This is a genomic window from Bacteroides faecalis, from assembly GCF_003865075.1.
Lineage (GTDB): Bacteria > Bacteroidota > Bacteroidia > Bacteroidales > Bacteroidaceae > Bacteroides > Bacteroides faecalis.
The window spans coordinates 173014-288356 of the sequence record NZ_BHWB01000004.1 but is presented as its reverse complement, the minus strand read 5'-3'; the positions used below and the strand labels follow the sequence as shown (position 1 = coordinate 288356).

General features: G+C 42.8%; 95 protein-coding genes and 3 pseudogenes (2 of these 98 only partly in view). 29 read left to right on the top strand and 69 right to left on the bottom strand.

All coding sequences use genetic code 11. From position 1 onward, the window contains the following. Positions 1 to 1199, bottom strand: the 5' portion of a protein-coding gene (locus EJF25_RS09145) for a S46 family peptidase (protein ID WP_200832892.1). The gene continues 961 nt to the left of window position 1, outside the view; 1199 of the gene's 2160 nt are visible here — the first part of the coding sequence; the start codon lies at positions 1197 to 1199; its stop codon lies off the left edge, out of view. A gap of 40 nt (positions 1200 to 1239) precedes the next feature. Further along, on the bottom strand, positions 1240 to 2484 hold the full coding sequence (locus EJF25_RS09140) for an anaerobic sulfatase-maturation protein (RefSeq protein ID WP_125040985.1): 1245 nt from the start codon (positions 2482 to 2484) through the stop codon (positions 1240 to 1242). Positions 2485 to 2642: 158 nt separating this feature from the next. Between EJF25_RS09140 and EJF25_RS09135 the strand changes: the two genes are divergently transcribed. Further along, positions 2643 to 3377: a DUF4369 domain-containing protein gene (locus EJF25_RS09135; RefSeq protein ID WP_125040984.1), complete on the top strand. Its 735-nt coding sequence runs from the start codon at positions 2643 to 2645 to the stop codon at positions 3375 to 3377. A gap of 81 nt (positions 3378 to 3458) precedes the next feature. On the opposite strand, the gene EJF25_RS09130 is transcribed toward EJF25_RS09135, so the two are convergent. Both EJF25_RS09130 and EJF25_RS09125 read right to left on the bottom strand, forming a co-directional pair. Continuing rightward, entirely contained in the window at positions 3459 to 4214 is a 756-nt protein-coding gene (locus EJF25_RS09130) for a lysophospholipid acyltransferase family protein (protein ID WP_125040983.1), read from the bottom strand. Positions 4215 to 4334: 120 nt separating this feature from the next. Next, the gene (locus EJF25_RS09125; RefSeq protein WP_125040982.1) at positions 4335 to 5435 is read right to left on the bottom strand and encodes a Gfo/Idh/MocA family protein; all 1101 of its coding nucleotides are present in this window, start codon (positions 5433 to 5435) and stop codon (positions 4335 to 4337) included. A gap of 127 nt (positions 5436 to 5562) precedes the next feature. Between EJF25_RS09125 and EJF25_RS09120 the strand changes: the two genes are divergently transcribed. Next, the gene (locus EJF25_RS09120) at positions 5563 to 6816 is read left to right on the top strand and encodes an exonuclease SbcCD subunit D C-terminal domain-containing protein (RefSeq protein ID WP_125040981.1); all 1254 of its coding nucleotides are present in this window, start codon (positions 5563 to 5565) and stop codon (positions 6814 to 6816) included. After that, positions 6813 to 9677, top strand: a complete 2865-nt coding sequence (locus EJF25_RS09115; RefSeq protein WP_125040980.1) for an AAA family ATPase — start codon at positions 6813 to 6815, stop codon at positions 9675 to 9677. The genes EJF25_RS09120 and EJF25_RS09115 overlap by 4 nt, the downstream gene beginning before the upstream one ends. Here the strand turns inward: EJF25_RS09115 and EJF25_RS09110 are convergent. The 4 genes from EJF25_RS09110 to EJF25_RS09095 form a co-directional block, all read right to left on the bottom strand. Next, positions 9661 to 10830 carry a metallophosphoesterase gene (locus tag EJF25_RS09110; protein ID WP_125040979.1) on the bottom strand — a complete coding sequence of 390 codons (1170 nt, stop codon included), beginning with the start codon at positions 10828 to 10830 and terminating at the stop codon, positions 9661 to 9663. The two genes, EJF25_RS09115 and EJF25_RS09110, sit on opposite strands and share 17 nt — an antisense overlap. A 107-nt stretch (positions 10831 to 10937) precedes the next feature. Further along, positions 10938 to 11840, bottom strand: a complete 903-nt coding sequence (locus EJF25_RS09105) for a vitamin B12 dependent-methionine synthase activation domain-containing protein (RefSeq protein ID WP_125040978.1) — start codon at positions 11838 to 11840, stop codon at positions 10938 to 10940. 422 nt (positions 11841 to 12262) lie between these two features. Beyond that, positions 12263 to 13603 (bottom strand): dihydroorotase, encoded by a 1341-nt coding sequence (locus tag EJF25_RS09100; RefSeq protein WP_125040977.1) that lies wholly within the window; start codon positions 13601 to 13603, stop codon positions 12263 to 12265. Beyond that, entirely contained in the window at positions 13600 to 14343 is a 744-nt protein-coding gene (locus tag EJF25_RS09095; RefSeq protein WP_125040976.1) for a polyprenol monophosphomannose synthase, read from the bottom strand. Before EJF25_RS09095 ends, EJF25_RS09100 begins: the two co-directional genes overlap by 4 nt. 284 nt (positions 14344 to 14627) lie before the next feature. Here EJF25_RS09095 and EJF25_RS26315 point away from each other — a divergent pair. Beyond that, positions 14628 to 14929, top strand: a pseudogene (locus EJF25_RS26315) (hypothetical protein); the annotation flags it as partial. A gap of 196 nt (positions 14930 to 15125) precedes the next feature. Here the strand turns inward: EJF25_RS26315 and EJF25_RS09085 are convergent. The 5 genes from EJF25_RS09085 to EJF25_RS09065 all read right to left on the bottom strand — a co-directional run bounded on the left by EJF25_RS09085 (position 15126) and on the right by EJF25_RS09065 (position 19777). Next, positions 15126 to 15971 (bottom strand): DUF1573 domain-containing protein, encoded by an 846-nt coding sequence (locus tag EJF25_RS09085; protein ID WP_235016768.1) that lies wholly within the window; start codon positions 15969 to 15971, stop codon positions 15126 to 15128. Positions 15972 to 16318: 347 nt separating this feature from the next. Continuing rightward, entirely contained in the window at positions 16319 to 17500 is a 1182-nt protein-coding gene (locus EJF25_RS09080) for a DUF4934 domain-containing protein (protein WP_125040975.1), read from the bottom strand. An 81-nt stretch (positions 17501 to 17581) separates the two neighbouring features. Next, positions 17582 to 17917 carry an NVEALA domain-containing protein gene (locus EJF25_RS09075; RefSeq protein WP_125040974.1) on the bottom strand — a complete coding sequence of 112 codons (336 nt, stop codon included), beginning with the start codon at positions 17915 to 17917 and terminating at the stop codon, positions 17582 to 17584. 368 nt (positions 17918 to 18285) lie between these two features. Next, positions 18286 to 18504 (bottom strand): NVEALA domain-containing protein, encoded by a 219-nt coding sequence (locus tag EJF25_RS09070; protein ID WP_125040973.1) that lies wholly within the window; start codon positions 18502 to 18504, stop codon positions 18286 to 18288. A 184-nt stretch (positions 18505 to 18688) separates the two neighbouring features. Beyond that, positions 18689 to 19777 (bottom strand): winged helix-turn-helix domain-containing protein, encoded by a 1089-nt coding sequence (locus tag EJF25_RS09065; protein ID WP_125040972.1) that lies wholly within the window; start codon positions 19775 to 19777, stop codon positions 18689 to 18691. Between the two features lie 554 nt (positions 19778 to 20331). On the opposite strand from EJF25_RS09065, the gene mfd reads away from it, so the two are divergent. Next, positions 20332 to 23718: a transcription-repair coupling factor gene (gene mfd, locus EJF25_RS09055; RefSeq protein ID WP_125040971.1), complete on the top strand. Its 3387-nt coding sequence runs from the start codon at positions 20332 to 20334 to the stop codon at positions 23716 to 23718. Between the two features lie 45 nt (positions 23719 to 23763). Here the strand turns inward: mfd and EJF25_RS09050 are convergent, their stop codons facing one another. From EJF25_RS09050 to EJF25_RS09010, 10 genes are all read right to left on the bottom strand, one after another. After that, positions 23764 to 25635: a YgiQ family radical SAM protein gene (locus EJF25_RS09050; RefSeq protein WP_125040970.1), complete on the bottom strand. Its 1872-nt coding sequence runs from the start codon at positions 25633 to 25635 to the stop codon at positions 23764 to 23766. 81 nt (positions 25636 to 25716) lie between these two features. Further along, positions 25717 to 25944 carry a sulfurtransferase TusA family protein gene (locus tag EJF25_RS09045; RefSeq protein ID WP_125040969.1) on the bottom strand — a complete coding sequence of 76 codons (228 nt, stop codon included), beginning with the start codon at positions 25942 to 25944 and terminating at the stop codon, positions 25717 to 25719. After that, positions 25944 to 26261: a DUF8442 family protein gene (locus tag EJF25_RS09040; RefSeq protein ID WP_125040968.1), complete on the bottom strand. Its 318-nt coding sequence runs from the start codon at positions 26259 to 26261 to the stop codon at positions 25944 to 25946. Before EJF25_RS09040 ends, EJF25_RS09045 begins: the two co-directional genes overlap by 1 nt. A gap of 192 nt (positions 26262 to 26453) precedes the next feature. After that, on the bottom strand, positions 26454 to 26699 hold the full coding sequence (locus tag EJF25_RS25585; protein ID WP_370685715.1) for a potassium channel family protein: 246 nt from the start codon (positions 26697 to 26699) through the stop codon (positions 26454 to 26456). Further along, positions 26647 to 26988: a hypothetical protein gene (locus tag EJF25_RS26560; protein ID WP_370685714.1), complete on the bottom strand. Its 342-nt coding sequence runs from the start codon at positions 26986 to 26988 to the stop codon at positions 26647 to 26649. Before EJF25_RS26560 ends, EJF25_RS25585 begins: the two co-directional genes overlap by 53 nt. 256 nt (positions 26989 to 27244) lie before the next feature. Then, on the bottom strand, positions 27245 to 30142 hold the full coding sequence (locus EJF25_RS09030; protein WP_125040967.1) for a golvesin C-terminal-like domain-containing protein: 2898 nt from the start codon (positions 30140 to 30142) through the stop codon (positions 27245 to 27247). A 180-nt stretch (positions 30143 to 30322) separates the two neighbouring features. Then, complete coding sequence (locus tag EJF25_RS09025; protein WP_125040966.1) at positions 30323 to 32314, bottom strand: glucosamine-6-phosphate deaminase; 1992 nt, start codon at positions 32312 to 32314, stop codon at positions 30323 to 30325. A 149-nt stretch (positions 32315 to 32463) separates the two neighbouring features. After that, positions 32464 to 33240, bottom strand: coding sequence for an amidohydrolase (locus EJF25_RS09020; protein WP_125040965.1), 777 nt, complete (start codon positions 33238 to 33240; stop codon positions 32464 to 32466). Between the two features lie 47 nt (positions 33241 to 33287). Further along, on the bottom strand, positions 33288 to 33842 hold the full coding sequence (locus EJF25_RS09015) for a 1-acyl-sn-glycerol-3-phosphate acyltransferase (protein WP_125040964.1): 555 nt from the start codon (positions 33840 to 33842) through the stop codon (positions 33288 to 33290). A gap of 8 nt (positions 33843 to 33850) precedes the next feature. Next, complete coding sequence (locus EJF25_RS09010; RefSeq protein ID WP_125040963.1) at positions 33851 to 34120, bottom strand: hypothetical protein; 270 nt, start codon at positions 34118 to 34120, stop codon at positions 33851 to 33853. Positions 34121 to 34561: 441 nt separating this feature from the next. Here EJF25_RS09010 and EJF25_RS09005 point away from each other — a divergent pair, with 441 nt between their 5' ends. From EJF25_RS09005 to EJF25_RS08975, 7 genes are read left to right on the top strand one after another with little or no spacing between them, the layout of a single operon-like run. Beyond that, the gene (locus tag EJF25_RS09005; protein ID WP_125040962.1) at positions 34562 to 35455 is read left to right on the top strand and encodes an ABC transporter ATP-binding protein; all 894 of its coding nucleotides are present in this window, start codon (positions 34562 to 34564) and stop codon (positions 35453 to 35455) included. 15 nt (positions 35456 to 35470) lie between these two features. Continuing rightward, on the top strand, positions 35471 to 38779 hold the full coding sequence (locus tag EJF25_RS09000; protein WP_125040961.1) for a golvesin C-terminal-like domain-containing protein: 3309 nt from the start codon (positions 35471 to 35473) through the stop codon (positions 38777 to 38779). 22 nt (positions 38780 to 38801) lie between these two features. After that, positions 38802 to 40298, top strand: coding sequence for a TolC family protein (locus tag EJF25_RS08995; protein WP_125040960.1), 1497 nt, complete (start codon positions 38802 to 38804; stop codon positions 40296 to 40298). Between the two features lie 7 nt (positions 40299 to 40305). Beyond that, positions 40306 to 41367, top strand: a complete 1062-nt coding sequence (locus tag EJF25_RS08990) for an efflux RND transporter periplasmic adaptor subunit (RefSeq protein ID WP_125040959.1) — start codon at positions 40306 to 40308, stop codon at positions 41365 to 41367. A gap of 48 nt (positions 41368 to 41415) precedes the next feature. Then, on the top strand, positions 41416 to 44526 hold the full coding sequence (locus tag EJF25_RS08985; protein ID WP_125040958.1) for an efflux RND transporter permease subunit: 3111 nt from the start codon (positions 41416 to 41418) through the stop codon (positions 44524 to 44526). 2 nt (positions 44527 to 44528) lie between these two features. Beyond that, positions 44529 to 49238, top strand: a complete 4710-nt coding sequence (locus EJF25_RS08980; protein WP_125040957.1) for an efflux RND transporter permease subunit — start codon at positions 44529 to 44531, stop codon at positions 49236 to 49238. 14 nt (positions 49239 to 49252) lie between these two features. Then, complete coding sequence (locus EJF25_RS08975; protein ID WP_125040956.1) at positions 49253 to 49966, top strand: hypothetical protein; 714 nt, start codon at positions 49253 to 49255, stop codon at positions 49964 to 49966. A 49-nt stretch (positions 49967 to 50015) separates the two neighbouring features. On the opposite strand, the gene EJF25_RS08970 is transcribed toward EJF25_RS08975, so the two are convergent. Beyond that, positions 50016 to 52229 carry a patatin-like phospholipase family protein gene (locus EJF25_RS08970; protein WP_125040955.1) on the bottom strand — a complete coding sequence of 738 codons (2214 nt, stop codon included), beginning with the start codon at positions 52227 to 52229 and terminating at the stop codon, positions 50016 to 50018. Positions 52230 to 52503: 274 nt separating this feature from the next. On the opposite strand from EJF25_RS08970, the gene EJF25_RS08965 reads away from it, so the two are divergent. The 11 genes and pseudogenes from EJF25_RS08965 (at position 52504) to EJF25_RS08920 (ending at position 67346) form a co-directional block, all read left to right on the top strand. Continuing rightward, a complete protein-coding gene (locus EJF25_RS08965) occupies positions 52504 to 53697 on the top strand; it encodes an efflux RND transporter periplasmic adaptor subunit (RefSeq protein ID WP_125040954.1) in 1194 nt (397 codons plus the stop codon). Positions 53698 to 53700: 3 nt separating this feature from the next. Further along, entirely contained in the window at positions 53701 to 56808 is a 3108-nt protein-coding gene (locus EJF25_RS08960) for an efflux RND transporter permease subunit (protein WP_125040953.1), read from the top strand. Further along, entirely contained in the window at positions 56805 to 58184 is a 1380-nt protein-coding gene (locus EJF25_RS08955) for an efflux transporter outer membrane subunit (RefSeq protein ID WP_125040952.1), read from the top strand. Before EJF25_RS08960 ends, EJF25_RS08955 begins: the two co-directional genes overlap by 4 nt. A gap of 185 nt (positions 58185 to 58369) precedes the next feature. Continuing rightward, on the top strand, positions 58370 to 60016 hold the full coding sequence (locus tag EJF25_RS08950; protein ID WP_125040951.1) for a diphosphate--fructose-6-phosphate 1-phosphotransferase: 1647 nt from the start codon (positions 58370 to 58372) through the stop codon (positions 60014 to 60016). A gap of 176 nt (positions 60017 to 60192) precedes the next feature. Further along, positions 60193 to 61080, top strand: coding sequence for a glycoside hydrolase family 25 protein (locus EJF25_RS08945; RefSeq protein WP_125040950.1), 888 nt, complete (start codon positions 60193 to 60195; stop codon positions 61078 to 61080). Between the two features lie 74 nt (positions 61081 to 61154). Further along, the gene (lpdA, locus tag EJF25_RS08940; RefSeq protein ID WP_125040949.1) at positions 61155 to 62501 is read left to right on the top strand and encodes a dihydrolipoyl dehydrogenase; all 1347 of its coding nucleotides are present in this window, start codon (positions 61155 to 61157) and stop codon (positions 62499 to 62501) included. A 46-nt stretch (positions 62502 to 62547) separates the two neighbouring features. Continuing rightward, a complete protein-coding gene (locus EJF25_RS08935) occupies positions 62548 to 63270 on the top strand; it encodes a lipoate--protein ligase family protein (protein ID WP_125040948.1) in 723 nt (240 codons plus the stop codon). 87 nt (positions 63271 to 63357) lie between these two features. Beyond that, positions 63358 to 63525, top strand: a pseudogene (locus EJF25_RS26555) (biotin/lipoyl-containing protein); the annotation flags it as partial. A gap of 231 nt (positions 63526 to 63756) precedes the next feature. Continuing rightward, positions 63757 to 64758, top strand: a pseudogene (locus EJF25_RS08930) (dihydrolipoamide acetyltransferase family protein); the annotation flags it as partial. Positions 64759 to 64794: 36 nt separating this feature from the next. Next, a complete protein-coding gene (locus EJF25_RS08925) occupies positions 64795 to 66828 on the top strand; it encodes an alpha-ketoacid dehydrogenase subunit alpha/beta (protein ID WP_125040946.1) in 2034 nt (677 codons plus the stop codon). An 11-nt stretch (positions 66829 to 66839) separates the two neighbouring features. After that, positions 66840 to 67346 carry a flavodoxin gene (locus tag EJF25_RS08920; protein WP_125040945.1) on the top strand — a complete coding sequence of 169 codons (507 nt, stop codon included), beginning with the start codon at positions 66840 to 66842 and terminating at the stop codon, positions 67344 to 67346. A 120-nt stretch (positions 67347 to 67466) separates the two neighbouring features. On the opposite strand, the gene prmA is transcribed toward EJF25_RS08920, so the two are convergent. The 29 genes from prmA to EJF25_RS08785 form a co-directional block, all read right to left on the bottom strand. Continuing rightward, positions 67467 to 68318, bottom strand: a complete 852-nt coding sequence (prmA, locus tag EJF25_RS08915) for a 50S ribosomal protein L11 methyltransferase (protein WP_125040944.1) — start codon at positions 68316 to 68318, stop codon at positions 67467 to 67469. 741 nt (positions 68319 to 69059) lie between these two features. After that, the gene (locus EJF25_RS08910; protein WP_125040943.1) at positions 69060 to 69419 is read right to left on the bottom strand and encodes an HU family DNA-binding protein; all 360 of its coding nucleotides are present in this window, start codon (positions 69417 to 69419) and stop codon (positions 69060 to 69062) included. Positions 69420 to 69655: 236 nt separating this feature from the next. Continuing rightward, complete coding sequence (locus EJF25_RS08905) at positions 69656 to 70585, bottom strand: DUF5106 domain-containing protein (RefSeq protein WP_125041057.1); 930 nt, start codon at positions 70583 to 70585, stop codon at positions 69656 to 69658. Positions 70586 to 70738: 153 nt separating this feature from the next. Further along, positions 70739 to 71152 carry a DUF4469 domain-containing protein gene (locus EJF25_RS08900; protein ID WP_125040942.1) on the bottom strand — a complete coding sequence of 138 codons (414 nt, stop codon included), beginning with the start codon at positions 71150 to 71152 and terminating at the stop codon, positions 70739 to 70741. A 103-nt stretch (positions 71153 to 71255) separates the two neighbouring features. Continuing rightward, positions 71256 to 71693, bottom strand: a complete 438-nt coding sequence (locus EJF25_RS08895; RefSeq protein WP_125040941.1) for a hypothetical protein — start codon at positions 71691 to 71693, stop codon at positions 71256 to 71258. Positions 71694 to 71752: 59 nt separating this feature from the next. Beyond that, positions 71753 to 73744, bottom strand: coding sequence for a BACON domain-containing protein (locus EJF25_RS08890; RefSeq protein WP_125041056.1), 1992 nt, complete (start codon positions 73742 to 73744; stop codon positions 71753 to 71755). 118 nt (positions 73745 to 73862) lie between these two features. Next, a complete protein-coding gene (locus EJF25_RS24875) occupies positions 73863 to 74009 on the bottom strand; it encodes a hypothetical protein (RefSeq protein ID WP_235016763.1) in 147 nt (48 codons plus the stop codon). Between the two features lie 233 nt (positions 74010 to 74242). Continuing rightward, positions 74243 to 74611 (bottom strand): four helix bundle protein, encoded by a 369-nt coding sequence (locus tag EJF25_RS08885; protein ID WP_125040940.1) that lies wholly within the window; start codon positions 74609 to 74611, stop codon positions 74243 to 74245. Between the two features lie 4 nt (positions 74612 to 74615). Beyond that, a complete protein-coding gene (locus EJF25_RS08880; protein WP_125040939.1) occupies positions 74616 to 74963 on the bottom strand; it encodes a hypothetical protein in 348 nt (115 codons plus the stop codon). A gap of 5 nt (positions 74964 to 74968) precedes the next feature. Then, entirely contained in the window at positions 74969 to 75121 is a 153-nt protein-coding gene (locus EJF25_RS24870; protein ID WP_160119397.1) for a hypothetical protein, read from the bottom strand. A gap of 116 nt (positions 75122 to 75237) precedes the next feature. Continuing rightward, entirely contained in the window at positions 75238 to 76806 is a 1569-nt protein-coding gene (locus tag EJF25_RS08875; RefSeq protein WP_125040938.1) for an FISUMP domain-containing protein, read from the bottom strand. Between the two features lie 77 nt (positions 76807 to 76883). Then, positions 76884 to 77912 (bottom strand): fimbrillin family protein, encoded by a 1029-nt coding sequence (locus EJF25_RS08870; RefSeq protein WP_125040937.1) that lies wholly within the window; start codon positions 77910 to 77912, stop codon positions 76884 to 76886. A 19-nt stretch (positions 77913 to 77931) separates the two neighbouring features. Continuing rightward, positions 77932 to 78870 (bottom strand): fimbrillin family protein, encoded by a 939-nt coding sequence (locus EJF25_RS08865; RefSeq protein ID WP_125040936.1) that lies wholly within the window; start codon positions 78868 to 78870, stop codon positions 77932 to 77934. A 45-nt stretch (positions 78871 to 78915) separates the two neighbouring features. After that, entirely contained in the window at positions 78916 to 79857 is a 942-nt protein-coding gene (locus EJF25_RS08860; RefSeq protein ID WP_160119396.1) for a fimbrillin family protein, read from the bottom strand. A 46-nt stretch (positions 79858 to 79903) separates the two neighbouring features. Continuing rightward, the gene (locus EJF25_RS08855) at positions 79904 to 80854 is read right to left on the bottom strand and encodes a fimbrillin family protein (RefSeq protein WP_125040934.1); all 951 of its coding nucleotides are present in this window, start codon (positions 80852 to 80854) and stop codon (positions 79904 to 79906) included. A gap of 20 nt (positions 80855 to 80874) precedes the next feature. Next, on the bottom strand, positions 80875 to 81882 hold the full coding sequence (locus EJF25_RS08850; RefSeq protein WP_125040933.1) for a fimbrillin family protein: 1008 nt from the start codon (positions 81880 to 81882) through the stop codon (positions 80875 to 80877). Between the two features lie 73 nt (positions 81883 to 81955). After that, positions 81956 to 82897 carry a fimbrillin family protein gene (locus EJF25_RS08845; protein ID WP_125040932.1) on the bottom strand — a complete coding sequence of 314 codons (942 nt, stop codon included), beginning with the start codon at positions 82895 to 82897 and terminating at the stop codon, positions 81956 to 81958. Positions 82898 to 83014: 117 nt separating this feature from the next. Continuing rightward, a complete protein-coding gene (locus EJF25_RS08840) occupies positions 83015 to 84049 on the bottom strand; it encodes a fimbrillin family protein (RefSeq protein ID WP_125040931.1) in 1035 nt (344 codons plus the stop codon). Positions 84050 to 84057: 8 nt separating this feature from the next. Continuing rightward, entirely contained in the window at positions 84058 to 85062 is a 1005-nt protein-coding gene (locus EJF25_RS08835; RefSeq protein ID WP_160119395.1) for a fimbrillin family protein, read from the bottom strand. 11 nt (positions 85063 to 85073) lie between these two features. Continuing rightward, positions 85074 to 86222: a hypothetical protein gene (locus EJF25_RS08830; RefSeq protein WP_125040929.1), complete on the bottom strand. Its 1149-nt coding sequence runs from the start codon at positions 86220 to 86222 to the stop codon at positions 85074 to 85076. 17 nt (positions 86223 to 86239) lie between these two features. Continuing rightward, positions 86240 to 87982: a fimbrial protein gene (locus EJF25_RS08825; protein WP_160119394.1), complete on the bottom strand. Its 1743-nt coding sequence runs from the start codon at positions 87980 to 87982 to the stop codon at positions 86240 to 86242. Positions 87983 to 88020: 38 nt separating this feature from the next. Further along, positions 88021 to 88977 carry a FimB/Mfa2 family fimbrial subunit gene (locus tag EJF25_RS08820; RefSeq protein WP_125040927.1) on the bottom strand — a complete coding sequence of 319 codons (957 nt, stop codon included), beginning with the start codon at positions 88975 to 88977 and terminating at the stop codon, positions 88021 to 88023. A gap of 143 nt (positions 88978 to 89120) precedes the next feature. Further along, complete coding sequence (locus EJF25_RS08815) at positions 89121 to 91322, bottom strand: DUF5029 domain-containing protein (protein ID WP_125040926.1); 2202 nt, start codon at positions 91320 to 91322, stop codon at positions 89121 to 89123. Positions 91323 to 91333: 11 nt separating this feature from the next. Then, entirely contained in the window at positions 91334 to 91513 is a 180-nt protein-coding gene (locus tag EJF25_RS08810) for a hypothetical protein (protein ID WP_125040925.1), read from the bottom strand. A gap of 33 nt (positions 91514 to 91546) precedes the next feature. Continuing rightward, the gene (locus EJF25_RS08805; protein WP_125040924.1) at positions 91547 to 91879 is read right to left on the bottom strand and encodes a hypothetical protein; all 333 of its coding nucleotides are present in this window, start codon (positions 91877 to 91879) and stop codon (positions 91547 to 91549) included. Between the two features lie 119 nt (positions 91880 to 91998). Further along, entirely contained in the window at positions 91999 to 93153 is a 1155-nt protein-coding gene (locus EJF25_RS08800; RefSeq protein ID WP_125040923.1) for a clostripain-related cysteine peptidase, read from the bottom strand. Between the two features lie 12 nt (positions 93154 to 93165). Continuing rightward, positions 93166 to 94305, bottom strand: coding sequence for a DUF3868 domain-containing protein (locus EJF25_RS08795; protein ID WP_125040922.1), 1140 nt, complete (start codon positions 94303 to 94305; stop codon positions 93166 to 93168). A gap of 9 nt (positions 94306 to 94314) precedes the next feature. Next, positions 94315 to 94881 carry a DUF3575 domain-containing protein gene (locus tag EJF25_RS08790; protein ID WP_125040921.1) on the bottom strand — a complete coding sequence of 189 codons (567 nt, stop codon included), beginning with the start codon at positions 94879 to 94881 and terminating at the stop codon, positions 94315 to 94317. An 814-nt stretch (positions 94882 to 95695) separates the two neighbouring features. Then, positions 95696 to 97006: a site-specific integrase gene (locus EJF25_RS08785; protein ID WP_235016762.1), complete on the bottom strand. Its 1311-nt coding sequence runs from the start codon at positions 97004 to 97006 to the stop codon at positions 95696 to 95698. Positions 97007 to 97798: 792 nt separating this feature from the next. Here EJF25_RS08785 and EJF25_RS08780 point away from each other — a divergent pair. The 3 genes from EJF25_RS08780 to EJF25_RS08770 all read left to right on the top strand — a co-directional run bounded on the left by EJF25_RS08780 (position 97799) and on the right by EJF25_RS08770 (position 99536). Beyond that, complete coding sequence (locus EJF25_RS08780; RefSeq protein ID WP_125040920.1) at positions 97799 to 98494, top strand: hypothetical protein; 696 nt, start codon at positions 97799 to 97801, stop codon at positions 98492 to 98494. Positions 98495 to 98883: 389 nt separating this feature from the next. Continuing rightward, complete coding sequence (locus tag EJF25_RS25580; protein WP_235016774.1) at positions 98884 to 99078, top strand: hypothetical protein; 195 nt, start codon at positions 98884 to 98886, stop codon at positions 99076 to 99078. Further along, positions 99015 to 99536, top strand: a complete 522-nt coding sequence (locus EJF25_RS08770; protein WP_235016772.1) for a DUF3575 domain-containing protein — start codon at positions 99015 to 99017, stop codon at positions 99534 to 99536. The genes EJF25_RS25580 and EJF25_RS08770 overlap by 64 nt, the downstream gene beginning before the upstream one ends. Before the next feature lies 1 nt (position 99537). Here the strand turns inward: EJF25_RS08770 and EJF25_RS26130 are convergent, their stop codons facing one another. Next, positions 99538 to 99672, bottom strand: a complete 135-nt coding sequence (locus tag EJF25_RS26130; RefSeq protein WP_262707197.1) for a hypothetical protein — start codon at positions 99670 to 99672, stop codon at positions 99538 to 99540. Between the two features lie 54 nt (positions 99673 to 99726). Continuing rightward, on the bottom strand, positions 99727 to 99990 hold the full coding sequence (locus tag EJF25_RS25575) for a hypothetical protein (RefSeq protein WP_235016761.1): 264 nt from the start codon (positions 99988 to 99990) through the stop codon (positions 99727 to 99729). 190 nt (positions 99991 to 100180) lie between these two features. Here EJF25_RS25575 and EJF25_RS08765 point away from each other — a divergent pair, with 190 nt between their 5' ends. Genes EJF25_RS08765 through EJF25_RS08755 form a run of 3 tightly spaced genes read left to right on the top strand, consistent with a single transcriptional unit; the run spans position 100181 to position 103756 of the window. After that, entirely contained in the window at positions 100181 to 102268 is a 2088-nt protein-coding gene (locus tag EJF25_RS08765; protein WP_235016760.1) for a hypothetical protein, read from the top strand. Further along, a complete protein-coding gene (locus EJF25_RS08760) occupies positions 102240 to 103436 on the top strand; it encodes a hypothetical protein (protein WP_125040918.1) in 1197 nt (398 codons plus the stop codon). The genes EJF25_RS08765 and EJF25_RS08760 overlap by 29 nt, the downstream gene beginning before the upstream one ends. A gap of 32 nt (positions 103437 to 103468) precedes the next feature. After that, entirely contained in the window at positions 103469 to 103756 is a 288-nt protein-coding gene (locus EJF25_RS08755; protein WP_125040917.1) for an HU family DNA-binding protein, read from the top strand. 171 nt (positions 103757 to 103927) lie between these two features. On the opposite strand, the gene EJF25_RS08750 is transcribed toward EJF25_RS08755, so the two are convergent. The 14 genes from EJF25_RS08750 to EJF25_RS08680 form a co-directional block, all read right to left on the bottom strand. Next, positions 103928 to 104125 carry a hypothetical protein gene (locus EJF25_RS08750; protein WP_125040916.1) on the bottom strand — a complete coding sequence of 66 codons (198 nt, stop codon included), beginning with the start codon at positions 104123 to 104125 and terminating at the stop codon, positions 103928 to 103930. 176 nt (positions 104126 to 104301) lie between these two features. After that, positions 104302 to 104814 carry a hypothetical protein gene (locus tag EJF25_RS08745; protein WP_235016759.1) on the bottom strand — a complete coding sequence of 171 codons (513 nt, stop codon included), beginning with the start codon at positions 104812 to 104814 and terminating at the stop codon, positions 104302 to 104304. A 506-nt stretch (positions 104815 to 105320) separates the two neighbouring features. After that, positions 105321 to 105791 carry a nucleoside deaminase gene (locus tag EJF25_RS08740; protein ID WP_125041053.1) on the bottom strand — a complete coding sequence of 157 codons (471 nt, stop codon included), beginning with the start codon at positions 105789 to 105791 and terminating at the stop codon, positions 105321 to 105323. Between the two features lie 101 nt (positions 105792 to 105892). Next, entirely contained in the window at positions 105893 to 106807 is a 915-nt protein-coding gene (locus tag EJF25_RS08735; RefSeq protein ID WP_125040914.1) for an outer membrane beta-barrel protein, read from the bottom strand. Between the two features lie 22 nt (positions 106808 to 106829). After that, the gene (locus EJF25_RS08730) at positions 106830 to 107276 is read right to left on the bottom strand and encodes a DUF6108 family protein (protein ID WP_200832897.1); all 447 of its coding nucleotides are present in this window, start codon (positions 107274 to 107276) and stop codon (positions 106830 to 106832) included. 21 nt (positions 107277 to 107297) lie between these two features. After that, the gene (locus tag EJF25_RS08725) at positions 107298 to 107735 is read right to left on the bottom strand and encodes a PG0215 family putative anti-sigma factor (protein ID WP_125040912.1); all 438 of its coding nucleotides are present in this window, start codon (positions 107733 to 107735) and stop codon (positions 107298 to 107300) included. Then, positions 107732 to 108253 (bottom strand): GFO_1088 family ECF-type sigma factor, encoded by a 522-nt coding sequence (locus tag EJF25_RS08720; protein ID WP_125040911.1) that lies wholly within the window; start codon positions 108251 to 108253, stop codon positions 107732 to 107734. The genes EJF25_RS08725 and EJF25_RS08720 overlap by 4 nt, the downstream gene beginning before the upstream one ends. Positions 108254 to 108554: 301 nt before the next feature. Then, positions 108555 to 109541 carry a Gfo/Idh/MocA family protein gene (locus EJF25_RS08715; RefSeq protein ID WP_125040910.1) on the bottom strand — a complete coding sequence of 329 codons (987 nt, stop codon included), beginning with the start codon at positions 109539 to 109541 and terminating at the stop codon, positions 108555 to 108557. 96 nt (positions 109542 to 109637) lie between these two features. Next, the gene (locus tag EJF25_RS08710; RefSeq protein WP_370685711.1) at positions 109638 to 110423 is read right to left on the bottom strand and encodes a transporter substrate-binding domain-containing protein; all 786 of its coding nucleotides are present in this window, start codon (positions 110421 to 110423) and stop codon (positions 109638 to 109640) included. A gap of 62 nt (positions 110424 to 110485) precedes the next feature. After that, entirely contained in the window at positions 110486 to 112528 is a 2043-nt protein-coding gene (locus tag EJF25_RS08705; RefSeq protein ID WP_125040908.1) for a putative porin, read from the bottom strand. Positions 112529 to 112649: 121 nt separating this feature from the next. Further along, positions 112650 to 113192: a 2-oxoacid:ferredoxin oxidoreductase subunit gamma family protein gene (locus EJF25_RS08700; RefSeq protein WP_125040907.1), complete on the bottom strand. Its 543-nt coding sequence runs from the start codon at positions 113190 to 113192 to the stop codon at positions 112650 to 112652. A 20-nt stretch (positions 113193 to 113212) separates the two neighbouring features. Then, positions 113213 to 113977, bottom strand: coding sequence for a thiamine pyrophosphate-dependent enzyme (locus EJF25_RS08695; protein WP_125040906.1), 765 nt, complete (start codon positions 113975 to 113977; stop codon positions 113213 to 113215). 193 nt (positions 113978 to 114170) lie between these two features. Next, complete coding sequence (locus EJF25_RS08685) at positions 114171 to 115253, bottom strand: 3-methyl-2-oxobutanoate dehydrogenase subunit VorB (protein ID WP_125040904.1); 1083 nt, start codon at positions 115251 to 115253, stop codon at positions 114171 to 114173. A gap of 11 nt (positions 115254 to 115264) precedes the next feature. Further along, positions 115265 to 115343: the final stretch of a 4Fe-4S dicluster domain-containing protein gene (locus tag EJF25_RS08680; protein WP_077154623.1), read on the bottom strand. 149 nt of this gene lie beyond the right edge of the window; 79 of the gene's 228 nt are visible here — the last part of the coding sequence; its start codon lies off the right edge, out of view — the gene reads right to left on this strand; its stop codon occupies positions 115265 to 115267.

Here is a 115343-nt window from a genome sequence, read left to right as displayed (position 1 = left end):
TCGCGTAAGCAAGTCATTTGATAATTGAGAGGAGATGTTTTAGCTACTACATCATCGATTTTATTGACTACCGTAGCATATTCTGCATTGTTCTGTGCTTTGGCAAATTCTGCAAATTTAGCTTCCTGTTCAGCTTTTGTTTCCAACACGTTATTGTCGATGATTGCCTTATTCATACCAATCGAGTTTTTCCAATAGTTGCTGGAACCGGCATATTTGTTGGCATATTGAATGCGAATTTTATCGCTGGCATTCATTGCTTCTTTCAATACATCCTGACGTGCACCACGAATGCGGATACGTGGCTCATTGAGTGATTCCATACGTTCTTTCACTTCGGATACGGTCAGGTAGCGACTGGTACTTCCCGGGAATCCCATAATCATGGCATAATCCCCCGCTTCCAACCCCTTGATAGAGATGGTCAGATGTTTTTTAGTTTTCAGAGGAACATTAGTAGGATTATATTTCGCAGGTTCTCCGTTAGCATCAGCGTAGATGCGGAATATTGAGAAGTCACCGGTATGACGAGGCCACATCCAGTTGTCTGTTTCGCCCCCGAATTTTCCGATAGAAGAAGGAGGAGCAGCTACCATACGTACATCTTCATATACTTTCAGATAAAACAAATAGAATTTATTTCCGGCATAGAAAGGAAGAGCTTTCGGCATAATTCCCTTTTGACCTTTGAGATCACTCTTGTTATAAAGTTCCATTGCCAGTTTATTAAGGAACTCTCCACTGAAAGATTCTATTTCGGAAATTTCTTTGGCGGCAATTTTGGCATTGACAAGATCCGTTACATCTTCGATACGTTCTACAAATGTAAATACTAATCCCGGAGTCGGGAGTTCTTTGTCTCTGGAAGTAGCCCAAAAACCGTCAGTCAGGTAGTCGTGTTCTACGCTACTATGTTGCTGGATGGAAGCATATCCACAGTGATGATTGGTCAGGATCAATCCTTCCGGTGAGATGATTTCTCCCGTACAGCCTCCTCCAAAGATACCGACAGCATCTTTCAGAGAAACGCCATTAGGATTGTATATATCCTGTGCTTCCAAGTTTAATCCTTGTTTTTTCATCATATCGATAGAATGTTGTTGTTGCATTAGTTGCAATAACCACATACCTTCATCCGCTTTTGCGGAACACGCAATCAGCGCGGTCAGCGCTAACAAATAGAATTTTAATCTGTTCATTTATACTAAGAAATTAGAAAATATATTTGATGTTTGATATTTAACTCTCGATGTTTAACTTACCGCTTTTCAAAGCCTCCATAATATTGGCAGGCGGACGTTGATTCATTAATTCATTTTTCATGAAGTCCATGTAGGGAGCCACATGTTGGAAAAACTGGTAATAGCCCTTGCATAAATAGTTCAGGCCCGGTTCGCCTTCAGAAGTCCGGCTGAACCTGTTTTTAGGACATTCACCGTTACAGGCAAACAAGAAATTACATCCTTTGCATTGACTAGGCAACGACTGGTGTTTCATCGCTCCGAAATTATTCTGTTGTTCGCTATGCATCATTTCAACAAGCGTTTGGCTGTAGATATTGCCGAGTTTATATTCCGGAAAAACAAAGTGGTCACATGAATAAACGTCCCCGTTGAATTCCATCACACCTGCATGGCCGCAACTCTTTGCCATGGTACATACACCGGGCTGTTCACCCATCCAATTGGCAAGAGTAGAATCGAATATCTGTATGTAGTAATTGCCGACGTCTTCTTTCACCCATTCATCAAAAAGTGTGCAAAGGAAATTTCCCCATTGCTCCGGGCTGACTGAAAAATCGGCGAGTTCACTTTCTCTGTCTTCTGCAAGAGAAGCTAAGTGACGTCCGTCCTCATGTGGAATGATACGTTCTACAATGGGAGCAAACTGAATGTAATGGCAACCTATTTCTTTAAAGAAGTTATAAAAATCAAGCGGATAGTCTGCATTGAAATCATTGACTACTGCCATAGCGTTCCATTCCACTCCATGTTTTTTCAGGAGGTTGATGCCTTGCATAACTTTCACGAAGGAAGGTTTACCCATTTTGTTTTTGCGATATTCGTCGTGAAACTCCTGCGGACCGTCGATAGATACACCTACCAACCAATTGTTTTCACGGAAGAATTCGCACCACTCGTCGGTGAGCATAGTTCCATTTGTCTGGATACAATTGTCGATAGAACGTCCACGTGCGTATTTCTTTTGAAGTTCCATGGCCTTTTTATAGAAAGAGAGCGGACGCATCAATGTTTCTCCACCGTGCCAGGTGAAAAGTACCTGAGGCATGGTTTGTGAATTGATATATTCTTCGATAAACTTCTCCAAAAGTTCATCACTCATTACGTGTTTGGGGTTTTCTTTATAAAGATTTGCCTTTTCCAGATAGTAGCAGTATTTGCATGCAAGATTGCATACAGCTCCTACAGGCTTTACCATGACGTAAAGCGGTTTGGCAAAAGGGGCATAAGTTATTGTGTTCATACATGCAAATTTAGATAAACTAAATGAAATAGAATACTTCCTACCTTTGTTTATAAGGATTATTAAAGAAAAGAGTCTTACAAATTTTAAATATTGATAAAATGTTTCTTTTGATTCTGAATCGGTTGTACCTTTGTACCCAGAATAATAACACATAGATGAACGTGAATAAAATTTTGCCTATATTGCTTTTGCTTCCTTTTATGGCATCGTGTACCCATATGTATAAGATAGAAGGAACCTCATCGGTGAACAGTCTGGATGGAAAAAAGTTATATCTGAAGACTGTCCAAGATGGGGAATTGGTTAAAATCGATTCGGCCGAAGTAATTCACGGTTTGTTTTCGATGAAGGGTAAGATGGATTCCGTACAGATGGTAACTCTTTATATGGATGATGAAAGCATTATGCCTATTGTGTTGGAGAGAGGTAAAGTTACCGTTACGATCAGTAATATGGAGATAAAAGCGGAAGGTACACCTTTGAATACTGCTTTATATGAGTTTATTCGTAAGAGAAATGATTTGGAAGTAAGTATCGGAGAGTTGGAACAGAAAGAAACCCGTATGGTAATGGACGGTGCTGACTATGAAGAAATTCACCGACAATTGGTTTCAGAGGGAGATTCGCTTGTAAATGAGATGAACAAGTATGTGAAGAAATTCATTTCAGATAATTATGAAAATGTATTGGGACCTAATGTGTTTATTATGCTTTGCAACTCATTGCCTTATCCCGTTATGACTCCACAGATTGACGATATTATTAAAGATGCTCCTTATTCTTTCAAAGAGAATAAAATGGTAAAGGAATACCTGAAGAAAGCGAAAGAAAACATGAAGTTGATAGAGGAACATCAACGGATGCAGCAGAATAGTTTGATGAAGAAATAAGGAAATCGGAAAGATTTAGAATATATTAAAAATTCCATGTATTGAATTTGTGTTTTCAATGCATGGAATTTTTGGTTTGTACTAGTCTTGATCTTCGTTTTTTATCATTCCCTTATGTTTCTCCGGCAGAGCACTTTCTACAGCTGCATAAGCTTCTGCCATTGTCGCTTTGATGTTTTCTATCCCTTTCCCTTTAGGAGGAATTGGATCGTGGATAGTCAGGATCATCCGATGACGGTGTATCCATTTGCCTGTACGCGGAAGTATTTCAAATGAACCATCTATGGTGACAGGAACTACTGCCAGTTGCAAGTCATCTGCCAGTTGGAAAGCTCCTTTCTTGAAATATCCCATGTGTCCGGTAAAGGTACGTGCACCTTCGGGGAATACTACCAGAGATACTCCATCTTTCAAAGAGTCCTTTGCCTGTAGAATCGTTTCCAATACTTTTTTGGGTCCGGAACGATCCACAAAGATATGTCCTGCACTTTCGCAAGCTTTGCCTACGAAAGGTAGTTTACGGAGACTTTTTTTCATCATCCATTTAAAGTTTCTTCCGATGAATCCGTAGATTAGGAAGATATCAAAAGAACCTTGGTGATTGGGAACGAAGATATAAGATGTTTTGTCATGCAATTTCTCACGACCACGAACTTTCACGGGAATCAGCAGAAAAAGACAGATTAACTGTGACCATATTTTTCCCGGATAATATCCCCAGAAATGAGCTCCTCCCACTAAAGAGCCTATAATGGTAACAATTGCAGTAAGAATCGTTAATACTAATAAGATTGGTAAAGCTATACAAATCTGATAAATATAATATAGTATTTTCATGGGTTGTATTTTTTTATATATTGCAAACTTACGAAAAAATACTTGATTTCTATATTAATCCAATAAAAAACAAAACTACTTCCCTTTTTGTCATGATGATAAAAACAATAAATACAGTATTTATAAACGAATCGGCTTACCGCTTTTAGCACTTTTGATAGAAGAGTCAAGTATCTCGACAACAATTAAATTATTTTCCAACGAAGACAAATCAGTAGGAAGTACTTGAATTTCTTTACGGACGGCGGCTTTCAGATAATAGAAAGAATCGTTATATGGAGCTTTCAGTTTGGGAGGTTGTATCGTTGTCTCTTTCCGATTGGTAAATATACGCATGGATGTAGGTGTATCCTGATAAATATATCCCTTACTACCATAAATATGCATATCTTTTCGTCCTTTAGGCCAATTCCATGACCCCATTATCTGTACGGTTGCAGAAGGATATTCAATTAGGATCGTTGCATCATCATCTACTTTGGGATATTTATCCGGCTTTAATTGTTTCAGGACGGCATAAACGCTCATAGGCTTCTCTCCGCCCATTAGCCAGGTAACCAGATTGGCACCATAACAACCGAAATCAATCACGGCACCTCCACCGTTCAGTTTAGGATCAGTCAGCCAGTCAGTAAATTCTTTTCCACAACCAATCTCAATGGGACCTTCGTGGCCATCATATACTTCAATACGATTTATTTTGCCTATCACATTATCTTTTCTGATCAAACGGTAGACCTCATGGTTCGTATTGTACCAAGTTGTTTCATAATTAGTAAGTAACAATGTATTGTTTTTGCGTACTAGTTCCGCCATTCGGTTGGCATGTTTCATATTGACTGCCAAAGGCTTTTCTACCATCACATGGATGCCGCGCGGAGCACAAGCTTCTACTACGGCAAGATGATCGTAAATAGAGCCGTAAGCAACAACAACTTCAGGCTTTGTTTGATCAAGCATTTCTTCCAGATTTGCATAAAAAAGAGAGTAATCTACTCTTTTTCGAAGTGGATTATTGGCTCTTAACTGTTCATCCGGTTCTGCAACACCTACAATTTCAAAATCACCTCTATCCATACGGATAACTACTTCATGAAGATGTCCGTGTGATACACCTGCCACTCCTAAACGGAGTGGGTTTGAAGTTTGAGCATTTAATATAAAAGGCAAGCAGATTGCTGATAAAAATAAGAATGTTCTGATCATTTTTTGTGGATTCATTGTCTGTATAATAGAATTATTTGTAACAAAGATACTTGATTTATCGGTAAAAAATATAAGTTGATGCTATATAATCTTTTTGTTTGTACTATTTTTGTCTCTTATTTATATTGAGAGGTCGAATGATATGATACGTATATTACATACAGCTGATTGGCATTTAGGTCAAACTTTCTTTGGTTATGATCGCACTGAAGAACATAATATATTTTTGGATTGGTTGGCAAAAAAAATCCATGAAAAGGAGATTGATGCGTTAATTGTCGCTGGAGACGTATTCGATGTTTCCAATCCTTCTGCTGCTTCCCAACGAATGTATTACGAATTTATCTATCGGGTAACGGCTGAAAATCCAAACTTGCAAATTGTTATCGTAGCCGGGAATCATGATTCTGCGGCACGATTAGAGGCTCCTTTGCCATTGTTACAGGCCATGCGGACAGAGGTAAGAGGAGTGGTGCGGAAACTGGATGGAGGAGAGATTGATTACGACCATTTAATAATAGAATTAAAGAATCGTCAGGGAGATATGGAATTGCTTTGTATGGCAGTTCCTTTCCTGCGGCAGGGGGATTATCCGGTTGTACAGACAGAGGGTAATCCTTATGCAGAAGGAGTTCGTAAGCTTTATACACAACTTTTGCAAAGAGCATGGGAGCGTAGGAAAGGGGGACAGTCTGTTATGGCAACAGGACATCTACAGGCTACAGGTTCGGAGATTGCGGAAAAAGACTATAGTGAACGGACGGTTATTGGTGGTTTGGAATGTGTGTCACCGGAGGTTTTCTCTGAGCAGATAGCTTATACTGCTTTGGGACATATTCATAAAGCGCAACGGGTATCCGGCAGAGAGAATGTACGTTATTCAGGAAGTCCGATTCCGATGTCATTTGCGGAGAAATATTATCATCATGGGGTTGTGATGGTAACCTTTGATGAAGGTTGTGCGGTTGATATAGAGCGGCTTGAAGGTCCGAAATCGGTTTCTTTGGTGAGTGTACCGGATGGAGAAGCGGAGCAGCCGGAATCAGTGTTGAAGACTTTACGAGAGTTACCTGAAGTAGATGGAGAAGCTCCTTATCTGGAAGTAAAAGTTTTGTTGGATGAACCCGAGCCTATGCTTCGTCAGCAAGTTGAAGAAGCACTGGCAGATAAGAATTACCGTTTGGCTCGTATTGTTTCTACTTATCGTCAAGATGAAGGTAAAGTAGAAAAAGAAAATGATGTTTGGATGAAAGGCTTGCAGGAGATGTCTCCTTTACAAATAGTACAATCTGTGTTTGAGAAGAGCTATCAGACAGAAATGCCTGGTGAATTGACTGAATTGTTTCAGGAAGCTTATGTGTCGGCAACTCGTAAAGAAGAGGAGGAAGAAGGATGAAAATAATAGCGATTCGATTGAAGAATCTTACTTCTATAGAAGGAAGTGTAGAAATAGATTTTACGGAAGAGCCTCTTCGCTCTGCGGGAATATTTGCTATTTCCGGACCGACAGGTGCGGGAAAGTCTACTTTATTGGACGCTTTGTGTCTTGCCCTCTATGATAAAGCTCCCCGTTTTGCAAATTCAGTGGAGAGTATTCCTCTTTCAGATGTGGGAGATAATCAGATCAACCAGTCCGATGTAAGGAACTTGCTTCGCCGGGGAACGGGAGAAGGATATGCGGAAGTCGATTTTCAAGGAGTAGACGGACATCGATATCGCTCTCGTTGGTCGGTTAGACGGACTAGATCTAAATCGAATGGTTCTTTGCAGCCGCAGGTGTTGGAGGTGAAGGACTTGGATACGGATCAAGAATATCAGGGCACTAAAAAAGAACTGTTGGCTCAGTTGGTAGAGTTGGTCGGATTGACTTATGAGCAATTTACCCGAACGGTATTATTGGCTCAAAATGATTTTGCAACTTTCTTGAAATCCAGAGGTACGGCAAAAGCCGAATTGCTTGAAAAGCTTACAGGTACAGGAATTTATTCCAGAATTTCGCAGGAAGTTTTTGCAAAGAATAAGGCTGCACAGGAGGAAGTGGCCCTCATTCATAGTAGGATGAGTGTGATTGAATTAATGCCCGAAGAAGAACTCCTCGCCTTACAAAAAGAGAAGGAGCAATTGACAGAAAGACGTGATGCAGGAATTAAGTTGTTAAGAGACTTGAATACTCAATTAAATATAGTTCGTTCACTGAAAACACAAGAGGAGCTATGGAAGAAAAAAGAGGAAGAAGAACAGTCCGGACAAGAGAATATGGTGGCATTGCAAAGATCGTTGCAATTGCAGGAAGAGGGATTGATACATTTTAAGGCACAGTGGGAAGCGATACAACCGGATTTGAAGAAAGCTCGTCAATTGGATATACAGATTCAATCGCAACAAACCGGCTATGCCCAGTCGCAAAAGATATTGAAGGAAGCTCGCCTACGGGTAACAGAATATGGAAAGGTAGTTCAATCTGCTACAAGTCAGTTGCAAATGTCATATCATTCGATGAATCTTTTGCTGAACCATGTGGGAGGAGAGACGTTGGAATTGGAGCAGGTAGAAAAGATTCTCCAAAAGGAAGAAGAATTATTGGAGAGTCGGCTGAAAGTGCATGAGGAATGCCAGCAACGTTTAAATGCTTTCGGCTATCCGGCGTTGGTAGATACTCAGAGTAAGCTGAAAAATGAATTAGTACGGCTGCAGAATATACGGCAACTGACTGAAACTGAAATGAAAACGAAAGAGGATATAGGGAAGTTGGAGAAAGAGACTGTGACCTGTGCACAAGAATTGGCTGAGCAGGAGGTTGCTTTGAAAACAATTCAACGTCTTTATGAGAATGCTCGTATGGCAGTAGGAAAAGATGTAACAGCTTTGCGGCAACAGTTACAAGAGGGAGAGGCGTGTCCGGTTTGTGGCAGTACAACGCATCCTTATCATCAGGAGCAAGAAGTGGTAGATACTCTTTTCCGAAGTATAGAACAGGAATATAATGCGACAGCTGCAACTTTTCAGCAAATTAATAACCGGAATATTGCTTTGCAACGGGATTTGGCTCATTTGAAACATGTAGAAGAACAGCTAAAAACACAATTAGTAGCTTTGCAACAGGAAAATCCGGAAAGCGGGAACGAGGAGCAGATAAAGAATCAGTTGAAAGAACTGGCTGAACGAATTCTTGAATATGGTAATCTTTACGCAGAATGGCAACAGAAGGATGAAGAGATCAAAAAAATGCGGGCTCATTGTACAGCTTTACATGAGAATGTCTCTCGTTACCGTTTGGCGATGCAGAAAGCTGCTTCTTCCAAAGAGCAGTTGGCTATTTTGGAAACTGCTGTTATTACCGAACAGGGTAGGTTCGATATCATTACAAAAGCACTGGAGGAACTTCGTCTGGAAAGATCACAGTTATTAAAAGGAAAGAATGTGGACGAAGCGGAAGCTGCCGTTGTCAGAAGAGAGAAGGAACTGAATGCAACTTTGGAAAAAAGCCGGAAAGATGTGGAGATGGCACAGAACCGACTTGCCGGCTTACAAGGAGAGAAGAAGCAACTTTCTGTAGTTATTAAAGAATTGCGGGAACAACAAAAACATATCGAATTTCCCGATCAACTGCCGGAAACTATTGCAAAGCAACAGGATGAAAATTCGAATACTGAGAGTAGTCTGGCTTCTATTTCAGCAAGGTTACTGCAACAGGTAAAAAACAAAGTAATTGCTGGACAAATAGCAAAAGAACTGGCAGAAAAACAATTGAAAGCTGAACGCTGGGCAAAACTGAATAAACTGATAGGCAGTGCTGACGGTGCGAAGTTTAAAGTTATTGCACAGAGCTATACCTTAAATTTATTGTTGTTTCATGCTAACCGGCATTTATCTTATTTATCTAAACGATACAAATTGCAGCAAGTACCGGGTACTTTAGCACTTCAGGTAATTGATTGCGATATGTGTGATGAAGTCCGGACAGTTTATTCACTTTCCGGAGGAGAGTCGTTTTTGATTTCTCTTGCGCTGGCTTTAGGATTGTCTTCCTTATCAAGCAATAACCTGAAAGTAGAATCACTCTTTATTGACGAAGGATTCGGTTCGCTCGATGCAAATAGCCTACGGACAGCAATGGAAGCATTGGAACAATTGCAGATGCAAGGACGGAAGATCGGAGTTATTTCTCACGTACAAGAAATGAGTGAACGTATTTCTGTTCAAGTACAGGTACACAAGAAAGTCAATGGAAAAAGTGTGCTTACCGTCGTAGGGTAAGCACCGTTATTTCCGGCCAAGCACCGAAACGGAAAGGCAATCCGACGTATCCGATTCCTAAATTTACATACAATCCTCGTGCCTTTTCCAGATACATTCCACACCATTCCGGATAAATATAGGAAGCAGGAGAATAATCTCCCAATTTCATTTGCATACCATGCGTATGTCCGGCCAACATCAAGTCTACATTCGATTGGGGAAGTACTTCTCTTCTCCAATGTGTCGGGTTATGGCTCAGCAAAATCTGGAACATGCCTTCAGTACCCCGCATTGCTTTGGTTAAATCACCATGTTGGGAAAAAGGAGGTTCGCCTTCGTTCTCAACTCCTATAAGTGCAATGCTATCGTTACCTTGTTTCAGGATATCGTGTTCATTATTTAGTAATTTCCATCCCATGGCTGCTTGCCTTTGTTTGAGGTCTGACAGATTTTCTGCTTCTGCCCGCTTATCTCTCCAATGATAATAAGGACCGTAATCGTGATTTCCCAATACGGAGTAAACTCCATCTTTTGCTTTTAATCCGGCTAGCGTTTCTTGAAAGCCGTCCAACTCAACTGCACGGTGATTGACTAGATCCCCTGTGAAGACAATAAGATCAGGATTTTGTTCATTTACCAGATTGACTAGCTTTTGAATGGCAGAAGCATTTCCATGCCAACTTCCGATATGAATGTCGGATAATTGAACAATGCGATATCCGTCAAATGCCTGTGGCAAACGGGAAGAAGTATAAGTGACTTCTTTGACATCAAACTGTGTACGTCCGATAAAAGAACCATAAATAATAATGATGATAGAGATAAGTCCCAATGTCAGCCCTGTACATATAAATGGAGTTCGGGGCCAGCGCAGCCATTTATGAAAAGGTACTCCCGCCAACGTACAAAGAGCCAGTATCAATTTAGGAGCTGTAAATAGAAAAAAGAGGATGGAAAACCAGCCGATTGCTAATTGGAACTGTTGCTCAGCTTGTATATTTTTTGCAAAATATCCCAGATAAGTAATTCCGGCAGTCAGCAAGATACATGGAATCCAATAAAGAATGCGTAACCAGCATTTAGTCGTCAGCTTGACTATAAATCTGAAATACAGATAGATGTCAGGCAGAATCAGAAAGATTAATAAAAAGATAAATAAACGTTGTAGCATATTTCGCGTATTTGAGAATTATTTATTCTCTCATTCTGTGTATGAATGTATTTAAATTTGAGTTTTAGTTGTACGAAAAAAGAGGTAAATCATAAGCTAACTCTTGGTTATTGCAAATTGGCAGCCAGGAATTTGCGCATTTCCTCAATACTTTTCTTTCGTCTTCGTGCATAGTCTTCGAGTTGGTCTTCTCCAATTTTCCCTACAGAGAAATATTCGGAGGCGGGATGTGCAAACATAAGGCCGCAAACAGAAGAATGAGGATACATCGCTCCATTTTCTGTGAGACTGATTCCTATTTGTTTCATATCCAGAATTTCGTCCAACAAGAAATTGACTGATTGGTCGGGGAGGGAAGGATAACCTACGGCAGGACGGATGCCTTGATAGTTCTCTACCAATAAGTCAGGTATTGTCAGATTCTCATCTTTGGCATATCCCCAGAATTCTTTGCGTACATATTCGTGCATTTTTTCTGTGGCAGCTTCTGCCAAACGGTCTGAAAGAGTTTGAACGAGTAGATGTTTATAAGGATCTTGTTCGTATAATCCTTCCATGTCCGCATCGATACAGGAAGCAAAAACACCCATTGTGTCCGGAATACCGGAGGATAGGGGACGGATGAAATCGCTCAGACAGATGAAAGGGCTACCGTCCCGTTTGGGAGTTTGTTGGCGGAGTAGTGGGAAAATAATTGTTTGATTTTCTTCTTTCTCAATCACCAGATTATCTCCGTCTGAATTAGTCTTGCAGAGTTTGAAGATTGTTTTTACTTCATAGTCTGCATCAAGCATATCGAGCATTCGGTTGGCTTCTTTGAACAGTTGCATGGCTTCTGAAGCTTTGTTTCGCTCTTCTTCCGGAAAAGTCGTCAGCCAAGAGGCGCGACATGCGTCGCAACCATGAATATTGGCAATGGCTGCATAACGCGGTTGGAATCCCCAAGCATGGAAAAAGTAAATCCAATTAATGTAGGGGGCAACATCATGTATTTTATAAGATAATATCATAAACTACTGTATTAAATGAGTCAAGACTGATTTATTCTTTTCATTCCAATTCTTCTTCTACATAAGAAAAAACTGCATTTTCTCTATCAACCTATCACCAATGCTCTGAATCCATTTATTCATCGGTGTTTCAAGTGGTGATAGGTTGATAAATAACCTATCACCCGATCTATCACCTATCACCGGAATTTGGGAGATCTATAATGATATTATTGAAATGAATGGATCGGAGTGTTAGTTTCAACGTTTCGAACTTATGGTTTCAAGGCTTGGAACTATTGGTTTCAATGGTTGAAACTTTTAGTTTCAAAGCGTGAAACACTTAGTTTCAATAGGGTGAAACTATTTGTTCCAAGGCATGAAACACTTTGTTTGGCTATATGGAACAGAGTGTTCTTCTATATGAAACACTTTGAAACTATTTATCTTTCAAAAAATAGTTCTTGTCCGCGATACTCTTCATCAATAATTCCATTGTTGTATAACAGATGTCCGTTTACAAATGTTTTTTCTACTTTCCAGTTGAAAGTATGTCCTTCCAGTGGGCTCCATTTACATTTGCTCAGGATACAGTCGGTAGTAACGGTCCATTCATTTCCGGGCCGTACTAAGACAAGGTCTGCGAAATAACCTTCGCGAATATATCCCCGTTTTTGTATATTGTACATTTGTGCAGGGGCGTGACTCATCTTTTCGGCAACTTTTTCAATTGTGAATACTCCCTTGTCTACCAATTCCAACATACTTACCAGTGAAAATTGTATCATTGGCATACCAGAGGTGGCTTTTAGTGCTCCTCCTTCTTTTTCACTCAATAAATGTGGAGCATGGTCGGTGGCAATCGCATCAATCAATCCGCTGACTACTGCCTCTTGCAAAGCCTTTCGGTCACTAGCCGATTTGATAGCAGGATTACATTTGATACGTGCACCCAAAGTTTGATAGTTATCCTCTGTGAAAATCAGATGTGAAACACATGCTTCAGCGGTGATTTTCTTTTCTGCTAAAGGAATATTTTCAAATAAACTTAGTTCTTTAGCTGTGGAGATATGCATGATGTGTAAACGTGCATTCGTTTCACGTGCTAATTTAACTGCCAATTCAGAAGAACGGTAACAAGCTTCTTCCGAACGAATGACGGGATGCAGTGCTAAAGGAACATCATCTCCGTATTCTTTCTTATACTTATCTGTATTTTCTTTGATGATTCCCTGATCTTCGCAATGAACAGCAATCAGCAAATCGGTACCTGCAAATATGTTGCGCAGACTTGCCATTCGGTCTACCAGCATATTGCCGGTACTGGACCCCATAAACAGCTTCACTCCGCAAACACGGTGTTTATCCAACTGGCTGAATTGTGTGTAATTATTATTGGTAGCTCCGAAATAGCAGGAGTAATTGACTGCCGACTTTTCTGCCAGCAGAATCAACTTCTCATTCAAAGCTTCCAAAGTCGTAGTCTGTGGATTGGTATTAGGCATATCCATGATAGAGGTAACACCACCCGCAGCAGCTGCACGACTTTCAGTGGTAATATCTGCTTTATGGGTCAGCCCCGGATCGCGGAAATGAACATGTTCATCGATAGCACCGGGCAGAAGATAGCAACCGGTTGCATCGATGATCTCATCACAGGGGGCAACTGCTTTTTGGTCGCCTACTAATATTTCAGCAATCTTTTCGCCTTCAATAACGACGGAGCCTAATACTTTTCTTCCTTCGTTGATTATAACGGCATTTTGAATCAGAATACGTTTCATTTCTTTTGTGGGAATTTATGGAACCAACTATTAACTTTTAACTTAATCACACCAAATATGGCTTCGCCAAAGATACTGCTGTTCATCTTCGAAGTACCTAGTTCTCTATTGATGAAAATAACAGGAACTTCAATGATTTTGAATCCACATTTATAAGCGGTAAACTTCATCTCTATCTGGAAAGCATATCCTTTGAAACGGATATGGTCCAGATCAATCGTTTCAAGTACTTGCCGACGGTAACAAACAAATCCGGCTGTAGTATCATGCACAGGAATTCCTGTAATGAAACGTACATATTTGGAGGCAAAATAAGACATCAACACTCGCCCCATCGGCCAATTGACCACATTCACGCCACTTACGTAACGTGACCCGATAGAAACATCTCCTCCTTCTTCCGAACAAGCTTTATATAAGCGTGGAAGATCATTAGGATTGTGACTGAAGTCAGCATCCATTTCGAAGATATACTCGTAAGCATGTTCCAAAGCCCACTTAAAACCGGTAATATAAGCGGTTCCCAATCCTAACTTTCCTTTGCGCTCGATCATGAAAAGGCGTTCGGGAAATTCTTGCTGTAAGGTTTTCACAATAGCTGCCGTTCCGTCCGGCGAACCATCTTCTATGACCAGAATGTGGAATATCTTGTCTAACCCGAAAACGGCACGGATAATATTTTCGATATTTTCCCGCTCATTATAGGTCGGGATGATAACAATGCTGTCCGATGTTTGCATAAATTCGATAATTTAGATAACAAAAGTAGTTCTTTTCCTTTAGTTGTGGGATATACTAAGGAAAATTTAACGTGACATTGTGTTGGGATATTCATAAAATGATGGCTATTTTTACTCATAACATTGTATAAGAACTAAATTGGCTTGATTTAGTAACACGTAAGTTGGGATATATATCCTGATGAGTTTTCTGTTTGTGAGAAGAATTAATATAATACAATCTATCTGTTCTGTATGAGATAGATTCACGTAAAATTCGTGTTTTGCAGAGTAATTTTATATATATGACTATAACCGAGTTACAACAACAATATGCCGTTCATCCTAATATGGCCGTTCTTAAGCGTTTATTAAAGGATACTTCGATTCAGACTATATATTGGGAGGATTGTGTACCTCCGCTGCATCTTTGTTTTCATCTGTTTTAGTGTAACAGGATGTTTGTCTTTTCGTCTTTGTTTTAGGTGGTCTGGAATAAGCAGGGTATTTCTATCATGGTTTGACACAAGTGTTGGGAACAGAAACAGTGTTGTTTTTCCCTTCTTTTTTTCGTCGTTCTGTTAAATATGGACAGAAAGATGGTTCTTTTCGATAATAACGAAGTGCTTTTTTAATACTTGCCGATTATCCTTAGCAGCTCGCAAGGAGGCCTCTAATATTGATATTGGTTCTTCTTTCTTCGCAGTTAATAGATTTGTCATTTGCCATCCAAGCACGATGATGAATACAATTTGGATAATCTGAAATCCATAGCGCTTTATCATAATACTGTTTCCTAGCCGTTACTTTGCATTTCCCGTAACTTTCAACTGAAAAGGAGAATCTTTCGCATTGCAATAGATTGTTATGGTTTTATCAAAATGTTCAGGATACTCTGCTTCGTAAGTTATCCTTATATTTGCAGATTTATACTGGTTAATAGGTTTCTTATCAAATTCTGCAGTCATACAGCCACAAGAAGTAATCACATCATTGATGACTAAAGGTTTTTCTCCGGTATTAGAAAGAGTAACTTCTGCTTCTTGTTTCTGTTTCCATGGGAAATCCCCCATATTTATATTGTCTTTTGATAAAAATGCAAAGGTTAAAGATTGACTTCTAGACTGGGAAAATGTCTCTTTTCCAGAGATAATATTTAAATATAACTCTTTCACCAAAGGACTATGAATCGGATTACCAATTGCAATAACTTTAGCATTTTTATCTAACAAAAATGTCTGAAATGTCATATCAGTAGATAAATGATTCAATTTATTAAATGAATCTGTTTCATCAATGCAAACAGGATAAGTAAAACGTTTACGATACAATAAGTCGAGTAACATTTCTTTGTTTTTAGGATGAAATATTAAAAGACACGAGACTTTCTCTTTAAAAGAATCATCTAAATGACTAATCAACAATTTCCAATCTTGCAACTGTAACTTACAACTCATACATCCTATCGAATCAACATAAGATACAATTGTATATTCACGAACCGGCATTTGTAAATTATACATAGAATCTTTTTTAAATGAGCAAAATTTCAGGTCAGCAGGATAATAAATTATCCTACCATCCCATGCCTTAACTAATTGCTCTATATGATCTTTTTGAGATTCTCCACATGAGCATAATAATATCATAATCAAAATATAAAATACACTCTTAAAACATACTTTTCTTTTATTCCAGCACATCATCTATAACAATATATAATTAACATTTCTCTATTCACCCTAATTAAATTTTAAATAATATCAGACTATCACAGAATTATTTTTTATGTGGAACAAATAACACCAAAACATTTATCTCTTTAACAATTTTGGTATGATCAGGATATGTACCAAGAGCTACAATTCTAGAATGTCCTATTTGACATATGATATTAACATCCACATTACTGTTTCTCACAATTTATTATTCTTCAATTAAAAAATAGTCACTAAAGATTCAGAACATAAATTCTAGAAATTAATATACTATAATACTACTCCTCACTAAAATAATGTATTAGTAAAAAAGGATTATATTCTTCACTGATAAATACACCTTTGAATTTCTCTCTTAAGTTTTTAACCTGAATAGGATACATACTTTCAAAATCATTATACTTATCTTTACCTACAATAATTTTATTTACAGATTCAGCAGTTACCAAAGAGTAAATAGCATTTTCATCCATACCTATTATTTTTCCAAATGAGATAAGATATTTATCAGAATAAGAACTCGGCTTTGCCACATAAGTTTCTCTAGTTTTTTTATTATAGACACCCAACAACTCTTCATTTTTAAAAACTGTCCTTGTAATCAAATAATTCTGTGTTTCCTGAAATGTGTAGAAGCCGCCAATGTATCTATCAGGAGAACTTTCATTAATCCTCTTTATATCTTCATATTCTTTTATGTCTGAAGGCCAAGTATTACTCCCTAAATCATATTTATAAGAAACTTTATTCTCTTTTTCATCAACACAGTAAATATTAAAATCATAAGGTTGAATATAATATACTTTATCATTGTATCTAGAAAATGGTTGAATATTACCGGAAGCTATGCTATTCCAAGAAGATGGAATTTTAAAAAGACTATTTTTTAATTCGAAGCTGCTAGACATAGTCCACAAATTGAAAGGTTTATTATCATCAATAAGATTATTCATACATCCTGCATATCCATTTTCTATATTACTTAAGAAGAAAAAAGGCTTTGGTAATTTTTCAACAGACATTAAATTCAGATTATCCAAGTTATATTTTAGTAACTTTCTGTCCGTTCTACTAACAACCGCTAATATATTTTCTTTCTTATCAACAAAGATATCCATAGGTTGTAAACATTCCTTTGGTCCTTTTCCAATAGTCACTAATTGTTTTATGAAATTTCCTGATAAATCATACACAAAGACAGACTTAGTGATAAACGCATCCAACAAGAATATACAATTATTATGTTTTACAATTTTATCAACTTGCCCCAATATTGCATCATTACTTAATCTCAAGATATCTATGCTATCAATAAGACCAACATCATGAATATCAACTGAATTGTTAAAATTGAGTTCAATAACCAAAGAATCCTTATCATTTTGCATATTCTTATTATTCACACAATTACTTAAGAGAACAGCTAACGAAAATATTAATACAATTCTTAATTCTTTCATTTCTACGTTTTATTAAATTATTCTTAAAAAACAGTTTTGAGATATCTAAAATAAAAGTATCTCAAAACTGTTTAGTTATAATCAACAATTTTGTGGAATACACAATTCTTTGCCATCTAATATACAACGAACTTGACCATCCTTCTTATTATAACGATATTCACCACTACTATTAAGTTTAACTGTGCCTATACCTAAAATTTCCATAGTAGAATTAGCTTTACCCGTAACCACTATTTCACAGTCTGAAGGAACTCTAGAATATCCTTTTTCATTATCACTTTCATCCTTTGCCAAAGCTTCTATGTTAGCCAATGCCAATAAAGATACTTGAGTTTTATTAGTGTTCAATTTAAAATTAAGAACAGTAACAATTACAACAACGCATATTAACACTATACCTAAATATTTCTTCATATTAGTTTATTTTTACATTACTAAAATATAATTTTGTTTACTGCATTTATCATTTCAACAGAACTGCAAAACGCATTTGCTATAATTCGAATTTATTCTTATCTTTACCCCACCTCCTTTTTACGGGGTTTAGGAGCAGATGATGTCAGCAATCCGACTAGATTCAACATTAATCATCTTGCTCCTTTTTAACCAAATTAACACTCTCTTTTTAGCTCATACTAAACCTTAATATCAGCTGACCATTAGACATACAACATAAATACACCTACTCCCGTCAAATATTCATTTTATTTCGCTATATCTTTAAATATTGTCAATTTATCAAGAAGTAATGAATCACCATAACAAAGGAAAGCAATAATATGTTAGTCATATTTTTCAAGACTATATCCAATATAGATAGCTCGCACTTTTACACTGCTACCAGGACAATCCAAAGTACCCATACCTGCACATGTATAAGGTTTATCAATTTCTCCTGCTGCCAAAGCTTCTACATTTTCCAATAACATCGGACTTGCCGTATATTTCTTAAAACTAAATTTCACTCCTAAGACTGCAACTAACAAAATAAATAATAAGATAAATTTTTGGCTTCATAATATATAATAGTTTAATCGGTTAATACATGCTACGAAAGTATGCAATAGAAAGATAATATTGAAATATAATTCCTAACAATTTCTAACAATCAGGATCTAACAATTACCCAAATTCATCATTAAAATGCAATTCAAGCCAAAAGCATCGATTTCATCGAACATTTTCCTATTTAAGAATTTTTAATTGATAACCTGACATTTCATATCGATCAATCACAATAGGTGTCACTTTTGCTAAAAGCTTACGCAAACGTCCTATAAGAATATAAATGTTGTTTGTATTATCAAACTTATCCGTCCAAAAAAATGAAACAATTTCTTCATCTTTCAAAATATAATCTGGAGTGTCTAAAAAATGCTGCAATAAAATGGCACATTGTGGGTACACAGAGATCTCTTTATCATCTAATATTAGTTTTCTCCGGTCTGCATCAAAAATTACACTTTCAGATAGTTGGTAAATTTGAGCAGGTTCACTTCTCACATATTCAATTTTTTGTTCCATCAAATTATCTTCTCCCTTTTGATCCAAAATTGATATACTTTTCTCTTTTCTTTTTAGATAGATTATAATTCCATAAATGCCAATAATAAATAGCCAATAAAGTAAACTATAAGCAATTCCTTTTATCCCTACTAACTGTCCAAAAGAAGGAGAATAAAACCCCAATATATCAACTTCACAGCGATAACCAATTGTCAGTCTGAAACATTGTACTAAGTTTTCTCCTAAAGAAACTTTCGGAAAAACAGAAGTAGTAATACTGTCTTTTTCATCCGAAACAAGGAGTTTTAACACAAAAGTACCAGATAAGTTTTCTCTCTTCAGATACTTCTGCCATCCCTTATATAAAGAATCTACAACGACAGGATGAGCAGATAAGAATTCCGAATGTATAATGCGTGCATTGTGATCAGACGTTATATTTTTGCTGTTTTTTTCTTTATCCAAAGGATATGCCTGCATACCTTCATCATTATATATATAAATTGTATCTGGCAACTCATTCGGTTGTGATGTACGCCTACTAGCAAAAAGATAACATTCAAAAGACTCATTCTGCAATTTATCCTGCAAAGCGTTTCTGAAAGCGTCCTCTGCCTTATAATTAAACATATCCTTCCTTGTATCATAATACATCTGCCCAAGAAAGAAGAAGAATATCCCCCCAACAAACAATACAATTAAAAGTATGGATAGCTTTTCTCTTTTAACTAATAAATTACTTAAACTAACAATAGTTATACATTTCATAATAAATTTAGATTTTAAAGTTAATCAAATGAAACACAAATAAGAAATAAATCATTATTATAAAATGATATATGTTTTCTTTTGACTACAAAGATAGCCTATCATATTCAAATAAACACATTATTCGAAACAATAGAATGAAAGGAATTAAACTCAAACAGAAATATACGATAGACAAATATTATCTTTTTAGAGCCTGTTTAAGTTTATTGGTTTGAACTAAAAAGAGTGCTTCTTCTTTCCTACAAGATGATTATTTTTAGTTACCAAGCTTCAAATAATTATGTATTGTACGGATTTAGAAGAAACACAGTGACAAGTTATCAAGAAAATCTTGAACCTGCAAGAAAGGAAACGAAAATATGATTTGCGTGAAATATGGAATTAGTTGAGTTATTGTTAAAAATATAACTTTAAAAAGGATAAATGACGGTGAAAACAGACTTTATTTGTTCTGTTTTCACCGTCTTAGTTTTATAGGCCTGTATAATCGTACATTTCGTATGAGATAGATTCATGTAAAATTCGTATTTTTGCAGAGTAATTTTTTAGATATGACAATAACCGAGTTACAACAACAATATGCCGTTCATCCCAATACGGCAGTTCTTAAGCGATTATTAAAGGATACTTCTATTCAGACCCTATATTGTGGAGGATTGTGTGCTTCCGCTGCATCCTTGTTTTCATCCGTTTTGGTAAAACAAGATGTTTGTCCTTTCGTCTTTATTCTGAGTGATCTGGAAGAAGCGGGGTATTTCTACCACGACCTGACACAGGTATTAGGAACAGAAAGTGTATTGTTTTTCCCTTCTTCATTTCGTCGTTCTATTAAGTATGGACAAAAAGATGCAGCTAACGAGATTCTGCGCACCGAAGTCCTGAGCCGCCTGCAAAAAGGTGAAAAAGGATTGTGTATTGTCACTTATCCCGATGCATTGGCAGAGAAAGTCGTTTCTCGTAAGGAGTTAAGTGACAAAACCCTCAAACTGAATGTCGGAGAAAGAGTCGATTTGACGTTTGTGACGGATATGTTGCATAGCTATGGTTTCGAGTATGTAGATTATGTATATGAGCCGGGGCAATATGCTGTTCGTGGTAGTATTATCGATGTCTTTTCTTTTGCTTCGGAATATCCTTATCGCATCGACTTTTTCGGAGATGAGGTAGAGAGTATCCGGATATTTGAAGTCGAGTCGCAGCTTTCGCGTGAAAAGAAAGAAGGGATAGTAATTGTACCGGATTTGGCAGTGGCAGGTGATGTAACTACTTCCTTCCTTGACTTTCTTACGAAAGATACTGTTCTGGCAATGCGTGATTTTCTTTGGTTGCGTGAACGCATTCAAGTAGTACATGATGAGGCACTTACTCCACAGGCAATAGCTGTACAGGAAGCTGAAGAGAATGGAAGAATCACTTTGGAAGGCAAGTTGATAGATGGCAGTGAATTTACATTACGTGCTCTTGATTTCCGCCGGATGGAGTTCGGTAATAAACCGACAGGAACACCGAATGCCAGCGTGATGTTTGAGACTTCCGCACAACCTATTTTTCATAAGAATTTTGATCTGGTAGCTTCTTCTTTCAAAGATTATTTGGAGAAGGGATATTCACTCTATATCTGTAGTGATAGTGTGAAACAGACGGATCGAATCAAAGCTATTTTTGAGGATAGAGGTGATAAGATACAGTTTACACCGGTAGTACGTACGCTTCACGAAGGATTTGTTGATCGGACATTGCGACTTTGTATTTTTACAGATCATCAGTTGTTCGACCGTTTCCATAAATATAACCTGAAAAGTGATAAAGCCCGTTCCGGAAAAGTGGCTCTTTCGTTGAAAGAATTGAATCAATTTACTCCGGGAGATTATGTTGTACATACCGATCATGGTATCGGACGCTTTTCCGGGTTAGTACGTATACCGAATGGAGATACCACACAGGAGGTTTTGAAGTTGGTTTTCCAGAATGAAGATGTAGTCTTTGTTTCTATTCATTCTTTGCATAAAGTATCCAAATATAAAGGAAAAGATGGAGAACCTCCCCGACTGAATAAGTTGGGAACCGGTGCATGGGAAAAGCTAAAGGAGCGTACCAAGAGTAAAATTAAAGATATTGCTCGTGATTTGATTAAACTCTATTCCCAGCGTCGTCAGGAAAAAGGATTCTCTTATAGTCCTGACAGTTTTTTGCAACGAGAACTGGAAGCTTCATTTATTTATGAAGATACCCCTGATCAGAGTAAAGCGACTGCCGATGTGAAAGCAGACATGGAGGGTGACCGTCCGATGGACCGTTTGATTTGTGGAGACGTAGGCTTTGGAAAGACTGAAGTGGCCATTCGTGCTGCTTTTAAAGCTGTGGCCGACAATAAACAAGTTGCTGTTTTAGTCCCGACTACCGTTCTTGCTTATCAGCATTTTGAAACGTTCCGTGAGCGTTTGAAAGATCTGCCATGCCGCGTGGATTATTTGAGCCGTGCCCGTACGGCAACTCAAACAAAAGCTGTGTTGAATGGCTTGAAGCAAGGAAAAGTGAATATCCTGATTGGAACTCATCGCATTTTAGGAAAAGATGTCCATTTTAAGGATCTGGGATTGTTGATTATCGACGAGGAACAGAAGTTTGGAGTTTCCGTTAAAGAAAAACTGCGCCAACTGAAAGTGAATGTAGATACACTGACCATGACGGCTACTCCTATTCCCCGTACGCTCCAATTTTCTTTGATGGGAGCGCGTGACTTGAGTGTGATTTCTACTCCGCCGCCCAACCGTTATCCGATTCAAACGGAAGTACATACATTTAACGAAGAGGTCATTACGGATGCAATTAATTTTGAGATGAGCCGTAATGGACAAGTATTTTTCGTCAATAATCGAATTGCGAATTTGCCGGAATTAAAAGCAATGATCGAACGTCATATCCCTGATTGTCGTGTAGCTATCGGTCATGGACAGATGGAACCTGCTCAGTTGGAACAGATTATATTTGATTTTGTCAATTACGATTATGATGTATTGTTAGCGACGACTATTATCGAAAGTGGAATTGATATTCCGAATGCCAATACTATTATTATCAATCAGGCTCAGAATTTTGGATTGAGTGATCTTCACCAGATGCGAGGTCGCGTAGGACGAAGCAATAAAAAAGCTTTCTGTTATCTGTTGGCTCCACCGTTAGGCAGCCTGACAACGGAAGGCAAGCGGCGTTTGCAGGCAATTGAAAACTTCAGTGATTTGGGGAGTGGAATCCATATTGCTATGCAAGATTTGGATATACGTGGAGCCGGAAATCTACTTGGGGCCGAACAAAGCGGCTTTATCGCTGACTTGGGATATGAGACTTACCAGAAAATCTTGTCTGAAGCTGTTCATGAACTAAAGAATGATGAGTTTGCCGATCTGTATGCGGATGAAATTAAGGGAGAAGGACAAATCAGTGGTGAGCAGTTTGTGGATGAATGTCAGATAGAAAGTGATCTTGAATTGTTGTTGCCGGCAAATTATGTAACGGGAAGCAGTGAGCGTATGTTGCTCTATCGTGAATTGGATGGATTAACACTGGATAATGATGTGGAAGCTTTCCGCTCCCGTTTGGAAGACCGTTTCGGTCCGGTTCCTCCGGAAACAGAAGAGTTACTTCGAATTGTTCCTCTTCGTCGATTGGCGGCACGATTGGGAGCAGAGAAAATATTCCTGAAGGGGGGGCGTATGACGCTTTTCTTTGTTTCCAACCCCGACAGTCCATTCTATCAAAGTCAGGCTTTCGGCAAGGCTATTGATTATATGATGAAATATACTCGCCGTTGTGATTTGAGAGAGCAGAATGGAAGACGGAGTATGTTGATTAAAGATGTGACTAATGTGGAGACTGCGGTTAGCGTATTGAAGGAGATTGTGGCGTTGCCAAGTTCTTCTACATCGAATCCGTCATAAGATATAATATCATAGCCTGGAAATGGAATATGCCTGAAAGAAATCTTAGCGTTTATTTCCAGGCTTTTTTCCGTATAGTTTATCTATCAAATCTTGTCGCCCGATACGCCGAAGCTCATTGATGATGTTTTTGCGTTCTTCCGGTTTATACCAGAAAAAGAATTGACGCTGTGCTAATTTCTCCCGTTGTGTCTTTGCACTGAATACTGGTTCTAAAGTGTATGGGTGAAATCCTGTATACCATGCTTCGGTGGCGACTGTCATTGGCGTAGGGGTGAAGTCCTGCACTTGTTCCAAGTGAAAGTCTAATTGCTTGGTAGTTACAGCGAGTTCCGCCATATCTTCTTCTTTGCATCCCGGATGAGAGGATATAAAATAAGGAATGAGCTGTTGACGCAAATTTTCTTCCCTGTTGATACGGTCGAATATCTTTTTGAATGTTTCAAATTGACTAAAAGACGGTTTGCGCATAATTGATAATACACGGTCGCTGGTATGTTCGGGAGCAACCTTTAATCGTCCGCTAACATGCTTGATGATCAGCTCACGAGTATATTCGGCAGTACTCTTATTGATCTCAGCGTCTTTACTCTGATGGAGAAGTAAGTCATAACGTACTCCGCTACCGATAAAAGACTTCTTGATACCGGGCAAAGTATCTACTGATTTGTAGATATCTAATAAAGGCCGATGATCTGAATTTAGATTCGGACATACTTTGGGATGAATACATGAAGGACGTTTACACTTCTTGCAGACTGTTTCATCTTTACCTTTCATCTGATACATATTAGCAGACGGACCACCCAAATCACTCAGATATCCTTTAAAATCCGGTAATTGCATTACCTCTTTTACTTCTTTCAGAATGGACTCTTTACTACGACTGACTATAAACTTTCCTTGATGTGCGGAAATAGTGCAGAAAGCACAGCCACCAAAACAACCTCGGTGAATGTTTATTGAAAACTTGATCATATCGTAGGCCGGAATCCGCTTCCCTTTATATTTAGGATGAGGCAAACGGGTATAAGGAAGATCAAACGAATGGTCAAGTTCTTCCTGACTCATCGGAGGATAGGGTGGATTGACAACTACGATTTTATTGTCTACAGCCTGTGTGATACGGGAAGCTGCATATTTGTTAGATTCCTCTTCGATATGTCGGAAATTGCTGGCTTGCTTCTTTTTATCAGCCAGACATTCTTCATGTGAATAGAGTTGAATATCATCTGATGCAGGTGTCCATTCTGTAGCACGACAGAGATAGGCTACCTGAGGAATGTTTTCTACTATCTTTTTAAGATCTCTGCTAGTCAATGGGGTTTCATCTTCGGAAAGTAGACATTTCATCTGTCTTACTAAATCCACCAAAGGTTTTTCTCCCATTCCATATACCAGTAAGTCGGCATTACTATCGCACAAAATACTTTTTTGTACTTTGTCCTGCCAATAATCATAATGACTTAACCGTCTCATACTGGCTTCAATGCCTCCTAAAATGACAGGAGTGTCCGGATAAAGTCTTTTTAAAATCTGACTGTAAACAATGGAAGGATACTCCGGACGCATATCTGGTCGTCCGTCAGGAGTGTAAGCGTCTTCACTGCGCAGGCGCTTGTTAGCAGTATATTTATTGACCATGGAATCCATACAACCACCAGAGATACCGAAAAATAAACGCGGACGTCCCAGTTTCTTGAAGTCGCGTAGATCATCACGCCAGTTAGGTTGGGGGATGATAGCAACTTTCAGACCTTCTGCTTCAAGGATACGTCCGATAACGGCAGCCCCAAAAGAAGGATGATCCACATATGCATCACCACTGAGGATTATAATATCCAACTCATTCCATCCGCGAAGTTCCACTTCTTTTTTAGTAGTCGGTAACCAGTCTGTTAATCGATATTCTTTCATGCTGCAAAGATACGGATAATAAAAAACATCCCAATGATTTTTTTACTCATTGGGATGTTTAACATCAATCATTAGGAAGTTTTAAAAGAACTTCTTATGGATTGTAAACTGTAATGTCATCTGTTCTCCGTCATAAATCTCCCGAAAACCGGTTCCTTGTTCGGATAAGTATTCTTTCAAATCCTGAAAGGCTTCGGCATTGTTCATGATAATTTCGAGCGTCTCGCCGGAAGAAGCATCACACATCGCTTTGATTGCTGGAATCAATGGACTATAAGCCGTTGTTTGGCAAGTGTTTACAGTAGTCATTATTCCTCCTCTTCTTCCGCATCCTGGGAAGTAAGCCAAGTTAGGTAGAGCTTAATCAACTGTTGCAGACCGAATGCTTTCATGTTATTATGATAAATCACATCGATGCAAAGGTCTAGCAGATCTCTACTGTCTTCTTCTTGACTGGCTATCAGGGAACGAATATTAAGTTTTAGTTTATCCAATACGTCCTCATCTACAATGCCATTACTGTCGATGAGATGGCGGAACAAAGCATATTTTTCGATAGTTCTCAGATTTTCATTAGATACTTCTATGCTGCGTGTACCGCTGGGATTTGCTTGTATAGTATACATTATTTTCTAGTTTTAAAGGTTATTACTAGGAGCAAAGATAGAATTTAAAATGAAAAACAGATTATAAAAGTCCGGATATTTTTGGTGGATGTGGAAAAAGTGATGCAAAACTTACTCTGGTTTATGGATACAAGTATTCTAGATTAGTAAGAAGTTTTCCTCAATCAAGAATGTGATTTTGTATCTTGTGGATCATCTTGTTCTTTTTCTTGCTGTTGGTTCTGCATAATACTCATGAATGTAGAACTGATGATACTGGTAGGGAATGCGATTAGCAATCCTTATAAGACTGATAATACTGCTAAGTATTTTTTCCAACGGGGTGACTGGATATATATCGCCATAACTTACGGTGGTGAATGCAACGATTGACCACCATAATCCGTCACCGATATTGGCAAAAGCCTCGGGTTGTGCACCACGCTCTATGTAATACATTAATATGGGTAGAGAAACAGACCATAATTCCGCATGTCGTGTATACGGTAACCAATTTACTTTCTGCTTTGTGCAATACATCACCGATAAGACGAAAAGATTTGGAATAGCGGATTAATTTGAAGATATAGGGCAAAATGATCAAGTGTGACACTTCAGTATTCCAATATAAATATATCAAAAGAAAAGGTAGTATAGCCACAAAATCGACAAAGCCGTAAAATGAGAATGAGTAACGAAATCTCGCCTTAAAGGTGCTTAACTCCGGATGGTTGGCAGGAGCTGCTATTATTCGTAGTGCATATTCAATGGTGAATATGAATGCTGCAAGATAAGTGATTCCGAACAGAGAGAACTGATAGAAAGCTGCTGATTCAAAAGTAAGAAAATATAATAGTCGTAATCGAAAGAGATGATAAAAAGTAGTATGGTGTAATGAAACAATTTACTCTTTAGACTGCGTTGTATAAGTTGGTAAAACTTAATATGTTTCAAGTTTTTGGCTAACTTATATCTGGAAAAGTCGAAAACTTTCTGTGCCATAATTAATGTGATAAAAACTTTAATATTCCTGCCATGATAGTAGCTCTATCGACCTCCGACTGAATACTCTCGAATGGGAATCCTAAAACGAAAGTTTTATAATCTCCTTCATAAGCGATACCTGCACTCTGATTTCCGGATGTATATACAAATACAGGGAAGGCGGGTGCTACTGGAATAATACAATCTGGTGTGCTGACAGCATAACTGTTTTCATTCGGTAAACGTGGAATGGTTACAGTACGTCCCATTCCATTAATCTGTCCGGATGTTTGGTCTGTAAGGCTTCCTTGATAGTTATATTTTAGTATTTTCTCTGTAAATTCCCGATTCCCTTGTGTTCCGCTCATATCACTTCCTACATAAGCACCACTAACAAACAGACTACCTCCTGATTGGCAGTAGCTTGTAATAGCTCGTTGCATTGGAGAAGAGAATGTTTTATAATAGGCTTTATCTGTCGGAGACTCTTTTTCAAGTCCTAGAATATAATCTACAATCGGATAATCTTCTAAAGATATGATGCCATTTTCAACAGCTTCATCACTGCATGAAACAAAGCTATACTTTCCTGTTGCTTGAATGGCCTTTCCATGAATAAAAGGATAATCAAACGTATTTCCAGCTATTTTCATCCCTTCCAACTCATTACCACTATGTCCCAGACTACCGGGACCTTCTTTGCCTGCTTGTTTGCGATCGAATCCGATCTGTGCTCCACAGAAAGAAATATTGTAGAGGTAAGGAACACCCGGATCTTGATTTAAATCAAAGCCGGCTTCATCGGGAGTATTGATAATAGCCGGACCACTGATTCTGTCGAATCCATTGACAATCAATATTTTTTCACGTTCATGTTTGGCTTTGTAAGCCGATAAGATCTCAGAAGGAAAACTCTCGCCACCTTTATTTACGGCTGTTACCTTGAACGAATATACGAGTCCCGGTTCTATTTTCATCGTGTAGGATGGTTTGTTGACTAATGTTCCGTTGTCAAAACCTCCGTATCCGATACGTGTGTAAACGATATAATCTTTAGGACGAGCTGTTGGTTCCTGAGGATCGTCTTCTCCTTTCCAGGAAAGTTCCAATGTGTTTTTCTTTTTTCCGAAACGGACTGCAAAGTTACTTACGGGTAGGGGTTGCACTACGTATTCTTTGCCATGTTGGCTGCTCAGGAATTGTAGTACACCTTTATAAATAGCACGTCCCACTGTGAACTTGAAATTCGGATCATGTCCCAATTGTAGATCTGCGAAGTTTTGATGGGAGAGTAGTTCGATAATAGTAGACGGATTGGCAGGAAGTCGTGTTTCACTGTAGTTACGGTTCCACATACTACGGCGTGTCCATGGAAGATTGTAATTAGCATGAATATCTTTTTGAATCTGAGTCAGCAGAATATCTGTTAAGTCACGTGAGGCATATCTATCCAAACCATTATTTAGCTTCCCATTATTGAAATCAGTTGTATAAATACCGAGAGAGCCGATAATTTCGTCTGTTTTACTGCATCCGGCATCACTATGTAGTGCCATTGTCATTTCCAAAGGAACCCCCAACCCCTGCTGGCTGGGATTATAGACAGAGCCTCCTGAAAGATAGTTGATTGTATTAGAACGTACATTGATGTCATCTGTATAATCGTTCTCTCCTTTACGCCCGGCATAAATATCATAAGGCATTCCTGCCCACTGCGCTGAGTATCGCGCTCCTTCCAGATAACGGGGAAGACCGCTAATACTTCCTCCACGGGAGATATTCCCCATTCCTCCTCCGAAACGGACTGCATCGGCACAAACGACACCATGTTCGTTACTCTCATTGCTGAGTATGACCATACCATAGTCGTTGTTGCCTTTATCAAATTCGAAAGTACCAAGATATACCCAAGTACCACCACCTATCTTTTGATTCACTTTAAATTCTGTGACTCCTCCATTGTGAAATACAAGATATTTGGCATCGCTCACACTGTTGGGTAATGTCTGGTAAGAAACATACACTGCATATTTTCCTGCTGCCGGTAGAGTAGGAACCCATTCGGCAAATGCTTGGTCTTTCTTTTTTTTCTTCTCCGTTTCAATTATTCGGCATGTCCCTGTGACAAAAGGATTCTCTCCATCTTGATAAATAGCTTTCTTTTGTGCAAAGCCATTAATGGGCGCGGGTGTCCAGCGAGCTTTTTTACTCCCAACTTCCAGATAGAGAGAAGCGTTAGGGGTATCATTATCTACAATGATCTCATTCTTTTGTGTATCTCGTTCGCGGGGAGTATAAACAATAGCTCCGGCATTTTCTAACATCGGGATGACATAAGGAAGGATGAAAGACTGTGTGAATTGGTCCTCCGTCGTACAGAACAATCGGGGGCGTTGCCACCCCCATTCACCTTTGTCGTTTTTGAAATAACTTCCATGACTTTGCCATAATCCAATATGCCGGTCTTGCAGTCCGTGGGAGATTTCATAAGGACGTGAGTCGTTCTTCACCCAGGGAGCGCCTTTGTATTCAATATCCAGAGACATCCGGGCTTTGTCTTTTTTCTTACGATAAAGATTAGGGACTAACTCTTCAATCGGCTTACCATCGGCATAAATTGTGATTTTATAATAATGTACGGGGCCGGGTAAAAGTGCTATCACCTGATTATATATTAATTCTACGGTTTCAGGTGTAAATGGTTGATAGGCAAAACTTTCTGAAACATAGATATTCATCATCTTGTGATCGTAGTCGATATCAAAACTATTCAGTTTGGGAGTACTGATTTTCGTTGTAGTAGTGTATGTATTGAAATAATTTGTAAGCCGCTCTCTTACATTTCTTTCAATGTCCTGTGCAAAAAGGAAATTTGCAGCTATTGTCAAGCATAAAACAAGTACTATTATTTTTTTCATTATTCAATTTTTAGGTTCTCACAATAACTATCTTCATTAGATTCTGAATCCATGTCTTGAATTTACACTAACATAGTTTAATCAGTGCTAAATCGTGTAGTGAACTTCTCTGCAAAAATAAGCAAAAAAAGAGTGAGAAGTATGGAACTCCTCACTCTTCTATTTTTTTAATACATCTTATTATAGTGGAATGTATTCAACAAATGCTTCCATAGCTTCGTAGGAAGCCAATCCTAAACGGTCGTACAAAGTAGCTGTGCCACGGTTGCGGTCTTCACTACGTTGCCAGAACAGACGTTCGTCATTACCCAGGAATGGAGCACTTTCCATTTGCGACTGGTGTTTCAGGATAGAGTTACGTTTTGCACGAAGTTCTTCCGGACTGATAGGCACAGCCATTTCAATGTTTTCAATTTCCCATTCAGCCCAAGCGCCACGATACATCCAGATACGACAGTCTTTCAACCATTTGGCACCCTCTTCTTTTTCAAGATCGATAGCTGCAAGTACGGCGTCCGTACATACGCGATGAGTTCCATGCGGATCGGCTAAGTCGCCTGCTACGAAGATCTGATGAGGCTTTACCTCACGCAACAGATTGCGTACAATTTCTACGTCTGCCTCACTAATCGGATTCTTTTGAATCTTACCGGTTTCGTAAAATGGCAAATCCAAGAAGTGACAACGATCCAACGGGATATTATTGTAAGAGCAAGCGGTACGTGCTTCACCACGACGAATCAGTCCTTTGATAGTCAAGATATCCCGGCTGTCTATATCCCCGTCTTTTTTCTCTTTCAAGAACTTACGGATTTCTATATATTTTTCATTAATAACCAGATCTTCGCTATTATTGAAAATCTGGTTGAATCCATTGATGAAGTGAAGGAAACGAACAACTTCTTCGTCGCCTACTGCAATGTTACCCGAAGTTTCATAAGCAATATGTACCTCATGTTTTTGTTCAACCAAGCGGCGTATGGTTCCTCCCATGGAGATAACGTCGTCATCAGGGTGCGGAGAGAAAACAACAACGCGCTTTGGGAATGGTTTTGCACGTTCCGGACGATAGGTGTCGTCAGCATTCGGCTTACCACCCGGCCACCCGGTGATAGTATGCTGCAGATCATTGAATATCTTGATATTTACATTGTAGGCAGAACCGAAGAGAGCCAGAAGTTCACTCAGGCCGTTTTCATTGTAATCTTTGTTAGTCAGTTTTAGAATTGGCTTTCCTGTCAGTTGGCATAACCATACGATAGCACTACGAATAAGCTTATCATTCCATTCGCAAGAAGTCACTAACCATGGACGTTGGATACGTGTCAGGTTCATGGCGGCCGAAAGGTCGATAGCTACATGTGCATTGTTGTGAGTCTGAAGATAAGATGCCGGAATGGTATCGGTGATAGTGCCTTCCACGCATTCTTTTATCATTGCAGCTTTATCTTCACCCCATGCCAACAAGAATATTTTCTTTGCACCGAGAATGGTTGATACACCCATTGTGATGGAACTGATTGGCGTATTCTCTATCGTTCCGAAAATTTTGGATGCTTCGTTGCGTGACGCATTATCCAACAAGATCAAACGAGTATTAGAGTTCAGGCGTGAACCCGGTTCGTTGAATGCGATGTTACCAACACGACCGATACCTAACAATGCTATATCAATGCCACCGAAACTTTCGATGCGCTGTTCGTACAGGCGACAATATTCAAAGATAGTGTCTTTGGCAATAGTACCGTCTGGAGAGAATATATTCTGTTTATCGATGTCCACATGATCCAGCAGCATTTCCTTCAAAGCGTTAAGGTTGCTATTGATTGCATCAGCGGTTAATGGATAATATTCATACATATTAAACACAATAACATTGCGGAAGCTAAGACCCTCTTCTTTGTGCATACGGATAAGTTCCGAATAAACGTGGCTGGGGGAATTACCTCCGGGGAGCGCCAAAACACAGAAGCGTCCGGCTTTTTGTTTTTCGCGGATAGTTTGTGCAATTTCACAAGCAATATAGTTGGCGCCTTCCTCTACAGATTCATAAATATCTGTGGGTATTTTCTCGAGTCTTGTCAAGACTGATTTTTCAAATGCATTCTCCGGTCTGTAGTATCTGGGGGAGACCCGATGGAGAGTGATTTGAGAACTAAGATTTGTTTTCATAAAGTTGTTAATTAAGTTATGTAAGATTAAAGTCCTTACGAGTGTATTTTTCTAACGACAAAGATACAAAAGAAGTCTATATAATTAACTACTAACTTTTAGGTATTGTTGCCGTAATAATTCGTTTTTAACATTTGTTTTATTAAGATTCACAGTTGGAACAAGTCTGCATCTTTCCAGACTGGAAATTTTTCTCTGAATCTCTGAAGAGTTGTTAGATTGATAGTAACGGTAGTGCTGTCGTTCTGTCCGTCAGGAAGCGAAGTAATTTCTTCTCCAAGAGCTGAATAAACGACACTGCCTCCATTGTAATGAAGATGATATCCGTCTGTACCTATTCTATTGACACCGCATACATAACATTGATTTTCCAATGCCCGCGCACGCAGCAATGTATCCCAGGCCAGACGACGGGGTATCGGCCAGTTTGCTACATATATCAATAAATCATATTCGTTATTCACGTTCCGGCTCCATACCGGGAAACGTAAGTCATAACATACAAGCAGACAAATATTCCATCCTAAATAAGAAATTATAAGTCGTTTATTTCCGGCGGAGAAATGTTCACTTTCTTGTCCCATACGAAATAAATGGCGCTTGTCATAATAATATTCTTCTCCTTCGGGAGTAAGAAAAAAAGCCCGGTTGTAAAAATGTCCTTTGTCTTCTGCTATATAACTTCCGCAGATAGCTACTTGGTATAGAGAGGCCCATTGTTTGAGTGTAATTATAGTAGTACCGGTAATAGGCTCAGCTAGAATCTCGCTTTGCATGCTGAATCCTGTGGAGAACATCTCCGGTAAAACAACAATCTCCGTTGTTCCACAGAGACTTTTCAGTTTCTTGTGGAGCAAACGGAGATTTTCCTCTTTATTTTCCCAAACGATATTGGTTTGTATGATAGAAATTCGAATGGAATCCATATCATTGGTTTATTAGTAATTTTCCTTCAAAGTCTTCCATGACGAAATTATATATCTCCAAGTACAAAATTCTCAGGATATTTCCCTTTGAAATCTTTGAAATAGAGTTTAATTTCTCGCATATCTTTATTAATATCACCTGAAGGCATAATTGCTTTTGTTGCTGAAATCGTTTTCGTCTCATAATCAATACCAATCAGTACGATAGGCACTTGTGCTTTGAGAGCGATATAATAAAATCCTTTTTTCCAATGCGGATTTGCCTTACGAGTTCCTTCGGGTGTAATAGCTAAATGAAACTTTTTGTTTTCGGCAAAACGTTTTGCCATTTGGTCTACCAATGAAGTCTTTCGTCCCCGATCTACAGGAATCCCGCCTACTGCCTTAAAAAGAAGCCCTAACGGGAAAAAGAACCATTCTTTTTTCATCATAAAACTGGTTTTACGGCCAACAGCTCCATAAAACAGTTTCCCAATAAATAAATCTAAGTTCGTTGTATGTGGGGCGGCACAGACTACACATTTATCATAATTAGGTACCGTAACGTTTGTCTTCCAGCCTAAAAGGCGGTAATAGATAAAGCTATAAATGGCTTTCTTCATCCTGTCTTTTAGTTCAATTTTCCGATAGCGTCAATAATCTCGTTCTTTTTTGCATTAAAGTCTGCTCGGAATTTCTTGTAAAAACCTTTTATATTTCCGGGTTCGGTATGACTGATGCGGCTGATAAATTCATCCTGCATTTTCAGAATATCCGCCATAATCTCATCGGCCTTAGCTTTATCAGTACCAGGGATAAACATGCTGTTGATCAAACATTCGGTGAATAATTCTCCAGCAATATAATTTACGTTTTTCTTGAGCTCTCTTCTACTTGCCATAATATTTACATTTAGTAGTGAATAATAGAAAATAATTTGTGTAAAGATAGAGACTTTCTTTGATTCTGACGAATAAATGAAGTGAAATGTTTAAAATGTTATTCAACTCTTCACTTTCTTCCTGTATCTTTTATACATAGGTAGAAAGCGGATGAAGAGTTACTCTTTCATCTTTATACAGAAAGATGAAATTTATTATTTTCGTTACAAAATTTTGTTTATTTATCAAATTTTATGGCTACGGACAACCCTGTAATTACCTGGTAACGCAGGGAAGATGTATTAAATTTGTTGTATTTGATTTACTCAATGTGCTAAAATGGAGGGTTTCGAAAGATCGTTGTACTACTAATATAAGTTAATAGTAATGTTTTTCGTTTATTTTATGTAAATAAAGTCTATCTTTAACGCCTATTACAACATAGGACATAAAAACACGTCATGAGTATAATTATTAAAAACCTCAATAAAATATATCCAAACGGAAATCATGCATTGAAAGATGTTAATCTAGAAATCCCGGCAGGGATGTTTGGTTTATTGGGACCTAACGGTGCAGGTAAATCTACTTTAATGCGTATCCTTGTAGCTCTTATGGAGCCGACTTCCGGACAAGTAGAAATATGTGGATACGATTTGATGAAGCAGCGAAAAGAAATACGTGCTATTCTGGGATATTTGCCTCAGGATTTTCGTTTCTTTGCTAAATATAAGACGTATGAATTCCTTGATTATGCGGCTCGCCTGTCTGGAATGACCCATAGCAGACAAAGAAAACAGGCTGTCGATGAAATGCTCGAAAATGTAGGACTGTTTGACGTTCGTGAACGATATGCTAATAAATTATCCGGAGGTATGAAACGCCGGTTAGGAATTGCACAAGCTTTGATACATCACCCAAAAGTAATTATTGTAGATGAACCTACTACCGGACTTGACCCGGAAGAGCGTATCCGTTTCCGTAATCTTCTTTCTGAGGTAAGTGAGAATGACGTAACTATTATTTTATCTACCCACATTGTTGGTGATATTTCCAGTACCTGTAATAATATGGCTTTAATGAACCGGGGACAAGTTTCTTTTAATGGTTCTCCACAAGAAATGCTGAAGATTGCAGAGGGTAAAGTATGGAGGATTAAAGCTAATGGTGACCAGTTGCATGAGATTGATAAAAAATATCCGGTAATCTCTACTATTCCATCGGGTACGGGTTGGGAGGTACAAGTAGTTGCTGATAAAGTAGAAGGATATGAAGTAGAGCCGTTTCCCCCCAATTTGGAACATGCTTATGTGTATTATATGGAGAATCAATTAAACCTTTGGACTAACGACTAAACATGATATGCTGTTATGACTTTTATATCTAATATACAATCAGTAGCAAAATATGAAAGCAAATTATTAATAAGAAGTTGGTTCTTTAGGGTATTTACAGTGCTCGCTGTAGGTATCATTGCTTTTTTAAATTTCCAGTTATTCGTGTCGGAAGATATGGGAGGTTTATGGATTGCTACATCTATCCCGTCAAATATTCCTTATTTAATTTTATTGTTATTGAATACAGGACAGGCTGTCATAGCAATCTTTTTGGCTTCTGATTTTTTGAAAAGGGACAAAAAGTTGGATACATCGGAAGTTTTTTATGTTCGTCCATTAAGTAATGCAGAATATGTTATTGGTAAGATTTGGGGAAATCTACGTGTCTTTTTGATCCTGAACTTAATTGTTATAGGTATTACAGCAGCATTTAATTTGACAGCAGGAGAAGTGGATTGGATGTCCTACATCATTTATTTTCTGTTAATCAGTGTACCTACTCTTATTTTTATTATTGGATTGTCTATTTTTCTAATGTTGGTTTTGAAAAATCAGGCACTAACATTCGTAATATTATTAGGTTATATCGGATTGACGGTTTTCTATATTGAAGATAAGTTCTATTATCTTTTTGATTATATGGCCTATAGTCTTCCTTTGGTGAAATCTACTATTGTAGGATTTTCCAATTTGGGAGTGATCTTAAATCATCGGGCTATCTATTTATTTGCCGGATTGGCATTTGTCTTTTTTACAATATGCCTATTCCGTCGTTTGCCAAACTCTTCCCGAAGTAATGTTTCATGGATGTTGCTTGCTTTCGGTGTTATTCTGTTGAGTTGCACATCGGGGTATTGGCATATACATTCCATTTTATATCAAAGTGATATACGAGCGATGTATACGAATATTAATAATCAATATGTTGCTACTCCGAAAATGGCTATATATCAATACGATCTTTCGGTAGATCAACATCTTGATAACTTTTCTTCGGAGGTTACAATGACAGGAACTGCCTTGGAGTCTTCAAATGTATTTACGTTTTGTTTGAATCCCGGTTTAAATATTCGTTCGGTTCATTCTGGGGAACATCCGCTTGAATTCAAACGTGACAGGCAAATTGTATTAGTGGATTTCGGAACTGATGTAGCAAAAGGAGATACCGCTTCTGTGACATTCGAATATGACGGGCAAATAGATAAATCGTTTTGTTATCTGGATATTCCGCCAGAGATGCTGCAGGCTCCCAGAAAGAAGTTTTTGTTTAATATAGATAAACAGTACTGTTTCCAAACAAAGAATTATTTATTGCTGACTCCTGAAACATATTGGTATCCTCGCGCGGGAACAGGTTATAGTGATAAGAATCCAGATTGGCAACAAACTTATTTTAGTAATTATAATTTAAAGGTTAAACCTCTTCCGGGGTTGATTCCTCTTTCTCAGGGTGAAGGAAAAAGTGATGAACATGGAGTTTATGCATTTAAAGGAGACTTTCCTTCTCAAACGATTTCATTGATTATAGGAAACTATCAGCAGAAAAGTGTTTATTCGGATAGTATCTTATGTAGTATTTGGCATTTGGAAGATCATGATTATTTCACGGCAGCTTTTGATTCTATTCAAGATACTATTCCTTGGCTCATACGTAATTTGAAAGAACAGTTGGGACGAGAATATAAATTGGAATATCCTTTCAAAAGGTTTTCCATCGTGGAAACACCGGTACAGTTTGCCAGTTATGAACGTGCCTGGTCGCAAGCGCAGGAAACTATGCAGCCGGAAATGGTATTATTTCCTGAGAAAGGATCCTTATTGAATTTAGATGTAAAAAGGGAAGTGAAGGATCACATCCGTTGGTCAAAACGTGGTGATCGTGAGATTGGCGAAGCGGAAGCTCAGATGCGTACATTTAATAACTTTGCATGGACATTTATGCAATCAGAAGGCAATTATAATTTTTCATTAGGCAGTAGGGGACGGGGAAATCTTTCGTCGGAAGCAAATCCTTACTTTCTTTTTCCGCAGATCTACAATTTTCGTTATAATATTTTTTCTTCGGAATGGCCGGTAGCTAATCGGGTAATTGAATTGTATTTGCAGAAAAAATCAGAGAATAGGGGATGGGAGCGCGAAATCAATGGTATTAGTAATAATGAAAAAGCGATTCTATTGTTGGAAAAGCATACGTTCAAAGAGTTATTAGCTGATGTCGAACTACGTGATTTGCAAAATAATATCGTTGGACTGGAGGCAAGCCGGCTTTTTGCTGTCCCTGAAATGAATATAGGTGTGAAGGCTTTCAGAGATTCATTGTATTCATTGCTGAAACGCAACACTTTCTTGAATATAAATTTTGAGAATATGCTTGACACACTGGGGAATATAGGTAATGCGGATATTTGTTCTTTTTTAAAAGAATGGACAGAAACGACTCCTTTACCTTTCTATTCTATTGGAACTCCTGAATTAACTAAAGTTACCAATAGGGGTGGAGAGGAGTTCTTTGTTTTGAAAATGTTGATTAGCAATAATTCGGATTATGACGGAATTATTCATATTAATATTCGTCAGAATGACTGGTGGAATCAAGCTGTGGAAGATCCCAGAGCAAGTAAAAAAATCGAGATGCCTGCTCACACTAGTAAAGAGTTCGTGTCGATTTGGGAAGAACAAATCCGTAAGGTTGAAATCAATACGATGGTTTCGGGAAATCTTCCCAATGTGATTGAACAATCTATCGGTAATATTAAACAAGTACAAAATAGGATAGTTAAAGACAGTATTTATACATTGCCGGAATCATCATTTGAATTGCCGGGGGAAGTCATTGTGGATAATGAAGATTCTACTCTTTTTGTTCTCTCAACTCCTGCTGTCGTGGGACTTTTACCAAAATGGATGGACGAGGTGGATAACACATCCTTTAAATATGTCGGTACACCTTGGTGGCGTCCGCCTTTGCAGTGGACAGCTACGACCAATGAAAAATATTATGGGAAATATATTCGATCGGCTTATGTGATCAAAAGTGGGAACGGTGGTCAGACTGCCACGTGGAAGGTTCCTGTGCCTGAGTTCGGTCAGTATGATTTGTACTATCACGTATTCAAAGATAATGAATTGCGATGGAATAATCGTGCACGTGGGGAGTATCACTTTAAAGTGATGTATGATGATGGTGTGGAAGATGCTTATATTAATTTAAGGAAAGCTAATGATGGCTGGGAGCAGATTGGTACTTATTTTATCAATTCTGACACAATTAGTGTGGTGCTGACAGATGAATGTAAGCTGAGAACTGTTACAGCTGATGCGGTAAAATTGGTGAAACGATAATTATTAAAAAACAGCAAACTATATGCAAAGTGACTTACAACTATTAAAAAAGGTGCTATTGACTATCGTAGCTTTTATGGGACTTGCCTTGCCATCGCAAGGACAAATACCTTTAACGATTGACAAAGCGATGGAGATTGCACAAGAGAACAGTCCTTCTCTTCGTAGCTCTCATATGAATTTGGAGAGATATAAACAGAATCTGCTTGCGCAGAAGGCTTCTTTGAAATCACGGTTTTCATTGGATTTGATGCCGGTGAGTTATAGCAAAGACAGGTCTTTCGATAATTATAATTCGAAATGGTATACCGGTGAAACATTTAATACGAATGGTACTTTTAAGATTGATCAGCCTATTTTATGGACAGATGGTACTATTTCTTTAATTAATAAATTCGGTTGGCAGGACAATAGTTCAATTCGGGATGATAAGAAAAATAATAGTCAAGTATTTAGTAATAATCTTTATCTGCAATTAAGTCAGCCTATTTTCACTTATAACAAGCGAAAGATGGAATTGAAGCAGATTGAATATGATTACGAAAATGCCAATATCAGTTATGCTTTGCAACGTCTGAATACGGAGAAAAGTATTACTGATCAGTTTTATGCCGTTTATATGGCGCAAAGTAATCTGGAAATTAGTCGTGAAGAATTGGTTAATGTCCAGCAAAGTTATGAGATTAAAAAAAATAAAGTGGAAGCTGATTTGGCTGCCAAAGATGAGCTCTATCAAGCTGAATTGAATCTCGCCACAGCACGTTCGTCTGTAGATGAAAGGCTGGTTAGTCTGGAGAATGCAAAAGACAAGCTCAAACAGACACTGGGAATGAATCTGGATGAAGATATCCTTGTGTTTGCCGAAGTTGATATTAAACCGATTCAAGTAAATTTAGAGCAAGCTATTACGCATGGACTTGGGTCACGTCTTGAACTTCGTCAGCGTGAGATTAAAACTAAGGAACTGGAATTTGATATGATTAAGACAAAGGCCTTGAATGAATTTAAAGGAGATATATCTGTATCTTTCGGATTGACTGGCGATAATAAGAATTTGAATAAGATGTTTGATAATCCGACACAAAATCCACGTGTCTCAGTCAGTTTTTCTGTTCCTATCTTTGATTGGGGGGAAAAAAGAGCTAGAATCAAAGCGCAACAGATAGCACAGCAGATAAATGAGCTTGAATTTCACGAAGAGAAAGTGGATATTGAACTGAATATCCGTCAAGTATGGCGTAGTCTTGAAAATCTACGGACACAGATTAAGATTGCTGAGCAGAATGTGAAGAACGCTCAATTGACTTATGATTTGAATCAAACTCGTTATCGGGAGGGCGATATTACCGGTATGGAAATGAGTCAATTCCAAACTCAGCTTTCAAATCAAAAAATCGCTTATACGCAATCATTGATTAATTACAGAATAGAATTACTTAACCTCAAAATTCTTTCATTATATGACTTTGATACAAATAGTCCTATTGTTCCAATGAAAGATATGATCGATAAAAAATAAGCAGGCCATGAAACAGTATTACATTTTAATTGCATCTACTTTATTAGTAACTATATCATTAATTAGCTGTGGTCAAAGACCGCAAAATGCACCTAATGACATCGCCACTCCTGTATCTGTGATCGAACTTAAAAAAGGGTCGATCAGTAAATTAATAAATACAACTGGGACTGTACAGCCTACTTATGGGGTGTCTTTGAACTCAGAAATGAGTGGGAGTTATAAACTTCAGAACAATCCAAGAACAGGAAAACCCTTTAAAATGGGAGACCGGGTAAGTAAAGGACAACTGATTATTAAATTGGAAGATAGAGAGTATGAAAATGGAATTGCTATTGATGCTAAAAAGTTAAGTCTTGAAATAGCAGAGCAAGAGCAAACCAAGCAGAAAGCTCTTTATGAAAAAGGGGGAGTAACCGTGGGTGAAATGCGGAATTCAGAAGTAAAAGTGACCAGTGCCCGGTACGATTACGATAATGCTCAGCTCAATCTGGAAAAGATGAAAGTAATAGCTCCATTTGATGGCGTTATTGTTGATCTACCTCATTATACGTCTGACAGCAAGGTCGAGCAAGGTAAACCAATGGTAAGTTTGATGGCTTATGACAAAATGTATATGGATATCAATTTGCCGGAAAGCAGTATTCGTTATGTTAAGGAATCACAACCGGTATATATCACTCATTATACCATACCAGGTGACACATTGAGAGGGAAAATCAGCGAATTATCTCCGGCAATCAGTACAGAGACCCGTACTTTTAAGGGAAAAGTCCTGATTGATAATGATCAGCTGAAACTGCGGCCGGGTATGTTTGCCAAAGCGGACATTGTGGTAGATAGAGCTGATAGTTCTATTATTATTTCCAAAGACGTCATTTTGTCTAATCGTCGTCGTAAATATGTATATATAGTTGAAAAGAACACTGCAAAGATACGTAATCTGGAAACCGGTTTGGAGGATGAATATAACATTGAAATTTTATCCGGTCTTAATGTAAACGATAATCTGGTAGTGAGAGGTTTTGAGACATTGAAAGAGGACGCAAAAGTGAAAATTCAAAAGTAATTTGTTAGTCTGATGAACAAATACACCTCTCAAAAATAGGAAACACGTATGAAGAATATAATCAAATTTGCAGTAGGCAATCCGGTTACGATTTGTATGATTGTATTTGCCCTTTTGTTGTTGGGAAAAGTATCATACGATCAATTGAGTGTAGACTTATTGCCCGATCTGAACAATCCGCGCTTGTTTATCGAGCTGAAGGCTGGCGAACGTCCTCCTGAAGAAATCGAAAAACAATTCGTGAAGAATATGGAGGCTATGGCTATTCGACAGAGTGATGTTACGCAGGTCTCTTCCGTGATCAAGGCGGGGACTGCCCGAATCACTGTTGAGTATACTTGGACAAAAGATATGGATGAGGCTTTCCTCGATTTGCAGAAAGCTATGAATCCATTTGCTCAAAACAAGGATATTACTGAATTGAAAATTACTCAGCATGATGCTAATCTGTCACCCGTAGTGCTGGTAGGTATGTCGCATCAGAGCATTACAGATATGGCGGAACTGCGGAAAATAGCCGAAAGTTATATCCGGAATGAATTGATTCGATTGGAGGGTGTTGCCGAAGTTACTCTTTCGGGAGAGGAGGTGAGTACGTTGACTATTCAAACAGATCCTTATAAACTAAACGCATTCCAGCTAAAGATAGAAGATGTCGCTTCCCGTATCGAATCAAACAACCAGAGTATATCCGGGGGGCAGGTTAGTGAACTGGGATTACAGTACTTAGTGAAGAGTTCAAGTTTGTTCACAACAGAGGCTGATTTTGAAAATCTGATTGTGGGTTACAAGCCGGTGCAGCAACAAGGTACTTCTGGAAACAACTCTTCCGAGGTTGTTGATGCAAATAAAGCACCTATCTTTTTGAAAGAAATAGCAACTGTGCAGTTTATGAATGCTCGTCCGGAGAATATCGTTCGTATCAATGGCCAGCGTAGCATCGGTTTGTCTATTTATAAAGAGATGCGTTTTAATACGGTGAAAGTGGTAGATGAGGTAACCCGTAAGTTGGCTGTGATAGAGAGTGCGCTCCCCGGTTATCATTTTCAAGTGATTTCCAATCAAGGTACGTTTATAAAAAGTGCGATTGGGGAAGTAAAAAGCAGCGCTTTATTGGGGATAGTTCTTGCTATTGTTGTATTGTTCATATTCCTTCGTCGAATGGGGACGACATTAATTGTCAGTCTTGCTATCCCAATTTCGATTGTAGCTACTTTCAATCTAATGTTTTTCAATGGACTTACATTGAATATTATGACGTTGGGAGGACTTGCTCTTGGTGCAGGTATGTTGGTGGATAATGCCATTGTAGTGATAGAAAGTATTTTCCGAAATCAGGAGAAAGGGCTGAGTATCAAGGAGGCTGCTATTACGGGAACTGCTGAGGTTGCCAATGCGGTAATAGCTTCTACTTTGACGACTATTGTAGTATTTCTTCCGATTGTTTATCTTCACGGAGCTTCAGGTGAATTGTTCAAGGATCAAGCGTGGACGGTTACTTTTTCGCTTTTGTCTTCTTTGTTTGTAGCTATTTTGGTGATACCCATGCTGTATATCCAGCTTTCCGGTAAGAAAGTGAAGATGGAGGAGGTGAAATCAATCCGAATGACAGGATATAGCAAAATACTTCGCAAATTGGTTCAGCATCGTTGGTGGGTGATTGGTGCTGCAATATTATTACTTATAGTAACAGGTTTGCTGACTCCGTTTATTGGAACTGAATTTATGCCTCGGACTGAAAGCAAGGCTTTTACTGCTGTCGTTAAAATGCCCGAAGGTACGCAGATGGAACGTACTTCTGCGGCAATAGGCAATTTAGAAGAATTGTTGTACACTATTGTCGGAGGTGATTCATTGTGTACGGTATATAGTCACGTCGGAGAAGGGAGCGGGTCTGAAAATGCGATCTTTGAGGGAGAAAATACGGCAATGATGAAAGTGATCCTTTCACCGGAATGTGCTCTTTCATCGGAAAAGGTAATTGCTCAATTCGTCGAGTCAGCGAAGAATCCTGATGGTTTGGAAGTGACGATCCGGCAGGATGAGAATTCTTTGAGCTCGCTTTTAGGCAGTGAAGGAGCTCCTATCATTGTAGAAGTTAAAGGTGAGGAACTGGATGAGATCGCAGAAATCACTGAAGAGGTAAAAGATAAAATGTTGGGGGTAAACGGGCTATATGATGTAAGTACTTCTATAGAAGATGGTGCTCCGGAAGTTGTAATTTCCATCAACCGTACCATAGCCGGTATTAATAACTTGAGTGTTGCTACAGTAATTGAACAGCTAAAGCAGCAATTAAGTGGTAAAGAGGTTGGAAAAATGGAATATCGTGGAGAGATGCGTGATATCGTAATTAAGGTTCCAGACATACCTTTGAGTTCTCTTGGGTCGCTTGTCATCAAAAGTGGTACACAGGAGTTTCTATTGCAGGAAATTGCTACCATTACTCATGGGCAGGCTCCTAAGGAGATATTGCGCCGCAATCAAAGCCGTATTGGTAAGGTAATGGCAAATATGGATGCCAGTAAGTCACTGGATAAAGTAGCAGAGGAGGTACGTCAAATGGTTAAGGAAATTGACCTGCCCGCAAATTATACTATTACGGTAACTGGAGAAGAGGAGAAGCGACAGGAGTCTATGAATAGCCTATTGTTTGCTCTGATACTCTCTGTTGTGCTTGTCTATATGGTGATGGCTTCTCAGTTCGAATCATTATTGCATCCTTTCACGATTCTGTTGACTATTCCTTTAGCTGTAGTAGGTGCTATTTTACTTTTCTTCATTACAGGAACAACCATTAACATGATGGGGGTCATCGGTATTGTGATGTTGGGAGGTATTGCTGTCAATAATTCTATCATTTTGGTAGATCGTATTAATCAGCTTAGTCAGGCGGGAATGGAATTGACCGATGCGATTGTGGAAGCAGGACAACAACGTATCAGACCTATTATTATGACTACGCTGACTACTGTTTTGGCGATGCTTCCGATGACATTTGATTTTGGTGAAGGTGCTTCTTTGCGTTCGCCGATGGCTATTGCTGTAATTGGAGGTTTGATTACTTCTACTTTGATGAGCTTGATGGTTATCCCTTGTGTATATTATGTCTTGGAGAAACTCAAAAGGCGTATAAATCACCGAACTAAAAACAGCTAAAGATGAACTTTTTACTAAATAGGAGAATTACGATTTGTATGTTGTTTATTGCGCTTAGTCTTTTGGGCTATGTGTCGTATAAACAACTTCCGGTGGAGTTGTTGCCTAATGCGGAACTTCCGGTATTGTTTATTCAAGTTTCGTCACAGCAAGATATGGATCCTTCGTATGTAGAGTCGGAAATCGTTATTCCACTTGAAGGGGCAGTCAGTGCGATAGGAGGAGTAGACAAACTGCAATCTAGAATTGACAGGAGACAATCGAGCATACAAATTGATTTTAAGAAGAATATCAACTTTAAGATGACCTCTCTTAAACTACAGGAGAAGGTGAACGAGATTGCCGCTTCTTTTCCTAGTGGCTTCACCGTGCAGGTGCAGAAAGTTGATATTGCTCAAATGAGTAATAACTTTATGGTACTTCAGGTACGTGGTTCCGGGGGAACCGACCGCGTTAGAAATTTAGTGGATGATCATATTCGTCCTGACCTGGAGAATATAGATGGGGTAGCTTCTGTCAATGTATATGGAGGACGGCAAAAGGCTATTGAGGTGCGTCTCAATCCGGAAACATGTAAGGCCTTGAACCTCACGCCATCTAAAATAAGCAGTCTTCTTTCGCAAAACACGCAGGAAAAAACATTTGTAGGTTTTGCTAATGAGCCGGATAGTAAGAATTTCGTCCATGTCAATGCTATGTATACGGAAGTGGCTGATTTGGAAAATATTGTTGTGGCACCGGGACCTATTTTACTGAAAGATGTGGCAACGGTATTTTTTGATTTGAAGGAAGAAACCACTTATAGTCGTGTTAATGGGAAGGAAGCTGTTTCGGTTGCCTTGATTAATGATTCGCAAGCTAATCTGATTGAACTTTCACATCGTGTTTCCGATGTGGTGGATACGCTGAATGAGAAGTTGGCTCCATTTGATCTGGAAATAGTGGTTCAGGAGAATAAAGCGGAAACTATGGAGGATAATATCGATCAAATCATTAACCTGGCGTTAGTGGGCGGTTTGTTGGCTGTGTTTATTCTTTGGCTTTTCTTGAAAAATATGCGGTTGGTATTTTTCATTGCACTTTCTATTCCTATCTCTGTTTATACGGCTTTCAACTTCTTTTATGCTTCAGGAATTACTATCAATAGTCTTACATTGGTAGGAATGGCGTTGGCGATCGGAATGTTGTTGGATAACAGTGTGGTGGTGCTTGAAAATATTTATCGCTTGTCAGGGAGTGGTTGTACCCCCGAACGTTCGGTTACTCAAGGAACCAAAGAGGTGTGGCGTTCTATTGTGGCAGCTACGCTGACCACAATTACTGTATTCTTGCCGTTTGTCTTTTCCGATAATTTCTTGATCAAGTTGATTGGTCATCATATCGGAGTTTCTATTATCTCTACTTTGACTATCTCTTTATTTGTTGCTTTACTTTTCATTCCCATGGTTACTTATCTGATCTTGAAAAAGAAAAACGGTAATAGTATCATTTATGAAAAGGTATCGATTGTGCAGCGTCCGATGCAGATTTATCTGGTTTTATTAAAAACTTGTATGCGCAATCCTGGAGTCACTATTTTCGGATCTGTGGTTTTGCTTTTTACGACTCTCATACTATCGCTGACATTGAATGTGCAGCAGATGAAAGAAGTAGAATCTGACCGGTTCGATATTAGTGTAATGATGAATACCGGAAGTACTCTTGAAAATACAGATAAGATAGTTCGATTATTGGAAGAACGTTTGGCTGATGTACCCGAAAAGAAAGATTTGATTTGTCGTGTTCGGGAAAAAGAGGCAACTCTTACCCTTGTTTTACAAGATGATTATCAGAAGATAGCTAAACGGAAAATAGCGGATATTAAATCGGATGTACAGAGTAAAGTCTCAAACATAAACGGAGCTGAGATATATGTTTCTGATCCCATGGGAGGGGGGGGAGATAATTCTGCTCTGAGTAGTCTCGGTGGTTTTATGCGTTTATTGGGTATAGGAAATAATCGCGAACGGGTCGTTATCCGAGGGGCTGATTTTGAAATGATGCAAATGGTAGCTGAGGAGGTGCGTTATTTATTGGATGGACAGGATTTTGTGCAAGGTACTCACGTATCTTTTACTCCTCGGCAACCGGAAATAAATTTGAATTTTGATCCGATCTTACTGACTACTTATGATATTAACCGCAACAATATTACTTCGGGATTGACATCGCTCAATCGTGAGTTCTCTTCAGAAGCTACTTTTAAGGTAGGAGATGATACGTATGATATTATCATTCGCGACGAAATACCGGAAGAAGAAACTGAAGAGGAGGCAAAAGAAAAGGCTCAAAAGGAAAAAACAGTAGATGATTTGCGGGCTGTTCAAATAGAGAATGCCAATGGCGGCATGCATAATTTGGAAGATATATCAACCATCAACTACGGTCGTGGACGTTCCCGGATAATACGTGTCAATCAGGATAAGCAGATTGAGGTATATTATAATTTTCCAAGAGATGTTCAGTCTTCAAAAGATTTGCTGGAAGGATATCGTTCTGATATTGATCAGTTGATCGCTAACTATAACCTTCCTGCCGGAGTAGCTGTGCAAGTATTTCATGAAGAGGATGAGTTCGGAGATTTCAAATTTCTCATATTGGCAGCATTTATTCTGATCTTTATGATTCTTGCTTCTGTTTTTGAGTCTGTCGTGACGCCTTTTGTATTGCTTTTTACTATACCATTGGCGGCTATCGGTTCTTTGTTGGCATTGCTCCTTACCGGTAATAGTTTAATGAATGCGAATACATTGACAGGATTTTTGATATTGTTGGGAGTGGTTGTTAATAACGGAATTATATTGATCGATTACGCTAACATTTTGCGCTCAAGGGGGTATCATCGTAACAGAGCGTTGATGATTGCCGGTATGTCCCGTATTCGTCCGATTTTGATTACTTCCATCACAACGATTGCTGCTATGCTTCCGTTGGCTATGGGAGATACAGAGTATGCAGGAGCTATTGGTGCGCCATTTGCAATTACAGTAATCGGCGGACTTCTTTTCTCTGCTTTATTGACACTGATTTTAATTCCTACTGTTTGTATGGGATTGGAGAATGTGCTTCAGTGGTATCGTTCATTATCCCTTAAGATATGGATAGCTCATCTTGTTCTTTTTGTAGTCGGTATAATTAGTATTTGGTTGTATGCCGATGGAATGCTCTGGCAAACAATCTATCTGGTAGCATTAATTGCAGGTATACCAGGTATGACCTACTTTGCACAGACTAGTCTCCGACGAGCAAAATCGAAGGTAATAGATCCGAGTGAGGAGATACATATTTCTGTCAGGAATCTGGTGAAAATATATGATTGGCCGGGGCGTTTCAGCCGTCAATGGCGTAGTGGATTGCAAATACGTAAACATTTGGGATTGAGTAACGAATATCATTCATTGAAGGATTTTGTGAATGTATTGTGGCAATTTGGCATTCTGGTATTCGGTATTTATTTCACTTATTTCTTTATTCAAAACAGACTTTGGATATTCTTGTTCTCATTTGCCATTTATGCATCTGTTCTGTATTTGTGGAAGAAAGTGCGTTCTTATTTGTATTATCGTTATGAGAATAGTGGGCGAGTGAAGATGGTCAATCGTGCGATATTCTGGAGTCTCCCTCCTATAATATTGTTTGAGTTATTCAGGAAGATGGATAATAACGGTCTGGTGATCATGATCGGATTGTTATGGATTGTAGGTATTGCCATTTATGTTACTTCTCAGTATTTATATGATCATAATATAAATATAGAGCGCGTGTCCGGACGTTATGCAGGACTTCGTCGTTCCTATTTCCGTATGGTAAAAAGTATCCCATTGATTGGAAAACGGCGCAAACCTTTCAAAGCATTGCGTGGTGTGTCATTTGAGATTCAAACAGGTATGTTCGGCTTGTTGGGACCTAATGGAGCCGGAAAATCAACTTTGATGCGCGTGATTTGTGGAATATTTGAACAAAGTTATGGAAGTATATGGATCAATGGTCTGGATACTCGTATCTACAGGGAAGAATTGCAGAGCTTGATAGGGTTTCTGCCTCAGGAATTTGGTACTTACGAAAATATGACATCGTGGGAATTTCTTGATTATCAGGCTATATTGAAAGGTATTGTTGATGGAAAGTTACGTAAGGAGCGTTTAGATTATGTTCTGAAAGCAGTGCATATGTATGAACGTAAAGATGAAAAAATCGGTTCATTCTCAGGCGGTATGAAGCAACGTATCGGCATTGCGCTTATCTTACTCCATTTACCACGTATTCTGGTTGTAGATGAGCCTACGGCAGGGTTGGACCCACGTGAGCGTATACGTTTTCGTAATCTATTGGTCGAGTTGAGTAAAGATCGTGTGGTCATATTCTCTACTCATATCATTGAAGATATATCCAGTTCTTGTAATCAGGTAGTGGTGATCAATAAAGGTGAACTGAAGTACTTTGGTAATCCTTCGGACATGGTAGAAATGGCTAATGGAAAAGTATGGCAGTTTAATATTGATAAGACAGAATTTGAAAAGGTGCTGGATAAATCATTGGTAATACATCATATTCAACAAGATGACTCTATTTTGGTACGTTATCTTTCTATAGATCAACCTTATGAGGGAGCTGTGGAAGTAGAAGCTAATTTGGAAGACGCTTATCTTTGTCTATTGAAGAATATGAATTAAAAGAAGAGAAGGATATGACATTGAATCAAATTATACAGTTGTTGCCCAAAGTCGTAAAATATAACCTGAAGATTATATTTGCCGGGAAGTTTATCTGGTTTCTTTTGGCGGCATTTAGCTTTTTTGCCTTTTTTATGTTCCAGAATGCATGGCAACGGGAGGAAATTAATGAAGGACTTATCTATGGTATCCTTCTATTTCCATGTATATTGCTTATTTTCTATCCGGCTGTGTTCGGTATTCAAAATGACGAAGATAGCCGGATATTGGAAATTCTTTTTGGCATTCCGGATTATAAATATAAAGTCTGGGGGGTGCGGTTACTTATGATATATGTAGCTATTTTTGCTATTTTAATTGTTTTTTCATATGTGGCTATTATTTTATTGTATCCGGTCAATCCGCTTGAGATGTCTTTACAGTTGATGTTTCCGGTACTTTTCTTCGGTAATATGGCTTTTATGCTTTCTACTATTACACGAAGTGGAAATGGGACAGCCGTATTAATGATTATCATAGGTATTGCACTAATCTTTGTTAGTAAAATGAATGGTATGGATCGTTCTTTCTGGAATGTCATGTTGAATCCTTTTGGTATGCCTGAAGGTTTTCATCCGATGATATGGGAAAGTGTCCTCATAAAAAATCGTATATTTCTTTTTTCTGCTAGTTTAATCTGGGCGATGATTGGATTACTGAACTTACAGAAAAGAGAAAAATTTGTGTAGTATGGAAATATATTATTGAGTTTTTATGCAACGACCTCTGAAACTTAAGTTAAAAATAATACCCTAAATTTACATAACAGCTTCCTTTATCGGTTCGATTGGAATATCCAAATGTGATTTCCAACGGACCGAAGATACTGTCCATGCCATATCCCGCACTGATCCCATACAGTTGTTTGCCTCTTAGGATATCGAAGAAATTGCTATCAGTCAATCCATAATTACCAGTCAGGGTGAGATAATGAATACTTCCCATCCGTTGGCGAAACTTTATTGAGGCAATCATAATAGAATTATCCATTAACTCTATATTCGTAATTCCTGCAAAAGGCAGTTGCTGGGGAATATACAGGCCATACACTTCGCCACCGATTGCATTTTGTATCGGATAAGGAAAATCTTTCCCTATCAATATACGTCCATAGATGGAAGGTATGATGGAAAACCGGCGCGTAACGGGGATAACGCTAGCCCAAGAGCCTTTTAATGCAGAGAATGGAGCATGGTCATTATACTGTGCCATATTATCTGTATAAAGTGAATAGGAGGCACTGAAATCACTTCCTTTAGAAGGAAAATATCCCTTATCATATGTATTATAATGGACTTGAGCAAAGTAGCTCAAGAGGTGTTCTGATTCAATACCCAAATCGGTTAACTCAGACTTTTTAAACAAAAAGTCTTTGTATTTATAATATTCGAAGCGGAAGCCGAGTCCGAACCGGAAATTCTTATACCAAACGTCTGAAAAACCAAATTCTGCCAGATGGTATTTGTAAGTTAGGTTATAGGAGCGGTCACCTTTATCATATATGTTGATATCATTATACTGAAACATATATGAAAAATTGAAGTTACGTTGTTGCATAGGTTCAAGAGTATAATCAATCCGTGCGGCATACCGTTTACCCAATCGTCCGGTAAGGGAGATCCGGGAAGGTATATGAGTCTTAATATCTGCGGTGCCATTGATTAACAGAGAAGCTATTTCTTCCGAATCGAAGCGAATTCCAAGGTTGATTCTTTTTTCATATTTTTCTTCAAGTATGAAAGTCAGGTGATATCCTTCAGAAGTATGCGTCAGTTTGTAGCTGGCACTGGAATAGGATTGACTACCCCGTAACTGGAATAGAGCTTGTTCTATTTGTTGGGTGGTGATATCACTGTCTTCTTTTAGATTACATTTTTTCATCAGCCATTTCTTATCCTTTGCTTCTACACCGGAGAAAGAGATTTTTGTCACGAAGATTGTGCGGGAATTTGAGAGAGAGGAATAGGGACCGTGTTGTTTGGGAACATAGTCATCTGAAATCCCAATCTTCTTTTTTAGGGCAATCAAAGAATCCCATTGTGCTCGTGCTGCTTCTTCTCCGCGTTGCATCAGAGAATCGATAGCTGCCGGTGTGAAACTGGCTGAAGAATATCCATCTACATTCACATGAATATAAGTATCTGTTAGGTCTACGTTCTTTTCATGATTAGTTTGACAAGTCAGATCAACAATTTGTCCTAGAATATCAGGGGCACTATTGAGCTTGTCGGCACTTTTCAGAGCGTTTTGCACATCCACTCCGATAATTATATCAGCGCCCATAGCCTTAGCAACATCTGCCGGATAGTTATTGACGATTCCACCATCTACAAGTACCATACTGTCCATTCGTACCGGAGTAAACACCCCAGGAATGGCCATACTTGCACGCATAGCGGTTGAAAGCACTCCTTCATGGAACACAACCTGGTCACCATTAACAACGTTTGCCGACACACAGGCAAAAGGAATGGGCAATTTATTGAAACTGATGGAATCATGATAACCTACCGTTAGGTCGGAGAATAGATTGGCAAGGTTTTGTCCTTTTATAAGCCCACCGGCAATCTCTTTTGGATTCTTTGTGAATGGAATAGAGACAATATGTTTTTCGGAACGCTCGCGATCCGTAAGCGACATGGAACTACGTTTGATACGGTCACTTAAAAGAAAAGTCCAGTTTTGTTTTCGTACCATACTGTCCAACTGTTCTGGAGTATAACCGATTGCGTAAAGTCCGCCTACTATAGAGCCCATACTAGTGCCTACTATATAATCAATGGGAATTCCTGCTTCTTCGATGACTTTTAGTGCTTTTATGTGAGCCACTCCCTTTGCACCGCCGCCACTTAGCACTACACCCACCTTTTTTCGTTGTTGCTGAGCGTGAACAGAAAAAGGAATTAATAAACCGATTAATAAAACCAATATGGGAAATAGTTGTTTTTTCATTATAGTACGGTTTGAAATTAACGATCATTTTATACAATACAAATGTAGGAGATAATTTGTTTAGTTGTTGAAGTGTAAATCAGAAAAAATGTTCCAAAAGTCGTTATTGTGGATTAATTCTACATCTTTAAAGCGATTTCCACATTTTGTGTATATTATGTCATTTTTGTAATATATTGATTATCAAAGAATAAGTATTTTGCGGAGAAAATGGAACGATATTTGTAAAATGCAGAGTAGACAAACATAAGTTAATTTAAATAATTGATTCGATATGAGATCATTTTTTTCGAAACGAGAGTTGAAACTGAGTAGAAGTAGAACCATTGCTGCTATTATTTGTATGATTTGCGTATTAGCAACATATTGGATATTGACTCGCCCTCAGAAAGTAGAACCGGAGATTCCAACAGTAATATTAGAACCAGCTGTAAAAGATGATGTGGAAATTTTTGGAGAGTATGTAGGACGTATTCGTGCCCAACAATTTGTAGAAGTACGTGCTCGTGTGGAAGGTTATTTGGAGAATATGCTTTTTGCAGAAGGTACTTACGTGAATAAAAACCAAGTATTGTTCGTTATCAATCAAGATCAGTATCGTGCAAAAGCCGATAAGGCGAGAGCCCAGTTGAAGAAAGATGAAGCGCAGGCATTGAAAGCGGAACGTGATTTGAAACGTATTCGTCCATTGGTTGAACAGAACGCAGCCAGTCAGCTTGATTTGGACAATGCAGAAGCAGCCTATGAAAGTGCTGTTGCAACGGTAGCCATGAGTGAGGCTGATTTAGCTCAGGCCGAACTTGAATTAGGATATACAGTAGTTCGTTCTCCGTTATCCGGTCATATCAGTGAAAGAAATGTGGATTTGGGAACATTAGTAGGACCGGGAGGTAAATCTTTGCTCGCTACCATTGTTAAGAGTGACACGGTATTGGTAGACTTTAGTATGACAGCACTAGACTATTTGAAAAGTAAGGAACGTAATATTAACTTGGGACAAAAGGATTCAACTCGTTCCTGGCAGCCAAATATTACTATTACTCTGGCTGATAATACCGTATATCCATATAAAGGATTTGTAGACTTTGCTGAACCGCAGGTAGATCCTCAGACTGGTACATTTTCTGTACGCGCGGAAATGCCCAATCCTAAACAAGTATTATTACCGGGACAATTTACCAAAGTAAAACTTTTGTTAGATGTACGTGAAGGTGCAATTGTAGTACCGATGAAAGCTATTACGATTGAGAAAGGCGGAGCATATATTTATACAGTGCGTAAAGATGATACGGTGGAGAAACGTTTTATAGAATTAGGTCCTGAAGTAGGAAATAGAGTGGTAGTAGAAAGAGGGCTGGCCGTAGGCGAATTGGTTGTAGTAGAAGGTTTCCATAAGTTGACTCCTGGAATGAAAGTAAGATTCGGTGAGTCGGAAGAGGAAATAATGATTAATGCCAAAGAAGAATAATTTATGAAAGTTACATTTTTTATAGATAGACCTGTATTCTCAGCAGTAATTTCCATCGTTATTGTGATTGTCGGAATCATTGGTTTGACCATGCTTCCGGTGGATCAGTATCCGCAGATTACGCCGCCGGTGGTAAAGATTAGTGCTTCTTACCCGGGTGCAAGTGCATTGACTGTCTCACAGGCTGTGGCAACTCCGATTGAGCAGGAAATCAATGGTACTCCCGGTATGCTTTATATGGAATCTAGCAGTTCCAATTCCGGAGGATTTTCGGCAACAGTCACATTTGATGTTTCCGCTGATCCGGATTTAGCTGCAGTAGAAATACAGAATCGTGTGAAATTGGCAGAATCCCGTCTTCCGGCAGAAGTTATTCAAAATGGTATTTCTGTGGAGAAACAGGCACCTAGCCAGTTAATGACTCTTTGTTTGACTTCTACTGATCCTAAGTTTGACGAAATTTACCTGAGTAACTTTGCGACTATCAATGTACTTGATGTAATTCGTCGAGTTCCTGGAGTAGGGCGCGTTTCAAATATTGGTAGTCGTTATTATGCGATGCAGATCTGGGCTCAACCTGATAAGTTGGCAAACTTTGGATTAACTGTACAGGATTTACAAAACGCCTTGAAGGATCAGAATCGTGAATCTGCTGCCGGTGTATTGGGACAACAACCTGTAAAAGGCTTGGATATAACTATTCCTATTACTACTCAGGGACGTCTTTCTACTGTAGGACAGTTTGAAGATATTGTGGTACGTGCCAATGCTAATGGTTCTATTATCCGATTAAAAGACGTAGCACATGTCTCATTGGAAGCTTCTTCGTATAGTACGGAAAGTGGTATTAATGGTGAGAATGCCGCAGTACTTGGAATTTATATGTTACCGGGTGCGAATGCTATGGAAGTTGCGCGGAATGTGAAAGAAGCGATGGATGAAATCAGTAAGAATTTCCCTGAAGGATTAAGTTACGAGATTCCGTTTGATATGACGACATATATATCAGAATCTATTCATGAAGTATACAAGACCCTATTTGAAGCATTAGTACTGGTAGTATTGGTCGTATATCTGTCGTTGCAAAGTTGGCGTGCAACTCTGATACCGGTTGTAGCAGTACCCATTTCATTAATCGGTACCTTTGGTTTTATGCTGATATTTGGTTTTTCATTGAATATTTTGACATTGCTAGGATTGATCCTTGCTATCGGTATTGTGGTGGATGATGCGATTGTTGTGGTAGAAGGGGTGGAACATATCATGGAAACAGAAAAATTGAGTCCCTATGAAGCAACAAAAAAAGCGATGACCGGATTATCAAGCGCATTGATTGCTACTTCACTAGTGTTGGCAGCGGTATTTGTTCCGGTTAGTTTCTTGAGTGGAATTACCGGACAATTATATCGTCAATTTACAGTGACGATTGTGGTATCCGTACTTATTTCTACTGTTGTAGCTCTAACGCTGAGTCCCGTTATGTGTTCTTTGATTTTGAAGCCGGATAATGGAAAGAAAAAAAATATCATTTTCAGAAAAATCAATGAATGGTTGGGAATTGGCAGTAATAAATATGTGTCTGCTGTGACACGTACAATCAAACATCCACGTCGGATATTAAGTGCTTTCGGAATGGTGTTGATTGCTATTCTACTTATTCACAGAATTATTCCTACCAGTTTTTTGCCAGTAGAAGATCAGGGTTATTTTAAGATAGAATTAGAATTGCCCGAAGGAGCTACATTGGAACGTACTCGTGCTGTGACCGATCGTGCTATTGCCTATTTGGAAAAGAATCCATATATCGAATATATTCAGAATGTAACAGGTAGTAGTCCACGTGTGGGAAGTAATCAGGGGCGTGCCGAATTAACAGTGATTCTAAAACCCTGGGAGGATAGAAAAAGCACTACTATTGAGAAGATTATGGATACGATAGAGAAACATCTCAAAGAATATCCGGAATGCAAAGTATATTTGTCTACGCCTCCTGTTATTCCGGGATTAGGTAGTTCCGGAGGGTTCGAAATGCAATTGGAGGCTCGTGGTGAAGCTACTTTCGATAATTTGGTGGATGCGGCCGATACTCTGATGTATTATGCCTCTAAACGTAAAGAACTGACGGGATTGTCTTCTTCTTTACAATCGGAAATTCCTCAACTTTACTTTGATGTAGATCGGGATAAAGTAAAAATGTTAGGAGTACCTTTAGCTGATGTGTTTTCTACGATGAAGGCTTATACCGGTTCGGTATATGTGAATGACTTTAATATGTTCAATCGTATATATAAGGTCTACATTCAGGCAGAAGCCCCTTATCGTGAACATAAAGATAATATCAATCTGTTTTTTGTGAAAGCATCTAATGGAGCAATGGTACCACTGACTTCTTTAGGAAATGCATCGTACACCACAGGGCCTGGTAGTATTAAGCGTTTCAATATGTTTACTACAGCTGTTATTAGAGGTGCTGCTGCACAAGGATATAGTTCGGGACAAGCGATGGAAATAATGGAGCAGATTGTTCGTGAACATCTTCCTGATAATATCGGTTTGGAATGGAGTGGATTGTCTTATCAGGAAAAAAAAGCTGGAGGTCAGACAGGTATGGTTATGGCATTGGTCTTTCTGTTTGTCTTCTTGTTTCTCGCTGCACAGTATGAAAGTTGGACGGTACCTATTGCAGTACTGTTATCTTTGCCGGTAGCTGCTTTAGGAGCTTATCTCGGAGTTTGGGTCTGCGGTTTGGAAAACGATGTCTATTTTCAAATTGGATTAGTGATGTTGATTGGACTTGCAGCTAAAAATGCGATCTTAATTGTGGAGTTTGCCAAAGTACAGGTAGATAAAGGAGAAGATTTGATACAGTCGGCCATCTATGCAGCTCGCTTGCGTTTCCGTCCGATTCTGATGACTTCATTAGCTTTCGTACTTGGAATGCTTCCGATGGTATTGGCAAGCGGCCCCGGTTCTGCCAGTCGACAGGCAATTGGTACAGGTGTGTTTTTCGGAATGATATTTGCCATTGTATTTGGTATTATTCTTGTACCTTTCTTCTTTGTAATGGTATATAAAACAAAGTCGAAACTTTTAAAACATAAGAAATCATGAAACGAAAAAATCTATATATTACCATTCTATTATTTGCTGTAATCATGACTTCCTGTAAAGTTGGGAAAAACTATGTCCGCCCGGATCTCTGTTTACCTGATAGTTTGGAACAGAATCAGGACACCGTTAGTTTTGGTGAACAGGATTGGAGAGAAATTTATACGGATACAACTCTCTGTAACCTGATAGATCGTGCATTAGAGCATAATAAAGATATGTTGATTGCTGCTGCTCGTGTGAAAGAGATGGCAGCTCAGAAGCGAATATCTACGGCAGCATTGCTTCCTGATATAAAAGGAAAAGTAACTGCAGAGCGTGAATTAGAAAATCATGGTGGAGATGCTTTCAAGAAAGCTGATACATTTGAAGCTCAGTTTCTGGTTTCATGGGAATTAGATCTTTGGGGGAATTTACGTTGGGCACGATCAGCGAGTGTAGCTGAATATTTGCAATCTGTGGAGGCGCAACAGGCCCTTCGAATGACAATTGTTGCCGAAGTGGCTCAGGCATATTATGAACTGGTTGCTTTAGATACAGAACTTGACATTGTAAAACAAACGTTGAAAGCCCGTGAAGAAGGAATACGTCTTGCTCGTATCCGTTATAACGGCGGATTAACTTCCGAAATACCATATCGTCAGGCACAAGTTGAGTTGGCACGTACTGCTACTCTAGTACCGGATTTAGAACGTAAAATTTCTCTGAAAGAAAACGATATTGCTTTTCTTGCCGGTGAATATCCTAACAAAATTGTCCGTTCACATTTGCTTCAGGGATTTAATATCCCGGAAACACTTCCGGTCGGATTGCCTTCTGCTTTATTGGAACGTCGTCCGGATATTCGTCAGGCAGAGCAAAAACTGATTGCGGCTAATGCTAAAGTCGGGGTAGCTTATACAAATATGTTTCCACGTTTAGCACTGACCGGAGGTTTTGGAACGGAAAGTACTTCTCTTTCGGAACTTTTAAAATCTCCTTATGCAGTCATGGAAGGAGCTTTACTCACGCCTATATTCGGATGGGGAAAGAATCGTGCAGCTTTGAAGGCAAAGAAAGCCGCTTATGAAGCAGAGGTACATAATTATGAGAAGTCTGTACTGACGGCTTTTAAAGAAACCCGTAATGCTATCGTAAACTTTAATAAGATAAAGGAGGTATATGCTCTTCGGGCCAATCTGGAACATTCGGCAAAGAGTTACATGGATTTGGCACAGTTACAGTATATCAATGGATTTACTAATTATCTGGATGTATTAGATGCTCAACGTGGATATTTTGACGCTCAAATTGGTTTGAGCAATGCCATTCGTGATGAATTGATTGCTATTGTTCAACTTTATAAGGCTCTTGGCGGAGGATGGAAAGTAAATAATTGATGAAAGGATGTGTAATAACATTCTTTGGATACTCCGAATTATAGAACAGAGTTCTGTCAATCGTGAATTTACAGATATAAAAGTTTCTTTGCTTCTTTTGTATTCCGGAAAAAAATGCGAAATTTGCAACGCTTTTCAAGTTTAGCAAGAAACTTACTAACACCTTATAAATAAAAATAAAGAAAATGACTAAAAGTGCATTGCAAATCGCAAGGGCTGCTTACCAGCCCAAACTTCCGAAAGCGTTGGCATCTGGAGCTGTAAAAGCTGTAGAAGGCGCAGCTACTCAGTCTGTAGCAGATCAGGAAGCTATTAAAGCTTTATTCCCTAACACTTATGGAATGCCGTTGATTACATTTGAAGCAGGAGAAGCTGTGAAACTTCCTGCAATGAATGTAGGTGTTATCCTTTCAGGCGGACAGGCTCCTGGTGGACACAATGTAATTTCAGGTTTGTTTGATGGTATCAAGAAATTGAATCCGGAAAATAAATTGTATGGTTTCATCTTAGGTCCTGGTGGTTTGGTTGATCATAATTACATGGAACTGACTGCAGATATCATTGATGAATACCGTAATACAGGTGGTTTCGATATAATCGGTTCTGGCCGTACTAAATTGGAGTCAGAAAGTCAGTTTGAAAAAGGTTTTGAAATTATCAAGAAGTTGGGTATCAAAGCACTGGTTATTATCGGTGGTGATGACTCAAACACAAATGCTTGTGTGCTGGCTGAATATTATGCTGCTAAGAAATATGGCGTACAGGTAATCGGTTGTCCTAAGACTATTGACGGTGACTTGAAGAATGATATGATTGAAACATCTTTCGGTTTCGATACAGCTTGTAAAACTTATGCAGAAGTAATTGGTAATATTCAACGTGACTGTAACTCTGCACGTAAATACTGGCACTTCATCAAATTGATGGGTCGTTCGGCTTCTCATATCGCATTGGAATGTGCTTTGCAAGTACAACCTAACGTATGTATCATCTCTGAAGAAGTAGAAACGAAAGATATGTCTTTGGATGATGTAGTAACATACATTGCTAAAGTCGTAGCTGATCGTGCTGCACAGGGACATAACTTCGGTACTGTTTTGATTCCAGAAGGATTGGTTGAATTCATTCCGGCAATGAAACGTCTGATTTCTGAACTGAATGACTTCCTGGCAACTAACGCTGAAGAATTCTCTCACATTAAGAAATCTCACCAACGTGATTATATTATCAGTAAGCTGACTCCGGAAAACTCTGCAATTTATGCAAGTCTGCCGGAAGGTGTAGCTCGCCAGCTGTCTTTAGATCGTGACCCACACGGAAACGTTCAGGTATCGTTGATTGAAACAGAAAAACTGTTGTCTGAAATGGTAGCTACTAAGTTGGCTGCTTGGAAAGAAGAAGGCAAATATGTTGGTAAGTTTGCAGCTCAACATCACTTCTTCGGTTACGAAGGACGTTGTGCTGCTCCGTCAAACTTCGATGCTGACTACTGCTACTCTTTGGGTTACACAGCTTCCATGTTGATTGCTAATGGTAAAACAGGTTACATGTCATCTGTACGTAACACAACTGCTCCTGCTGCTGAATGGATTGCAGGTGGGGTGCCTATTACAATGATGATGAACATGGAACGTCGTCATGGCGAGATGAAACCGGTTATTCAGAAAGCTTTAGTGAAACTGGATGGTGCTCCTTTCAAAGCATTCGCTTCACAACGTGATCGTTGGGCTGTTGAAACTGACTATGTATATCCGGGTCCGATTCAGTATTTTGGTCCGACAGAAGTATGTGATGAACCAACTAAGACTTTACAGTTGGAACAAGGAAAATAAATTTATTTCAGGAAACTGTGGTGAAAAGCAGTTCCCATGAAGAAATACTTAGACGCGGATAACGCAGATAAATGTAGATTTTTTAGAATCCGTATTATCCGCGTAAATCCGCGTTTAAGTAATATAGCATAAGGCTTTTAATCTAATCTCTAAAATTATTTGCCGTTAAAAAAAGAATGCCTTCACGTAATAATCCTATTTCTGTTGTTCAAAAGAAGAAACCTGTTTCTTCCACTAGAAAAAAGAGCGCTTCTTCTAAAACTTCCCGTACCTCCCGGAAAGTTGAGAGTAAGCATAACCGTCCAATGTCAAATTGGCTTCGAAATGTGTTGGCAGTAATTATTATTGTTTGTTTTTCCGTTATTTTCTATTATTTCTTTGTCCGTCCCTATGCTTATCGTTGGCAAACTTGTCATGGTCGTAAAGAATATGGAGTATGTATTCCCGGCGGATATGATGTTCACGGTATTGATATTTCCCATTATCAAGGAAAAATAGATTGGAGCAAATTGTTGCAGAATAAAAATACGGATTTTCCTTTGCATTTTGTTTTCATGAAGGCCACAGAAGGAGGAGATCATGGGGATGATACCTTTGAAGCCAATTTTGCTGATGCACGCGATCATGGTTTTATACGTGGAGCTTATCATTTTTATATTCCCGGTACAGATGCACTGAAACAAGCTGACTTTTTTATCCGCACGGTAAAATTAGATTCTGGTGACCTTCCTCCGGTACTTGATGTCGAAGTGAGTGGAAGAAAGGAGAAAAAGGAATTGCAAAAAGGCATTAAGCGTTGGTTGGACCGTGTGGAATCTCATTATGGAGTGAAACCTATTTTATATACCTCTTATAAATTTAAAACCAAATACCTGGACGATTCTATTTTTAATACTTATCCTTATTGGATTGCCCATTATTATGTTGATTCTGTGAAATATCAAGGTAGATGGGACTTTTGGCAACATACTGATGTGGGAACTGTTTCCGGTATTCCGGTGAATGTAGATCTAAATGTATTCAACGGAACGTTGGAAGAACTTAAAAAGATGACGATTAAATAGTTATACTTCTTCTCTCCAAAACTAACTTCTTCTTTTATTTGTTATAATCGTATTATTAATAAATAAGTACGATTATGAATTTTGATATAGCTATTATTGGTGGTGGTCCTGCTGGTTACACGGCTGCTGAACGGGCTGGTGCAAATGGGTTGAAAGCCGTTCTTTTCGAGAAAAAAGCGATAGGTGGAGTCTGTCTCAATGAAGGATGTATTCCGACTAAGACTTTACTTTATTCTGCAAAGATACTGGATAATATTAAGAGTGCTTCTAAATATGGAATTTCTTCCGAGTCCCCTTCTTTTGATTTAACTAAGATAATGAACCGTAAAGATAAGACGGTGAAAATGCTGACGGGTGGGGTGAAGATGACGGTTAATTCTTATGGAGTGACGATAGTAGAAAAAGAAGCTTATATAGAAGGAGAAAAAGGAGGGTTGATTCATATCTCTTGTGACGGAGAAACTTATCAGGTGAAATATCTTCTGGTATGTACCGGATCTGATACAGTCATACCTCCAATTCCGGGATTATCCGATATTAAATATTGGACTTCCAGAGAAGCATTAGAAATAAAAGAACTTCCGGAAAGTTTGGTGATTATTGGTGGTGGAGTTATAGGTATGGAATTCGCTTCTTTCTTTAATAGTATGGGAGTGAAAGTATCTGTAGTAGAAATGATGCCTGAGATCTTGGGTGCTATGGATAAGGAGACAAGTGCTATGCTTCGCTCGGAATATGCAAAGCGTGGAGTTACTTTCTATCTGAATACTAAAGTTGTGGAGGTAAAACCTACTGGCGTTGTTATTGAGAAAGGAGGGAAGAACTCTACAATAGAAGCAGAGAAGATTCTCCTTAGTGTGGGACGTAAGGCAAACATTGCTAATGTTGGGTTAGACAAACTTTCTGTTGAACTTCACAGAAATGGAGTACAAGTTGATGAACATTTACAAACTTCTCATCCTAGGGTATATGCTTGTGGGGATATTACAGGCTATTCTCTTTTAGCACATACAGCCATTCGTGAAGCTGAAGTAGCTATTAATCATATTTTAGGAGTTGATGACCGGATGAATTATGACTGTATTCCGGGAGTTGTCTACACCAATCCTGAAGTTGCAGGAGTGGGTAAAACAGAAGAAGAACTTATAAAACAAGGTATTCCTTATCGTGTAATGAAACTTCCAATGGTATATTCCGGTCGTTTTGTAGCAGAGAATGAGCAAAGCACAGGAATCTGTAAGCTGATTCAGGATGAGTTTGGACGCATTATCGGATGTCATATGTTGGGAAATCCGGCATCAGAGTTAATTGTAATAGCAGGTATTGCTATCCAGAAAGGATATACAGTAGAGGAATTTCAGAAGAGTGTATTTCCACATCCCACAGTAGGAGAGATTTATCATGAGGTATTGTTCTCATAAAGTTTAGTCTTTGCTTTCAATAATACCAATATAATAATCAGTATTTATGTCCCGTTATATTTCTAGTCCATTTGCAGACATTTATTTTCATTTGGCTGCGGAAGAATATCTGTTGAAGCAAAGTACTGATGACGTGTTTATGCTTTGGCAGGATACTTCTTCTGTGGTATTGGGGAGACATCAGCGAGTCTGTGCAGAAATTGATTGTAATTGGGCAAAACAACAACAAATTCAAATAGCAAGGCGTTTTTCAGGTGGAGGAACAGTATATCATGATTGGGGAAATGTTAATCTGGCTTTTATAGAAACCGTTTCCCGTATTCCCGATTTTACCGTATATCTACAACAGACATTAGATTTTCTATCCTCATTGGGTTTAAATGCTCAAGGAGATGAACGTCTGGGAATTTATTTGAATAAACTAAAAATATCGGGAAGTGCACAATGTGTCTATAAGAATAGGGTACTGTATCATTGTACGTTACTTTATGATACAGACCTTGATATTTTAAATAAAGTCCTGAATCCACAGGAGGAAAATATAACTAATACTTCTCAAATTAAATATGCTGTACCTTCAGTCAGAAGTGAAGTTACCAATATACGTAATAGTAACTTTACGGAAACTGTTGATAAATTCAAGGAGATTGCTTTTCAATATTTCAGTCGGGGAGAAGTGGAAAGTTTTTTCAGTAATGAAGAATTGAAAGCGATTGGGCAACTTCGTGAAAGTAAATATATGCAAGAAGAATGGATATTCAGTCGCTGACATCCGGTTAAAAATACTTTAACTTAAAACTTTCTTTTTCAGCGACTTGTTCTACAATATCATAGTTGAATAATAAAATTACTGTTTATGTCAAGATTCGAAATAAAAATGCCTAAGTTGGGCGAGAGTATAACAGAAGGAACGATTGTTTCCTGGTCTGTAAAAGTAGGGGATACCATTCAGGAGGATGACATCCTGTTTGAAGTAAATACTGCTAAGGTAAGTGCGGAGATTCCTTCTCCGGTTGCTGGAAAAGTTGTAGAAATCTTATACAAAGAGGGAGATACGGTAGCAGTGGGAACTGTGGTTGCTGTTGTCGATCTGGATGGAGAAGAATCTTCGGAAGAAACTACTGCAAGTGAAAAAAAAGGAAAAGAAGAAGCTAATCCTTCGGTGAACACTACATCTGTTGTAAATGAGATAAAAACGTCAGTAGAATCAGAAAGCAAACCTATTGAAACAAAAGATAAGCCTCAGGAGTTAAATCCTGTTGTTGTGACCGAAGAACGTTGGTATTCTCCTGTCGTGATTCAATTAGCCAGAGAAGCCAATATTCCTAAAGAAGAATTAGATACGATACAAGGAACAGGCTATGAAGGTCGGTTAAGTAAAAAAGATATAAAAGATTATATAGACAAGAAGAAACGAGGCGTATTAAATACCTCTAAAACTTCTGCCGCCGTTTCCTCCGCATCTTCTGTTAAATCTGCCTCTTCCGCTTCAGCATCCTCAACTACGACTACTTCGGCTGCTACACCGAAACAAACAGCCACAACTGCATCTAATATACCGGGAGTAGAAGTGAAAGAAATGGATCGTGTCCGCCGGATCATTGCCGATCATATGGTTATGTCTAAAAAAGTTTCTCCTCATGTAACCAATGTAGTCGAAGTAGATGTTACCCAATTGGTACGTTGGCGTGATAAGAACAAGGATGCATTCTTCCGTCGTGAAGGAGTGAAATTAACTTATATGCCTGCAATTACTGAAGCCGTAGCTAAAGCTTTAGTAGCCTATCCTCAAGTAAACGTATCAGTTGATGGATATAATATCCTTTTCAAGAAACATATCAATATTGGTATTGCTGTTTCCTTAAATGATGGAAATCTGATTGTTCCTGTAGTACATGATGCAGATCATTTGAATTTAAATGGATTAGCGGTTGCTATTGATTCGTTGGCCATTAAGGCACGCGATAATAAACTAATGCCGGAAGATATTGATGGAGGTACATTTACCATTACTAACTTCGGTACGTTCAAAAGCTTGTTTGGTACACCGATTATCAATCAACCACAGGTTGCCATATTAGGAGTAGGATACATCGAAAAGAAACCGGCTGTTGTTGAAACACCGGAAGGAGACACGATTGCTATCCGTCATAAGATGTATTTATCTTTATCCTATGACCATCGGGTGGTAGATGGTATGTTGGGAGGTAACTTCCTGCATTTTATAGCAGACTATCTGGAAAACTGGAAAGGCTGATAACTGATTGTTTCATTCATAAAGAACTCATTAACTATGAAAAAGTATGATATAAAGACTACAGATGTGGAAACCCTGAAAAAGTGGTATCATCTGATGACATTAGGACGCGCCTTGGATGAAAAGGCTCCATCCTATTTGCTACAATCTCTGGGCTGGTCTTACCATGCGCCTTATGCAGGCCACGATGGTATTCAGCTAGCTATCGGACAGGTGTTCACACGCGGTGAAGATTTCCTGTTTCCTTATTACAGAGATATGCTGACCGTTCTTTCTGCCGGAATGACTGCAGAAGAAATTATCCTGAACGGAATATCCAAAGCAACCGATCCGGGTAGTGGGGGACGACATATGTCGAACCATTTTGCCAAACCAGAATGGCATATCGAAAATATCTCATCGGCTACCGGAACACATGACCTTCATGCGGCAGGTGTAGCTAGAGCCATGGTCTATTATGGACATAAAGGAGTTGCTATCACTTCTCATGGTGAATCTGCCACTTCCGAAGGTTTTGTTTATGAAGCCATCAATGGTGCCAGTCTCGAACAGCTTCCTGTTATTTTTGTCATTCAGGATAACGGATATGGTATTTCCGTACCGAAATCCGAGCAAACAGCCAATCGTAAAGTCGCTGAAAACTTTTCCGGTTTTAAAAACCTGAAAATCATCTACTGTAATGGTAAAGACGTTTTCGACTCTATGAATGCAATGACCGAAGCACGTGAACACGCTATCAATACCCGTAATCCGGTTATTGTACAAGCAAACTGTGTTCGTATCGGTTCCCACTCCAATTCGGATAAACATACTCTCTATCGGGATGAAAACGAGTTGGAGTATGTAAAAGACGCCGATCCTCTGGCAAAATTCCGTAGAATGTTACTTCGTTACAAACGTCTGACAGAAGAGGAATTGCAACAGATAGAAGCAGTAGCAAAGAAAGAACTTTCTGCTGCCAACCGGAAAGCATTGGCAGCACCCGATCCGGATCCAAAAAGCATTTACGACTTTGTAACTCCGGAACCTTATCAACCTGAAAAATACAAAGACGGTACTCACAACGAAGAAGGGGAGAAAACCTTTATGGTGAATGCCATCAACGAAACGCTGAAAGCGGAATTCCGAAGGAATCCGAATACGTTTATCTGGGGGCAGGATGTAGCTAACAGGGATAAAGGCGGTGTATTTAATGTAACCAAAGGAATGCAACAGGAATTTGGAGATGCACGTGTATTCAGTGCTCCGATTGCTGAAGATTACATTGTTGGTACAGCCAACGGAATGTGTCGGTTTGATCCGAAGATTCATGTCGTTATAGAAGGAGCGGAGTTTGCCGACTATTTCTGGCCGGCTGTGGAACAATATGTAGAATGTACACACGAGTATTGGCGCAGTAATGGAAAGTTTGCTCCGAATATTACCCTGCGATTGGCTTCCGGAGGTTATATCGGTGGAGGATTATACCATTCTCAGAACATAGAAGGAGCTTTAACCACCCTTCCGGGAGCACGCATTGTCTGTCCCTGTTATGCAGACGATGCTGCCGGATTACTTCGAACCAGTATACGTTCTAAAGGATTTACTTTGTTCTTGGAACCCAAAGCATTATATAATTCGGTAGAGGCTGCAACTGTTGTTCCCGAAGACTTTGAAGTACCTTTTGGTAAAGCTCGTATTCGCCGCGAAGGAACCGATCTGAGTATTATTACTTATGGTAATACGACACATTTCTGTTTACACGCTGCGGAACAGTTGGAAAAGGAACGTGGATGGAAAGTAGAAGTCGTAGACATCCGTTCGTTAATGCCATTGGATAAAGAAGCTATCTTCGAATCGGTGAAAAAGACAAGTAAAGCATTGGTTGTTCATGAAGACAAAGTCTTTGCCGGTTTTGGTGCCGAGCTGGCTGCAATGATTGGCTCTGAGATGTTTCATTACTTAGATGGACCGGTTCAACGTGTTGGTTCTACCTTTACTCCTGTAGGGTTCAATCCACTTCTGGAGAAAGCCATTTTGCCGGATGAGGCGAAAATATATGAAGCTGCTAAAAAGTTATTAGAATATTAACTCTGTGAATTATGAAAAAGATAGGTTTATTTTATGCTACCAAAACGGAAAAGACATCCTGGGTAGCTGAGAAGATTGAGAAAGAGTTTGGGAAAGACAAGATAGACGTAGTACCTATTGAGCAGGCCTGGCAGAATGACTTTGCTGCTTACGATCATTTTATAGTAGGTGCATCCACTTGGTATGACGGAGAACTCCCGACTTATTGGGATGAATTGATACCGGAGTTGCGTACGATGGACCTGAAAGGAAAGAAAGTTGCTATTTTTGGCTTAGGTGACCAAGTGCGTTATCCGGAGAACTTTGCGGATGGTATCGGTCTGTTAGCTGAAGTTTTTGAAGGTGACGGAGCTATTCTTGTGGGTTGTACCTCTCCCGAAGGATATACTTTCGAACGTTCTCGTGCGTTGCGCGATGGTAAATGGTGTGGCTTGGTGATTGATTTGGATAATCAATCAGAACAAGCGGAAAAAAGGATAAAAGAGTGGTGTGCACAAATCAAAGAAGAGTTTAAGTAAAACCACATATCGTTTTATATAAATTATCCCTACTATAAATCAGCCTATTCATATCTAGAATAGTCGATTAATAGTAGGGAGTTTTATTTTCTGAAGAATCAATAGAGTCAGTATTTGAATTTATCCGACGGGATAAACAAACTTGACTGCTGCCCACCGATTCTTTTCTTTATGGCTAACGAACTTCAATCCGTTCTTTTCTGCTTCTGCTCGGATAACCGGAATATCATCAACATAAAATCCGCTCATCAACAATTCCGATCCCGGTTGCATACAAGCAACATATTGCTTCATATCGTTCAACAGAATATTTCTGTTGATGTTAGCGATAATAACATCGAAAGGACCTAGCCCGTTCAGTGAAGAAGCATCTCCTTGTGAAACGGCAATATCATCTACATGGTTCAGTTCTATATTTTCGATAGAGTTGCGAACACACCATTCATCGATGTCGATAGCAGTGCAAGGCTGTGCACCCCGCATACGTGCGAGTATTGCCAGAATAGATGTTCCACACCCCATATCAAGTAATGATTTTCCTTTCAGGTCACTTTCCAATAATTCGCTGATGATAAGACTTGTTGTTTCATGATGTCCCGTACCAAAAGCCATTTGGGGATTGATGACAATATCATATTCTGCTTGGGGAACATCCTGATGGAATGTACTATGAATCACACAACGGTCACCAATAACAATTGGCTGGAAGAAATTCTTTTCCCATTCTTCGTTCCAATCTTTATCTTCTGCTTCTGTATATGTATAGGTAATTTTTGTATCCGGCAATGGAAATTCAGCAAGTGCACTCTTCACAGTTGATTCGTCATACAAAGCTTGTTGGATATAAGCAGTCAATCCTCCTTCACATTCTACAAAACTTTCAAAACCTGCTTCCCCTAAAAAGGCAGCCAATATATCATTCACTGTATCAGTGCAAGGGAGAGTGGTAAATGTAAACTCAAAGTATTTCATAATTATTATCTAATCTAAATTAAGTGCAAATATAACTGAAAAAATGAGGAAATCCCCAATAATAAATGACAGAAATACGATTGGGAAAATTAATTTGATTCAACATTTGCTATCACGCTCTCACTTTTCGTTTGTATCTGCCTGTTTATCGGCATTTCGGGAGTGGGAGCAACTGTTAGAGATGAGTGAGAGCAAATGGCTGCTCTCACTTTATATCATCCTGATTTTAGGTGAGTTTTACTTTAACTAAGGATACTTTTATTGATAGCCCTTTATATTCTTTTTATTAAACTCCTTTGTTTATGAATAGTTCATATACGTGAGCTTATTAGTTTACAGTAATAAACAAATAGGCTTACATACGTGAATAAATAAGTTAGCTAGAGTGGTACGTATTTTGATAATATTTTGAAGATAAGTAATTGATTATCAGTAGATGCATTTGATTGATTCCTCCAAATCCTACATACAGCCCTACATGGATAGGGTTATTACTGATTTTATTCTGAGGACAAAGATAGATAATTATATTTAATGTAAAAGGCTTATAATGAAGTTTTTTCGGGGGGTATTGCATTTATAGGGTACTTACTGACTCATGTAGGGTACATTTGGGGGTACAAAGAACATCCATGTATCCCATTTTGGCGATACATGAATGTAGGTTACTTGCTGGTTTTCAATAATATATAAAGTGATGTGAAGTACGACAAAGCTGTTTCATGTAGGGTTGTCCGATGATTATCCTTTGGGGGATTCTTCAGCTTTCTGTTCGATGAGACGGGATGAATGGTCTTCTATGTACTCCCGATTGATATAAGGAGCCGGATTAAACTTGATGACTCTCCGGTCCGGGATGATGCACATGGCTCTGCCGCCTTTCACCCCTTTCATTGGTCCTTTGCCATCTTCCGGCAGATATTTCTTCACATTACATCTTTTCCTGATCTGGAAAGTACCCAGTCCGGCTATAGCAACGTCGGTATCGCTTTCAAAGGCTTCTACCAAAGATTCAATAAGGGCATTCAATCCGTTGCGGATTTCCCTTTGTGTCATTCCACTTCTGCGCGCAGCATCAGCTATTAACTGCTCTTTATTCATGAAAGTGATTTACGGATAGCCTGTACTCTTTATCAATCTGTTTGTCAAAACTATAATCTCCTATCAGAAGACATATAAACAAGGATGGAATGGAGCTGATGATTATTATCAAAATCAAAACTGCTCCAATAGTATAGGAGAATATTCTTATCAACAGGTTCAGACAAAGATTCTTTAATCTGTCCGATGGTACACTTTGCTTGCTTATCATAATTGCTAACAGCTATTAATTAACTTTACTCGATTGGGCCCGGATAAACTGCCGAAAGATATTGGATGGTCTGTTCTAAAGAGGCATCTTTCAGTATGACTTTCTTTTGTTTATCAAGAAGATACATGGTCGGTGTGGCACGGATTTCGTAGAGCGTCTTGCTGCGGATGTCTCCCTGCTTGTTCCAGCCTACTATCCAGCCACGCGGCATCTGCGAGGACTTCAGCAGCCACTCCTCTTCGTCCTCGTCGGGATAGACGGCAAGGACACGCAAGACACCCTTCTCCTGCATTTCGACAAAGGCAGGCATCTCCGACAGGATTTGCTCGTATTTACGGCAGTTGGTGCAGTCGGGGTCGTAGAAGAAAAGCAGGGTGTAGTCGGCTGTTATTCCGCTCATCCTTGCCTGTTTGCCTTTAGGGGTTACGTAAGAGAAATCGGGCGCTTTCATTCCCGGACGGTTTTTGAGGGCTTGTTTCAGCCGGTCTGCCGGACGGAGTTTGTCCGGTTCGGTGAGGCGGGCGGATGCAAGCATCTGTTCGAGAACGGGGATATAATAGTCTTCGTTGCGCATGGGCGAGTTGGGGTCGTAGAGATACTTTTCGCCCAGCGTGCAGAAGTGGGCGTATGCCGTGCTGTCCGCTTCCATCCGCGACATCATGGATTGCAGGGCGGAGCGATATTCCGTTGCGTCTACATATTGCAGGGCATTCAGGAAGTCGGCATATAGTTGCTCGGTGTCATCGCTGTGGATGAAGGCTGTGTCCGCCAATGAATAGCCGTCCCAGTAATGCTTCACGTAGTAAGCCGCCCTTTGCTCCGGGGCGGTCATCATTTGGGGGATTTCCGGGCGGATATAGTGTGCGACATGCACGGTATCCTTTATGGCTGGAACTCCATTTCCCCCATCACCGGACGGGGTATCCGTCCGGTTCTGCCTGCAAGCGGCAAACATCAGCAATGCAATCAGGCTGAAGGTTATCAATGTTAAGAACCCCGACAGTATTAACGCGGCTGTATAGGCTCCATATTCGTTTACCAGATACTCAAACCTGTTCCTCAAACTATTTTTCACTCTGTTCTTCATATCATTTCATTACTCTCTATTTCATTTTCCAATCTCAGTGCAACAAGGATAGTACTCTCTCCTTTCATGCCCCTCGGGCATTACCACCCACGATACCGGAAAGATATAAATAGCATCCTCGCACTGTTTCTTGATAATCTTCACTGCCGGAAAGTACTCTCCCGGCATCAGGACAGGAAGGCTGACAATCACCTGATTATGAGCATACTTATAGACATGAAGCACTTCTATCACGTTGTCATAATCCACTGCCGCAGCAAGGCATAGCCGGATATTGTTCAAATCCAGCATATCGAGATGCCTGCCGGACACGATAATGGGAGCCTGCGAGGTGATGGTTCCGTCGTACCTTCTGCTCAAAGGGTCGTAAACCCCGGTAATAACAGGCACTTCCATTTGCCTGCTTATCAAAACTTCCGTTGTAATTATCTTCATATTCTTAGTATTGTTTGTTAATCCATCACGCACATCTGCCGGCTGGGTTCCACGCAGAGCGAGCAGCCGTATACCTTATATATATATCCGCTCATTTATCAATCTAAATCCACGTCACTATAAACGGGTCTGTCACTGTGAAATCGGCATAGTTCCCATTTTTGTCGTAAATGGTAAACTTTGCTTTCCACACGGGGATAGAGGTGTCGATATACTCGATTTTTATTTCATCGCCTTCTACTGTCAGTTTCAGCACATCCGCCACTTTATACTCGCTGGGATACATCTCTATATAGGGAGAACTATACCAGAGGACCTCGCTTTCGGACTCGATCCGGTAATCGCCTTCTCCGTCGAATATCCTTATCACATCGGAGTAGACGGCTTTGCGTTTGCAATCTTGCGAGAAGCAAGCGTGTATCCGGGCCTCATTTTTATCCAAATGCAGCTCCACAGGAGTCGGTTCTTCGTCGCTATTGCATCCCGCCAGCAATGCCGACAGGAGTAGCAAACTAAACATGAGATAGCTTTTCGTTTTCATATTCCTTTTTTTATTAGTTAAACCATTGAGAATAAACGACTCTTTCTTTTTCTTCTTCTTCACTCCCCATCCATCACGCACCTCACCGGAAACCCGTATTTCTTCATGTCGTGCATTACGTACATCTGCCGGCTGGGCTCCACGCAAAGCGAGTAGCCGTAGACGGGGCTTTGGCTGCTGCCCGTCCAGTAGCGGTGCCCGTGGGGAATCATGATCCGGCAGCCGTTGATGTGGCTGCGGTGCCCGCACAGGGGCAGATAGACCGGCACGCCGTCGTCGCTCAGGATACAGATGTTGGTGCGGTCTTCCTCCCGTTGCAGCTCCATGGGAGCGGCAGGGCTGTTGATGAATGCCTCCATCTCGATGTGCGAGGGGACGCGCCAGCCTGCGGGCGAAGGGTCTATTTGCGGCAATGCCGTGGGGTTCTCCGCTTTGTCGGCATACCAGTTGTCTTTGTAGGGTTTATAGGTACTCTGCCATTCGTCCGTTTGGCTGCCGAACTGGAAATAGGTACCGTGATTGAGCGTGCTTCCCTTTTCCAGCCCCAGCGGGATAGCCACTTGCGCCGGTTTGCCATAGCCTCCCAGGTTGCGGTCCAGCCAGCATTTGCCGTGGATGCGTACGTAGCCGCCTTGATAGATCAGGATGTCGCGCACGATGCCTGTATCGTTCACCAGCGAGAGTATCGTGTGACGTGCTGCGGGGAAACCGCCACGCACCCGGTAGTCCGCATTCGAGTCTACCTGCACCGTGAAACGTCCGCTGTAATGCCCCGGCATCAGTTCGGGGGTGCTTACCCTCACCCAGTCGGCCTGTTCGTTGCGGATGATGCGCCACGGCTGGTTGCTGTCCACACAGACGGTGTAGGTTCCCGGCGATGCGGCAGCAGCTCCGCCTCCCGTTTCTGCATCGAGCGGAGTTTCTATCACGTCGTTGTGGCGGGCACAGATGTCGGTACGCGGATATTCTATGTAATAATCGAAGCAGACGCCCTGCATCAGCAGCACGTCCGTAGAATGGCTGAAAGGGTATGTGCCCGTTTCGAGCGTCAGAGACAGCGAGCGCGAGCGCACGTTGGCGGGCTTGGCTTCGAGGTGTATTTGTAGTGTCTTGCAGCCTTTTTGCTGCACGCCTACGGGCGGATACACCGTGTACCAGCATCCGCCGTCGTTGGCATTGGCGCTCTTGATGCGCCAGCAGGTATGTTCGTCGTCGGGGGTGACGGTGACGGACACCGCTTCGTTTTTGAGCCCGGCGGTGACGTAGAGGCGGTGGCTGACGGTGAGTGTGGAGTGAATGCCGATGAGCTGCTGCCTCACTTTCAGGGTGTGGGTATGGTCACCGGCATGAATCTCTACGGTGGCGTTCCGTTCGGCGGGCGAGAAGTTGGTGCGCGGTTGCAGCACCAGTTTGTCCGCTTCGCGGCGCGTCGAGAGCCAGTTTTCGGGCTCGCCTTCGGCATAGTGCACATAGCCTGCTTCCCACGGCTCGTTGCACCCCGAAAGGTCGATGGTGAGTTCTTTCGCCATGGCGTCCGTCACCACTTCGGGTGGCAGCAGCATAGAGAGGGCGGCGGGGGCGGCGTCGGTAGTTGCCGTTCCCGGCGTGTCAGTTTCCACCGGGTGGAGTTGCAGCGTGGTGGCTGCGCTCACCTCCTGCCATCCGGTTTCCGCCATCAGAATGTCCGGATATTCGCCGAACCGGCGGTCCACATCGTCGCGGTGATGGATGGCGCTCAGGCTGAGGGCGCGGGTGGTGAACAGCACACAGAAGTTCAATATGCCCTCTTGGGTGGAGCACTCTATCCTGTATCCTTTTTTTCTTTTCCGGCAGGTGGCATCGGGAAATTTGCGCATCAGGCAGCCCCGGCGGTCGAACACAAGGACCGTGGCGTGACGGCAGCCCACAGGCACGTCCGTGCCGCGAAGCACGAGGGTCACGGGGCGTTCGCGTTTTATCTTTATCCGCCGGTCGCTGCGCCAGTACTTCACGCTTTGATACGTCAGTCCCGAAGCGATGAAGGCGAGTGTGGCTATGTCTGCTAATTCCATCATGTGTTTTTCTTTCTTTATTTATCAATCTATTAAAAACAAAAAGAAGTCCCGAACCCGGCGCTGTGCCGGAAAAGCTGTGCTTGATGATAAGCAAATGACAAACGCTATTGTTACATTAAACTTCTGGTTCATTCGGGACTTTCTTTTTAGAGTTTTGATTCATTATACGTAAGCTGTCGATGGGTCTATCCGTTGGCGCCACCACTACTACCACTGCCACTGTTACGGTTCCCGGCAGCAGGCAAACAAAACGAGCAGCCATCTGTATTGCGTTCTCCTGCGAGCGGCTCATCACCGGGCACAGACAGAAGCTGGTTTGTATTACCGGGCTCTGCGTAGTTCAGAGGGAAAAGTTCCATTTGTTCTTCCATATTCTTTATACGTTATCTTACGAAGACCGATAGGCTGCTGTATTTACTCATCACTCTCCCACAAACCTTGGCTTGTGGGATTCCGGAATTAAAGGATGCCTTTCCGTGTCCCCTCTCGCTGTTTTTATTTCAGTTCATTTTCTGTTCTTTGTTTCTTTACGTATTTATTCCACGAAGCCAGTTGTTTGGAAATGGATTCGATGTGGTCTATCAATTGGGCATACTGTTTGGTCGAAATCTGCCGTGTATCGTGCAACACTCTGATTTGTATTTTGATAGCCACCACCTTTTCGCGCGCCGTGGCTATAAAGGTTAATTTCTCCCGATCGGCATTGGCACGATAAATATCGATGCACAAATCCATCATGACGCTTCTCAGCCGTTCGCCTATGGTATAGCGAAAGTCGCGTTGCAGTCCGTTGCTTAGGCGGATGAACTGCAACAGCAGGTCGTAGGTCTCTTTAAATACCGGCAGGTTGTCGTAGATAGCCATTGCCTTACAACGTTTTTTTCAGTTCCGAAAGGAACAACATGCAGTCCAGCGGGGTTTTCCCCTCAATGGGATACATCCTGATTTTCATCACCGCTTCCTGCTCCGTGCAAGAAGCCATTGGCGGTGCCCCCACGGCTGTAGCGGTAGCACCGGGTGTTGTGGCGGCTACTTTGGTCTTAGAAACTTCGGGCGTAAGCGCAATTCCTTTCTCCCATGTCTCGAAAGCTTCTATATCTATATCGTACCCAAGCTCTATCTCGACTCCATTTTCGAATTTTTTCACTCTTTCGGGCGCGAAGTGTTTATGGAGCCCTTCCGTGGGAAAGCCAATAGAAACCACTGCCCGACCCACGCTTTTCACAATTTTTTTTTTACCATAAATGGCTGCACACCGGTGACGAACGCATAAGCCGAGCGCTCATAGGCTTTATAGAAAATCCCTTCCCGATAGAGACGGATAAAATGAGTATTACTACTCTCTGAATACAGAATGTCATCAATACGATTCATAAATAAAGAATTAAAGTGAATTTTTATTTTTTTCGACCGGCTTCGCCGGAATGGTTCCCCGGGCCTTAAAGCCCGGGGAGAATAAGCAAATCTATCGGATGCGCTCGGTAAACTCGCTACTGGACACACCGGACGGAGTGACCGACGCTGGGGCTGTAGCCGCCGTGGTTGAGGCCGCAAGCGCCGCTGTAGAAGTAGAGGCCGTAGCCGTAGTCGCTCCCACTGGGCGTAGTACTCCAGTAGTCGCCGCCGTTGCCACCGTTGTAGTCACCACTACTACCACTGCCACTGTTACGGAGCCCGGCAGCAGGCAAACAAAGTATTTGATCGCCGTCCTTAAAGATAGCACCGCTGTTGGCCTCTGATGAAGAACCGAAGAAACCATAGTTGTTATTTATTTGATAGACTTTGTTATTTATTAATACGTAACTGTTCTTAGGAATCACTTTGCTTGGTAATACACTCAACTCATCTTTACTCGGGGTATGCCATCCGCTTGGGCATGCGCTTTGCGCATCGCTAAAAGTAAAGTAGTATCCGTAATCCCATGGGTTGGATACGAAACCTTTACCACTTGTGCTGTTGTATGCGCTCCATTTCTTTCCACCGATGGTCACGGGGCTGGGAGTGGTGGGAACGTAAGCACCCAAACCTCTTATACTGATTAGGTATTGGCTGCCGGAAGCGAAGCTAATTGATGGTACGGAGCTGCCGCTAAATGAAAACTCTTTTACTCCTTTGGAACCGTTTTTGTTTGTGTTAAATGTAGCGGTAGGCAGGGATAAACTCAAGCTGCTTTTTGGAATCATTATATGGCTGGCGGTTATGGGAGTGTTCTTTCCGCTGGATTTGTTTGATATTGCAGACCATGTTGTTTCTCCTGATACTCCGGTGAAGCTGCTCGATGACTTTAAGTTCCATGTAGCACTTACTGGGAGTTTACCCAAGGTTACGTTGCAGTCGTTAATTGCTGTATCGTCGTAAGCGATGCTCTCTACTTTAACCCAAACGTTGCAACATCTTCTTTGAAAGGTTAACTGGGAGAGGTTAATGGTTGTGCCCATTTGATTGGCGGATATGGTTTGGGGGATCTTGTTGGTGCTCATAAAGTCGTCACCGTCTTTCACGGATATGTCACTGGTTAATGATAACTCGGAAATAGCTTCCGCTTTGTTGAAACTGTAGGCGTATATATCGTAGCTTCCGGCAGCCAATGTGATACTACTACCGCCACTAATTGGCGTTGCGGTGCCGGCAATAAACTCGTATTGCTTGTAAATAGTTGATTCACTGCTCTTATAGATCACCACACGGTAATGAACACCGGTATTCATATTGAAAGCGCGGGTTTGAGGGGAGGTTGGATGATCGGATACGCCGCCCTTGCCGGTATCAATTATAACACCCTGATTATCGTCCACGTTAAAGCTCGCAGTCTCTTTCTCGATATCACCGTTGGCACGAGTCATCGGGGTACTGTCGAATTCGGTAACCTCGATGTCGGACGGGAGCACGAGGGTGGCCTCACCGCTATGGCTGGGATCGCTGTCGGCAAGACCTACGCTATCCTCGTTACTGCAACCGGATAAACCGAAAGCCATTAACAGGCTGATGGCTGCTGCTATGGCTAGGTGCGCTGTCTGTGAACGCATCTGACGATATTGGGAATGGATCTGACGTTTCATTTCAATTTCTTGTTTTTTTATTTGGTTATCTTTGTTTTTCGTTCGTTTGTCATTCGCTTGGACTTCTAATAGTGGCGTTAGATTTGAGGCTTTACTTCCTCGAATGATCCGTTGGGGGTGGTTGGGATGCTACTCCAATCCTGGTTTATCGTCGTCACTGCCTGTAGCTGGAGTAATGCCAATCCCACGATTTTCGCCTGGATGGCATAATGCTTTCCGGCAGCAAGCGTACCCAACGAAGCGGCAGGGATAGACACGGCACGAGCCTCGCCATCTACGGTGACGGTGAGCAGCATTTCGGCGCTGACTGTAGTTGGCGGAATCAGCAGGTCAATCGAACCGGAAGCACCTACGTTGATACCGGCATTGATGTCATCGGAGGCTACGGTGTTGTACACCAAGCCGCTGCTCGCGGATGCAGTCTGCGCGGACATCTCTTTGCTGATATCCAGTGAAGTCACCGCACTAAGTGTACCCGCTACAGGCTTAAATCCCACCTGATTGATTTTACACGAACCCATGGCAGCACTATAGGTAGCATCCCGGGTAATGTTGAGTGTCACCTTGGAGTAAGCATGTTTCATGGCGAAGCCGGCGTTTGGGGCTTTATTGGTCACTTCGGCTGTAGCGCTACCGGCGTAGCACAAGTCTTTGGCGGCATCGTATCTCTGGGCGGTAAGCGTAGCGGTGGTAGCATCGGCTGCGAAGTTCACGGCACCGTAAGGATAATACGCGCATAGATGTGGCGCCAACCCTCCCACCAGGATGGGGCTGGAAGCATTGCTCCACGAATTGGTTGCGGTGCTATAAGTGTACTCCACGTTGTTTTGTGCTGTGATCCCTTTTGTAGCATCCGCTACGCGGAACACGCCCATTGTAACGCCATTCGTAATGATCGGTGTCGCTGCCCGGGTTTCGGGAGCATCGGAGCCATCCACATCCGCACTCAAAGCGACTGCCGACACTTGGACGGGGACAAGTTCGTTCCCATACTCGTCCGCCCCGGGAGCGGCAAGCTCATTGCCGCATCCGCAAAGCAGCAAAACTGCGGACAGCAGGACCGGACTAAATCGCATTCTTCGGTATCTATTTTCTATGTTCATCATTCCTGTTTTTTATTGTTCATTATGGCAGCGGGATGTATTCGCCGGATAGGTTCTGGTTGGTCCAGTCCTCGGTAGTGACGGAGCTTGCTTTCAGGTCGGTTCCTTTCAGTGTCAGGGTGATGGTTTTGTATTCACCGGCTACGGGTTTGTAGCTCGCCGTGGGCACGGTTGTGGTCATCGTTTTCCCGTCCACGGTGAGGGTGATTTCCATTCCGGTGCCGGCAGGAGTACAAGGCACCAGCAGGTATTCTTCCCCCCAATCGGTGCTGGCGCCTGCGGTAGCGGTCACCACCACGGTGCGGGTACGGTTCAGGGTGGCGGCTGTTGTACCGGTGGTAGCGGCATACGTGCCGCTGGTGATGGTCAGTGTGGTGCTGGGCAACAGGTTTTTCACCGTCAGGTTGCTCACCGTGCAGGTACCGGGATAGTTATCGCGCTTCAGTTTGAAGGCCACGCGGGCGTAGGCACGCTTCATGGCAAAGGTCAGGGCGGTGGTTTTATTCGTCCGCCCGTCCACGCTCAGGTTTGTTGCATACGACAGGTCGTTGGTGGTGGCGTATACGCCCGACGTCAGGGCAATGGCAGTCGTTTTTCCGCTGCTCCACGGATGGTAAGCGCACACGTTGACCGGCAGCAATCCCAGATAAATGGTTTCGGATGCGGTTTGCGGCGCCCATTTCGGACTGCCATAGTTGTACCGGATATTGCCGGCTGCCGTGTATCCGTTGGTATTGTCGCGGAAGATGCCAATGCTGGTGCCGCTTCCCAGATTCGTTGCGGCACGGGTGCCGGGCGCGCTTTCCACTTCCGCTTCGAGCGATGCCACTGTCACGTTGAGGGGTATGTCGGCTTCCGACGGGCCGGCGGGTTGCAACCCTTCGGGAAGTTCGCTGCCCGAACATCCGGCAAGGAGAATCACTGCCAGCAGGCAGGTAAATCTATTGGTTTTCTGTTTCATATCTGTTCTTTATTTTTTTTGAATTATACGTAGGGGAAGATGGATCTAAATATCAAAATCGACGTTGCCGGTGCCGGTCACCCAGTCGGTGGTAGACACGGTGCCTACATTCAGTCCGGTACCTTTGATGGTCAGCGTCAAGGTCTTGTATTCGCCGGCTATGGGTTTGTAGGTTGCCGTAGGCACAGTGGTAGTCATATCTTTGCCGTCCACCGTGAGAACGATAGTCATACCCGTATTATAGGGTGTGCAAGGTACGAGAAGGTAGTTTTCGCTCCAGTCCACCGTTCCGGAAGCGGGCAGGGTGACACTTTTGCTCACGGTCAGGGTGGCCGCGTTTGTTCCTGCGGCGGTGCTATAAGCTCCGGTGGTCAGGTTGAGGTTGGCAGTCGGCAGGAGGTTCTTTATCACCAGCTTGGAGATGGTGCCGGTGCCGGGATAGTTGCTGCGCTGAAACTTGAAGCCTATCCGGGCGTAAGCGCGCGTCATGGCAAAGGTGGTGGTGCAGGCTGTGGACGCGCCGTTCAACGTGCGGTTCTTGGCATACGAGATATCCTTTGCAGCGGCATATACCTGCGATGTGAGGGGGATGGCCAGCCGGTTGTTGAGTCCGTTTGTCCATGGGTGATAGGCGCATACGTATGCATCGGTTCCGCCCAGGTAAATGGTATTACCGGCTCCGCCGTTGGGCGTCCACGTGGGGGTGGCATAGTTGTACTGCCGGTTGGTGATCTCGGCATATCCGTTTTGGGTTCCGGCGGCGGTGGCGCTTCCGCTAAGGAAGATGCCGATGCTGCCTGTCGTTACATTCGTTGTGGCACGGGTTACCGTTACTTCGGCATTCACCGCCACGCCCTCGATGCCGAGTGGCACGTTGGCTTCCGCCGTGTGGGGAGGTTGTCCTGCCTCCGGCCATTCGCTGCCGGAGCAGCCGGCAAGCAGGGCCGCCGCCAGCAGGCAGTTCATTGTGTAATATAGCTTTTTCATTCTTACGCTGTTTTTATTTGCAGGTTTATACATCTATCTATATGGATTAATCGAATTTGGAATCTATGCCGCCGATCTCGCCCGTAGCCCAGTCGGTGGTAGTGACGGAACTGACTTTCAGGGCGGTGCCCTTGATGCCTATGGTGATGGTGTTGCTCACTCCCGCCACGGGCGTGTAGGTGGCGGCGGGCACGGTGAGCGTCATCGGCTTGCCGTCTACCGTGAGAGCCAGCACCATCCCGCCACCTGCCGGGGTGCAGGGCACGAGCAGGTATTTCGGTTGGGTGGTGGCAACACCCGCTGCGGGCACGGTGATATCTACCGTCCGGCTGATCGTGGCGTTGCCGGAAACGCCGGCAATAGTCGATGCCGTATCCGTGGTAATGTCGATGGTAGCCGACGGCAGCAGGTTCTTCAGTTCGAGCTTGGTCACCTTACAGGTGCCGCTGTAATTGTCGCGCTTCAGCTGAATGGTGGCAAGGGCATAGGCATGGGTCAGGGCAAAGGTGGTTTTACACCCCGTGGCATTGCCTTTCACTTCACGGTTCACGGCATACGAAAGGTCCTTAGCTGCGGCATAATCCTGCGATGTGAGGGGGATGGCAGTAGAGGTGTCGTATCCGGTAGTCCACGGATAATAGGCGCAGACCTTAGCTACAGGGCCGCCCAGGTAAATGGTGTTCGTGATGCCGCCGTTGGGCGTCCATGTGGGAGTGTCATAGTCGTACCGCCGGTTGTTAATGGCGGTATATCCGGTTCCGCTAAGGAAGATGCCGATGCTGCCCGAGCTGAGCGCCGATACGCCGGCACGCGTGACAGGGACGGCGGATGTGGCTGCCTCGGGCAGGGTGGATGCTTCCACCCCCAGGGGGACGGTGCCTTCCACGGGTCGGGGCGCTGCCGCCGCTCCCGGTATCTCCTCGCCCGCACAACCCGCGAAGCCCGCAACGCAGGCGGCAAGCAGCAAGAGAGGAAGGGTGTTACATATCTTTTTCATTTCTATCGGTATTATGGGTTTTAGTCGAATGAAGGACCTAATGTGGTGGTGGCTTCCGTCCAGGCTTTCAAGGTCACCGACTCCACTGCCAGTCCCTTAGGCTTGATGCTCAGGTACACGGTGTAGCGCACGCTACCCTCGAACTTGGCGAGCTGCGCCGTGGTAAGCGTAGCGGAGTGGTCTACTTCGTTCACGTTCAGGGTGATTTTCAGCTGTGCCGATGTGGGCAGGTCCTGGGCGGGGATCATCAGCTCCACACTCTCGTCGGGGGTAGCAGAGGGGATGCCCGTGGTGTACATGGACAACGATTTCGTGTCTTTGTTGTACGCTGCCAGGGCAGTGCCTCCCGTCAACTTACCGGTGCTGAGGTCCACCTTGGCGCCATTGGTAAACGTGCCTGTAGTGGGTTGCAGGCGGATGTTGCTCACTTTACAGACAGTAGGGTACTCGGCATCGCGTGCAATGTGGAACGCCAGCCGCGAATAAGCGCATTGCAGCGTGAAGTCCGGCTCGGCATTCGTGCAGTTCACCGCGGTGTGCGTATTGTCGAAGTACCACATATCGTTGTCGGTGTAATCGCCGAAACTGATCGTCGAGGAGGTGGTGGTGCTGTTGGTGCCGAAGCTGACTACGTTATGCGGGTCGTAGCACGCATACACGGCAGCCGTGCGGCTGTCCATGTAGATGGGGTGTTCGGATGTCCATTTACCGCCGTTGGCGGTGCTATACGTACATGCCACGTCGTACATGGGATCGTAGCCGCCTGCGCCCGCCGTGCGGAACAGGCGGAGCTTGGCGCCGTCCGTATTGATAACGGTGCCGCCGGCACGGGTACCGGGAGCACTGCTGTCACTGCCACGGGTGTCGGCGGTAGCCGTCAGCCGGGCACTGCCGATGCTTAGGGCAACGGGTTCGCCTGCCGGCGGATAAGCCGGGTTGTCCTGCTCGCCGCCGCAAGCGGCAAAGAGCAGGGCAATGCCGCAAAACAGCGTGCACAAGGTCGGTTTTTGAAGTGTTCTTGCATTCATTTCTTTCTCTGTTTTTATCTATTTATTTCCTATTGATTCATTTTTGTTGCGTCGGAACCCGGTTGTGGAATGCTCAACACACTACATCCACGGGCGCGTCGGCCGTGCCCACCGATACTTCGGTCCATGGCTTTACCGTCACCGACTGCGTCACTACCTCCGTACCGTTCACCGTCAGGTTGACGATGTACTTCTTCTTCTTCTCGTACTGGGTGAGTGAAGTGATCGTGACGCTCATCGTGGTGCTTTCCGCATCATCCAGCGTAAAGGAGAACTTCGTTCCGCCCGTAAGCGTGCCGGTAGGCACCAGCAGCACTTTGCACTGCACGGCGTTGGTATTCTTGGGAAGGCTGATCGCGGCATCATCCCGGTAGGTGAACTTTCCGTCGGGGCAGGCGGTGGGCGTACTGTATGTGTCGTTGGTAATGTCTACCGTATTGGATGCGTTGAGCCCGGTAGCCACGATGTCGATCTTCTCAAAGCTGATGTCGTCTTTGATATTCTCCCGTTTGAGGTTGATCTCCATCAGGGCGTAGGCATGGTTCATGTTGAATGTCACGGAGTTGCTCGTAGCGTTCATCGTGCTGTTGACGGCGAAAGAGAGGTCTTTTGCCGCGTCATACTTCTGTGTGGTCAGCTTGATGGCATGGCTATCTGTCCGGTCGGCATCGTATGGATAGTAGGCGCATACATTGGCATCGGCCTCGCTGAAAAACAAGGCGTCGTCCGATGCCCACTTGCCTTCGGTGGTGTTGTACGTGTAGCAGGCATTGGCGCGGGGCTCGTAGTTGCCGCTCGCCGCATCTGCCAGAAACACGCCGATACTGCCGGAAGTAATGGTGGTGGCGGCACGTGTCACGGGTTCCGCCTCGCCCTCCATAGCACCGTTGACAATGAGCGGTGCCAGGTGGGCTACGCCTTCACCGGGCACACCCGGCTCTTCACCCGAATTGCAACCGCAAAGCAGGCACAAGCACAGGGCATATATCGACGGTAATAAAATCTTTGTTCTCATGGATCAGTCTCCTTTCCTTTTTAGTTTTTATCTGTCTTTTATCTCTTTATCTTTATCTCACTCTATCTCTCTTTCTTTATCTGTTCTTTTGTTCTTCTATCCTGTCTTCCCTCCCTTTCAGGAATCGAACTTGACTTCCTCCGACACGCTGCCCCCGTTCTCCCAGTCGTTGACTTCCACTTTGGTGATCGTCATCTCGGCAGGCGACAGCTTCACGGTGAAGTTGTACTGCTTGCCGGGGGCAAACGGTTGCAACGCCGTAAACGTGCTTTTGGGGATTGCCACTTTCATGTGTTTGCCGTCGGTGCTATACACTTCGAGCAAGGCATCCTCCGTAAAGGTCTTGTTGACCGGTATAAGCAGCACGTCGGCCTTTGCCGTGGCGGGCAGTGGTAAGGTTGTGGCGGGAACCGTCAGATCTACCGTGGCGGTTATCTTTTTCGGCTCGCCGGTGCCCGGGGCATACGTTTCGGAAAACAGGTCGTAACTGCCCGCCGAGAAGATGTCTTTCCCGCTCAGTTCCAGTTTGTTCAGTTTGAGTTCACTGGTATAGCCGCTGTTTTTCACGAAGGTGAATACAAGGCGGGTATATACGTGGGACAGGGTAACGTCCAGTCCGGCTGCGATACTCGCGTTGGTGGCAGTGAACCGGGCGGCAAGCAGGTCGTTGCTCCCGTCCGCCGCATAGAGGGCGGAGGTGAGCGGCAATTGCCGGCTGCTGTATGAAGTGGCGGAGTTGTAGGGTGCGTAAGCTGCCAGGGTGGAAGTACGGTTGTCCACCCAGATCATCTGGTCGGAAACGGGTTTCCAGTGCCCGTCCCCGGTGTCGAAAGTGCCTTTGCGGTTGGCATAAAGCACAATGGCGGGTGTGGAGGGGTCCTGCATAAAGAAGCCCACGGAAGTAGTTGTGCTTAAATCGGTTGTCGAAGAGGCGCCGGCGCGTGTCACGCCACTCCCCACCGTGCCGCCTGTCTGCGTGCGTACGGTTCGCAGGCTCAACGGCACACGTGCTGCGGTTTGCTGTTGCCCGTTTCCGGTGCCTGCCATTCCTGCATCGGCGGCATTGTCTTCGCCGCACCCACACAAGAGGGCAGCCATGCAGCAAGCTGTCAGCCACGGAAACATCCGGTAGTATCTTTTTTGGTTTTTCATCGTCTCGCTTATTTATTTTCCAAATCGTCCGGAAGGTCGGTCACCTCCCAGTCTTTTACTTTCATTGTCTGCACTTCCAGTTCCGTGGGGCGCACGTACACCTTGATCTCGTACATCGTGCCTTCCACAAATGCCGTGTTGGTGGTCCCGCAAAGGTCCGCGGCACTTATTTTTCCTTTCATCTCTTTCGTATCGACTACAGCAGAAAACTCAAGATAACCCGAGAAGGATGCCGGCACAATCAGGTAATCTTTGGTGACGGGCGCCGTGCTGCTGCCGGGGGTGAAAGCCTCGCTGATGGTAAACTCCTTCTGTGCCACACTGCCGCTCACCGTTCCGTTGAACAAATCGAGTGTTCCGCTTTCGCGGATCGTTGCCTTGAATTTGAATTCGGTTATGTTTGCCGGACCTCCGTAAGCGGCGTCGCCCGTCTTGGGCTGGTCTTTCTCTCCTTTGGTGAAGCTGAACCGCAGCAGGCTATAGGCGCGGCGCAGGTTCAGGGTGACGGAAGAGGTCATGTAGGACGCTTTGAACGGGAGGTAATAAAACTCCTTGTCGGCAGCGTATGCCCGGCTGGTCAGCGTGACGGATGCCGAGCCGCTTTCCGTATAGGGATAATAGGCGGTCAGTTCCGCCGTTTTCTTCCCCAGAACCAGTTGCAACCCGCTTTCCGACTCCCAGTAGGGTGTGCCGTAGGTATATTTGGTGTTAGAGAAAGCTGTATAATTAGCGTCCCCTTTCAGGAATACCCCGATGGCGTCTGTGGCATTGGTCAGTTCTTTCGGTCCTCCGGCACGGGTTACGGATGTTTCCACTCCCAATGCCGTGTTGCCGATGTACAGCGTAGCTTCCACAGGGACAAGCGTATCGCCCTGCGAGCATCCTCCCAGAAGAAGGACGGCAGATAGAATGCCTGTGCAAAAGAGATTCCTCTTTCCGCCCGCAGGTATATGAGCTAATGTCTGTCTTTCCGTTTTCATTCTTCGTTCCGTTTTTTTGGTTTTATCTTTCATGCTGTTTTTTCTCACTGTATATCCACCACCGGTGGTTTGTCCATTCCTTCGGGAGTTTTCCATTCCGTGGGGATGGTGACCGCCTTTATCAGCGTGGCGTCGCCATTGTACGCTTCGTCGGGCGTCTCGGCGCCCAGGCTGCGGATGCGGCTGATCTCCACCGTATAGGCATTGTTGCGCCGGAGGTATTGCACGCCTTCATCGTCGATGTCGATATCTATCCTGTACCAGGTACGGTTGCCCGTATAATCTTTGTTATGGCAGTTCACCAGCAGGCAGGCTGCCTGCCGGTTGCGCAGCGCCACATCGTCGGCAAACCCGGTGCGGAACACCTCGGGCAGGTACAATCCGCCGCGGATCACGGTATCGTGAACCGCTTTTATATAGGGCCCGGCGGATGCAAGCATCAGGGCGTCGGCATCCTTCGGGTCATTGAATACCGGGATGCGCGACGATACATTACGCAGGGTAGCTTCGGTCAGGATGATGTCATTTTTCTTCTCATCCGCTACTTTCACGTCGATGCGCGCAACGGCACGCAAAAGGCTCACGGTCATGTCCTTGCCTGCCTCTTTCACGGCAGTGCCGCTCATTGGCAGTCCTGCGTCCGGAAACTCGCATACATATTTCGGAGTATGGGGCATGATGGCTGTGAGCAGCAACCGCACACGGTTTTCCGTTTTATCTTTGCAATAGTCCGCTAGGTAACTGCCGGAACTGAAATAGCTGTCGGCGTTGGCGATGGCGAGCACGTTGTAACCGGTGTCTGCCTTTACGGGATCGCCAAGCGTAACGGTCACTTTGCCGCTTTTGGCAAGATGGTCGCTTTCCACCGTTCCGTCGCATCTGCCCACGAACAACCCGTTACCATAATCGTCCCGCTCGAAGAACAGGAGCGCCACGTTGCTCACCTTGCTCTCCTGCTCGTTGGCAATGGGTACCACCAAAGCGCGTGTCAGGGAAGTGCTGCCGGCATCGGGATAAATGCGGTCGTTTCCCGTCTCTGTGTCGGGCAGGATATAGTTCACCGTAAAAGTCTCCGGCTCACCGCCCGCCTCTTTCGCGCTCACCGCATCCGACAGGTTTTCCGAACAGGAGAGCAGCACGGCGCAACAAAATACACCGTACGTCCAATATTTTATGTTCCTTAATTTCTTCATGCGATATGTTGTTTTTATTACTTTGTCGTCTTATTGTCGAACTTGACTTCGGTGTCGGGCGTGCCGCTCTCTCCGTTGCCATTCTCCCTGTCGTTCTCCGTCACTCCGTCCACGTTGCCTTCTTCGCCTTTGCCGCCCACTTCGGAGCTGCCGCTTCCGCCGCCTCCCCAGTCGTCGGGCGACTTGTCCACCTGCGTGATAATAAGGCTGATGTAGAGGTTCTTCACCTTGATAATCAGCACATCGTCGCGGGTTTCGGTAGTCGGGGCGGCAGGCAGGTCTTTGTAGGCCTTGAGCGCCTTGACGGTGATCTTGGTTCCGCTCTTGGTCACCTCGTAGCGGCTGTTCTTCAAGACAGTCTCCAACGTGGGCGCCACGCTGTCGGTGCCCAGCTTATCCTTATACCAAGTCTGTGGTGTGGTCGCTCCGTTGTGCGTGTCCTTGAAGTACATGCCCCAAAGGGCTTCGTCCACGTTGCTCTCCACCTCGATGCTCCGTTCGCTCCCGGCGTTGCGGGGCAGGCGGATGATGCGCTCCGAGAGGTCGAAATAGCTCTGTCCGTCGTACTCCACGTTGTTGATTTCGTTTTTCCAGTCGATCACCGTCACGTTGATGTTGATGGGCTTGCCCTCGGCGGCTTGCCGCGGGGTGTCGTAGCCCGGGGCGGCCACGGAGGTGATGTTGAACACGTAATGGTGGTTACGCAACACGGGATATTGCACCGGTGTGGCGGTATCGTATACATTCTGAAAGTTGATGCGGTAATAGCTCACCCGGGACGTGCCGTCGGCATTGGTGTCTACCTTATGTGTACGCGGGTCGGTATAGATGCCGCCCACCACCATGCGGGTGGTGGCATAGTCGTAGCCGTCTTTGGTCCACGGGATATTCTCGTAGAGGTAGATGCTCTCTATCTCGGTGACTTTGCTTGTTTTGATGATAGAAAGCGTATCGGGGCGGTTGCCGGCTTTGAGCTTGGCGGGCAGCGTGGCGGTGCGCACATTGCCCGAGTCGGGTATCACGGTATAGAACACGGTGGTGTCCGCCGTTGCCACCCGTCCGCTGTCGGCGGGGTAGAAAGCGTAGAGCTCTCGCAGTTCGAACTCTTTTTCGTCGAGTTCGCCGCCTGTCAGCCAGTCGTTGCCGGCGTCCATCTTACCGTTGAGCATCACGCTCACCTTTGCCACGGAGCGCAGCACGCTCACGGGCAGCACGTCTTTGCTGTCCTTATCCACCGTGACGCCGGTGACCGAGCCGTGCATGGGCAGCAACTGGTCGTCTTTTTGCAGGTCGTATTTGCGGCTATGCGCCACCATGCCCAGCACGGTCTGCATCTCCTTGCCGATGTTGCCGAAGGCGCCCGAGCGCATCAGCTCGCGGTGCGAATTGGCGAATACGTGCACATCCATATTCCTGCCCAGCGGCATCACCACTTCGAACACGTTGGCAACGACGTTGCCTTCGTCGTTCTTCACCTCGGAGCCGGTGGCGGAGGCGCGCAGGTACATCTTGCCGTCGGGGCCGGGGGCGAACACCAGCACGTCGAGCGTGTCGATGCGTTCCTCACGCGAAAGGCTGCCCGTGCCGGTCTTGCCATAGGTACGGGGCACGCTCACCTTCAGGCGCATGTCCTTGTCGCCATCCTGCACTCCGCAGTCGGGACCCGGGTGGTACTCGGAATACTGCAACGTATCGTCCATGCACGAAATCGCCGCTCCGGTGAGGAGTGCCGCCAGAAAATATGTCTTGATGTGCTTCATTGTTCTTACCATTATATTGCTCTCCGTTTTCTTGTTTCTTACATGCTGCTCTCCACCTTGGCGAGTCTCCATCCGTTCACTTTCACACTCAGCACGGGGCGGGTGTACCGTCCGTCGATCACCAGGTCGATATAATCGCCCGGTGTGGAAGCGAGTTGTATGGGTGCGCAGTCGAATTTGGCGACCTGGTCTTTCTTGATGAACACGTTCACGTTGAGGTACTCTTCCAGTGAAGAGAAGGCGCCGAACCAGTTCGTGGTGACGTTACCGGTCTTTTCGTCGTAATAGGCCTTCGGGGCAAGGGTGATTGCCTCGCCCGAAGTTATGTTGTTGTAATCGATCTTGTTGCGGGTTCCTTCCAGGTGGAAGGTATAGTCGTCGGCATGGGGGATGACGACGCTGCCGGTTCCGCCGTCGGCACGGGTGCCGCTTCCACCGTTCACGGTGATGTCTCCGCTGCCGTCCTGCACCGTTTCGGGAATCATGGTGATGCGCACGCGGCACACGGCGCGTACAAACGGGATGGTGACGTCGTTGCGCTGCGTGCGCATGCCGGCGTCGAAAGAGACGGTGCCGTAGAGCAAATCGTCTACGGGCAGGCAGATTCCGCTGCCTTCGGTAATTTCTTTCAGATGGACATAGCCCTCGCCCTTCGGGGTGCCGGACGGTTCCACATAATCCACACGCTCATCGTGTGTCCACGATACCAAAATGACGGAGTCGCGGTCTTGCAGTGTTTTCTCCCACAGGTAGGGAGTGTTGATGTCGATGCTCGCACGCTCGACGGTGGTTTCCCGATATTTTTCCCCGCTCTCTTTGTAGTAGTAATTGACGTGCACGTCCGTATTTACCGTGGAGTAGAATTCGTTGGTCTCCCGGTAGATGTAGCTGAAGTACAGGTGAAGCAGCCCGGCACAGGCATCCAGGTCGTCCTTGACGCAGGACGTGGGAAGCACGAGCAGTGCGGAAATCAATATCAGAATCAGTTTCTTCATTTTCGGTTGTTTTTAAAGAAAACCGGGGAGCGGAGCTCCGGCGTAGACGGGCGCCTACCTCCCCGGTCTGTAGAAGCTTCTGCCTAAAACAAAAGCCGGTTATACATCGTGGAATGATGTCTTTCCATTACGTTTTCTCTTGATTACATAGGAATCTGATTGATAGACAGCTTCCAGTTGTTAACCTTCACATCTACCTTCATGGTGTTCTCGTCAGAGTAAACGGCATCGTGGATGGTGCGTGCACCCAGTGACTGGATAGTACCCACGGTCTGGTAATGCATGTTGCGTTCTGTCATCTTGTTGGATACGTTGTCTACATAGTCGGCAATGTCCGCACGGTAATACAACTTCATGTTGGTGAAGTATTTGAAAGCGTCGTCGGTTGAGAAATAAGTAAGACGGGCAGTTTTACCGGTGGTAAAGTCTGTAGATGTAGCTTTCACATCAGCTACAGCAGTGGCGCTTTGGTCGTAGATGCAGAAGATAGGAGTAGACGGGGTTTTGGCTGTCAAGTCTTTACCATCCTTGTCTTTCAGTTGGTAATCTACAGGGGTAGTACCCAGCAACAAGTAGTCTGTAGGCAACAGTTCTTTGTTGTACTCGTCGGCTTGAGATACAGGATCATAGAAATAAGCCTTTTTGCCGTTGGGCACTTTGTTACCCAATTCGGTATCCATATCGCCATCTACCTGTACATCGTTTGCCAATCGGAACTGAAGGATCACTGCGGTATAGAATTTATCCATCATATTCTCATAATGAGTACGGTCTAATGCTACAGTTTCAATATCGGTACCATCGGATTTCGGCAAATCATATGTTGTAGCAGCAGTCAAACCATATTTAGTTAAGATTGCTTCAAAAGCATCTGAGGCTTCAGTATCGGTAGCCTTGTTTCTGTATTGCAAGCCCAAACCTTTTCCGGCAACTTTATCATCGGTTATACCGAGAATGGTCTTGATAGATTTAACAAATGAAGCGGTCTTTGTCGCATCCTTTACCCAAAGCGGGTTATCAATTTCAACATTGTCGCTACCGGCTGTAAATGTAATCTTCTCAGTGGTGCATGCCAAAGCTTGTGCTACAGCAGCGTTCAGTCCGCTATTCTGGAACACGTCTCTACCAATGTAAGTAGCTTGTGTACAGACAGCAGTCACAGCGTTGGTGTTTTTGCTGTAGTTGGGCGATGTATAGAATACAGGAGCATTGATGACTTTATTGGAACCATACAGCATGTTGCCTGTTTTCGATCCGTATTCTATCGTGCCTGATTCATCGGCTGCGCCTTTTGCTGCCGGCAATACCCATGAAAAACGGTATTCTTCAATGCCACCCGCAGGATTGGTTGTGTTGAAGTTGGCAGGGATGGTAACGTCGTTCCAAACCAGGTCTGTCGCAGCTCCACCGTCGAACATTACCGAACCCGGAATGGTCTGGTCGCAGAACTTACTGAATCCCAGGTTATCAGCAAACGAGTGGTCGTTGATAGGCCAGTTTTCTACGCAAGAAGGGCTGGGAACATAGAAATCGGCGTCGCGTTCGGTAAACATGCTGGTTGTTGGGGCGATACGCAATACGGTGATACCGTCGCCTTCCTGGAATTCAACCACCTTGTAAGCTTCGTCGGAAGGTGTAGAGCTCGTATTGGCTTTGAAGTTCACCTTTGACAACTCGCGGTCGAGGCCTACTTCCACTTCAATTGTACCGTTACTCGGGAGCGTGGGGGCTACAGGGATCTGTGCCAAACCTGCCATCACGAATTTACCGGTAGGATCAGTCTGCGTTTTACCGAAAGCCAGTCCGCCCAGATATTCCTTGGATAGCATGGAAGTATAGGCTTTGATATTCTTCTCGGAACTTTGTCCCTGATGTGCAAGGCCTTCGGCAATATCCAGCGTCATGTTGGGATCATTGGCGATCACATACACATAGTCGCCCTGACGAACACCGTGGAACGTAGCCACGTTTTTAAGTGTCACGGTCTTGTCGGGGTTATCCACCTTTGATTCTCCTTCCACAACACCGTCGTTATTCACCTTACACTTAATCACTGTCCAGTCGCCGGTCAGTCCGTTGTCGTGTTTCGGGTTGGCTTCTTTGGCAAATACGTAGGCGTCGTAAATAACCGCTTCCGTTCCCTTGGATTCGGTTTCACCCGAATAAGCACGGGTATTGGGGCCTGTTGCCAGTGTGGCAAAATTAATGGTAAGGCCTTCCACATCGGCTTGCCAGTTCTCGTCCTCGTTAAGACCTTGATTTTGAGGATTGATCACCTCGTCGTCGCTACAAGCTGCAAATGCGAGGGCAGCCAGCGCTAAAGTAAATAATTTGTAAACTTTCATTTGTTATGAATTTAGATATGATTAATGTTCTGCCTTTCGTTCTGTCCGTTGTCGGCTTTCGGTGCGGGCATGTGGATGGGGCAGAAATTCCATCCCGCAGTCCTACCGATTCTGTACTCTTTTTCTTTTACTGTCTGTTTCTTGTTTTCATTGTTTCGTTTAACTTCTTGTTTCCATTTAATTAATTTCAAAACTATATTTCATATTTTACTGAAAAATTGCTTCTAAGCCATTTGCCTGTATTTGCGGATGAAACGGCTCTCGTGGAAGAGCAACCGGCAAAAGGCATATTTTACCGGACATAGTTTCGCCTGCCGGTAATATTTCGCCTGTTCGGCTTCGAAGGCTGCCTGTTCCCTGTGCAACTCCCCGGTGTTTCCTTCTGCTTCCAACCGGAAGATTTCGGCTTCATAATCATCGAAAACCAATTGTGAGCGGCAGAAAGAATGGCAGAAGACGGCCAGTGACACCAGCCAGTCGATTGCCTTGAAAGTGAGGTAGCAACAGCCCGCCATCAAAACGGCTGCAAGAATCAGTGTCCATAAAATTTCACTCATCGCTTTTTTTATTTTGTTGTTTACCTTATTTCTTTTTTGTTTTCTTTCTCTATTCTCATCTCTTTATTTCTCTTCTTCCCTGTTACCGCGTTCTTACCTTATTATTTATAGCCGCCTTCTTACTCCTGATGCTCCGAGAACAGGAGCAGCAATTTGCGTTGCTCGTTCAGGTACGGATATTTGGTGGAAGGGATGTAAATCGTCAGACCGCAATGCTCCCCGACCTCGAAGCCGTAAGGCGTGCCCGGCATGAACGACTCCGTAGCCGCCTTGTAAAGCACCGCCCCAGCCAGCAGCCCGGCAAGCCGGTTGATGTCCTGCTGCGTCCCGATGGAGCGGATGTAGCTTTCCAGGTCGTAGAACAGGTGGTCGGCCTTGCGCCGGTCGAAATGCTGTATCTTGTCGCGTTCCACCCACTCCCAGTGTTCCACGTTCTCCTCCTCCACCCGCGAGATGAATTCCCGGAACGGGGCAACGCCCGCCGTGCTGATGACGCTAACCGTGGCGGAGCGCAGGTCGCCCGTCTGCTTGTTGCAATATTCGTAATAGTCGTTGGCGAACTCGGTGAGCTCCGGGGTTTCCTTGTAGAGCCGCTCCAGCATCCTGCCATAGACGGGGGTGAACCCGGGCGACACGATTTCGGCGCTCGAAGCCAGGATGAGCCCGGTTTTGCTTCTCAGTTCATACGCCACTTCGATGCCCGCCATCTGGCAGCTTTCGAAGATGATGAAGCGGAACTGCCCGTCGGGGATGGTATGCGCAAAATCGCGGAGTTCGAAATCCATGCTGCCATCGGTGGCAACCGTCCGTGTACCGGCACCGCCTCCGTAGTTGCCCGAAGGCAGCCAGCCGTTGGAGTGTGAGAACACGATCAGCCCGTAGTCGGAGCCGGGGCAAAACCTGACCATATCGTTGATGGCACGGCTCAGGTCTTGGCCGAATGTCGTTTTGCGGTCGGTGTAGTCCTCCAGTACGTCCGCCTTGCCTTTGCCTATTTCCAGCAGCCGGGGAGTGTAGTCCTTGCCACGGTTCTGGTAAACAAGCAGCCGGTTGCCTTCCGGCACATTCCATGCGGCTGCCAGAGCATCCGTCTTCTCCTGTATTTCCCCCTCGGTGCTGCCATCGCCTGCCATATAGAAAAGGAGGGTGCGGTTGGGCACCTTCGGATGGTTGTCCGCCTCTTCCCTCAGGCAGGAGGATGCCAGCAGGGGGAAAATCAGAATCATTGAGATGATTTTCAGGTTTGTACTTATATGTAGACTATCTATTTTCATGGGTTGCCTCCTTTATTTTTCAATGCGTTTCAAGTAGCCGATGCGGCAGGAAGCGCAACGAAGTTTCGGAAAATATTCTTTGAGCATGTACGCCCACGACTTGCCGCCCGAAAGGGATTTGAGGCGATTCTCGCGTCCCTTGAAAACGTCCACATTCTCGATAATGTCCAATATCTTATCTCGATCGTCCATATCGGAAGCACGAACCACTTCTGCCAGGCGGTCCCAGTCTTCGGCCACCCATTCGGTACGGATCTCTACCTGAGTGGAGTTGTACTTCGTTTCGAGGAACGATTTCAGGGCAAGCGCGCGCCGCTTGGCGATCACATCGTTGCTCTGATAGCTGCCTTCGGGCGAGGAATAGCCGGTGACGGTGATACCCAGAACGGTGTTGCCGGAGTTGGCGCTCAACGAGTCGATCTCGCTCACGAAAGCGTGCCATGCCTCACGGTTGAGTTCATGTTCGGGCAATATCTTCATACCGCCCACCGGAAAGTAGATGTCGGCACGGTAGCCGGCATGTTCGATGACGGTTTCTTTCTGCTTCTCCACTACGGGAGCGGGTGCCTGCACATACATGGGGCGGTCTACGGTGCGCTCGATGCGCAGCGTATCGTGGATGATAATAGTGTCGTGGATGATTTTCTCCACAATCACCGGCGGGATGCGCTCAAATTCAGCACGGATGGGAACGAGGCGGTCGTCGGCGTTATAGCTCCTATATAATATTTTAATATCGGCACCGTCCATCCACGGTTGCCAGTCGATGTCGTCCTTGCGGTAATTAACGACCGGCAGTTCGTGGTCGCCTTCACGAAGCACGGCATACGGCTCGTAAGGGGTAGGCTCGATGAACTTGCCGAGCGCCTTGCGGCGGCGATACATCAGGTCGCTTTGCGGACCGTTCAGCATCACCGGAGGCAAATCTAAAGAATCCGAGGCGGAGAAAATCCGCGGGATAAGATATACCGTGCAGTCCGGGGCGAGCTTAACGCCCCGCAGGTTCACGTTCATATCCAGCACCATGCACGAGTCCGCCCGCTCCATGCGGTAAAGCAGGGCGCGGATAAGCTGGAAAGGCTTGTCTTTGGCTTGCAAAGACAGGTCTGCCAGCATCAGAAAAAACAATAATATAAAATAGAAACTCTTCATGGGCTGTTTTTATTTAAGCAGGTAGATGATGCTCACGGCGACTTTCGTTGGGCCGAAGTAATTGCTCCGGTAGTGGTCGATGCGCTCGCCGCAGGTCTGGCAATAGAATTTATTGTAATCCATATACAGGTAGCCCAGACCGATCTCGGCGCCGATATTCACCCGGTTGCTCACAATCCACTGGTAACCGTAGGTGAAGCCGCCGCCGTAAAGGTTGCCCTCGTAGCGGTAGTCCTTCATGGAACCGAAAGGGAGGTTGCCGAAGTTGTAGCTGCCCGCCATGCCGTGGATGCCGAAGAAGTGGCCTTTGAACGATTCGCTCAGCCAGTAACGGTATTCCGGCTGAACCAGCCAGTGCTTCATCTTGCGGTTGTCCTTGAAAGTAAAAGGATTGTAATTGCCACTGATAGCGACACTCATATTCTTATGGAAGCCGAATTCAAATCCAAGGTTAGGGGTGGCCGCCAGCCAATACAATCCGTTGGTGTTTACCGCCCATTGTTGGGCATCGGCTTTCGTTGCATATATAAATAAGGAGAGCAACGCGATTAAACCTGTCAGTAGCCTGTTTTTCATTATAATAATTTGTTTGTCATTAATCTTATTCTTAAAGCAGGGCTAATTCTAAATCTCTGCTTTTTTGCTTATCTATGCGGTTCCCTTTTTAAATAGATGTACTCTTTCTTTGGATAAAAGGGTATAATTGAAAATTAGACGATAAGTCTTTGATTATTAACAACTTATAATAAAGGAGTAAGCTGAAATGTTTCTGATAACCGTTTTTTCAGAAACTATATTGAAAGGCATTGGTGTAATTGGCTCGCTCATAGCAAGTTAATTCCCTTATTTGCCGAAACAAATTCAGAAACAACACTTTTGAGGTATCTGATAAAGGTTGATTTTAAAATAATAAGATATTACCGATGGTGATTATTTTATTGAATTACAATAGTTTACGCATACTATTTCTGCTGGTGCCTGACGGCTGATAAAGCTGCCTGATGCTAACAAACTAAGAAATATCAGAAACAGTTACGCCCTTATGGCAGATTGGTGAGGGTTGAAAAGTGGAAGGACACTGGGTGACTTGAAAATACCGGAAATAAAGCGACATATTACCGGATGGAAGAATCATGCTTAAAAGTCGCAAAAAATATAGAAAATAATATGATTATAAAGCACAAAATATATGTATATTGTAATATTTTAAAGGTTTTGCTTGCTTTTGAAGTTTATTCACTTTATCTTTGCACAGTATTTCCTTATTAATAGGAACTTATCTGTATAAAGTGCGGAATAAAAAAGGAAGGGAAGTAATGGAAAATACCCTTTTATCCAAAGAAAGAGTATAAAATATCATTAACTGCAAATGTGTATAAATCATTACTTATTAAATCTTTGCAGAAGTCCAGTAATTAATCACTGTCTTATTAGCTTTATCAATCACCTTATGGCTAAGGCTTGCCAGATACAGGTGCGTCGTCTTCTCCGACGTATGCCCCATGCTTTCACTGATAACCGAAACCGGGACACCTTTTTCGTGTGCAAACGTAGCCCACGTATGGCGCGCCACATAAAAAGTAAGCGGGAAATCGAACCCGAGCCTGTCGCCAAGTTCACGGATACGCTTGTTCAAACGCCGCTGGATATAACGGTAGCCTTTATAGCTGTCGTCACTCCGTAGCATGGGAAGTAAATAGGGGGAACTGTTGTCCCCGTATTTGCGCAACAGCGCTTTTAAGGGCGGTTCGATCTTTACCTGCAACAGTTGGTCGGTCTTGCGCCGCCTGTATACCAGCATATTCCCGGAGATGTTTTCTTTGCGTAGGTAGCACATGTCTACGAACGACATTCCACGGGTATAAATACTGAACAGGAACAAGTCCCGCGCCAATGCCTTGTGCGCATGCTCCCCTTCCAGTTCAAGGGCAGCTATCTTGCCGACCTCGCTTTTAGAGATGGCACGCTTGGGCGACTTGCTGCCTTTCAGCCTGATTTTATGGAACGGGTTATAGACTGCGTGGACATATCCTTCATCATCCGCCTTGTTATATATAGCCCGGAGTTGCTTTACATAAAAGTGAATCGTATTGGGGTTGTTCTTCAGCACTCCCCGGGAATCAATAAACGCCTCTATGGTTTTCTTCGTGATCGCATTCAGGGATAAATCACGGCTTCCGACAAAATGCTCGAAAGCATTGACGGCACTGCGGTAATTGGCAGCCGTACCATCCTTGCCGGCATTGACCAACTCCCTGATTCGGGAATCGGCATAAATAAAAAAGTTACTCATGTCATTGTGTGCCTTGTAACCGGCAATAATACCGGCAGAAGTAAACTCACCCCGCCCGGCCAGGGAATGGCATACTTTCTCAAGTTCCTCCTTTATATATATAAGGTACTCGTTTATTTCACGGATTTCGGTTGCGCGCGTTTTGCTGCGCCAATCCGTCAGGGCTCTCTCCGTGTGCGGATCGAATTCGGTTCGTTTCAGTCGGTAAGGAGTGTATATCTCCCGCTTAATCCGGTTATGGATAACCTGGATAACGAGCGGGTACAATCCGTCCTTACCTAACCGCGAACAATTAAGTCTGGCTTTAATAGAAGTCATCTTACAATTGTTTTTAAAGGTAAATACTTTAATTTTTGCAAATGTAAAACAACTATCCACGCTCCGCTGTTGCAAACCGGATTGTATCATTTCCCCACCACCGTTAATTTTATATTATCTTTTGCAAATTTACCCAGAAGATTTTCAACGTTCAAGCTTTCGGAGGGAAAATGATAGGCTGCAAAAGGCTGCTTTTTCACTTTTTGGCAGGTTGCAAAAGGCTGCAAAAGAGGCTAAACGACTGATATTCAATAAGGCTGCAAAAGGCTGCATTCCAGTTTTGATAGCTGCCGACGCAGATTTCGATGCTCTGTTCACTATAAAATAGTCCATATACCAAGAATTGTTTTTTATCCGGTTTCCCCTGTTCCGAAAGGACACCATAGTGCATAAAAAAAGCGCAAGAACAAGTGGATTGTTATTATTCTGAGGCTCTCGACTGCCCACCATTAGATAACAAACACTTGCCCTGCGCCCATGAGGTATATATAGTTGATATATACGACAGAGACACCGGCGTTCAGCAGTTTATTATTCCTAATGGTTGAAATTGTCGAGATTTCAGAATAGGATAATTACACTTACGCTCAGTTCAAAAAAATAGTGCGGAAACCCTACATTGTTTCCACCCTGCAAAATTAGATATAATAATCGGGATATGCAAAAGAATCGCGCATCCGCACCGCCGTCATCCTCCTTTATGCTTGGATAAATATGTACAAAAACAAAGTAACTGACTGGCTGTATGGCGAATACATTATTTATATAAATTTTAATATCAAAATTAAGACTATTTTAATACTATATATTAAACTAATGGAAACTTTCCCAAGAACATGGTCCAATGATTAAATTTATATCTAAAAAACTTAAAACAAAAACATGCTGAATCTGAAATTTCATAACATTATCAATTACTACGAAAAGAATTTTCCCGATAGTTACAAATACCTGTCCCGCCGGTTGGGGCAATCAAAAGATACAGAGGAAAAAGCGCTGATTTGCATTGCTGCTTCCACGTTTACCTGTTTTTCCATCGGAATGGTTTACGACTCGGTGACCTATGCGTTTTCGGCAGTATATCTGTTACTTACGGCCAATTTGATATCCTTATTGACTTACGCCGCCGTGTTATTGCTCTATATTCACGGGAAGCTTGCCGTCCACACAGCTCTTGCCATTCTGCTGGGGGCAGTGCAAGCCAATGTTGCCGTCTCCATACTCTACAACTACGCCGTAGTCATAGAGTATAACAGGTTTATGCTTCCGCACGATTTGTTCATTGGGTTCATTGTTTGTGTGCTTGCTTCGATGAGCCTGCGAAAGAGCCTGATATATATCCTCTGCCTGACACCGCTCACGGCTCTTGCCACCGTTTCCGCCATCCATTTCCCCGCCTTTCTGGTTCAGGTTTTTCCCAGCTTCTCCCTGGCATTCATAGCCCCGCCCGTGTTACTTACGTATATCCGCATGTTCCTCTGGGATACATTCTTGAAAAAAAGAGAGCTGCTTTCGGAGAAAAAGTCTCTTTGCCGGTTGATGGGATTGAACGAAAAAACAGTGGGAATTGCTCATTGATATCGTACAGAAACCCCACGCACAACGCATCCAGACCGAGAAACTGTTCGGTCAGATGCAGGAAGCCATCGGCGACCGGTTGGTGGTCAGGGCGAAAGGTTACTTGCCAGTGAGGAGCTGAGGACAAATCAGCGAGAAATACAAATTTTCCTTTACGACCAAGAGGTGCAGCTTTGCTGTTTGATCCTGGAGGATAAATCCATCACGGAAATCAGCCGGATGCTCTATATTAATGAGTCAAGCGTAAGGGCGAACCGCTCGCGTGTACGAAAAAAAATGAAACTGGACAAGAAAACCAACCTGAAGGCGTACTTGCTGATGCTCCTGGCAGAGGAAAGAAACAGCCCCCCGAAGAAAAATCAAGAGTAAAAAGAAAATTTATAAAAAGATTGTTTATCTTTGCCGCCGATGATATGCAAATGACGGACGCTATTCCAAGCGGACGTGATTTATGGACATACTTACCAAACGGCATGTTTCCTGTTTTCCGGGGAACCATCGGGTGCATCTCTTTTCCGGGATGCTTTTACTGTCTCTATTATTATTCTTTCCCGACAACACGCAAGCACAGCGCGTTGCCTTGAAAACGAACCTGACGGACTGGATGACGGCTTCGCCCAATCTCAGTGTGGAGTTTGCCGTCAGTAACCGCCTTACGCTCGACCTGTCCGGCACGGCGACTCCCTTCAGGTACAAACCCGATTTTTATTTCAGACACATCCGGCTGCAACCCGAGTTCAGGTACTGGCTTGTGAGTTTGCTCACCAAGCATTATGTGGGTATCACCGCCTTTTATTCCACTTATGACGTAGGGTACAAAGAGAGGGGGTATTTCGGCGACTCGTATGCCGCCGGACTGACCTATGGTTACAACTGGATACTTTCACGGCGGTGGAACTTCGAACTGAATGCAGGTGTAGGCGCCATCCGTTACCGGCTGGCACGCTATAGACCGGGAACGGCACATCCGGCACCTGATGATTCGGGGTGGATAGTGGCACCTGTAAAACTGGGAATTTCTTTCGTATACGTACTCAAATAAATCAAAGCGAGATGAAACCGATAAAAAGAATACTATTGGCTACGGCATGTTTATTCGCCGCCCTGACCTCATTCTGCCAGAATCCAAAAATGGAGATTACGGGAACGGTGATGGATGATGACGGGCAACCTGCCATGTCCATCGTGATAAGGGACAAGACGGAGAATGGTGATGTATATGGAATTACGGACTACGACGGTAACTTCAAGATAATGGCGGACCCGACCACCAGCCTGCACCTTTCGGGACTGACGTATGCACCGAAGGTGGTGAAGCTGAAAGGGAAACAACGCATCAATGTGGTGATGTCCTTCGATACACAGCAACTGGACGAAGTGGTGGTGGTAGCCAAAAGGATAACCAACAAGCTGGCACCGGAACCTACCGACATAGAGATAATAGGCAACCAGTATATTATCCACCCGAAAGTGAAGATTCCCAAGGAGATGTTCAAACCCAACAGCCGCGTGATCGTGCAACCGACGCTGGTGAATATCACACGGGGGACACAAAGGTTGTTCCGCCCGGCAGTGGTCACGGGAAGGGAATATGCCATTGCGCTGGAACGCATGTTGGAATTCGACCTGTCACAAGACCCGCTGCATCCCTATTACGAGAAAAGCAAGCGCATAGACGGCAATGAGGTGATTGCATACGCGGATTCCCTGTATCTGGATAATCCGGATGACGAGTGCCGCTGCGACATATTCATGTATCTGGTGAATTACCGCAAGGCGACTTACCGGGATACGGTGGTCATCGCCAAGGGAACCGTCAATCCGATGCGGTTCTTCGATTTCAATATCGGGGCGAAGAAGATGACGGACGAGAAGTATATCCCACGACCGAAGAAGCAACTTCGTGGGGACAAGGGGCAGGTGAACCTGACCTTCCTTATCAGTTCGGCCAGGATAGATGATTCGGACCCGAACAATGCGGTGGAACTGGACAAGATGCGGGAGAAACTCGCCCATGTGGACAACGATCCGAACTCGGAGTTTATGGCCTTCAGCATTACAGCCGTATCCTCGCCGGAGGGTCCTTATCAGAGTAACCTGAAACTGGCATGGAAACGTGCCTCAACGGCAAAGGAGACTATCCTGAAGTTCCTTAATCCGGGTACGGTGTTGGCAATGCAGGACAGCATCAGCCTCGATGCAAGGGTGGATGCATGGGAAAGTGTGGCGGTGCTCATGGAAAAGGATTCGCTTTCCGCCGAAGGGATAAGGGATGCCATCGCACGTAATCCGAACGATATGGCGGCACAATACAGGCAGATACTCCGCCTGCCGAACTTCCGCAACGTGATTTTTAATGATTACCTGAAACGACTGCGACGGGTGGAATACAGTTTCAGCTATTCGGTGATGAGACTGCTCAATGACGATGAAATCCGCCAGATGTATGCGAAGAATTACAAGGATTTGGTGCAGTATGAATTCTGGCGCATGTATGTGAATGCGAAGACGGATGCCGAAAGGGAGAAAATCTGCCGTCAGGCGTTGGAGGTGTACCCGAAATTCATGCTGATGGCAAACGAACTGGCGGTGATACTGATTGACCGGAAGGAAGCGGATGTGGCTTTGCTGGAACCGTTCATCAATGAACGGGCACCGGAAGAGTTGCTTTGCAACCAGATTATCGCTCTACTGGGCGAAAAGGACTATGTACGTGCGGACTCGGTAGCTTCGATGCTAATGGACAGCCCGGTGACGGCGGATGTGAAGGCACTTGCCGGAGCGTACAACGGAAACTTCCAGGCGGCATACGACCACTTTGCCTCCCGTGGGGGTACGAACGAGGTGGTGCTGCTGCTTGCGCTGAAACGGAATGAAGAGGCTTTTGACAAGACGGATGAGCTGCCGGAAGAGGCGCTGACCTACTATCTGCGTGCGGTGGCGGCTAACAGGCTGGACAAGATTACGGATGCCTTCGCCAATCTGAAAAAGGCGTTCGCCGCTGATCCGAAGTTGAAAGATGTGGCACGCATAGACGGTGATGTGACGGACTTGCTTCAACAGCTGGAGGATGAGGAAAAGGAGAAGGCGGAACAGGTTAAACTGGCGAAGGAGAAAAAGAAAGCGGAGCCGGAACCGGAGCCTGTGGAGAACGACGAAGCTGCTTCAACGGGAGAGGCTGCGGAGTCATCCCTGTCGATAGGAATCACTTCTACTAAAATAGGTGATAAGCCGAAAAAAGAGAAGGTGAAGAAACCCAAAAAGGAAAAGAAGGCGAAAAAGGAAAAGACGAAGAAAGCGGAACCGGAAGAAAGGAAAGAGGTGCCGGAGAGTCCGGTAGCCGACACGGATAGTACACGCGTGGAGTTGAAAGCAATTATAGATTCCACCGGTGTCTTTACTCCGATTGTTGTGACCGACACAGTTGCCCTGCCTGCTCCTATTGCAGGAAATGAAACCGTTGATCTTGACACTATCGCTTCCGAGCCGGTGGATTCGGTATCAATAGAAACGGGAAAGGTGGAGGAGAAAGCCGCCAAAGAGAAGAAACCTAAAAAAGTGAAAGCCAAGAAGGAGAAAAAAGAGAAAAAGAAGGCTGGCGGGAAAGAGAAACAGGCGGAAGTGCCGGAACCGGTAACGGAAGAGGCAGGAACGGCAGACAACGTCACCGAAGCGCCTGCTATCAGCCGGGCGGAAAGGAAACGGAAAAAGGAAAACGTCGAGGAACAAAATAACGATAAGAAGAATGAAAACGATGGAAGCAAAACCGAATAAGACAAGATGTAGCCGGATAGCTGTTCTGCTTTTGCTGTGCCTGCTGCCCATGGGAGTGGCGGCGCAGAACCGGCAGAAGAAAGATACTATCCAGCGAAAAGAGAATATCAAGGCGGCTGACTATATGATACCCAAACGCAGGGGAGCCGACAAGTTTGAATCCAAAAAAGGAACGGAGCATCTGTTTTTTTCGGCGGGTGCAGGTATGGTACGGCTATTCGATATGGGAAGCGGATTTGCTGCCCATGGTCCGAAAGCATCGTTCTATGTGGGCAACTGGGTGACACCCGTCATCGGATTCCGTGCCGGAGTGGATTACAGCATGTGGCGGGGAAATACCGACACCAATCTTGTTGGGGGAAGCGTGGATTACCTGATTAACATCAGCGCATTTGCAGCACGCTACAACCCCCGGCGCGTATTCGAGGTGATAGCCATTGGAGGTATCAGCTATCAGGCGACTATGAAAACAGGCATGGAGACGATACATTCCTACGGGCTGCACGGCGGTTTGCAAGGGAAGTTCAATATATCCCCGGCATTCAACCTGTTCATTGAGCCTCAACTGGGGTTGTATCCCGACCGTGTGGATAACCACTTTTCATGGAGACGCTATGACGTGATTGCCTCCATGATGCTGGGCATCACCTACAAGCCTTCGGGATTCAGCCAGTCGGGCTTGTTGCGCAACGGATTCGCTTCGATAGGGGCAGGAATGGGGAATACGGGCAATATGCTGTTCAATACGGAATTTGCGCTGGGCAAATGGTTCGGCAAGCCACGCATTAACGGCATCCGCATCTCGGCGGGAAGCAGCACAGCTTTTCTGGACAACGATCTGGGAGGTGTCAAACGGGAGTTTAACGTGAACTTGTGTGCGGATTACCTCTGTAACCTGACAACGCTGTTCTCGGACCGGAAAAGCAGGATATTCGACTTGTTGTTCATCGGAGGCGCAGGCAGCTATTTTCCCGGAGGAGAGGCATCCGAGCCGATTGTACTGAACGGACGTATCGGCTTTCAGGGGCAGATCAGGCTGTCGGAGCATGTGGGGCTGTGGCTGGAGCCGAGAATTAATATTTTCAAAGATAAAAGCTACCGGGCGGACTTACAGGAACCTGTACGGGGAACCGTCGGGGTAATGGTGGGGACAAGCTATAAATTTTAATCGAAGATAAATGATATACATTACAGCTACTTATGACACAAAAGGAATTAATTAAAAGCATCAGTCTGAAAACGGGCTACAAGAGAGAGGTGGTTGAAAAAATAATGACGGCGTATACGGCTGTTGCTTTCGAAGAGTTTGAAAGACAAGGTTCTATAAAACTAAGCAATTTGGGCGTGCTGCGTTATACGAATTCGATACCTCACAACGGATATAACCCTGTCAGTGGAAAACACATGGTTTTTACCGGCAGGAACAAGATAAAGTTTATTCCTTCAAAGGCATTGGATATGATGTTAAACAAGCCGAAGGGAAACTGAAGATCCCTTATATTTCCCACGAAATATAAATCCCGACTGCTATAAACTGTTGTGAAACACTTGCAGTCAATTTTTAACCAGGTACGGATATGTTGTGAAACATGGAACTACTGAAAATTACATTAATAGGCCCTTGCTATTACGGCAGGGGTCTTTTTTATGCTGCTTTGTTTAATTCTTACGAACCGGGCGTATATGTAGCTTCACCCTTTTGTCATCGAGGATACGTCTCATGGCTTTCCAAATGGGCAGTTCTTCAATACCTGCTATTTTCAGGGCTTCCAATATCATAGTGTTCTCCATAAGCCGGAGATATTCGTCTTCGGGGACGGGAACGCGCTTATCTTCGTGGGTTTTGAGTCTTGCCATAGGGGTACAGTTATTTTTTAAGGGCTGGTGTAAAGAAAGGGAGAACTACCGGTTTTCACAAATGGGCAGTTCTATGAATGAATTTACAAACAAATAAAGATAATCTTTTAATATTTACTTCTATACATGATAGACTTCATACACTTCTGATTACAAACGCCTCTCCGGTAAGAGGATTACCGGATGTCATAGCCGTCTTCCTGCATCTGGCGGATCAGTTCGTCGGCACGGTCGAGGAAGTCTGAAATGACACCGTTCAGGTTGGCTATGTCATTGCGTTTGTTGAGAATCTCCAATACTCCCTCCTTGGTGCGGCTGGAGGATGTCTTGCCTTTAAGCGGGTCGAAGTATATGGTCTTATAGTTTTTCTTGCCACCAAAATTGATGACTACGCGGTATTCCTTCTTGGGAACAATAAATGACTCTATGGTAACCTCGGATAATACTTGGACGGCGGAAGTCACCACGTACCCGTTTTTACCCTTGTGCATGGGTTTGAGTTCTACTTCATACAGGGTATTGGGGAGGATACTTCCCTTGAGTTCTTCTGCAAGGATACAGATTCTTTTTCCATAAACGGAGTCCTCGCGAACCCCTTTTAGTTTGTTGTCTTTCGTTTTGGATACAAATCCGATCAGTTCGCCAGTCTTTTCAGACTTAACAAACTTCAGTTGTGTCTTTTCAATCATTATTTCCTATCTCATAGGTTCAATCTGTTTTCTTTCAATTCACTTGTTTGAGCAAACAAAATCAGGGCTTTGGAGCCGGAAAATAATCGGGGAGATTATTTTCCGGCTCCAAAGCCCTGTATAGATAGGTAATTAACAGTAATTAATGCAGTCTTTGAGACTCGGAAAACTGGGTGAAACGCTCGTCTTTTTCAGAGGGGGCATACGGAAATTCGCACGTCCAGTAACGATAGACTCTCTCTTTGGGCAAAGTTCTGTAATACAAATCATTATGGTCTATCCACTGTACTCTCTGCTCGGTGGGACTTGCGGGATTCGATTTCTTTCAGCCTGGAGAAGTAACGGCTTTGTTTGTGACGTATGCCACGCGGAAACCTTCACCGGTGCTGTCGGTGACATGGAGGTTGCAGGGGGCCACCTTCTTTCATGCATCGTCCATCGGATCGGTGGTGTCGGCGCAATCTTTGATGCAAATGATAGTGACTTAAGTACTGTCCTTGCTCCTTTTAATATTCCACCTTATCTTCCTTTGCACTCCATTCTTCAAAAGCCTTGATAGCCTCGTTGTGTAGTAACACTTCTGAAGGAAGTTTCCTGTCTGCAGGTTTCAGCGCTAGTTCATCATAAATAAAGGAATCATCGAAGCCGATATTTTTGGCATCCGTTTTATTGTTAGCATAATACATTTTGTCCAGTCGTGCCCAGTAAATAGCACCCAGACACATCGGGCAAGGTTCGCAGGAGGTATATATTTCGTATCCGCTAAGGTTGAAAGTTCCAAGTTCGGCTGCTGCTGCGCGGATAGCACTAACTTCTGCATGTGCAGTAGGATCACAGGAAGCTGTTACACGATTGACACCCGTAGCGACAATTTCACCTTCTTTCGTTGCTATGACAGCACCAAAAGGTCCTCCTCCGTTAGCAACATTTTCTTTGGAAAGCTCAATAGCTTTCCGCATAAGTTCTTCTTTAGTCATCATACAAAAATATCGTTAGTTTTACTTATTTGCTACATTCTTCTCACAAATATAGATAAAACTAACGATATTTCTATCAGGTATTCTTGCTTTTAATCCTTTTACCAATACCAACTCAATCCAAAAGAGAAGGGATATAATCCAGGACCTTTCCCTTTTTCGAAGAGTCCATAAGTGGCGTAACGTGTGTAAACTCCCAAATTTCCGTATCCGGCTTGTGCCAACAGATTGATTCCTACAGGACGTCCGTGCAATCCCTTATCAAATGTTTCTTTCTTGCCGTTGATCTTTCCTTTGGACCTGAATCCATGACGGATTTCAGCTTCTGGACCGACAGAGAAAAAGACAGACCTTCTGTTACTTAATCTAGTTTGCCATTCAATAGAAAGAGGAATGCGGAAGTAGAAATAACGTAGCCGGCTTTTACTATATTCGGTAGATCTTCCATCGGCAGGTTCGAGAGAACCGGGTACTACTTGCGTTATTCCGTCAATGTCACGAAATGCATAATCGCCGTCCAGACGCATACTGCGGTATCCCCATCCTAATCCGAGGGCAAACCCCCAATTCTTGGTCGGGCCGAATGCATGAGAAGTGGTAAACAAATTAGCACCAATTTCCCATGAGTGACTGGTGTTGAGACTGACTTGATTGGAAGGATTGAATGTTCCGAAATCATTGGATACCATCAGATAACCGAAATAAAGACCACAAAGATGCGGAGAGAACGTATTCCTTTTTTTTCGTTTATTAGAAAAGGGGAGAGCATCCAGAATAGTGCGGTTTTCTGTACTTCGTCCGTTCAGATATACTCCTTCAAAAATTTGTGTGTTACTTACCAGGCTGTCTCCATTAGAAGACTTTTCGTAAAGTTTCACTTTAATCTTGTTACCTTGTTCTTTGATAACTATCTTCCGTCCCTTAGCATAGAAAATAGTATCTTGGGAAGTGTTCTCGTTTTGTGCCGGAAGGCTCATAGGAACCATCAATAGCAGTAGGAATAATAGGTTTTTCATATCGTTTATAATTGTAATGAATTTATTCTTTCTTCATAAATAGCATCGTAATCAGATCATCGGCATCCAGTTCACCTTCTATATAGATAAGAGTGGCTGACCCTTTCTTGCCTGTTTTAAAAAGGATGAAACGGTTTATGTCTTCTTTGATCTGAGGAAGTTGGTAGTATCCTGATTGTATTTTCCCGCCGGAGACAACCTCTTTCACTTTTTTAGCTTTCTTTTTGTCGGCTTCCAGACAACGCAGGATGGTAGGTAATGCCTTTTCTGCATCTTTGAATACAAGACTTTTGTAGAGATTCATCTGATACGTTTCAAGCATTTCGTTGGATAATTCAACCATAGTTACTCCTTTCTCTTTACCGTACTTTTGGAAGACAGTTGCAATCTGTAGCCCCTGTTGAGCGGCAGCAGATGCAGCAACCATAAGGAGCAGAGTAATAAATGTGGTACGAATGATTCTATTCATCATATTCTTATGCTTTATGTATTATTCTTCATCTTCAAATAAGGTATTGAAAACATCTTCTTCACTTAGGCTGACTTCACGAAAAGCAGCTACTGCCTGTTCGCGTACGAAAGCAGCATTCGTATATCTTTTTCCGTCAATGACGACATAATTTTCCGGTGAGGGAGCTAATTCTCTGAAGGTTCCCGTTATACCTAGCAATAGCAATAAGACTACTGCTATTCCTGAACTGTAAGTGATATATTTCCTGAGTGTTTTAGGCTTCTTTCTGAGGGGGAAAGTCTCTACCGCTTCGGAGAACTCTGTATGCTCAGTTTCAAAGTATGAAAACATCGGGCGATATACCTGAAGATGATCCGGTACGAAACCTTCGGTAAAGAAGTGGCATAATTCGCGTTCCTCTTCACAGGTCGTTTCTCCTTCGAAATATTTATTTAACAGCGTTTCTATATTTTTCATGCTTCATTCCTCCTTTTACGTTCCTGTATGGTTTGCAAATAGATTTCTCTTATCTTTTTACGGCCTCTTGACAGATTACTACGAATGGCTTCTGCACTACATCCTGTTATTTCTGCAATCTCTTCCGTTTCGTATTCTTCGATGTCTTTCATCCGGATAATGGTACGTTGAAGTGTAGGCAGACAATCGATAATCTCTTTCATCAGTCTAAACTCGTCTTTCTTTTCCAGTAGACACTCCGGACTAGCAGTAGTGGCAGATAGCTGTAGTTCCTCAAGCGGGAGATTATCCGGCCGCCGGGTACGCCACATATCCATACAAAGGTGATGAGTCATTGTCATGGCCACGGCTTCGATACTTCGATATTCTTCAAGTTTCTGGCGTAGATTCCACAATTTGAGCATCACCTCTTGTACAGCATCCTCGGCATCCGAAGGATTATCTGTCATTTTCCGTGCATAGTTTAGTAGTTTGTCGCGGAGTGGTAATACCTTTATTTTAAATTGTTTGAGTTCCATTTACACAGATAAGACGTAGGAAAATGAAAAACGTGACATCGAAAAGAAAACTTTTTTAATTTCTGTATAGAATCATTTATTGTTAGTCAGAAGGACTGCAAGATTACGCGATAATCAGAATATTGTTTCTGGGAAAACAGATTGACTGGCTCTGATTATAAATGGTTTATTGTAAATAGATGATTTAGACATGGACTGTGTGAATTAAAGAATTAAATTTATATCATTTCGCACTATCCATATCTAAAAGATATACTATGTCTAGTCAGTTTTATAGGAAGGATACTTTCCCTATCTACTTTTAAAGTTTCCCGAGAATTTTATCCATCACCCAATTGGTTAGTGTTGCACTATTTCCGTCGCAGGAGCAGGTGGACTTGCCAAGCAGATGATCGACTACAGCCTGGATAAGCGGCTGTTGCACATGTTCCGGATTACCGATACAGAATTCTTCACGTCCGCGTTCGGTATGCAGAGCTATTGGATCATACGTAAATACGGAGAAACAAATCATTCCTTTGTCTCCTATAATCTCGATGCGGTCTTCACGGGCTGAATCGTGTGCTACGAAACACCAGGAACCACTGCCCACCAATCCGTTATCAAACTGGAAGCAAGCGCTTAGGGTATCTTCCGCCGGATAAAGTCCTCCCCGGTTGCTCTTATATCCGCTTGCTTCAAGAATACAACCGAACATATCTTGTAATAAATCTATCTGGTGGGGAGCAAGATCATAGAAATATCCGCCTCCGGCAATATCCGCCTGTACACGCCATGGAAGATTATCACGATTGTAATCCAAATCACGTGGAGGTTGTGCAAAACGAATTTGTACATTGATGACATTACCGATAGAACCATTTTCTACCAACTCTTTAACTTTCTGAAAGTACGGGAGATATCGGCGATAATAAGCGACAAAACAGGGTACACCTGTCTCTTGTGAAATGCGGTTAATACGGGTACATTCTTCGTATGTTTGTGCCATCGGCTTTTCAATATAGGCCGGTTTACCGGCTTTCATGGCCATAATGGCGTAAGTAGCGTGTGAAGAAGGGGGAGTTGCGATATATATAGCAGTAACTTCGGGATCATCAATCAGTTCCTGTGCATCGTCATACCATTTTTTGATACCCCTTTCTTTTGCATAAGCTTTGGCTTTAGCGTTGTCGCGACTCATCACGGCTACAACTTCTGAATGGGCCACTTTCTGAAAAGCCGGACCACTTTTAGTCTTCGTTACTTCTCCGCAGCCAATAAAGCCCCATTTGATAATCTTTTCGTTCATAAATACCTATTCTATTTTTACATCCGAAGAGACAAAGATAGGGCTAATTTTTATTAAGAACAACTTTATTGATTGCTTTTAAGATGTGTAGAATTATTATTCGTAGTATTTACGGTAGATTTCTTGATACTCTTTTCCTTTCTGGAATTTATCCAGCCAAGTGTTCAGACTATCCAACAATACAGGAGATTGTTTGCTAACGGCCCATGAGTAAAACTGAGTAAAACTGATATCCGTATTAATATCTATCTGTGGTAGTGAATCGACAATCGCTTCGGCAATACTTTCGTCACAGACCACATAATCTATATCTCCATGGGCAACCATAGAAATGAGTTGCTCCGGTCCGTATTTCTCAATTTCTTTAATGTAGATGGTATCTCCGATTTCATTTCCGAGGTTACGAATACGGAGGATGGAGGGAGAGCCTTTTACTACATGGAGGGTACGACCTGCCAGATCCAGTTGATTTTTGATGTAAAGTGAATCATTTTCTCCAACTTCTTTCCGTTGTACAAGTATTTGTTTATTGAGAATGATAGGAGAGGTGAGCAGGAGAGAATCCTTAAACTCGCTGGTAGCTAATATTCCTTGAGCTATTACATCATAACGTCCCTCACTGAGCCCTTTCAGACGTTCATCAAAACTCATTTCGGGGGTAATCTCAACTTTCAGTCCTTTGTCGTGTGCAAAGGCTTGTATTAGTTCGTAGTTGAAACCGGAAACGGTATCTCCGTCTACATAAAAACTAATGGAATTGTATTCGGTAGCTACGCGCAAAACTCCTTCTTTTACAATGACGTCATAATCACGAGGATGCCCTATAGCTGTTTCTTGTTTGCTACAGTAGCGAAAAACGAAAATGATTGCCGATATGCTCATAACCGACAATAGATATTTGTAAACTTTCGATTTCACTTTTGATTCCATAAGCTATACAAGTATTAATCATAGAAATTCCATGAAAGACCGAATTTAAGCACACGTGGATTGATTGGGTAGTGAGGAGCTAAGAAATAGTCCGGTTTGCTTATACCTTGATTAACATGATACATCATTACATAGAAACGGGTACGTTTCAAGTGCAAGTTGGCATATACATTCACGATCGGATAACCACCGATCTTTACACGATCATCGTCCGGTTGCAGATAGAACTGTTCAGTAGCAGGCATATATGCCGGTGCATAATATTTAGTAAAGTAACGTACATCAGCACCCAATTCTACACTAAGTACCTTTTTTGCCAGTTTGAACTGCATATAGAAGTTATGGTATAGCGAGAAATCAGGTAAAGGAAGTACATCCTGGTCACTGGATTTCTGCCAGACAATCTCATTGTCCAAGTGGAAGATACCTAATTTGAAATCTTGATTGAAACGGGCTGAGAGTACTTGCAGGCTTCCGCTCTTTTGGGCAGGCAATGCTTGTTGGTTGAAATAGGTAAAGTTTTTAATATTCTCAACACCGGCATTTAGACGAGTTCTCCAACGAGCAATGTTTAATTCGCCTTCTACCCGGGTATGGAACTCTTTTGCCATATCATCATCCCACCAGAAATGTTTAGAATGATAATGACGCATATAAAATGGGGCCATCCGATTGCTGACTTCTCCACGAACTACCAGACCTACCGTATCTTTCCACAATGGGAAATTCAGATCAATGTCTCCTTTTACATTGAATTGACCGATTGCTGTTCCTGCAAGTCCCACTTCACCAATTGCATGGTAATGGAGAATATTACCTTCTCGTTTGGATAGTTCACCACCCACGAAGATTTCGTTTTCGTTGTAATGATCAGATTTCAAACCTTCCAGATTCATCAATGAGTACTTACTCAACTTATGCGAAGCAAATGCAGTCAGACCGGCTTTGGCATATTTATTAAAGCCTTCCAGTAATGCAATACCTACAGTATTTTTTACCCCTACATAAATCGTACTATCTTTTACAATCGGATCTTCGGGATTTAAGTATGTATTCTGGTAATAGTCTTTAACGTTATCTTTCGAACGGAAAGTATGTCTTGACCGCTCCACCTGAAAGGTATGTATAAAGCTTGTAACCGGTACAAATTCTTGTTTGGTAGGTGTCGTATCGTTTTCAGCCTTAGGGATATCACGTCGGAATCCCAGGTTATAACGCTGAGTCATGAATACATAAAAATTATGATTACGATTTGCACTGGCATCCAGTACGGTCGGTATATTTATTGATTCATATTTCCTGACTCCATTTGCTATATCTTCGGGTGCAGTAATATAACGGTCGTCTGTGATACCTCCATTCTCATTCGTTTTCAAGTAGTTATTGCTGTATATAGCTTGTATCTGATAACGGTCGCTGATATAACTGCCAAAGAAAGCAGCATTGAAGTATGAAGTACCCTGATTATTATAATATCCTCGTCCATATAAATAATCAATATTAAAGCCGAAAGCTAGTTTCTTATTTACATTAACAGAGAAATAAGAGTTAAAGCGTTCTTCTCCATTTACCTTATTACCTGCTTTATGATACGTCAGATTAGTATAGGGTACATTACTGTTCGTAAAATTAAATTCTGTGGGACGAATAAAAAAGCTTGAGAAGGGTTCCATAAAAATAGTTGGCTCCGGATAACGGCGGTCAAAGAAGATACGGGATAAGCGGGGGGAACCCATATTGGCTAAATAATTATAATGACCTGTAAGCCCTTCTGTGAGATTGGAGTTCTGGAAGTGATGGAAAGCGGTATCTGCCGGAATCATGACCCGGTCACCCAATTCATTCTTGATACGCCACATATAGAGCGTAGGTGGCAATCCTTGTACCTCTACGTTTGCACTGTCCAGCTTATCAGGAAGCATGGCGGGATCAATCTGATTGCCATATTGGTCACGACCGTTTTCGTCATATTGTCGGTTACCTTGATTGAACTGTGCATTGGCAGTAGTCAAGCCTATAACGAAAAGTAATATATATATAAGTAAAATTCGTCTCATAATTGGAGGCAAAGATACTTACTTTAATTGATTTAATGATAATGGATAATTGAAAATTATGTTGCATCCGCAGTTTGCGTAGCTAATAATTATCAATTATCCAAAATCTATTATTTCTTGATCAAGCTTCGCGGATAAGTTCCATGCCTTTCTTGATCGCTGCTTCATTCATCGGGATCAAGTGGTGATGACGTTCCGGAAGTGTTTTCTTCAGACCTTTGATGACATTGTCTAATGTGACCATAGGGAGAAGTTTCAGTAAACCGCCAAGTACGATCATGTTAAATGCTTTGGCATTATTCATTTCGTTGGCTGCATCCATAGCGTCAATGCGGTATACCTTGATATCTTTGCGTGTAGGAGGGTTAATGATTCCATAACCATCGTATATAAGGATACCACCCGGTTTTACTTTATGCTCAAATTTCTCGAGTGAAGGTTGGTTCAGGATGATAGCTGCATCGTATTTACTTAAAATAGGTGATGAGATCTTGTCATCACTTACAATTACTGTTACGTTGGCTGTCCCACCACGTTGTTCAGGACCGTATGCCGGCATCCAGCTGACTTCCTTACCTTCCATCAGTCCGGAATAAGCCAAAATCTTACCCATAGACAATACGCCTTGTCCACCGAATCCTGCTATAATAATTTCTTCTTTCATTGTTCTGCTGACTTTTAGCGTTATTCTTTATCTTTTAAATCACCTAGAGGATAGAATGGGAACATGTTTTCTTCCATCCATTTATTCGCTTTTTCCGGAGTCATTTTCCAACCGGAGCTGCAAGTAGATACAATTTCTACAAGGTTAGATCCTTTACCGTTCATTGAATTTTCGAAAGCTTTACGAATCGCTTTTTTCGCTTTACGGATGGCAGGAACTGTGTGTACGGACTGACGGGTGACGTAGGCTGTACCTTCCAATTGAGCTGCAATTTCTGTAATTTTTAGTGGGTATCCATGCAACTCTACATCACGTCCGTAAGGGCAAGTTGAACTTTTCATGCCAACTAATGTTGTAGGCGCCATCTGGCCGCCAGTCATGCCGTAGATAGCATTATTGATAAAGATGATAGTAATATTTTCACCTCTGTTCAGTGCGTGAATTGTTTCGGCAGTACCGATACATGCCAAGTCACCATCACCTTGATAAGTGAATACGAGACGATCGGGCCATAACCGTTTGATAGCTGTGGCTACTGCGGGGGCACGTCCATGAGCTGCTTCTTGCCAGTCGATATCCAGATAGTTGTAGATGAAGACTGCGCATCCTACCGGTGAAATACCGATGGCCTTATCTTCCATACCCATTTCCTCAATTACTTCGGCAACGAGTTTATGTACCACACCATGACTGCAACCCGGGCAGTAGTGCATGGAATTATTGTTCATCAGAGTCGGTTTCTTATAAACCAGATTCTCGGGCTTGATTATTTCTTCTTTAGTCATAACTTCTTCTCCTTATCTGTTGGTGAACCGTATAAAAAACTCCATTATCTTAACGAACACAGCAGTACCGCATACGTAGATAAATAATTTAAAGTCGTCTCTCGCTACATAGTAGATAATTACAGCAGCTATAGCCAGAATAATAAAGACGATGTTTAGTATGTTTCTTATTTTATCGGGATTCATCGTTTCGTTATTTGATTAGTTTTTCTACCAGTGCTTCTACAATTTCGTCCGGATCGGGAACAATACCGCCGAGACGTCCGAAATGTTCAACGTTGATTTTACCGTTTACTGCCAAACGGACATCTTCAATCATCTGTCCTGCATTCAGTTCCGTTACGAGCATACCTTTTACTTTATCGGCATAAGCTGCAATCGCCTTAGTTGGGAAAGGCCATAAAGTAATAGGACGTAGAATACCTACTTTAATTCCTTTTTCACGTGCAATTTCCATTGCTTTCTGACCAATACGTGCCATTGAACCAAAAGCAATAATCAGATATTCTGCATCTTCGCAGTTGATTTCTTCAAAACGTACTTCGTTCTCTTCAATTTCACGATATTTAGCCTGGAAACGGAGATTGTTGATCTCCATTGCTTCCGGTTTCAGTTCGAGAGAAGTTATAATGTTTGGTTTCCGATCTTTTGTCTTTCCGGTAGAAGCCCAAGGACATTGTTTGATTACTTCGGCTTCGGTACGGCGTGGCTTTTGAGGAGGAAGAACTACTTTTTCCATCATTTGTCCGATCACTCCGTCGGCAAGAATGATAGCTGGGTTACGGTATTTGAAAGCCAGTTCAAAACCCAAGCTAACGAAATCTGCCATCTCTTGTACAGATGCCGGAGCAAAAGCGATTAATTTATAGTCACCATGACCACCGCCTTTTACAGTCTGGAAATAGTCAGCCTGACTTGGCTGGATCGTTCCCAGACCGGGGCCTCCACGCATTACGTTTACAATCAAACAGGGGAGTTCCGCACCCGCAAGATAAGAAATACCTTCTTGTTTCAAACTTACACCCGGGCTGGATGAGGAGGTCATGACCATTTTGCCGCTTCCTGCACCTCCATATACCATATTGATAGCTGCCACTTCACTTTCTGCCTGGAGCACTACCATGCCAGTTGTTTCCCAAGGTTTCAGTTCGGCCAGTGTTTCCAACACTTCCGATTGGGGAGTAATAGGATAACCGAAGTACCCGTCTGCACCGCAACGGATAGCTGCGTGGGCGATGGCTTCGTTACCTTTCATTAATACTACTTCTTCTGCCATATTCGTTTCTTTTATTCACATTTAACTTTATACACTGAGATACATCCGTCCGGACAAACTGTCGCACAAGAACTACAGCCGTTACAGGTA

Excerpts from the sequence above, each read along its gene's own strand:
- EJF25_RS08700 (WP_125040907.1), bottom strand. The coding sequence starts at position 113,192 with ATGAAAGAAGAAATTATTATAGCAGGATTCGGTGGACAAGGCGTATTG.
- EJF25_RS08885 (WP_125040940.1), bottom strand. The coding sequence starts at position 74,611 with ATGGCTATCTACGACAACCTGCCGGTATTTAAAGAGACCTACGACCTG.
- EJF25_RS08975 (WP_125040956.1), top strand. The coding sequence starts at position 49,253 with ATGACATTGAATCAAATTATACAGTTGTTGCCCAAAGTCGTAAAATAT.
- EJF25_RS08850 (WP_125040933.1), bottom strand. The coding sequence starts at position 81,882 with ATGAATGCAAGAACACTTCAAAAACCGACCTTGTGCACGCTGTTTTGC.
- EJF25_RS09120 (WP_125040981.1), top strand. The coding sequence starts at position 5,563 with ATGATACGTATATTACATACAGCTGATTGGCATTTAGGTCAAACTTTC.
- EJF25_RS09125 (WP_125040982.1), bottom strand. The coding sequence starts at position 5,435 with ATGAATCCACAAAAAATGATCAGAACATTCTTATTTTTATCAGCAATC.
- EJF25_RS09045 (WP_125040969.1), bottom strand. The coding sequence starts at position 25,944 with ATGACTACTGTAAACACTTGCCAAACAACGGCTTATAGTCCATTGATT.
- EJF25_RS09000 (WP_125040961.1), top strand. The coding sequence starts at position 35,471 with ATGACTTTTATATCTAATATACAATCAGTAGCAAAATATGAAAGCAAA.
- EJF25_RS08760 (WP_125040918.1), top strand. The coding sequence starts at position 102,240 with ATGAAAACGATGGAAGCAAAACCGAATAAGACAAGATGTAGCCGGATA.
- EJF25_RS08755 (WP_125040917.1), top strand. The coding sequence starts at position 103,469 with ATGACACAAAAGGAATTAATTAAAAGCATCAGTCTGAAAACGGGCTAC.
- EJF25_RS08720 (WP_125040911.1), bottom strand. The coding sequence starts at position 108,253 with ATGGAACTCAAACAATTTAAAATAAAGGTATTACCACTCCGCGACAAA.
- EJF25_RS09095 (WP_125040976.1), bottom strand. The coding sequence starts at position 14,343 with ATGCAAACATCGGACAGCATTGTTATCATCCCGACCTATAATGAGCGG.
- EJF25_RS08825 (WP_160119394.1), bottom strand. The coding sequence starts at position 87,982 with ATGAAGCACATCAAGACATATTTTCTGGCGGCACTCCTCACCGGAGCG.
- prmA (WP_125040944.1), bottom strand. The coding sequence starts at position 68,318 with ATGAAATACTTTGAGTTTACATTTACCACTCTCCCTTGCACTGATACA.
- EJF25_RS09065 (WP_125040972.1), bottom strand. The coding sequence starts at position 19,777 with ATGAAATGTATAACTATTGTTAGTTTAAGTAATTTATTAGTTAAAAGA.
- EJF25_RS08895 (WP_125040941.1), bottom strand. The coding sequence starts at position 71,693 with ATGAAAACGAAAAGCTATCTCATGTTTAGTTTGCTACTCCTGTCGGCA.
- EJF25_RS24875 (WP_235016763.1), bottom strand. The coding sequence starts at position 74,009 with ATGGCTGCTCGTTTTGTTTGCCTGCTGCCGGGAACCGTAACAGTGGCA.
- EJF25_RS09010 (WP_125040963.1), bottom strand. The coding sequence starts at position 34,120 with ATGGCAAGTAGAAGAGAGCTCAAGAAAAACGTAAATTATATTGCTGGA.
- EJF25_RS09015 (WP_125040964.1), bottom strand. The coding sequence starts at position 33,842 with ATGAAGAAAGCCATTTATAGCTTTATCTATTACCGCCTTTTAGGCTGG.
- EJF25_RS09050 (WP_125040970.1), bottom strand. The coding sequence starts at position 25,635 with ATGAAAGAATATCGATTAACAGACTGGTTACCGACTACTAAAAAAGAA.
- EJF25_RS08745 (WP_235016759.1), bottom strand. The coding sequence starts at position 104,814 with ATGATTGAAAAGACACAACTGAAGTTTGTTAAGTCTGAAAAGACTGGC.
- EJF25_RS08995 (WP_125040960.1), top strand. The coding sequence starts at position 38,802 with ATGCAAAGTGACTTACAACTATTAAAAAAGGTGCTATTGACTATCGTA.
- EJF25_RS25585 (WP_370685715.1), bottom strand. The coding sequence starts at position 26,699 with ATGTATTACATAGAGCGTGGTGCACAACCCGAGGCTTTTGCCAATATC.
- EJF25_RS09135 (WP_125040984.1), top strand. The coding sequence starts at position 2,643 with ATGAACGTGAATAAAATTTTGCCTATATTGCTTTTGCTTCCTTTTATG.
- EJF25_RS08960 (WP_125040953.1), top strand. The coding sequence starts at position 53,701 with ATGAAAGTTACATTTTTTATAGATAGACCTGTATTCTCAGCAGTAATT.
- EJF25_RS24870 (WP_160119397.1), bottom strand. The coding sequence starts at position 75,121 with ATGAATCGTATTGATGACATTCTGTATTCAGAGAGTAGTAATACTCAT.
- EJF25_RS08835 (WP_160119395.1), bottom strand. The coding sequence starts at position 85,062 with ATGAAAGATAAAACCAAAAAAACGGAACGAAGAATGAAAACGGAAAGA.
- EJF25_RS08815 (WP_125040926.1), bottom strand. The coding sequence starts at position 91,322 with ATGAAAGTTTACAAATTATTTACTTTAGCGCTGGCTGCCCTCGCATTT.
- EJF25_RS09075 (WP_125040974.1), bottom strand. The coding sequence starts at position 17,917 with ATGAAGAAATATTTAGGTATAGTGTTAATATGCGTTGTTGTAATTGTT.
- EJF25_RS08860 (WP_160119396.1), bottom strand. The coding sequence starts at position 79,857 with ATGAAAAAGCTATATTACACAATGAACTGCCTGCTGGCGGCGGCCCTG.
- EJF25_RS08985 (WP_125040958.1), top strand. The coding sequence starts at position 41,416 with ATGAAGAATATAATCAAATTTGCAGTAGGCAATCCGGTTACGATTTGT.
- EJF25_RS08990 (WP_125040959.1), top strand. The coding sequence starts at position 40,306 with ATGAAACAGTATTACATTTTAATTGCATCTACTTTATTAGTAACTATA.
- EJF25_RS08790 (WP_125040921.1), bottom strand. The coding sequence starts at position 94,881 with ATGAAAAACAGGCTACTGACAGGTTTAATCGCGTTGCTCTCCTTATTT.
- EJF25_RS08955 (WP_125040952.1), top strand. The coding sequence starts at position 56,805 with ATGAAACGAAAAAATCTATATATTACCATTCTATTATTTGCTGTAATC.
- EJF25_RS08740 (WP_125041053.1), bottom strand. The coding sequence starts at position 105,791 with ATGACTAAAGAAGAACTTATGCGGAAAGCTATTGAGCTTTCCAAAGAA.
- EJF25_RS08715 (WP_125040910.1), bottom strand. The coding sequence starts at position 109,541 with ATGAACGAAAAGATTATCAAATGGGGCTTTATTGGCTGCGGAGAAGTA.
- EJF25_RS08770 (WP_235016772.1), top strand. The coding sequence starts at position 99,015 with ATGCTTTTACTGTCTCTATTATTATTCTTTCCCGACAACACGCAAGCA.
- EJF25_RS08875 (WP_125040938.1), bottom strand. The coding sequence starts at position 76,806 with ATGAAACGTCAGATCCATTCCCAATATCGTCAGATGCGTTCACAGACA.
- EJF25_RS09105 (WP_125040978.1), bottom strand. The coding sequence starts at position 11,840 with ATGATATTATCTTATAAAATACATGATGTTGCCCCCTACATTAATTGG.
- EJF25_RS08970 (WP_125040955.1), bottom strand. The coding sequence starts at position 52,229 with ATGAAAAAACAACTATTTCCCATATTGGTTTTATTAATCGGTTTATTA.
- EJF25_RS09115 (WP_125040980.1), top strand. The coding sequence starts at position 6,813 with ATGAAAATAATAGCGATTCGATTGAAGAATCTTACTTCTATAGAAGGA.
- EJF25_RS09100 (WP_125040977.1), bottom strand. The coding sequence starts at position 13,603 with ATGAAACGTATTCTGATTCAAAATGCCGTTATAATCAACGAAGGAAGA.
- EJF25_RS08780 (WP_125040920.1), top strand. The coding sequence starts at position 97,799 with ATGCTGAATCTGAAATTTCATAACATTATCAATTACTACGAAAAGAAT.
- EJF25_RS08845 (WP_125040932.1), bottom strand. The coding sequence starts at position 82,897 with ATGAGAACAAAGATTTTATTACCGTCGATATATGCCCTGTGCTTGTGC.
- EJF25_RS09110 (WP_125040979.1), bottom strand. The coding sequence starts at position 10,830 with ATGCTACAACGTTTATTTATCTTTTTATTAATCTTTCTGATTCTGCCT.
- mfd (WP_125040971.1), top strand. The coding sequence starts at position 20,332 with ATGACAATAACCGAGTTACAACAACAATATGCCGTTCATCCCAATACG.
- EJF25_RS08725 (WP_125040912.1), bottom strand. The coding sequence starts at position 107,735 with ATGAAAAATATAGAAACGCTGTTAAATAAATATTTCGAAGGAGAAACG.
- EJF25_RS08685 (WP_125040904.1), bottom strand. The coding sequence starts at position 115,253 with ATGGCAGAAGAAGTAGTATTAATGAAAGGTAACGAAGCCATCGCCCAC.
- EJF25_RS08695 (WP_125040906.1), bottom strand. The coding sequence starts at position 113,977 with ATGACTAAAGAAGAAATAATCAAGCCCGAGAATCTGGTTTATAAGAAA.
- EJF25_RS08710 (WP_370685711.1), bottom strand. The coding sequence starts at position 110,423 with ATGAGCATATCGGCAATCATTTTCGTTTTTCGCTACTGTAGCAAACAA.
- EJF25_RS09025 (WP_125040966.1), bottom strand. The coding sequence starts at position 32,314 with ATGAAAACAAATCTTAGTTCTCAAATCACTCTCCATCGGGTCTCCCCC.
- EJF25_RS08840 (WP_125040931.1), bottom strand. The coding sequence starts at position 84,049 with ATGAAAAACCAAAAAAGATACTACCGGATGTTTCCGTGGCTGACAGCT.
- EJF25_RS08905 (WP_125041057.1), bottom strand. The coding sequence starts at position 70,585 with ATGTTTGCCGCTTGCAGGCAGAACCGGACGGATACCCCGTCCGGTGAT.
- EJF25_RS08730 (WP_200832897.1), bottom strand. The coding sequence starts at position 107,276 with ATGAATAGAATCATTCGTACCACATTTATTACTCTGCTCCTTATGGTT.
- EJF25_RS08705 (WP_125040908.1), bottom strand. The coding sequence starts at position 112,528 with ATGAGACGAATTTTACTTATATATATATTACTTTTCGTTATAGGCTTG.
- EJF25_RS08935 (WP_125040948.1), top strand. The coding sequence starts at position 62,548 with ATGTCCCGTTATATTTCTAGTCCATTTGCAGACATTTATTTTCATTTG.
- EJF25_RS09085 (WP_235016768.1), bottom strand. The coding sequence starts at position 15,971 with ATGATATTATTATGCTCATGTGGAGAATCTCAAAAAGATCATATAGAG.
- lpdA (WP_125040949.1), top strand. The coding sequence starts at position 61,155 with ATGAATTTTGATATAGCTATTATTGGTGGTGGTCCTGCTGGTTACACG.
- EJF25_RS08950 (WP_125040951.1), top strand. The coding sequence starts at position 58,370 with ATGACTAAAAGTGCATTGCAAATCGCAAGGGCTGCTTACCAGCCCAAA.
- EJF25_RS09130 (WP_125040983.1), bottom strand. The coding sequence starts at position 4,214 with ATGAAAATACTATATTATATTTATCAGATTTGTATAGCTTTACCAATC.
- EJF25_RS08890 (WP_125041056.1), bottom strand. The coding sequence starts at position 73,744 with ATGGAATTAGCAGACATAGCCACACTCGCCTTCATCGCTTCGGGACTG.
- EJF25_RS08865 (WP_125040936.1), bottom strand. The coding sequence starts at position 78,870 with ATGAAACAGAAAACCAATAGATTTACCTGCCTGCTGGCAGTGATTCTC.
- EJF25_RS08855 (WP_125040934.1), bottom strand. The coding sequence starts at position 80,854 with ATGAAAAAGATATGTAACACCCTTCCTCTCTTGCTGCTTGCCGCCTGC.
- EJF25_RS08795 (WP_125040922.1), bottom strand. The coding sequence starts at position 94,305 with ATGAAGAGTTTCTATTTTATATTATTGTTTTTTCTGATGCTGGCAGAC.
- EJF25_RS08805 (WP_125040924.1), bottom strand. The coding sequence starts at position 91,879 with ATGAGTGAAATTTTATGGACACTGATTCTTGCAGCCGTTTTGATGGCG.
- EJF25_RS08920 (WP_125040945.1), top strand. The coding sequence starts at position 66,840 with ATGAAAAAGATAGGTTTATTTTATGCTACCAAAACGGAAAAGACATCC.
- EJF25_RS09020 (WP_125040965.1), bottom strand. The coding sequence starts at position 33,240 with ATGGATTCCATTCGAATTTCTATCATACAAACCAATATCGTTTGGGAA.
- EJF25_RS08910 (WP_125040943.1), bottom strand. The coding sequence starts at position 69,419 with ATGAATAAAGAGCAGTTAATAGCTGATGCTGCGCGCAGAAGTGGAATG.
- EJF25_RS09080 (WP_125040975.1), bottom strand. The coding sequence starts at position 17,500 with ATGAAAGAATTAAGAATTGTATTAATATTTTCGTTAGCTGTTCTCTTA.
- EJF25_RS09040 (WP_125040968.1), bottom strand. The coding sequence starts at position 26,261 with ATGTATACTATACAAGCAAATCCCAGCGGTACACGCAGCATAGAAGTA.
- EJF25_RS08750 (WP_125040916.1), bottom strand. The coding sequence starts at position 104,125 with ATGGCAAGACTCAAAACCCACGAAGATAAGCGCGTTCCCGTCCCCGAA.
- EJF25_RS08945 (WP_125040950.1), top strand. The coding sequence starts at position 60,193 with ATGCCTTCACGTAATAATCCTATTTCTGTTGTTCAAAAGAAGAAACCT.
- EJF25_RS08870 (WP_125040937.1), bottom strand. The coding sequence starts at position 77,912 with ATGATGAACATAGAAAATAGATACCGAAGAATGCGATTTAGTCCGGTC.
- EJF25_RS08785 (WP_235016762.1), bottom strand. The coding sequence starts at position 97,006 with ATGATACAATCCGGTTTGCAACAGCGGAGCGTGGATAGTTGTTTTACA.
- EJF25_RS08800 (WP_125040923.1), bottom strand. The coding sequence starts at position 93,153 with ATGAAAATAGATAGTCTACATATAAGTACAAACCTGAAAATCATCTCA.
- EJF25_RS26130 (WP_262707197.1), bottom strand. The coding sequence starts at position 99,672 with ATGGCAGGTTGCCCGTCATCATCCATCACCGTTCCCGTAATCTCCATT.
- EJF25_RS08735 (WP_125040914.1), bottom strand. The coding sequence starts at position 106,807 with ATGAAAAACCTATTATTCCTACTGCTATTGATGGTTCCTATGAGCCTT.
- EJF25_RS08820 (WP_125040927.1), bottom strand. The coding sequence starts at position 88,977 with ATGAAGAAACTGATTCTGATATTGATTTCCGCACTGCTCGTGCTTCCC.
- EJF25_RS08980 (WP_125040957.1), top strand. The coding sequence starts at position 44,529 with ATGAACTTTTTACTAAATAGGAGAATTACGATTTGTATGTTGTTTATT.
- EJF25_RS09140 (WP_125040985.1), bottom strand. The coding sequence starts at position 2,484 with ATGAACACAATAACTTATGCCCCTTTTGCCAAACCGCTTTACGTCATG.
- EJF25_RS09005 (WP_125040962.1), top strand. The coding sequence starts at position 34,562 with ATGAGTATAATTATTAAAAACCTCAATAAAATATATCCAAACGGAAAT.
- EJF25_RS08965 (WP_125040954.1), top strand. The coding sequence starts at position 52,504 with ATGAGATCATTTTTTTCGAAACGAGAGTTGAAACTGAGTAGAAGTAGA.
- EJF25_RS08925 (WP_125040946.1), top strand. The coding sequence starts at position 64,795 with ATGAAAAAGTATGATATAAAGACTACAGATGTGGAAACCCTGAAAAAG.
- EJF25_RS08830 (WP_125040929.1), bottom strand. The coding sequence starts at position 86,222 with ATGAAGAAATTAAGGAACATAAAATATTGGACGTACGGTGTATTTTGT.
- EJF25_RS09030 (WP_125040967.1), bottom strand. The coding sequence starts at position 30,142 with ATGAAAAAAATAATAGTACTTGTTTTATGCTTGACAATAGCTGCAAAT.
- EJF25_RS08900 (WP_125040942.1), bottom strand. The coding sequence starts at position 71,152 with ATGAAGATAATTACAACGGAAGTTTTGATAAGCAGGCAAATGGAAGTG.